Source organism: Arthrobacter sp. NtRootA1 (assembly GCF_019976975.1).
Classification (GTDB): Bacteria; Actinomycetota; Actinomycetes; order Actinomycetales; family Micrococcaceae; genus Arthrobacter; species Arthrobacter aromaticivorans.
In genome coordinates this window covers 3,901,297-4,016,021 of record NZ_AP024630.1, presented here as the reverse complement: position 1 = coordinate 4,016,021, position 114,725 = coordinate 3,901,297, and the positions used below count along the sequence as shown (strand labels likewise).

Below are 114,725 nucleotides of genomic sequence, written 5' to 3'. Positions count from 1 at the left end.
GTTCGAAACGTTGGACGTCGCGTGCGACTGGAGGTTGGTTGCGGCCTTGATGACATCGGCCGGGCCGATCATCCAACCCACGCGCCAGCCTGTCATGGCGTAGGTCTTGGCCACGCCGTTCAGGATGACGACCTTGTCGCCAAGCTCCGGGGCAGCGGTGGCGATGGAGGTGAACTCCACGCCGTCATAGGTCAGGTGCTCGTAGATTTCATCCGTGACCACCCACAGGCCCTTGGAAGCGGCCCACTTTCCGATCTCCGCAACCTGCTCCGGGCTGTATACGGCACCAGTCGGGTTGGACGGGGACACGAACAGCAGGATCTTGGTCTTGTCCGTCAGCGCGGCTTCCAACTGCTCGATGGTAACGAGGTAGCCCTGCTCGGGACCGGCGAATACCTCCACCGGAACGCCCCCTGCGAGACGGATGGCTTCCGGATACGTGGTCCAGAAGGGCGTGGGGATGATGACTTCGTCGCCCGGGTCAACCAACGTGGCGAAGGTGTTGTAGACAGCCTGCTTGCCACCATTGGTCACCAGGACCTGCGATGGGTCCACTTTGTAGCCGGAGTCCCGGAGGGTTTTATCGGCGATGGCCTTCTTCAGCTCGGGAAGCCCGGCGGCGGGGGAGTAGCGGTGGTACTTCGGCTGGGCAGCAGCCTCAATTGCTGCCTTGACGATGTAATCCGGGGTGGGGAAATCGGGTTCGCCGGCACCGAAACCGATCACGGGGCGCCCCGCGGCCTTCAGTGCCTTGGCCTTGGCGTCAACGGCAAGGGTGGCGGACTCGGCAATAGCGGAGATTCGTTGTGAAATGCGGGCGGCAGGTGTTCCGGCAGACATCTATGTACCGTTCTTCGCAGGCAGCTCGTGGGCTGGATGATGGGATTCGACGTAAACTACCTTATGCTGTTCTGCGGAGCTCCCGGGCGCCTGCTGGACAATGTGACTGATAATGATGCTCACATTGATTTATAAGCGGCCGGAAGGCCCGGAATTAGTCCGGTTCGACTAACGCGAAGTTCTTGCGTAGACTGGTTCACCGGTGTTGAAAAGCACCACAGGCTGAAGTGCGGCCTGAAACATGGATTCGATCCATAGGGTAGTGGCGCAATTGGTAGCGCAGCGGTCTCCAAAACCGCAGGTTGCAGGTTCGAGTCCTGTCTGCCCTGCGCAAGCTGTTCCGGCGGAAACGCCGGGGCAAGCGCAGCAACCATGGCTCTGATCAGAGCCGGGTCAAACGACTTTGCAAGGTGAGTGAGGACCAGGTGACCGAAACGGCTGCTAGCAGCTCAAAGGGCCGTCCTGCCAAGAAAGCCGATGCCGGCTTCTTTGCCCGAATTGCACTCTTCATCCGCCAGGTCATCGGCGAACTGAAGAAGGTCGTCGCACCGACCCGCAAGGAACTGATCAATTACACGGTCGTGGTGCTGGTGTTCGTAGCCATCATGATGCTCATCGTCACCCTGCTGGACCTTGCCTTCGGCACGGGAGTGAGCTGGGTCTTCGGTGGATCAGGTGCTACGGACCGCTAAGCGGATCTGTCCGTAAACCGTACGAAATTCCTTGATACTTTAGGAATTTTGTGGGGTTTGCGGAATTGAGCCATTTAAATAGGCATGTTAGGCAATGAGGAAGCAGGAGACCAAGTGTCTGAGCAGGAGCTTGAGGTAAACGAGGCTGAGCTGGATGGGCCCGCTGAAAGCACGGACGACGCCGCGGCTGAGGTTGCGGAAGAGTCGGAGGCTGACTCTGCTGCGCCCGAATCTGCCGACGTCGATGATTCCGAAGAGGATTTCGAGTCTGACGTAGACGCTGAGTCTGATGACGAGTCAGACGAGGATGCTGCGGATGTCTCGCTGGAAGCGGCTGCTGCTGCAGCGCCCGCGGATCCGGCTGAGGAATTCAAGGCCAAGCTGCGCCGCCAGGAGGGTGACTGGTACGTCATCCACTCCTACGCCGGTTACGAAAACCGCGTGAAGGCCAACCTTGAGACCCGCATCCAGACTCTGGACATGGAAGACTACATCTTCGAAATCCAGGTCCCGATGGAAGAAGTCGTCGAGATCAAGAACGCGCAGCGCAAGGTGATCAACCGCGTCCGCATCCCCGGTTACGTCCTGGTCCGCATGGACCTGACCGACGCTTCCTGGGGCGCCGTTCGCCACACCCCTGGCGTCACTGGCTTCGTGGGCAACGCCCACAACCCGGTCCCGCTGCGCCTTGACGAGGTCTTCTCCATGCTCGCCCCGGTCTTCGAAGAAGAGCAGGCCGAGAAGGGCAAGCCGGTCAACAAGCAGAACCAGGCTCCCGTGGCCGTCGACTTCGAGGTCGGCGAGTCCGTCATCGTCAAGGAAGGCCCGTTCGAGACCCTTCCGGCAACGATCTCCGAGATCAAGCCCGAGTCCCAGACGCTCGTGGTCCTGGTCTCGATCTTCGAGCGCGAAACCCCGGTTACGCTCGCATTCAACCAGGTCACCAAGATCTAGCTGATTCCAAGATTTCGCTCCCGTTCCGCCTGCTTTGCGGTTCGGAAGCGGCCGGCCGCCTTGCCATGGCGGCCACAAACCTGGGACGCGCTCCTGTGTCCCAGGAAGCTATTGAGAGAAGGACCCTACATTGGCTCCCAAGAAGAAGGTCACCGGCCTCATCAAGCTGCAGATCCAGGCAGGTGCCGCTAACCCGGCTCCGCCGATCGGTCCTGCGCTTGGCCAGCACGGTGTCAACATCATGGAATTCTGCAAGGCGTACAACGCTGCAACGGAATCCCAGCGCGGAAACGTTATCCCGGTGGAAATCACGGTCTACGAAGACCGTTCCTTCACCTTCATCACCAAGACCCCGCCGGCTGCAGAGCTCATCAAGAAGGCTGCAGGCGTTGCCAAGGGTTCGGCTACCCCGCACACCGTCAAGGTTGCCAAGCTGACCCAGGCACAGGTCGAAGAGATTGCTTCCACCAAGATGGAAGACCTCAACGCCAACGACATCGCGGCAGCTGCCAAGATCATCGCAGGCACCGCCCGCTCCATGGGCATCACGGTAGAAGGCTAGTAACCGTCGAAGGCTGTTTACAGCCTTCACCGCCGGGCAACCGGCATCTGAAACATTGAAATGTCGCAGGATCCTTGCCGGATCCACGACTTGTGGCAGGGCCCAGCGCGGTCCGCAGACCACAACTGCACAAGGAGAAATAAGCAGCATGGCAAAGCGCAGCAAAGCATATGAGGCAGCCGTAGCCAAGATCGAGGCAGACAAGGTCTACGCCCCGTTCGAGGCAATCACCCTCGCGAAGGACACCAACCCTTCCAAGTTCGACGCAACCGTTGAGGTCGCTTTCCGCCTGGGCGTTGACCCGCGTAAGGCCGACCAGATGGTTCGTGGCACCGTCAACCTGCCGCACGGCACCGGTAAGACCGCCCGCGTCCTCGTTTTCGCAACCGGCGACAAGGCTGAAGCAGCAATTGCTGCCGGCGCCGACTTCGTTGGTTCCGATGACCTGATCGAAAAGATCGCAGCCGGCTGGACCGACTTCGACGCCGCAGTGGCAACCCCTGACCTCATGGGCAAGGTTGGCCGCCTCGGTAAGGTCCTCGGCCCGCGTAACCTCATGCCGAACCCGAAGACCGGCACGGTTACCCCGGATGTCACCAAGGCTGTCAACGACATCAAGGGCGGCAAGATCGACTTCCGCGTCGACAAGCACTCGAACCTGCACTTCATCATCGGCAAGGTGTCCTTCGACGCCCAGAAGCTGGCTGAGAACTACGCAGCTGCACTGGAAGAGGTGCTTCGCTTGAAGCCGTCCGCTTCCAAGGGCCGCTACATCCAGAAGGCTACTGTTGCCACCACGTTCGGCCCGGGCATCACCGTTGACCCGAACGTCACCAAGGTTCTCACCGAGGCGTAAGCTCCGCGAGTACGAACTCTAAAAGGGACCGTCCGGCATTGCCGGGCGGTCCCTTTTTGTGCACTCATGTAGGCCCATCGTGACTTGTTTGGCACCTGCGGCGGCCGTAGGCTGTGGGGCGTGGCGTCGTCGTCGAACTTTTCCGCCAGCGGTGGGCTCCCCATAGAGCCATTGCCTGTTCCGCAAGGGCCGGAGGCCACAGCCTCACCGGACTTCAAAGCCTTCCATGCGTTACGCATCGCCCATGAGCTTGCTTTGTGGGGGGATCTGAACCATTCGGCCACCCTTGCCGAGGCGTTCAGGTTCTGGCAGGGCAACGAATACGAAGAGCGGCAGGTTTACTTGGCCCGCCTGGACGGCGTCGTGGTGGGCTCCGGTTCGCTGACCCTCCCGTTGAGCGAGAACACGACGACGGCGGGTGTGGACGTCGTCGTGGACGCTGCTTTCCGGCGGCGAGGCATCGGGACGAGGATCCTGAAGTTCCTTGAAGAGGCGGCAGTGGAGCGGAACCGCACTTCCCTTGACGGATACTGCGGAGAGCCGATCGCCCCCGTGCTGGCCGGGGAAGCCCTGCTGGAGGCAAAGTCCGGCACAGGCGGTGTACCCCTGGACGCGGCATCGACCCGCTTTGCCTTGCACCACGGCTATTCCCTGGAACAGGTGGAAACCAGTAGCACACTGACCTTGCCGGTTGATGAGGCCCACCTGATCGCGCTTGAGGTGGAGGCGATGCGTCGGGCAACGGAGTACGACATCATCGCTTGGACGGACGAATGCCCTGAAGAACTCGTGGATCGCTTTGCCACGCTGAAGAGCCTCATGAGCACGGAGGTGCCCATCGCCGGTCTGGGGTGGGAAGGCGAAGAGTGGGACGCCGTGCGGGTTCGGCGTGAGGAATCCACGTGGCAGGCAAGCGGCGTGAACTCAGTTGTAGCTGCCGCCCAGCACCACGGGAGCGGGGAGTTGGCGGCCTACACAGTCCTGACCCACCGTGAGGCGTTGCCGGCGGTCGTCAACCAGGAGGACACACTGGTGGCTCCCGGACACCGGGGACACGGCCTTGGCATGCTCGTAAAAATCGCCAATCTTCGGAGTGCAGAAGATCTTTGGCCGGACGCCACGTGCGTCATGACATGGAACGCCAATGAAAACCGGCATATGCTGGCCATAAATAGCGCCCTTGGATTCAAGCCTTCCGGTTTTGAAGGCGAATGGCAGAAACGGCTGGGATGACTGTAGACGAGGCGAAGACCGTTGTAGTCGAGCAGCTATGGGTGCCGGACAATCTGGACAGCCCCAAAGCAGGGGATTTCCTGGACGCCGTGGAGGTTGCCCGGCGGGTCCGGATGCAGACCTGGGGGAGTGACGACCTCGCGTACACGCCCTTGGAGAAGCTGCTTGAATTTTCCGACCCCTACGAGCGCCAGATCATTTTGGTAGCCAAGGTGGACGGGGTCATCGTGGGAACAGTGGACATTGCGCTGCCGCTCGCGGACAACATGGACCTGGCGGAGTTCACCCTGGATATTCTCCCGGAGTATCAGAGCCAGGGCGTCGGACGCCAGCTTCTGGAGGCCGCTGAGCAGTTGGCACGGTCCGAGGGCCGCACCATGGTTTTGGTGGACACGAACCACCCGGCAACCTCGCTAACAGAGATACCTGAAGACCAATTGATTCCCGGCAGCGGCCCAGGCTTCGTTCCTGTCAGCAGCAGGGAAGTGGACTTTGCCCAGCGGGCCGGGTACACACTTCAGCACATCGAACAATTCAGTTCCTGCGTGTTGCCGCTGGATTCCAAGCTGGTTGCGGATCTTCAAGCCGAAGCCGAGGATGCGAACGCTGGCCGCTACAGGCTGCACCACTGGACTGATCGGTGCCCTGAGGCTTGGTTGGAGGCCGTGGCGGAGCTGGAAAACGCTGCGGGTGAGGTTGTCCACGGTGAGGACGGCGAGGAAGAAGACTCGGCTGTCGAGGTTACCGGGATGGTCTTCGACGCCGCCGTTTTGCGCGAAACCGAAGACGCCGCATTGGCGCAGGGCCGGCGCACGGTGGTTACCGCCGTCGAGCATATTGAGAGCGGGCGGCTGGCAGGCCTCACCACCATCAGCGTCCTCGCGCATCGCCAGGACGTCGTTTTCCAGGACGATACTTTGGTCCTGCAGGAACACCGCGGCAACAAGTTGGGCCTGCTGATCAAGGTTGCCAACATGGAAAGGCTCAGCGAGCAATTTCCCGATGCCCGGGTCATTTACACCTGGAACGCACCGGAAAACCGATACCTCCTGACCGTGAACAAGCAATTGGGATTTACGACGGCGGGAGTCACCGGGCTCTGGCAAAAGGAGCTTCCGGATCGGGGACCGAAAGTCACCTCGTCGGAGTAGCGCGCACCCGGCAGGCCTAGCCGATTTGGTTTGCTGATCCCTCTCCCGTAACCTTGAAGTACCAAAGACCGTCGGTTGATGGGAATCCACTCTTTCGAGCGCAGCTCAATTCTGCAGCGACGCCCCTGAGAACAAAGTGCATTCCTAGACGAAGGACCCTGAACATAGGGCGGCCAACGCAGGTGAACGAAGCAAGTCTCCGCAGTGCAAACTGCGTTGAGCCAAGCCCCGTGCATCTGCGCGGGGCGTTTTTAGTTTTAGCTCTCGTGAGCGGGGACCCGGAAGACCGGCTTTATTCCCCGGAAGGAGGGTTATGACAACGCCTAGCAAGGTCTCCGCTGTTGCAGAGATCACCAACGATTTCAAGGAATCGAACGCGGCTGTCCTGACCGAATACCGCGGGCTCACTGTTGCACAGCTCAAGGAACTGCGTGTTGCGCTCGGCCAGGACACCAAGTTCTCGGTCGTCAAGAACACCCTGAGCGCCATTGCAGCCAAGGAAGCTGGTGTCGACGCGTTCGGCGATCAGCTTGCCGGCCCCACTGCAATCGCCTTCATCAAGGGCGACGCTGTTGCTGCTGCCAAGAGCCTGACGGACTTTGCCAAGACCAACAAGCAGCTGGTTATCAAGACTGGTTACTTCGAAGGCAAGGCATTGGACGCAGCAGGTGTTGCCGCACTGGCAGCCCTGGAGTCCCGCGAGCTGCAGCTTGCACGTGTTGCTGGTGTCCTCAAGGCCCCCGCATCCGCTGCCGCACGCATCATCGATGCCCTGCGCCTCAAGCTTGAAGAAGAGGGCGGCGCACCTGCACCGGCCGCTGAAGAAGCTCCGGCCGCCGAGGCTGCTGCTGAAGAGGTTGCGGCTCCGGCCGAAGCCGCTGAAGCTGCAACCGAAGAGAACTAAGTTCTCCCCCCAATCAAACTCTGGTGCAGGGAGCGGCATTGTCCGGATCTGCACCGACTAATGGAAGGACGCCACCATGGCGAAGCTCAGCAACGAAGAGCTCATTGAAGCTTTCAAGGAACTGACCATCATCGAGCTCTCCGAGTTCGTCAAGCTCTTCGAAGAGACCTTCGAAGTTACGGCTGCTGCTGTTGCAGTTGCTGGCCCCGCTGCCGGCGGTGCCGCTGAAGCTGCTGAAGAGAAGACCGACTTCGACGTCATCCTCGAATCTGCTGGCGACAAGAAGATCGCAGTGATCAAGGAAGTTCGCGCCATCACCTCCCTCGGCCTCAAGGAAGCCAAGGACCTGGTTGACAGCGCACCGAAGGCTGTTCTCGAAGGCGCCAACAAGGAAGCCGCAGAGAAGGCAAAGGCTCAGCTCGAAGAAGCTGGCGCAACGGTTACCCTCAAGTAACTCGTCTTGCTTTGGAAGCCCCGTCCGGTTCACCGGGCGGGGCTTCCTGCTTTAACAAGCAATGCGGGGATCCTTCTATGGTTGTCAAGGGTGGCGTGGGTCCGTGTTTGTGGCGTTAAGGGTTCGGTAGGTCCGTCGGGCGAGATAGCGTTTCACGCACCGGCGGATCTCCTTTTTGGTTCGTCCTTCGGCTTGTCGTTTGTGGACGTATCCGATGGTGGCCGGGTCGAAGGTCATTCTGCTCAGGGCGACCATGTGCAGGGCTTTGTTCAGGGTTCTGTCGCCGCCGCGGTTGAGTCTGTGCCGGACGGTGTTGCCGGAGGACGCCGGAATCGGGTTGACCCCGGCTAGGGACGCGAAGGCTGCTTCTGAGCGGATCCGTCCGTGGTGGGACCAGGCGGTAAGGCAGATGGCGGCAGTGACGGGACCGAAGCCTGGTTCCTGCAGGAGCGGGGCGGCTTCGCTTATTTGGACCAGTTCTGTGATTTGGCGGTTGTTGGTTTTGATGTCCGCGTCGAGCTCGCTGATGCGTTTGGCTAGCCGGACCCCTTCGGACCGGGCGACGGTCAGTGCCAGTGGTTCCTCCCGGGAACGCCACCGGGACGCCTCGGCGATCTGTGCTCCGGTCAGGGGTTTGCGGGCATCCAGGCCGAGGTCGTTTACGCGCAGGAGGGCGGTCAAGGCGTTGACCGCCCGGGTACGGTCGGTGGTCATGGCTTCCCGTGCGCAGACCAGGACCCGCAAGGCGGCGCGGACCCCTTCGTTCAGCCGTGGCTGGCGCAGCTGCTGCTCATCCAAGGGCAGAACGGCTGCGGCGATCCGGTGCGCGTCGAGCGGATCGGATTTACCGGTTCCCTGACGTGCATCCATGCGCGCGGCTTCGGCGACCTCGTAGCCGGCGGCGCCGACCGCGCCGGCCAACAGGGCGCCGTAGGACGCGGCTCCTTCAACGACCCATAAGGCAGCCAGGTCAGCGCCGGTGTGGCGCGCGACCCAGGCGATGGCACGGTTGATGCCTGCCCCGGTGGTCGGGAAGGCCCGGGTGGCAATCAATTCACCGGTGCCTGCGGTGATGATGGCGTAGACATGGTTTTTGGCGTGCGTGTCGACGCCGACGACAAAAGGACGGGAATGCGCGACGATAGTCATGGCGGTTCTGGCGTCTTCCTCTATTCGCGGATGTGGTCAGGGCCGTAAAACGGCCGGTACCGGTCCCGGGTAGAGGTCACTTCGGAACAACACTGTGACGAGTCACGCCTGAGGGCGGACAACCTTCTGATCAAGTTACCGAGGTGGGCCGGGCGGTACCGGCCGCTCCACCCCGCGGACGGACAGATCCCACTCAAAGGCACCCTCTACAGGGCCAGTCACTTACAGAGTCACACCCGCGAGGCAGAACGACTACTACCACTCTGCCAGCCAGTCCCAGACCAGCCACCCCAATCCTCACAGTCACTTACGGCCCATCCCAGGGGGAATTACGGGCCGTAAGTGACCCCGCGTTGGTTTAGGCGGGTTCGCTGATGTCCGCGACGGTGGCATTCAGTGCGGAGGTCAGGGCGTCGGCGTCCACGAATGCACTCCTGCCATGCGCGCCGGCACCCATGGAGATGCGGCGTCCGGTGATGGTGGCATCCGCATACACCGGCCAAGGGGTCGTGCTTCCCAAAGGAGTGATGGTCCCGCGTTCATAGCCGGTTGCGGCCAGGGCAACATCGGCGTGCGGCAGCGAGAGCTTGTTGACGCCCACCAACGCCCGCAGCTTGGGCCAGGAGATCTGCCGGTCGCCGGGGATCAGCGCGAAGAGGAAGCTACCATCGCGGTGCTTGACCACGAGGGACTTCACGATGTCCCCGGGACTGATCCCGAGGATGCCTGCGGCCTCCTCGAGGCTCCTGGCAGCGGGACGCTCGACGACGTCAACGTCCAGTCCGCGCGCGGCGGCGTCGGACAAGAACCGTTCGGCCCCGTTCATTTGTGGTTCCACACCGGATGCCATCAGTCGCGGTACAGCATCAGTCGCGGTACAGCAGGAGGGCTTCACCCTGGCCACCGCCGCCACAGAGGGAGACTGCAGCCTTGCCGGTTCCCCTGCGCTTGAGTTCGTGGGCAGCGTGCAGGGCAAGCCGGGCGCCGGAAGCACCGATCGGGTGGCCGAGGGCGATTGCGCCGCCGTGGATGTTGCACTTCTCCAGCGGGTAGCTCAAGTCCTTCAATGATTGGACGGCCACAGAGCCAAAGGCCTCGTTGATCTCAATGAAGTCCAGGTCCTCGGCAGTCCATCCAGCCCGCTTCAAAGCTTGCGAAATGGCGTTGGACGGCTGGGAGTGCAGCGAGTTGTCCGGACCGGCCACTTGGCCGGGCTTGCCCACGACCGCAAGGTATTCCAGCCCGTTGTCCTTGGCAAAGCGGCGACTTGTCAGCACGAGTGCGGAGGCGCCGTCGGACAGGGGAGAGGAGTTGCCGGCGGTAATGGTGCCGTCCGTAGCGAAGGCGGCCTTCAAAGGGGCAAGGGTTTCCAGCGTGGTGTTCGGACGAACGCCCTCGTCCGAGGTGAGGGTTACTGGATCGCCCTTACGCTGCTTCACGCTCACGGGAGCGATTTCGGCGTCGAAAATTCCGGCAGCGATCGCGGCAGCCGCGCGTTGGTGGGAAGCAGCAGCAACTTCGTCCTGCGCCCGGCGGTCAATGCCAAGTGTCACATTCTTGGTCTCTGTAGACAGGCCCATTGATTGGCCATCGAACGCATCCGTGAGTCCGTCATGTGCGGCAACGTCCAATGCCTGGATTGCGCCGTAGGTCCAACCCTGCCGGGAGCCGGGGAGCAAGTGCGGCGCGCGGGTCATGGATTCCTGGCCCCCGGCCACAACCACGGTGGCGTCCCCGCTGCGGATCATCCGGGCGGCATCTATGACAGCCGTGAGGCCGGAGAGGCAAACCTTGTTGATGGTGACGGCAGGGATGTTCCAGCCAACACCTGCCGCGATGGCGCTCTGCCGTGCAGGATTCTGGCCAGCGCCCGCTTGCAGCACCTGTCCCATGATGACAGCGTCCACTTGTTCGGCTTTTACGCCGCTGGCCGCCAGTGCGGCGCTGATGGCGTGGGCGCCAAGGTCGACGGCGGTGAATCCGGCAAGCTGCCCATTCAGCCGACCCTGTGGGGTACGGGAAGCGGCAAGGATGACAACGTCATTGTCGTCAGCGGAGTTGTTCATGGTCTCTCTTCCGATCCGTGGTGGTGTAGCCAAGGCTATCGCGCGGTGTGCGCCAGCCTATCCTTTTCAACGTTCCTACCCATCGCTGGATTCCACGTCACGAGATTTCACGACTGGTTTGACGCCTCTGTCCGGCAGATGCCCCGGTCAGAGTCCGTGGACCCTGTATAGGTGCCTGTAGCAACAGTGCTTGCATTCGCGGACAATCTGGGGTAGACAGGAAGGCTACTTTGCCGTATCGTAGATATTTGCGTCTTCCCTGTTAACCTTCAGCCTTCATATAGCGGTGGGCTTTACCTCTCAGCTGCAACATTGACGTGCCGTTCACAACGTGCACTGCATGTTCGGACTGGGTCCGGGTCATATAGCGGAACCGGAATAAGTATGCTGCGGAGCACTCCGCATCATGCAAACGGGGGAGATCTGAAAACGCCTGAAGGTCTGTGGAAGGATCCCTCTTGGTCGCCTCGAGCACCTCTAATAACGAAACCGCTAACACGGCAAGCACCGATGGTGCCACTCGCCGCCTCTCATTCGCAAAGATTCACGAACCCCTTGATGTTCCGAATCTTCTCGCCCTGCAGACGGACAGCTTTGACTGGCTCGTCGGAAACGAACGCTGGCAGGCGCGGGTAGCGAAGGCTGTCGAGGAGGGCGACCTCAGCGTCGCCACCACCTCCGGACTTGCCGACATCTTCGAAGAGATCTCCCCCATCGAGGACTTCCAGGGCACTATGTCCCTGAGCTTCTCCGAGCCGGAGTTCGCTGATCCGAAGTACACCATGGCCGAATGCAAAGACCGTGACGCCACTTACTCGGCACCGCTGTATGTCAAGGCCGAGTTCATGAACAACAACACGGGCGAAATCAAGCAGCAGACCGTGTTCATGGGCGACTTCCCCCTCATGACTGAAAAGGGAACGTTCGTCGTCAACGGCACCGAGCGTGTCGTTGTCTCCCAGCTGGTCCGTTCGCCGGGCGCCTACTTCGAGCGCACCGCGGACAAGACCAGTGACAAGGACATTTTCACTGCGAAGATTATCCCGTCCCGCGGTGCATGGTTCGAACTCGAAATCGACAAGCGCGATCAGGTCGGCGTTCGCCTCGACCGCAAGCGCAAGCAGTCGGTCACCGTTCTGCTGAAGGCCCTCGGTTGGACCGAAGGCCAGATCCTGGAAGAGTTCGGCCAGTACGACTCCATGCGTGCAACGCTGGAGAAGGACGCCACCGAAACCCGCGAAGACGCACTTCTGGACATCTACCGCAAGCTGCGTCCGGGCGAGCCGCCCACCGTCGAGGCTGCCCAGTCCCTGCTGGACAACCTGTACTTCAACGCCAAGCGTTATGACCTCGCCAAGGTTGGCCGTTACAAGATCAACCGCAAGCTCGGCATCGACCGCTCCCTTGGTGACAAGGAAGCTTCGGTCCTGCACGTCGAAGACATCGTCGCCATGATCAAGTTCCTCGTCGCGCTGCACGCCGGCGAGAAGACCCTCATGGGCAAGCGTGATGGCGAAGACCACGAGCTCCGCGTCGAGATCGATGACATCGACCACTTCGGCAACCGTCGCATCCGCGCCGTTGGCGAACTGATCGAAAACCAGGTCCGCACTGGCCTTTCCCGCATGGAGCGTGTTGTTCGCGAACGCATGACCACGCAGGACGTCGAGGCCATCACGCCGCAGACGCTGATCAACATCCGCCCGGTTGTCGCTGCCATCAAGGAGTTCTTCGGAACCTCCCAGCTGTCGCAGTTCATGGACCAGAACAACCCGCTTTCGGGTCTGACCCACAAGCGCCGCCTGTCGGCCCTTGGCCCGGGTGGTCTTTCCCGTGACCGCGCAGGCATGGAAGTTCGAGACGTTCACCCGTCCCACTACGGACGTATGTGCCCCATCGAAACCCCTGAAGGCCCGAACATTGGTCTGATCGGTTCGCTGGCTTCCTACGGCCGCATCAACCCGTTCGGCTTCATCGAGACGCCTTACCGCCTCGTGTCCGAGGGCGTTGTTTCGGACGAGGTCCAGTACCTCACTGCCGACGACGAAGCTGAAGTCCTGATCGCACAGGCCAACGCTCCGCTGGACGCTGACAAGAAGTTCTCGGAAGAGACCGTCCTTGTACGTGCCCGTGGTGGTGGAGGCGAGCCGGTTCTGGTTCCCGCTGCCGAAGTTCAGTTCATGGACGTTTCCCCGCGCCAGATGGTGTCCGTGGCAACCGCCCTGATCCCGTTCCTCGAGCATGACGATGCCAACCGTGCACTCATGGGTGCCAACATGCAGCGCCAGGCTGTGCCGCTGGTCCGTTCCGAGGCTCCTTTCGTGGGTACCGGCATGGAGCGCGCAGCAGCAGTCGACGCCGGTGACGTTGTCATCGCGAAGAAGGCCGGTGTGGTCACCGAGGTTTCCGCTGAGCTCGTTGTCATGATCAACGACGACGGCACGGAGACCAACTACCGCATCAACAAGTTCGCCCGTTCCAACCAGGGCAACTGCTACAACCACCGTGTCCTGGTCAACGAAGGGCAGCGCCTGGAAGTCGGCGGCATCATCGCCGACGGTCCTGCAACGGACCAGGGTGAACTCGCCCTCGGTAAGAACCTGCTCGTGGCATTCATGTCATGGGAAGGCCACAACTTCGAGGACGCCATTATCCTGTCCCAGCGCATTGTTGCTGAGGACGTTCTTTCCTCCATCCACATCGAGGAGCACGAGATCGATGCCCGCGACACCAAGCTTGGTGCCGAGGAAATCACCCGTGACATCCCCAACGTGTCCGAGGAAGTCCTTGCAGGCCTGGACGAGCGCGGCATCATCCACATTGGTGCCGAGGTTGAAGCCGGAGACATCCTGGTTGGAAAGGTCACACCCAAGGGTGAAACCGAACTGACTCCGGAAGAGCGCCTTCTCCGCGCTATCTTCGGTGAGAAGTCCCGCGAAGTCCGCGACACCTCCCTGAAGGTTCCCCACGGCGAGTCCGGTACGGTCATCGGCGTCCGCGTCTTCGACCGCGACAACGACGACGAACTGCCCCCGGGCGTGAACCAGCTGGTCCGCGTCTACGTTGCAGCCAAGCGCAAGATCACCGACGGCGACAAGCTCGCCGGCCGTCACGGCAACAAGGGTGTTATCTCCAAGATCCTTCCGATCGAGGACATGCCCTTCCTTGCAGACGGTACCCCGGTGGACATCGTCCTGAACCCGCTTGGTGTTCCGGGTCGTATGAACGTTGGCCAGGTCCTGGAAACCCACCTTGGTTGGGTTGCCAAGACCGGTTGGAAGATCGAAGGCGAGCCGGAGTGGGTCAAGAACCTGCCCAACCTGCCCCGTGAAACCGGCCAGACCACCGTTGCCACCCCGGTGTTCGATGGCGCTCGTGAAGAAGAAATCACGGGCCTGCTTGACTCCACCAACGTGACCCGCGACGGCGACCGCCTGATCGATTCCTCCGGCAAGACCCGTCTGTTCGACGGCCGCTCCGGCGAGCCGTTCCCGGACCCGATCTCCGTCGGTTACATGTACATCCTGAAGCTCCACCACCTGGTGGACGACAAGATCCACGCGCGTTCCACCGGCCCGTACTCCATGATCACGCAGCAGCCGCTGGGTGGTAAGGCACAGTTCGGTGGCCAGCGCTTCGGTGAAATGGAAGTGTGGGCGCTCGAAGCTTACGGCGCTGCCTACACGCTTCAGGAACTCCTCACGATCAAGTCCGATGACATCCATGGTCGTGTGAAGGTCTACGAAGCCATCGTCAAGGGCGAGAACATCCCTGAGCCTGGCGTTCCCGAGTCCTTCAAGGTCTTGATCAAGGAAATGCAGTCGTTGTGCCTGAACGTGGAAGTTCTTTCCACCGATGGAACCACGATCGAAATGCGTGACTCTGATGACGCAGTCTTCACGGCTGCGGAAGAACTGGGCATCGATCTGTCTCGTGCAGAGCCCAGTTCCGTAGAAGAGGTCTAGTAGCCGTTCCGGTGGGCAGCAGTACGTCACTGTCCACCGGAACAGCTCCCTCTTCCCGTAACCAAGACTTCAGAATTTAGAGAACAAGAGAGAACAGGGACCATATGTCCAGCGAATCCTCCTTCGGCCTCATGCAGATCGGCCTCGCCACCGCGGAAGACATCCGTGGCTGGTCTTACGGTGAGGTCAAGAAGCCGGAAACCATCAACTACCGCACGCTCAAGCCTGAGAAGGACGGTCTTTTCTGCGAGAAGATCTTCGGTCCTTCCCGCGACTGGGAATGCTACTGCGGCAAGTACAAGCGCGTCCGCTTCAAGGGCATCATCTGTGAGCGTTGTGGCGTTGAAGTCACCCGCGCCAAGGTGCGCCGTGAGCGCATGGGCCACATCGAACTGGCTGCGCCCGTAACCCACATCTGGTACTTCAAGGGCGTTCCCTCGCGCTTGGGCTACCTCTTGGACCTGGCTCCGAAGGACCTTGAGAAGGTCATTTACTTCGCTGCCTACATGATCACCAGCGTTGACACGGAAAACCGCCACGCTGAACTGCCGAACCTCCAGGTCGAGCACGACCTCGAGAAGAAGCAGCTGGTGGACAACCGCGACAGCGACATCGCCACGATCGCCCGCGACCTTGAAGACGAGCTTGCCCGTCTTGAAGGTGAAGGCGCCAAGGCTGCCGACAAGAAGAAGGCCCGCGACTCCGCAGACCGCCAGATGGCGAACGTCCGCAAGCGTGCCGACGCCGATATCGAGCGCCTTGAGCAGGTCTGGGACCGCTTCAAGAACCTCAAGGTCGCTGACCTTGAGGGCGACGAGGGCCTGTACCGCGAACTGCGTGACCGCTACGGCATGTACTTCGAAGGCTCCATGGGTGCCGAAGCGATCAAGAAGCGTCTTGAGACCTTCGACATGCAGGCTGAAGCCGAGTCGCTGCGCGACACCATCCAGAACGGCAAGGGCCAGCGCAAGACGCGTGCCCTGAAGCGCCTGAAGGTTGTCAACGCATTCCTGACCACCAACAACAGCCCGCTCGGCATGGTTCTGGACGCCGTCCCGGTGATCCCGCCGGAACTGCGCCCGATGGTCCAGTTGGACGGTGGCCGCTTCGCGACCTCGGACCTCAACGACCTCTACCGCCGCGTGATCAACCGCAACAACCGACTCAAGCGACTGCTTGACCTTGGTGCTCCGGAGATCATCGTCAACAACGAGAAGCGCATGCTTCAGGAAGCTGTTGACAGCCTCTTCGACAACGGTCGTCGTGGCCGCCCAGTTACGGGTCCGGGCAACCGTCCGCTGAAGTCCCTGAGCGACATGCTCAAGGGCAAGCAGGGTCGTTTCCGCCAGAACCTCCTCGGCAAGCGTGTTGACTACTCCGGCCGTTCGGTCATCGTCGTTGGCCCGCAGCTGAAGCTGCACCAGTGTGGTCTGCCCAAGCAGATGGCGCTGGAGCTCTTCAAGCCGTTCGTGATGAAGCGCCTGGTTGACCTCAACCACGCGCAGAACATCAAGTCGGCAAAGCGCATGGTCGAGCGTTACCGTCCGCAGGTTTGGGACGTGCTGGAAGAGATCATCACCGAACACCCGGTGCTGCTCAACCGTGCACCTACCCTTCACCGCCTCGGCATCCAGGCCTTCGAACCGCAGCTTGTGGAAGGCAAGGCAATCCAGCTTCACCCGCTGGTTTGTGGCGCCTTCAACGCTGACTTCGACGGCGACCAGATGGCAGTCCACCTGCCGCTGAGCCCGGAAGCCCAGGCCGAAGCCCGCATCCTGATGCTGTCCTCGAACAACATCCTGAAGCCGTCCGATGGCCGCCCGGTTACCCTGCCTTCGCAGGATATGATCATCGGCCTGTACCACCTGACCACCAAGCGCGTCGGCTCTGCCGGCGAAGGCCGCATCTTCTCCTCGGTTTCGGAAGCCATCATGGCGTACGACGCCCGCGATCTGCACCTGAACTCCCAGGTCAAGATCCGTCTGGAGAACTTCGTGCCTTACGCCGGTTGGGAAGCTCCGGAAGGTTGGGAGCCGGGTCAGCCTGCTCTCGTGCAGACCTCCCTGGGCCAGGTCATCTTCAACCAGACGCTGCCCGAGGATTACCCGTGGGTTGAGGCTGTTGCGGACAAGGGCGAACTGTCCCGGATCGTCAACGACCTCGCCGAGCGCTACCCGAAGGTTGTCACGGCCGCAACGCTGGACAACCTGAAGGATGCCGGTTTCTACTGGGCAACCCGCTCGGGCGTCACCGTGGCTATCTCCGACATCGAGGTGCCTACGTCCAAGCCCGCCATCCTGGCTGGTTACGAGAACATGGCCGCCAAGATCCAGGGCCAGTACGACAAGGGCCTGATCGACGACGACGAGCGTCGCCAGGAACTGATCGAGATCTGGAACAAGGCCACCAACGAGATCGCCCAGGCGATGCGTGACAGCCTGTCCCCGATGAACACCATCAATCGCATGGTGTCCTCCGGTGCACGTGGTAACTGGATGCAGGTTCGCCAGATCGCGGGTATCCGTGGTCTTGTGGCCAACCCGAAGGGTGAGATCATCCCTCGCCCGATCAAGTCCTCCTACCGCGAGGGCCTGTCCGTGTTGGAATACTTCATCGCCACGCACGGTGCCCGTAAGGGTCTGGCCGATACCGCTCTCCGTACCGCCAACTCGGGTTACCTGACCCGTCGTCTGGTGGACGTTTCGCAGGACGTCATCGTCCGCGAAGAGGACTGCGGTACCGAACGTGGTCTGCTCACGCCGATCGCCGTTCCGGATTCCAACGGTGAGCTCGTCCTGGACGAGAACGTCGAGAACAGCGCTTACGCACGTACGCTGGCTGTCGACGTCGTCGATGCCCAGGGCAACGTCCTGGCTGCCGGTGGAACCGACTGCGGCGACGTCGTTATCGACCAGCTGCTGGCTGCAGGTATCACTGAAGTCAAGGTCCGTTCCGTACTCACCTGTGAGTCCAAGGTCGGCACCTGTGCACTCTGCTACGGCCGTTCGCTGGCAACGGGCAAGACCGTGGACATCGGAGAGGCCGTGGGCATCATCGCCGCACAGTCCATCGGTGAACCCGGTACCCAGCTGACCATGCGTACGTTCCACACCGGTGGTGCCGTTTCTGCTGGTGGTGGCGACGACATCACCCAGGGTCTGCCCCGTATCCAGGAGCTCTTCGAAGCCCGTACTCCGAAGGGTGTTGCACCGATTGCTGAAGCAGCCGGCCGCATCACCATCGAAGAGTCCGAGCGCCAGATGCGCCTGGTGATCACTCCGGACGATGGTTCCGAAGAGATTGCCTACCCGGTGCTGCGCCGTTCCCGTCTCCTCATCGAGGATGGCGAGCACGTCAGCGTCGGCCAGAAGCTGATCAACGGTCCGGTGGACCCGAAGCAGGTTCTGCGCATCATGGGTCCCCGTGCCGCACAGAAGTTCCTTGTGGACGAGGTCCAGGGCGTTTACCGCAGCCAGGGTATTGGTATCCACGACAAGCACGTCGAGGTTATCGTCCGCCAGATGCTGCGCCGCGTGACCGTCATCGAATCCGGCGACTCCGACCTGCTCCCTGGTGAGCTGGCAGAGCGCTCCCGCTTCGAAGACGAGAACCGCCGCGTCGTGTCCGAGGGCAAGTCCCCGGCTTCGGGTCGTCCGGAACTCATGGGTATCACCAAGGCGTCCCTGGCAACCGAGTCCTGGCTGTCGGCCGCTTCCTTCCAGGAGACCACCCGCGTCCTGACGCAGGCGGCCATGGAAGGCAAGAGCGATCCTCTGCTCGGCCTCAAGGAGAACGTCATCATCGGTAAGCTCATCCCGGCCGGTACGGGCCTGCCCCGTTACACGGAGGTCACGGTTGAGCCGACCGAGGAAGCAAAGGCAAGCCTGTTCACGGGCCCCAGCGCTTTCACCGATTTCTCCTATGACGCCCTGGGCGGCGACGGCGCTCCCGAGTTCCACGCCATCCCGCTGGATGACTACGATCTCGGCAACGACTTCCGCTGAAACCAGCAGTAGTTAATGGCTGAAGGACGGGCCCCGCACTCAAGAGTGCGGGGCCCGTCCCGTTAACGGAACGCCATACACCCGATTAAGGCCTCAGATCAAGCCGTGCTAGAATTTTGGTAATTGTTCTGTGTGGCAGTGGATGAAGGCCGCCGCAGCATCATTTTGGTTTTGTTCTCATGGTGCTGGGTGGAGCCTGTTTCCGGGTTGCGGGCAACATGCGCAACGAATGCCGCACTTTTGCACGCCTACCGGATGTTTCGGCCGGCCGCATGAGCAACGCCAAAGTTCCCACGTTTACACTGGCTGGCGCCTGTGTGTGGGGGCAGAGATCAAACAACGGAGAACACGAAAGTGCCTACGATTAACCAGCTGGTCCGCAAGGGCCGCACGCCGAAGGTCTCCAAGACCAAGGCTCCCGCGCTGAAGGGCAGCCCGATGCGCCGCGGTGTTTGCACCCGCGTTTACACCACCACCCCCAAGAAGCCGAACTCGGCTCTTCGTAAGGTGGCACGTGTGCGCCTCAACGGTGGCGTTGAAGTTACCGCTTACATCCCCGGCGTTGGCCACAACCTCCAGGAGCACTCCATCGTGCTCGTCCGTGGTGGTCGTGTGAAGGACCTTCCGGGTGTCCGCTACAAGATCGTCCGCGGCGCACTCGACACCCAGGGTGTCAAGAACCGCAAGCAGGCCCGCAGCCGTTACGGCGCAAAGATGGAGAAGAAGTAATATGCCTCGCAAGGGTCCGGCCCCGAAGCGGCCGCTAGTTTCCGATCCCGTTTACGGCTCCCCGTTGGTCACTCAGCTGATCAACAAGGTTCTGGTTGACGGCAAGAAGTCCACCGCAGAGCGCATCGTTTACGGTGCCCTCGAAGGTGCACGTGCCAAGTCCGGCGGCGACCCCGTTGCTGCCCTCAAGAAGGCCATGGACAACGTCAAGCCTTCCCTCGAGGTGCGTTCACGCCGTGTTGGTGGCGCCACCTACCAGGTTCCGGTTGAGGTCAAGCCGGGTCGCTCCACCGCCCTCGCCCTGCGTTGGCTCGTGGGCTACTCCAAGGCCCGCCGCGAGAAGACCATGACCGAGCGTCTCCAGAACGAAATCCTGGATGCCTCGAACGGTCTCGGTGCCGCTGTCAAGCGTCGCGAAGACACCCACAAGATGGCCGAGTCCAACAAGGCCTTCGCACACTACCGCTGGTAAATCCTCCCGGGCGCCGTCGGCTCAACCGAGCCGGCGGCGAACGTGTAGTCCATCCGAAAGGGAGACCCCGTGGCACAGGACGTGCTTACCGACCTTAACAAGGTCCGCAATATCGGCATCATGGCCCACATCGATGCCGGCAAGACCACCACTACCGAGCGCATCCTGTTCTACACGGGTGTGAACCACAAGATCGGCGAGACGCACGACGGCGCCTCGACGACCGACTGGATGGAACAGGAAAAGGAACGCGGCATCACCATCACGTCTGCCGCCGTGACTTGCTTCTGGAACCAGAACCAGATCAACATCATCGACACCCCGGGCCACGTGGACTTCACGGTTGAGGTTGAGCGCTCCCTGCGCGTCCTCGACGGTGCTGTCGCAGTGTTCGACGGCAAGGAAGGCGTGGAGCCGCAGTCCGAGACTGTTTGGCGCCAGGCTGACAAGTACAACGTTCCGCGTATCTGCTTCGTCAACAAGATGGACAAGCTGGGTGCGGACTTCTACTTCACCGTAGACACCATCATTTCCCGCCTTGGTGCCAAGCCGCTGGTCATGCAGCTGCCGATCGGCGCTGAGAACGACTTCATCGGCGTGGTTGACCTCCTCGAAATGCGTGCCCTGGTTTGGCCTGGCGACGCAAAGGGTGACGTCACCATGGGCGCTTCCTACGAAGTGCAGGCAATTCCGGCGGACCTCCAGGCCAAGGCTGAAGAGTACCGTGCACAGCTCGTAGAGACTGTGGCTGAAGCCTCCGAAGAGCTCATGGAGAAGTACCTCGAAGGTGAAGAACTCACCCTTGAGGAACTGAAGGCCGGCATCCGCAAGATGACCATCAACTCCGAGCTCTACCCCGTGTTCTGTGGCTCTGCCTTCAAGAACCGTGGCGTACAGCCGATGCTTGACGCTGTTGTTGACTTCCTGCCGAACCCGCTCGACGTCCCGCCGATGATCGGTCACGATCCCCGCGACGAAGAGAAGGAACTCACCCGCAAGCCGTCTGCAGACGAGCCGTTCTCGGCCCTCGCCTTCAAGATTGCTGCGCACCCGTTCTTCGGTCAGCTGACCTTCATCCGCGTGTACTCCGGTCACGTTGAGGCCGGCGCCCAGGTGGTCAACTCCACCAAGGGCAAGAAGGAACGTATCGGCAAGCTGTTCCAGATGCACGCCAACAAGGAAATGCCCGTTGAGGGCGCTACCGCCGGCCACATCTACGCAGCCATCGGTCTGAAGGACACCACCACGGGCGATACCCTGTGTGACTCCAACCAGCAGATCGTCCTCGAGTCCATGAGCTTCCCGGAGCCCGTGATCTCGGTTGCCATCGAGCCCAACACCAAGGGTGACCAGGAGAAGCTCTCCACGGCTATCCAGAAGCTCTCCGCTGAGGACCCGACCTTCCAGGTCTCCCTCAACGAAGACACGGGCCAGACCATCATCGCCGGCATGGGCGAGCTCCACCTGGACATCCTGGTGGACCGCATGCGCCGCGAATTCAAGGTTGAGGCAAACGTTGGCAAGCCGCAGGTTGCTTACCGCGAAACCATCAAGCGCGCTGTAGAGCGTCACGACTACACGCACAAGAAGCAGACCGGTGGTTCGGGTCAGTTCGCAAAGATCCAGATCGCGATCGAGCCGATGGACACCTCTTCCGGCGAGCTGTACGAGTTCGAGAACAAGGTCACCGGTGGCCGCGTTCCGCGCGAATACATCCCGTCCGTTGACGCTGGTATCCAGGATGCATTGAACGACGGCGTCCTGGCCGGCTACCCGGTTGTCGGCATCAAGGCCACGCTGATTGACGGCGCGTCCCACGATGTTGACTCTTCGGAAATGGCGTTCAAGATCGCCGGCCGTATGGCTTTCAAGGAAGCTGCACGCAAGGCGAACCCTGTTCTGCTCGAACCGCTCATGGATGTTGAGGTCCGCACACCTGAGGAATACATGGGTGATGTTATTGGTGACCTGAACGCCCGTCGTGGCCAGATGCAGTCCATGGAGGACGCAGCAGGTGTGAAGGTTATCCGTGCACACGTTCCGCTGTCCGGCATGTTCGGTTACATTGGCGACCTCCGTTCCAAGACGCAGGGTCGTGCCGTGTACTCCATGACGTTCAACAGCTACGCGGAGGTCCCGAAGGCTGTAGCCGACGAGATCATCCAGAAAACCCGCGGAGAGTAATCTCCCGGAAAACGGATGCTATTCCGATTCCGGGAGGGCATCTTAGCGTGTGAGGTGGGGCTGCGGCGAAGGCCGCGGCCCGGCCCCTGCGCGAACAGGCTCTAGGAACTAGTATTGGTTCCTGAATCTGCAATTTCACCAAAACCAAGCCCCCAAGTAGACTTGCTAAAGTTTCTGCCGCGAAAAGCGCGGCCGAGGAGCACTTCACTTGAAATCGTTCTAGGAGGAACCTGTGGCAAAGGCAAAGTTCGAGCGGACTAAGCCGCACGTCAACATCGGCACCATTGGTCACGTTGACCACGGTAAGACGACGCTGACTGCCGCCATTTCCAAGGTGCTGTACGACCAGTACCCGGATCTCAACGAGCAGCGCGACTTCGCGTCCATCGACTCTGCTCCGGAAGAGCGCCAGCGCGGTATTACCATCAACATCTCCCACGTGGAGTACCAGACCGAGAAGCGTCACTACGCACACGTTGACGCCCCGGGTCACGCTGACTACATCAAGAACATGATCACCGGTGCTGCCCAGATGGACGGCGCAATCCTCGTGGTTGCCGCAACCGATGGTCCGATGGCCCAGACCCGTGAGCACGTTCTGCTCGCCCGCCAGGTTGGTGTTCCCTACCTGCTGGTCGCACTGAACAAGTCGGACATGGTTGATGACGAAGAACTCCTCGACCTCGTCGAAATGGAAGTTCGTGAGCTCCTGAGCTCGCAGGGCTTCGATGGCGATGAAGCTCCGGTTGTTCGCGTTTCCGGTCTGAAGGCTCTGGAAGGCGACCCGGTTTGGGTCAAGTCCGTCCAGGACCTGATGGCAGCTGTCGACGAGTCCGTTCCGGACCCCGTACGTGACCGCGACAAGCCGTTCCTGATGCCGATCGAAGACGTCTTCACCATCACCGGTCGTGGCACCGTTGTTACGGGCCGCGCCGAGCGTGGAACCCTCGCCATCAACTCCGAGGTCGAGATCGTTGGCATCCGCCCGATCCAGAAGACCACGGTTACCGGTATCGAGATGTTCCACAAGCAGCTCGACGAAGCATGGGCCGGCGAGAACTGTGGCCTCCTGCTCCGCGGTCTCAAGCGCGACGACGTCGAGCGTGGCCAGGTTGTCGTCAAGCCGGGTTCCATCACCCCGCACACCGACTTCGAGGCCAACGTCTACATCCTTTCCAAGGACGAAGGCGGACGTCACAACCCGTTCTACTCGAACTACCGCCCGCAGTTCTACTTCCGTACCACGGACGTAACCGGCGTTATCACCCTGCCGGAAGGCACGGAAATGGTTATGCCTGGCGACAACACTGAGATGACCGTTGAGCTCATCCAGCCGATCGCTATGGAGGAGGGCCTCGGCTTCGCTATCCGCGAAGGCGGCCGCACCGTTGGTTCGGGACGTGTTACCAAGATCATCAAGTAGTTTCTACTTGTAGATCGGCAAACTTCCGGCATCGCCGGTAGCAAGCTAAAGAAGAACCCCATCGCTTATGTGGTGGGGTTCTTCTTTGTTATCATTAATCTATCGATTGGATTAATGCCGTGCAGGCCTTACGCCCGGCATCACCGTAGGAGCTTCCATGCTGGGATTCTTGACAACAGGCCTTGTGCTGCTGCTTTTGGCCGCTATTGGTGTCATTGGCTACGCGCTGGGCGTGGTGCGGGGCCGGCGGGAGGGGGCCCGTTCGACGCCGCCTGTCAGAATCGACGACGCCGCCACTTACCGTGCGGGGTATCTCGCCGGGCATCTGGCAGGTTGGGAGGACGCGCGAGGGCAAAGCCAGCGGCCCGCAGTGCGGCAGCAACCGGCGACAGTAGTGCAAGAGCCTGTTGTACGGCAGCCGACGACGTTCCAGCCGACGATCTTGCCTCCTGTCTTTCAGCAAGCGGTGGGGATCGCTGCGCCACCCGCGGTGCCGCCGTCGTACAGTCGCGGGCCGGTTCCCCCGCGCAATGTGGCTCCTACGCCACAACAACTGCAATTCCAGCCGACGCTTCCCCCGCGCGAGAGCCCGGAAACGGTAGCGGCGAGAAAGGAGAAGCGCGACCGCCAAAACATCAACATCACGTTGTACGTCGCGAGTCTGTTGCTTGTTGCCGCTGGCGCCCTGTTTGTTGGAACCAGCCTTCCGGAGGTTCTTCGTTTCGTGGCTATTTGGGCCATCACCATCTTGTTCTATTCTTCAGGACTCATCATCCAGCGAAGGGTGCCGCGGCTTCGCCCGGCAGCCATAGCTTTTACAGGAACAGGGCTGGCCCTGGTCCCGGTTACAGGCTTGGCGATGTACAACTTTGCCCTCCATGACGGCCCCATGGCATGGCTGATCACTTCATTGCTGGGAACTGCTGCTTACGTTTACGCTGCGCTGCGCCTCGATAACAAGGTGCTGGCGTTGCTCTCACTCACCTTCGTGGTTTCCACGGCCTGGTCCGGAGTATCAGTGCTTGGCGGGGCCTTGGTCTGGTACTTTACGGCGCTGATTGGCGTTGCCATTCTCTTCACACTGGGTGCACTGGTTCGCCCCCGTTGGCTTCCTCCGCTCTATATGCGTCCTCTGGTGGTACTGCATCCGTTTGTCGTGCCGTTCGTGGGGCTCGCGGTAAGCATGACTCCGAACTTCCTGGCCAAGGGGGAGTACCCCATGGTCATGGTGATGTGCGGGCTGTACTTTGCCGTGATGGTGCTTGTGAAGTCAGGCCAGCACCGATTGCTCAATTTCTATTGCTCCCGCATCGCCTTCACCCTGGCCGTATTGGGTCTTGTGTGGGATGTATCTGCGGATTCAAGCCATGTGGTGCTGGCTGCAATCATCTGCCTGGGGGTTCAATCGGTTGGAGTCGCGTTCGGCGGAAAGCGCGTGGTTTCGCGCACGTGGTGGTACGACGCCGTCTCGTGCCTCGGGCTGCAAGTTGTTGCCGCGGTTGTCCTCACGGTCATGCTTGGCGTGGGAACATTCCAGATGCCGGAGTTTGTGCCGCTCTTCATGGCTATGCCGACAGCCATGGTGCTGGGCTGGAAGTTGGGCCACGGGGCAGAGTTCGCACCGGCCGCCGTACTTGTTGTAGCAGCACCGTTCGTTGGGTTGCTGGGTGCGTGGCCTGTGACCGTGCTCCTCGCTGTCGCGGGCCTCTATTGGTTCCTTCTGGGAGCCATCACGCCGGGGCCCCTTCGAGACGTCTACTTCCTGGCTGGGCGGGTCGCCCTGACGCTAGCCGTCGCGGCGTCGGCTGCGGGGGTCTTCACCGATCATCCGGGCAGGTCTTCCTACACGTTGTTCGCTTTCGTAGCGGCGTGTGCCGTACAGCAGCTGGTGAGTGCCTTGCTTGAGGGCAACGGTGTTCGCACCGTGGGAGGGCAGGCGTCCGCAGCGGGGTTCGGCGGGGCGGCGATGGCAGGACTCCTTGCTTTGCCTGTTTTCGATGCTGCACTAGGGCGGCCCATTGTGGCAGTCGCAGTGGGTGTGGTGGTTGCTGCCGGATTGGTCTCCGGCTGGTTGGCGTTCCCGCAGGGTAGGGACAGTAGTAGTTCTGGCCCCACAGGTGGTGGCGTGCTGATCTGGCGTCCGACAATGGGGGAGTTCCTGGCTCCAGCCGCCGCTATGGTGGCAGGCATCGTCGCTGCGGTTTCTGTGTCGCGCACACTGGCTAACATGGTTCTCTTGGCCGCTGTCACATACTTTTGCGCCACAGCCCTCCGGTTGCCATCTTCCTTGCATAGGCAAAGCTACTGGTGGTTGGCGCGCGCTGCAGGAACCGTGTTGGTGGCCTCGGCCTACTACGACACAACGAAGGACGCCCTATTCCAGATTGCCGGTGAAGGGGTTGGCGTCGGCCTGATTGTCATCGTCGTCCTTGCTCTGCAGCTGATGCTGCCGCTGCGTGCAGGTTATGTTGCGAAGTTCCTGCGGCCTGCCATTATCGATGCTGTAGTCGTGCTTGCCGGGATGGTTCTGTGCAGTATGTTCCTCACCATGGCGCCCGGGGTTCGCGAGGGCTGGCAGCCAGGTGCGGGTGCCACCATTACGGCTCTTGCGGCTGTGGCCATCAGTACGACGCTTCGAGCCGACAAACTGGGATGGTTGTTCGCTCCCGCGGCAATGGTTCTGCTGTTCGCCCTCCGGCTAGGAAATATCAGGGATCTGGAACTCCTGCTGGTCATCTTTACGGCATATAGCGGCTTCATGGTTGCTGTGACCGGTCAACGCCTCGCCCGCGGTGGATACCTGTTGGCTGTGCGCCTTCTGTCCGGGGTCTTGGTCACCCTAGTGGTGGCCGACTTCACGGAGTCGGCTGCGGCTACGTCTGTCGCTGTTGCGCTGATCCTCATCCTGCAGTTGCCAGTGCAGTTCGTTGTGCAGTCCTTCCTCCGGGGCCGAGGCAGCGATGACCCCTTCCAGGAGGCAATGGTTTGGGCTGTTCCAAGTGCACAGCTTCTTCTCCCACTGGCCTACTTACTCACAGCAGATTACGACGGCGGTGGCCGTTGGGTGCTCCTCGCGGAGTTGGCGTTCGTTCCGCTAGGGGCCGCGACTGCGTGGCGCACTTTTGGTGCCCGGGGAGCGCAGTACTTCGGGATCGCTGCAGTCACAGCAGGAGTGATTGCGGCTGGACCATCTCTGGGCTTCCCATCCGATACGTGGCTGTATCAGCCGTTGTTGGACAAGTATCAGGTGCCCTTGGTGCTCCTGGCGCTGGCAGTGGTTGCCGTCGTAGCCAGGGCGGTTTTCCCGTCTGCGAACGCAAGGCCCGTCATGACTGGCGAGGGTTCAGCCGCAGCTATGGCCGAGAGGTGGCTGTGGTTGATTTCGGCACTCACGTTCACCACTACCGGCGGTTTGTTGGCTGTGACGACGTCGCTGTCGCTTAGCGGTTTTGCCGTCCTGGTTCTGGCGTCCGTGCTGTTCGCTGCCTCGCACTTTGAGGGGATGCCCTCCCTCTATGCCGCTGCCGCGCCCGCCGCGCTGGTTGGTGCCGTGACCGCCGTCGACGGTTTGCTGGAGGGCGGGGAGCTGACTGCCTGGGACTCCTTCCTTCCCTGGCTGATAGGCGCAATGGGAACCGGGGCAGCCATGTATGTGGTCCGACGGTTGGGCGGCCCCTCTATCACCTCACAACCCTGGCGGCGCAACGCCCTGGTGATAACTTCGATCACCGGGCTTGTCATAGCTGCGGCCGTCGGCCTGGGACGGGACCAGACCTCGCTGGTGGGCGCGGCCCTGATCCTTGTTTCCGGAGTGTTGGTGGTTATCGAGGTCACGAACGGCAAGTGGCTGGCCGGAGAAATCACTGTCCTCGCAACCCTGGCGGGATTCCAGCGGGCGCTGCTGTTTGTGGATGGCGGCTCGCCTGATTGGTTCTGGGCGGCACAATGGTACGTCGTTGCCGGCGCGGTTATGGCAGGGGTGCGCTACATGGGCCGGCAACGTTCCGAGGGACAATTGCGGCTTACAGTCACAGCAGGGCTACTCTCCTTGACCGCCGTGGGGACAATTTTCGCGGGGACATCATCCCAGCAGATCTATGTCCTCGTGGCCCATGTGGTGCTCCTGGTGGCCGGACTTCTCCTGGCCGAGCGCATGTTCGTGTGGTGGGGCGCTGCGGGCGTGGCTGCCAGTGTGATGTGGGCGCTGCGAAGTTACGCATTCGCCATGCTGGCGCTCGTTGCCTTGGCCCTGATCGTGCTGGCGGTATGGCGGCTGAATCGAAAACCGCCAGCAACCGGCGGCAACATCCCAACAGAAGAAACTACACAAGCATCCAGCCGGGATGGAATCCGCTAACGTTGAACCCTATGAGAGGAGCACCATGGAATTCCTGATTTTCCTTGTCATCATCGCGGTGATCGGCGGCGGACTGCTGTGGGGTCGCAAGTACTTCCGCCATGAAATTGACCGCGCCAAGCGCATCAACCGCGCCAACAAAAACAAGTAGCCCGATCGGTAGTTAACCCACATGGGCTAGGGCTCCCGGTGGCGTGCCCGTTCCAGTGCCCGGTACCAGTAAAACGAGTCTTTTGGTGTGCGCTCCAAGGTATCGAAGTCCACATGCACCAAGCCAAAGCGTTGCGAGTACCCTGCCGCCCACTCGAAATTGTCCAGTAGCGTCCACACGTAGTAACCGCGGAGTTCAACGTCCTCGGCGATGCCGCCGGGTCCTGTAGCAGTCAGAGCGTGGCCAAGGTGCTCCGCCAGGTAACTGATCCGGTTATGGTCCTTTATGGGCCCATCCACGTGCGAAGGCTCGGGGAAACTGGCCCCTCCTTCGGTGATATAAACCGGTGGAAGGGCGTCACCGTAGCGGTCCTTCATCTCGCGGAGCAGTACTGCCAAATGCTCCGGCGCAACCGGCCAGCCGAACCCGGTCGTGTCGTACTCCTGATAGGCGGCCAGGTGGAATGGCACTTTCGTCATTTCTACGGCGGTGCCTGTGGGGATCTCCGCGGGTCCGCGCCCGGCAGCAACCTTGATGGGGTAGTAGTAGTTGAGCCCATAGAAGTCCAGTGGCTGGCTGATCAGCTCAAGGTCACCATCCCGGACGGTTCCCAATGACCGGAACCACGGTTTCATGGGCAAAGGTGGCCTGGGGTACTGACCCAGCAGAACGGCGTCAGCATATATGCGATTGAGGAGCACATCGAAGGACTGGGCCATCAAGCGGTCCGAGAGGCTGTTGCTCGCTGGGCGGACGGGGGAGTGCATGTTGGAGATGCCGATCTGCCCCTTCACCCCGGCTTCACGCAGGGCGCGCACTGCCAAGCCATGGCCCAGCAGTTGGTGATGCGCGGCTGGCAAGGCATCGAACAACAACTGGCGGCCGGGCGCGTGGACCCCCAAGGCATAGCCCTGGAGCGTGACGGAAACTGGTTCATTCATGGTGACCCAGTGCTCCACGCGGTCCCCAAATCGCTCGGCTGCAGCGCTGCAATAGACAGCAAAGCGTTCCGCTGTATCCCGGTTCATCCAGCCGCCCGCGTGTTCAAGCTCCAAGGGAGTATCCCAATGGAAGAGCGTTGCCATGGGTGAGATGCCGGCAGCAAGGAGTTTGTCGATCAGGCGATCGTAGAAGTCCAGCCCACGTTGATTGATTCCGCCCTTGCCGCCGGGCTGGATCCTTGGCCAGGAAAGGGAGAAACGGTACGAATCGATGCCGAGTTCCTGCATCAGGGTGACATCTTCGTCGGCGCGGTTGTAGTGATCGCAGGCTATGGTGGGGGAGTCGGCGTCGACGATTGCTCCAGGCTTTTGCGCGAACGCATCCCAGCCCGACGGTCCCCGCCCATCAGCGGTCACGGAACCTTCAATCTGGAAGGCGGCGGCCGCGACCCCCAGCGTGAACCCTGGACGTAGGCGCGCGGCCAGATCTTCCACGGAACCCGTATCCTGGGCGGTCATTCCACTATCATCCATAGCGGGTGGCAGATGTGGCAATGCCCGCAAAGGGCCCGATTGGCCTTTGGTCTTTAATTCCGGCATACTGGATGAGTTGTTCAAGCGCTTCTTCGTGTCCCGATCCGGATAATGCCGGGTGTCAGGGTCCAGGCTGAAGCCCAAACATAACCCTGAACCCCATGGAATGCGGTCGAGTTTGCGTGAAAATCGCGACACGCCCGACCGCGGGGGTCGGTGCGCCGGCAGGTTGAGGAACCCGGAATGATCCGGATTCAGCTTGTGCGGCGTGTGGTGGTAAAACCTCAAACGCTTCGGCGGCCACGCCAACAGGTAAGTAAACAGAGCAGCCCTAACTAGAGCAGCACTAGCTGAAAGAGAGTCAGGCGACATGGCGGGACAAAAAATCCGCATCCGGCTGAAGTCATATGACCACGAGGTCATTGATGTTTCAGCGCGGAAGATCGTTGAGACGGTCACGCGCGCAGGCGCAACGGTAGTCGGCCCGGTGCCGCTTCCGACGGAGAAGAACGTGTACTGCGTTATCCGCTCTCCGCACAAGTACAAGGACAGCCGTGAGCACTTCGAAATGCGTACTCACAAGCGTCTGATCGACATCATCGACCCCACGCCGAAGGCTGTTGACTCGCTTATGCGTCTCGACCTGCCGGCCGACGTGAACATCGAAATCAAGCTCTAGGGAGGTGCTGAGAGACTATGACCGCAACCCGTAACGTAAAGGGCCTGCTGGGCACGAAGCTCGGCATGACCCAGGTCTGGGACGAGAACAACAAGCTCATCCCGGTAACTGTCGTCCAGGCTGACTCCAACGTCATCACCCAGCTGCGCAACGCAGAGGTAGATGGCTACGTCGCCGTCCAGATCGGCTACGGCCAGATCGACCCCCGTAAGGTCACCAAGCCGCTGGCTGGTCACTTTGAAAAGGCAGGCGTAACCCCTCGCCGCCACGTTGTCGAACTGCGTACCGCAGACGCCGCATCCTACGAGCTGGGCCAGGAGCTCTCTGTTGAGATCTTCGAAGCCGGCCAGAAGATCGACGTCGTCGGCACCTCCAAGGGTAAGGGCTTTGCCGGTGTTATGAAGCGTCACGGCTTCCACGGCGTTGGCGCTTCCCACGGTGCCCACAAGAACCACCGTAAGCCTGGCTCCATCGGTGGCGCATCCACCCCGAGCCGCGTCTTCAAGGGCCTGAAAATGGCCGGCCGCATGGGCGCCGAGCGTCACACGACGCTGAACCTCACGGTTCACGCTGTTGACGTTGAGAAGTCGCTGCTCCTTATCAAGGGTGCCGTCCCCGGTGCCCGCGGCCAGGTCGTACTCGTACGCACCGCCGTGAAGGGAGCCTAGTTAGATGACTAGCACTGTCAAGGTAGACCTGCCTGCAGAGATCTTCGACGTCCAGACCAACGTGCCGCTGCTGCACCAGGTCGTCGTCGCACAGCTCGCTGCTGCCCGCCAGGGTACCCACAAGACGAAGACCCGCGCCGAGGTTTCCGGTGCAGGTCGCAAGCCGTTCAAGCAGAAGGGCACCGGCCGCGCCCGTCAGGGTTCCATCCGTGCTCCTCACATGACCGGCGGTGGCGTTGTCCACGGTCCGACCCCTCGTGACTACAGCCAGCGCACCCCCAAGAAGATGAAGGCTGCTGCTCTCCGCGGCGCCCTGTCTGACCGCGCCCGCAACGGTCGCATCCACGTCATCGCTGAACTGGTAGCCGGCACCAAGCCGTCCGCCAAGGAAGCACTGGCTTCGCTGCGTGCAGTCTCCGAGCGCAAGAACCTGCTCGTTGTCATCGAGCGCGCGAACGACGTCGCTGCACTCTCCGTGCGCAACCTCGCAGATGTTCACGTTCTGTACGCAGACCAGCTGAACACCTACGACGTTCTCGTTTCCGACGACGTGGTCTTCACCAAGGCTGCTTTCGAGGCGTTCGTCGCTGACAAGGCTAAGAACGAGGAGGCCTCCAAGTGAGCGTAACCACCATCAAGGACCCGCGCGACGTCGTGCTTGCACCCGTCGTATCGGAAAAGAGCTACGGTCTGATCGACGAAGGCAAGTACACCTTCCTGGTGGACCCTCGCTCGAACAAGACCGAGATCAAATTGGCCGTAGAGAAGATCTTCTCGGTCAAAGTTGACTCGATCAACACCATCAACCGTGCCGGTAAGCGTAAGCGCACCAAATTCGGCTGGGGACAGCGCAAGAGCACCAAGCGTGCAATTGTCACCCTCAAAGAAGGCACAATCGACATCTTCGGCGGTCCGCTCGCGTAGCGGAGACCACTTTAACGAGGAAATAAATTATGGGAATCCGTAAATACAAGCCGACTACCCCGGGCCGTCGTGGCTCGAGCGTAGCCGACTTTGCTGAAATCACGCGATCGACTCCGGAAAAGTCGTTGCTGCGTCCGCTGCACAAGACTGGCGGCCGTAACAACTCCGGTAAGATCACCACCCGTCACAAGGGTGGTGGGCACAAGCGCCAGTACCGTCTGATCGACTTCCGTCGTCACGACAAGGACGGCATCAACGCCCGCGTTGCCGAAATCGAGTACGACCCGAACCGCACGGCTCGCATCGCACTCCTGCACTACGTTGATGGCACCAAGCGTTACATCATCGCTCCTAACAAGCTGTCCCAGGGTGACTTCGTCGAGGCTGGTCCCGACGCTGACATCAAGCCGGGCAACAACCTGCCGCTGCGCAACATCCCGGTTGGTACCGTTATCCACGCAGTTGAACTGCGTCCGGGTGGCGGCGCCAAGATGGCACGTTCCGCTGGTGCTTCGGTACAGCTCGTTGCCAAGGAAGGCCGCTTCGCCCAGCTGCGTCTGCCCTCCGGCGAAATCCGCAACGTTGACGTGCGCTGCCGCGCAACCGTCGGCGAGGTCGGCAACGCCGAGCAGTCGAACATCAACTGGGGCAAGGCCGGCCGTATGCGCTGGAAGGGCGTTCGCCCGACCGTCCGTGGTGTAGCCATGAACCCGGTTGACCACCCGCACGGTGGTGGTGAAGGTAAGACTTCCGGTGGACGTCACCCGGTTAACCCGAACGGCAAGCCCGAGGGCCGTACCCGCCGTCCGAACAAAGAGAGCGACAAGCTTATTGTTCGTCGCCGCCGTACTGGCAAGAACAAGCGATAGGAGCCTGGACACATGCCACGCAGCCTGAAAAAAGGTCCTTTCGTTGACCAGCACCTCTTTGTGAAGGTCGCACGGGAAAACGATAAGGGCACCAAGAACGTCATCAAGACCTGGTCCCGCCGTTCGATGATCATCCCCGACATGCTCGGGCACACGATCGCCGTACACGACGGACGCAAGCACATTCCGGTGTTTGTCACTGAGTCGATGGTCGGGCACAAGCTCGGCGAATTCGCTCCCACGCGGACATTCCGCGGCCATGTTAAGGACGACCGTAAGGGCAAGCGCCGCTAGGCGCCTGACTTTACGTCTTAGACGAGAGAAGGAAAGCAATGGAAGCCAAGGCTATTGCGCGTCACATCCGCGTAACGCCTATGAAGGCCCGGCGCGTCGTCAACCTTGTTCGTGGTAAGCAAGCGAATGAGGCTCTGGCAATTCTGAAGTTTGCCCCGCAGGCAGCTTCGGAGCCGGTATTCAAGGTACTTCAGTCGGCAATGGCCAACGCACGTGTCCTCGCGGACCGTGACGGCGTTGCATTCGACGACAGCGACCTGTTCATCAGCGAAGCATTCGTTGATGAAGGCCCGACCATGAAGCGGTTCCAGCCGCGTGCCCAAGGCCGCGCCTACCGCATTAGGAAGCGGACCAGCCACATCACCGTGGTCGTCGCAACCCCGGAGAAAGAGGAGGCTCGCTAAGTGGGACAGAAAGTAAACCCGCACGGGTTCCGACTCGGCATCACCACCGACCACGTTTCGCACTGGTTTGCTGACAGCAACAAGGCCGGACAGCGCTACAAGGACTTCGTCCGCGAGGACATCAAGATCCGTCAGCTTATGTCCACTGGCATGGAGCGCGCCGGCATCGCCAAGGTTGAGATCGAGCGCACCCGTGACCGTGTCCGCGTGGATATCCACACGGCACGCCCGGGTATTGTCATCGGTCGCCGTGGCGCCGAGGCAGACCGCATCCGCGGCGAGCTCGAAAAGCTCACTGGCAAGCAGGTTCAGCTGAACATCCTCGAGGTCAAGAACCCCGAGATGGAAGCACAGCTTGTTGCCCAGGGCATCGCTGAGCAGCTGACTTCCCGCGTGGCTTTCCGCCGTGCGATGAAGAAGGCCATGCAGTCCGCACAGCGTGCGGGTGCCAAGGGTATCCGTGTTGCTTGCTCGGGTCGTCTGGGTGGCGCAGAAATGTCCCGCTCGGAGTTCTACCGCGAAGGCCGTGTGCCCCTGCACACCCTCCGCGCGAACATCGACTACGGCTTCTACGAAGCCAAGACCACCTTCGGCCGCATCGGTGTGAAGGTTTGGATCTACAAGGGTGACGTAACTGCCAAGGAACTGGCTCAGCAGGCAGCTGCTGCTCCGTCCCGTGGCCGCGCAGGAGACCGTCCGGGCCGCCCGGGTGGCGACCGCCGTCGTCGTAACGACCGCCCGGCCGCTGACGCAGCACCGGTTGCTGCAGAGGCTCCGGCCGCTGAAGCTGCTGCTCCGGCAGCAGAAGGAGGAGAGGCTTAAATGCTTATCCCACGTCGAGTCAAGCACCGTAAGCAGCACCACCCGGGTCGTTCCGGCGCTGCAACGGGTGGCACCAAGGTCAGCTTCGGTGAGTACGGTATCCAGGCCCTGAGCCCGGCATACGTGACGAACCGTCAGATCGAGTCCGCCCGTATCGCGATGACCCGCCACATCAAGCGTGGCGGTAAGGTCTGGATCAACATCTACCCGGACCGTCCGCTGACGAAGAAGCCTGCTGAAACCCGTATGGGTTCCGGTAAGGGTTCTCCGGAATGGTGGGTCGCAAACGTCAAGCCGGGCCGGGTTCTCTTCGAACTCTCCGGTGTCAATGAAGAGGTAGCTCGCGAGGCCCTGCGCCTGGCAATCCACAAGCTCCCGTTGAAGGCACGCATTGTGCGTCGCGAAGGTGGTGAATAGAAATGGCAGTAGGGTCGAAGGATCTCGCACCCGCACAGCTGGACGGTTTCGACAACGAGCGTCTCGTTGAAGAACTCCGCAAGTCCAAGGAAGAGCTGTTCAACCTGCGTTTCCAGTCCGCCACCGGTCAGCTGGAGAACCACGGTCGCCTGCGTGCGGTAAAGAAGGACATCGCACGCATCTACACCGTTCTGCGTGAGCGCGAGCTGGGCATTCGTGCCGAGGTTGCCGCACCGGTTGTGGAAGCCAAGGAAGAAAAGAAGTCCAAGAAGGCTGCCAAGGCTGAAACTGCCGAAGCTGGAGAGGACGCCAAGTGAGCGAGAAGGAAACTGTGACGGAAGCAGCAGCCAGCGCTGAACAGCGCGGTTACCGTAAGACGCGTCGCGGCTACGTTGTCTCTGACAAGATGGAAAAGACCATCGTTGTTCAGGTTGAAGACCGCGTGAAGCACGCTCTGTACGGCAAGGTTATTCGCCGCACTTCGAAGGTCAAGGCTCACGACGAAGAGAACACCGCCGGCATCGGCGACCTCGTTCTCATCTCTGAGACCCGCCCGCTGTCCGCTACCAAGCGGTGGCGCCTGGTGGAGATCCTCGAAAAGGCCAAGTAAATCCGCCGCCGGGCTTGCCCGGTTGGGATTCACTGGAAGGGTCCGCGTTCCGCATGGAACGCGGGCCCTTCCGCGTTCCCAGCACGTTTCGGAAAGACCAACGAAACATGCTAGGATATTGAGTTTGTATGGCGCCATTTGTGCGTCATCGACTACCTCGTAAACAATCGTGCCGCTGCATACTGCCCCGCGCAGAGTTTTCTGCAAGGGAAGCTGATGCTCGTGGCACGGGCGTTTAGGCCTGTTCTGGCAAAATCCAGGCAGGTCAAGAGACACCCCGATCAACCGTTCCGCAAGGCTCATTCCGTATGCATGATTTCGGTCTGAGAACCGGCGCGACGCAAGGAGTAAAAATTGATTCAGCAGGAGTCGCGACTCAAGGTCGCCGACAACACGGGTGCTAAGGAAATCCTTACCATTCGCGTTCTCGGTGGATCCGGTCGTCGCTACGCAGGCATTGGCGACGTCATCGTCGCTACCGTCAAGGACGCTATTCCCGGCGGAAACGTAAAGAAGGGCGACGTCGTCAAGGCGGTCATCGTCCGTACCAAGAAGGAACGCCGCCGTGCGGATGGTTCCTACATCAAGTTTGACGAAAACGCAGCTGTGATCCTGAAGAACGACGGTGACCCCCGCGGTACCCGTATCTTCGGCCCGGTTGGTCGTGAACTTCGCGACAAGAAGTTCATGAAGATCGTTTCGCTGGCCCCGGAGGTGCTTTAGTCCATGGCTAAGATCAAAAAGGGTGACCTCGTTCAGGTCATCACCGGCGCCAAGCAGGAACGTGGCGGCGACCGCGGCAAGCAGGGCAAGGTCCTGCGCGTATTCCCGGACACCAACCGCGTGCTGGTAGAGGGAATCAACCGCGTCACCAAGCACACCAAGGTCGGTCAGTCGCAGCGCGGCACCAAGACCGGTGGCATCGAGGTTGTTGAGGCCCCGATCCACGTTTCCAACGTTGCTCTGGTTGACCCGTCGACCAAGAAGCCGACCCGTGTTGGTTTCCGTCTCGACACCGTTGAGAAGGATGGCGCTACCAAGACCGTCCGTATCCGCGTGTCCAAGGCCACCGGGAAGGACATCTAATGACTGAGACTCTCGAGACTCCAGTGAAGATCGTTCCGCGTCTGAAGACGAAGTACGCAGAGACCATCAAGAAGTCGCTGCAGGACGAATTCAACTACGCGAACGTGAACCAGGTTCCCCGCCTGGTGAAGGTTGTTGTGAACATGGGTGTTGGAGATGCCGCCAAGGACTCCAAGCTGATCGACGGCGCTGTCCGCGACCTCACCCTGATCACCGGCCAGAAGCCGCAGGTAACCAAGGCCCGCAAGTCGATCGCACAGTTCAAGCTGCGCGAAGGCATGCCGATCGGTGCGCACGCAACCCTGCGTGGAGACCGCATGTGGGAATTCGTGGACCGTCTGGTTTCGCTGGCTCTGCCGCGTATCCGTGACTTCCGCGGCCTCAACGGCAAGCAGTTCGATGGCAACGGCAACTACACCTTCGGTCTGACCGAGCAGGTTATGTTCCACGAAATCGACCAGGACTCCATCGACCGCGTTCGCGGTATGGACATCACGGTCGTCACCACTGCCAAGACCGACGACGAAGGCCGCGCGCTGCTCAAGGCGCTTGGTTTCCCGTTCAAGACCGAAAACTAACTACGTAACAGGTCCGGCAGCGCAGGCTCGCAAGAGCAGGCGCAGCGGAAACCGTTATGAGGAAGGGCTATAGCCCAAATGACTATGACAGATCCTGTCGCAGACATGCTCACGCGTCTGCGCAATGCAAACTCGGCATACCACGACACCGTGACCATGCCGTACAGCAAGCTGAAGGCACGCGTTGCTGACATCCTGAAGGCAGAAGGCTACATTGCCGGCTGGAAGGAAGAAGACGCCGAGGTTGGCAAGAAGCTGACCATCGACCTGAAGTTCGGTCCGAACCGCGAGCGTTCCATCGCTGGCGTCCGCCGCATCTCCAAGCCCGGCCTCCGCGTTTACGCGAAGTCCACCAACCTGCCTCACGTGCTGGGTGGCCTGGGTATCGCTATCCTGTCCACCTCTTCCGGCCTCCTGACTGACAAGCAGGCCGGTAAGAAGGGCGTGGGCGGCGAAGTCCTCGCGTACGTCTGGTAACGGGAAAGGAAGAGAATAATGTCACGTATTGGACGTCTCCCCATCACCGTTCCTGCCGGAGTTGAGGTCAAGCTCGATGGCTCCGTCATCAGCGTCAAGGGTTCCAAGGGAGAGCTGAGCCACACTGTAGCCAGCCCGATCGAGGTTTCCCTGGAAGAGAACACTCTCACGGTCACCCGCCCGAACGACGAGCGCAACTCGCGTTCGCTGCACGGCCTGACCCGCACCCTGATCGCCAACATGATCCAGGGCGTTACCGAGGGCTACGAGAAGAAGCTTGAAATCGTTGGTACTGGTTACCGCGTTCAGGCAAAGGGTTCTGACCTGGAGTTCGCTCTTGGCTTCAGCCACCCGGTTAACGTCTCGGCACCCGAAGGCATCACCTTCGTAGTAGAGGGTCCGACCAAGCTCTCTGTTGCGGGTATCAACAAGCAGCAGGTCGGCGAGGTTGCTGCCAACATTCGCAAGCTGCGCAAGCCTGACCCCTACAAGGGCAAGGGTGTCCGTTACGCCGGCGAAGTCATCCGCCGCAAGGTCGGAAAGGCTGGTAAGTAAACCATGGCCATCGCAATTAACAAGAAGCGTACGAACAAGAGCAAGTCTGCTGCACGCAGCCGTCGCCAGCTTCGTATCCGCAAGCGCATCACCGGTACGGCTGTACGTCCTCGTCTGGTCGTCAACCGTTCGGCTCGCCACATCTTCGTCCAGGTTGTCGATGACAGCAAGGGTGTAACCGTGGCTTACGCTTCCACCTTGGAAGCTGACCTTCGCGCTCTCGACGCAGACAAGACTGCCAAGGCCAAGCGCGTCGGCGAGCTCGTTGCCGAGCGTGCCAAGGCTGCAGGCGTCGAAGCTGTTGTCTTCGACCGTGGCGGTAACAAGTACCACGGCCGCATCGCCGCCGTCGCTGACGGTGCTCGCGAAGGTGGGCTGGCACTGTGACCGTTGAAAATAACGAAAAGGACATTCAGGTGACTGAAGCTGTAGCTGCTGAAGCAACTGAGACCGCACCCGCTACCGACGACCGCCGCGGCGGACGTCGTGGCGAGCGCGGCGAGCGTGGCCAGGGCCGCGGCGACCGTGGTGGCCGTGGAGGCCGCGACGGCGGTCGCGAAGCCGAGAAGAGCCAGTTCGTAGAGCGCGTTGTAACCATCAACCGCGTTGCCAAGGTCGTCAAGGGTGGTCGTCGCTTCAGCTTCACCGCTCTCGTCGTCGTCGGTGACGGTAACGGCATGGTTGGCGTCGGCTACGGCAAGGCCAAGGAAGTTCCCGCTGCTATCGCAAAGGGCGTCGAAGAGGCCAAGAAGTCCTTCTTCCGCGTTCCCCGCGTTGGCAACACCATCCCGCACCGCGTGCAGGGTGAGGCTGCTGCAGGCGTTGTCCTGCTGCGTCCGGCTTCCGCCGGTACCGGTGTTATCGCCGGTGGTCCGGTCCGCGCGGTACTGGAGTGCGTGGGTATCCACGACATCCTCTCCAAGTCGCTCGGTTCCTCCAACGCGATCAACATCGTTCACGCGACCGTTGACGCTCTGAAGCAGCTCGAAGAGCCCGCTTCGGTGGCTGCCCGCCGTGGCCTGCCGCTGGACGAGGTTGCTCCTGCTGCTCTGGTGCGCGCGCTCCAGAACCAGAAGGCAGGTGTTTAGTCATGGCTAAGAACCTGACTCCCTCCGACGCCAAGTTGGAGATCACCCAGATCAAGGGCGTCATCGGCGCCAAGCAGAACCAGAAGGCTACCCTCCGGTCCCTCGGCCTGAAGCGCATCGGACACACCGTTGTCCGTGACGCCGACGCCGTGACCGTTGGAATGCTCAACACGGTTCCGCACCTCGTGAATGTAGAGGAGGCGAAGTAATGGCCGAGAACAAGACCGCTGCAGAGGCTGCTGAGAAGCAGAACGCTCTGAAGGTCCACCACCTGCGTCCCGCCCCGGGTGCCAAGACCGCCAAGACCCGTGTTGGTCGTGGTGAAGGCTCCAAGGGTAAGACCGCTGGTCGCGGTACCAAGGGTACGAAGGCCCGCTACCAGGTGAAGGCTGGCTTTGCCGGCGGCCAGCTGCCGCTGCACATGCGCCTGCCGAAGCTGCGCGGCTTCAAGAACCCGTTCCGGGTTGAGTTCCAGGTTGTGAACCTGGACAAGCTCAACGAGCTGTTCCCGGAAGGTGGCGCTGTCACCGTTGAGTCCCTGGTTGAGAAGGGTGCCGTTCGCAAGAACCAGCCCGTCAAGGTCCTGGGCACTGGCGACATCACCGTCAAGGTTGACGTCACCGCCCACGCTTTCTCTTCCAGCGCTGCTGAAAAGATTGCTGCAGCAGGTGGAAGCACCACTGCTCTCTAAGAGCCAGTGGGGCTGATGCCCGTTGTAAAAAAGATCCCGGTATGCGGGGCTTCGGCCCCGTATACCGGGATTTTTTGCGTGAAGGTGGACTCTCGATTATTACGACGGCGTCACAAGCAGCTAGACTCGGTTGTTGGGTTTCATTGAGCCCATCCACATCCTTGTACTTTCTACTCAGGAGGACGCTTGCTAAGCGCATTCGGCCGGGCGTTTCGGACGCCTGATTTGCGACGCAAGTTGTTGTTCACGCTGGGAATCATCACAATCTTCCGCTTGGGAGCTTTCATCCCCTCGCCTGGTGTGAACTACCAGAATGTCCAGCAATGCTTGAACAACGGTGACACCTCGCAGGGCATCTACCAGCTGGTCAACTTGTTCAGCGGCGGCGCGTTGCTGCAGGTCTCGATCTTTGCACTGGGCATCATGCCCTACATCACGTCGAGCATCATCGTTCAGCTGCTCCGGGTGGTCATTCCCCGGTTCCAGCAGCTCTATGAAGAGGGCTCCTCGGGCCAGTCGAAGTTGACCCAGTACACCCGGTACCTCACCATCGCGCTCGGACTCCTGAACGCCACCACGCTGGTGTCCTTGGCGCGGTCCGGCCAGCTTCTTCCGGGTTGTAACCTCCCGATCATTCCTGATGACAGCATCATTACGACGCTGCTCATCATCATCACCCTGACGGCCGGCACGGGCCTCATCATGTGGATGGGCGAGCTCGTTACGGAGAAGGGCGTGGGCAACGGTATGTCGTTGCTCATCTTCACCTCCATTGCTGCAGGCTTCCCGCGTTCACTTGGTTCCATTTGGGAGACGAAGGGCCCGGGAACGTTCTTCATTGTCCTGGCAATCGGCTTGCTCACGGTGGCCCTGGTGGTCTTCGTGGAGCAGTCCCAGCGGCGAGTTCCTGTCCAGTACGCCAAGCGCATGATCGGACGCCGCACCGTGGGTGGCACAAGCACCTACATCCCCATCAAGGTGAACATGGCCGGCGTCGTGCCCGTCATCTTCGCTTCCTCCATGCTGTACCTGCCAGGCCTGATTGCGCAGTTCAACCAGCCGAAGGCAGGGGAGCAGCTGGCACCATGGGTTGAGTGGATCAACAATAACCTCACCCGTGGTGACCACCCCATCTACATGGCGCTCTACTTCGCCATGATCGTGTTCTTCACCTACTTCTACGTGGCCATCACCTTCAACCCTGAAGAAGTGTCGGACAACATGAAGAAGTACGGCGGGTTCATTCCGGGCATCCGGGCGGGTAAACCGACCGCGGACTACCTGCAGTACGTGCTTTCCAGGATCACCTTGCCGGGAGCCTTCTACCTGGGCTTCGTGGCATTGATTCCGCTGGTTGCACTCGTCCTGATCAATGCCAACCAGAACTTCCCGTTCGGTGGTACGTCAATCCTGATCATGGTGGGTGTCGGCCTGGAAACCGTCAAGCAGATTGATGCGCAGCTACAACAACGTCACTACGAAGGGCTTTTGCGATGACGAGAATGCTGATCATTGGACCTCCCGGTTCGGGTAAGGGTACGCAGGCTGAGCGGATTTCCGAGCGCCTCGGCGTAGTCGCCATCTCCACCGGCGACATCTTCCGTGCCAACGTTAAGGGCGAAACCCCTTTGGGCATTGAAGCCAAGAAATACATGGACGCTGGTGACTTCGTTCCGGACAGCGTCACGAACAACATGGTTCGTGACCGCCTGAGCCAGAGCGACGTCGAGAATGGCTTCCTTCTGGATGGTTACCCGCGCACCACCGCGCAGGTCGACTACCTGGACCAGATCCTCGCTGAAGGCGAGCAGGAGCTCGACGTCGTGCTCCAGCTAACTGCCGACGACGAAGAACTGGTGTCCCGCCTCCTGGGCCGTGCGAAGGAAACCGGGCGCTCTGACGACAACGAGGCCGTCATCCGTCACCGGCTGGACCTTTACCACGAGCAGACTGAGGCCGTTGTTGCCAAGTATGCCGAGCGCGGCATCCTGACGAAGGTGGACGGAATCGGCGGCATCGACGAAGTGACCGACCGCGTCCTGACCGCCATCGAGTCGGCCAAGGCCGTCTAGCACGGCTTTTCCACATAGCCGGATCATCGGCGCTGGAGCAAAGGGTGTGTCCCGTACCATTGGTGCGGGACACACCCTTTTCGTTTCGCGGCAGTTTTTTGGGGGAACCGCATGCAAACAGCTCTTTGCGGACACAGCAGGATTGCAGGTTTGGAGGTCTACCTTCCACCTGCGCGCCTGGAGACTTCCGCCGTCGAACGCCGTATTGGTGAGTCGAGTCCGGGGTTCCGGGTACCCAAGGGTTTGATTTCCCGTGTTACCGGGATCCGCTCCCGGAGCGTCATGGCTGACTCCGAGCAAGCATCGGACCTTGCGGCCAATGCAGCGGCAAAGCTCCTTGCCGAATGCGGGCTGCAGGCCCCGGACATAGACCTCCTCATCTTCGCGTCCGCCAGCCAGGACATGGTGGAACCGGCCACGGGCCACATGGCCGCCGCCAAACTTGGACTCTGCTGCCCTGTGATGGACGTGAAAAATGCGTGCAACAGTTTTCTGAACGGTCTGGAAGTGGGCGATGCCCTTATTGCCACGGGACGGTATGCCAGGGTCCTGGTGGTCACAGGGGAGTCGCCGTCGCGGGCGATCCGTTGGAGGGTTCCGGACTTTGCCACTTTCGCGTCAAGCTTTCCCGGGTACACCATGAGCGACGGCGGCGCGGCAGTGTTGCTTGAACCTGCGGGTGCAGAGGCAATGGAGTCGGACGGACTTGAGGCCGGGCCGGCCGGCATTCTTGGCATGGGCTTCACTGCCCGAAGCAGCCACTGGTCTGTCGGCACTTTGGCTGCAGGTGGATCTGCGTATCCGCGCGATCCGGAAGCTACCTATTTCACCATGGACGGGGAGAAGCTCAAGGACGCGTTTCTGGATCTGGGCTGCGGCGTCCTGGACGAAACGTTGGACCGGCTGGAACTGCAGTGGACGGACTTCGCCGTGGTTTGCGTGCACCAAGTGAGTGCACCGTACCGGGAGGTCTTTGCGGAACGGGCCGGTGTTCCATCTGAGTTGCTGGTGCCTTCGGTAGAGGACTTCGGAAATTTGGCCTCAGTTAGCCTGCCCCTGCAATTGAAACTCGCCGTGGACAGCGGACGCTGCGGTCCGGGCGATCTCGTGGCCTTGGTGGGACTCGCCGGCGGCGTCAGCCTGGGTATGGCGGTGGTGCGGCTGTGACGCTCGAACGCCATCCCGGAAGCACGGCCCCTACCCGGCCCTTGTCCATCGCGCTGCCCATGCTGAACGAAGAGAAGCTTGTCAGGCAGACGCTGGACTCTCTTGCGGCCCAGGAACATCAGGACTTCACTGTGGTGGTAGTCGACAATGGATCGACGGATGCCAGCTGTTTGATCGTCTCAGAGTTCGCCGCGGCTCATCCCCACATGGATATCAGGCTTGTACATGAAGCCGAGAAGGGTACGGGCGCGGCCGCTGACACGGGCATGCGCTTCGGTGTGGAGCACGGCGCAAGGTGGCTCGCCCGGACAGATGCCGATTGCCTCGCTGCGCCGGATTGGACCGCCAAAATTGTTCGGGCGTTCGAGGACGGTTTGGAACTCATCGCCGGCCAACTCGTGCCCCGCGGGGACGAAGGGATCAGTACGCGGGAGCGGCGGACGATGTTGCTCGCAGTCGAGATCGCATCATTCTTCGGCCGGATCCGTCCCGGCAATAAGGGGGAGGGGTACCTGGGCCCTTATCAGATGCTTCCAGGGTGCAATATGGCGATCACGGCAGACATGTATCACCGTTCCGGGGGATTCCCGCGGACCAGCATAGAAGACCTCCATGAAGACCGAGCACTGTCCAACCGCGTGCGAAAGCTGACCCGTAATTACGCGTTGCGCCGGGATGTTGTGGTGTACGGCTCCTCACGGCGGGTCAAAGCGTGGGGTTTGAAGAACACCCTTGCTTGGTATGCGGACCACCGGTACCGCCCGGAGCACGTGGACATCCGGTGACGCCGTGATTTTCGAGGGAGGAATGCCCAACAGCAGGGTGCCAAGCGGCAGGATGCCCAACGACCGCATGCCCAACAGAAGAATGTCCAGCGGCGTCAGGAGCAAGGCCGAACGCTGGGAGCAGCGTGTCCAGTTGGGGGCGCATCCATTGCTGTACCCGGCCATCCGAGGTCTCGGCAGCATACGGCCGGTGATGCGTCTGCCCGGCCTGGGGATCCTTGTCAGCGAAGCCGCCTTGGTGCGCGAAGTTCTCATGGATAGCCAACGATTCATCAAGAACGGACCGTCGGGATCGGGTGCGCTCTGGACTCCCGTAGTGGGACCAAAGGCGTTAGTGAACATGGACGGCGCGGAGCACAGGGAACTGCGGCGCAAGCTGGCTGACCTCTTCACTCCAGGCTCGGTGGCGGCGATTGTCGAGCCGGCGGCTGATTCGCTCCATGACCGGTTACACCACGGACTGGACGCAGGTGGCCACGTAGATCTGGTGGACTGCGTCAAGGAGCTTGCTGGGGGAGTCATCTCCAGGCTGCTGGGCGTGCCAGATGATGCCCCTGGCCGGTTGCCCAATAGGGAACTCTTCAATTTAGGGTCTTCCATCTCTTCGCTCGTACGCCTGGGGCGCCCCACGCTGACGGAGAGGCAGATCGCCAAGGGAAGATCCGCCGTCGGGGTTTTGGCAGGACCGGCGCGGGTAGCGTACCGAAAGAGCGACTCCCAAACGTTTCCCGGTCGATTGCGCGCACTCGGCATGACCGAGGAAGAAGCCATGGGCATCATCAGCGCGTTCGTGATGGTGGGAACAGAGACGTTGGTGTCCTTTGTTCCGCGCCTGATTGCCCTGCTCGCTGACAGCAGACGCATAGAAGGCCTCGTTGAGGATCGGTCCAGTGTTCCCTCCGCCGTGAACCAGGCATTACGGTTCACTGTGCCGTCCCCGATGATGCTGAGGGATGCTGTGTCTCCTTGCACCCTTGGCGGAGTCGCTATCCGGGCCGGAGACCGTCTTTTGCTATCCACCGTTCACGCCTCCAAGAGCCTGGGCGGATTCGAGCCTGGGAGTCCCATCCCGCCGCATGCGCGGCAGCTGTGGTTCGGAGCGGGTCCGCACTTTTGCATCGGCATGCCATTGGCCATGGCCGAGATCAATGCGACGCTATCTTTGCTCCTGGACAGGTATGCCCGGCACCCGTGGGTCGTCTCGTCCCGGCAAGTGAGCAGAGGTGTGCTGATTCCCGGTTACAGGAAGTTGGAGCTGGCCAATGCCTGATGACGCATTGTTCGAAGAAACCTTGTCCGGCACCGATCTCATCGAGGCCGTCTATGCCGCAGCTGGGCGCGTGCCAGACAGCCCAGCGATCACGGCGCCCGGCAGGTTGCGTCCAGGACGGACCATCACATACCGCGAACTGGTGAAAGGTATAGATGGTACTGCCCGGCATCTCCGTGATGATGGCTTCGGTGCCGGTGAACGGATGCTGTTCTCGGTTCGCCCAAGCCCAGCAGCGTTCATCCTGGCACTGGGGGCCGTCCGCGCCGGTGGTTCTGTGGTGTTCATCGATCCAGGGATCGGACCGTCGCTGTTCCATGACCGGGCAAGGCTAGCTGCCCCACGGTGGGCTGCCGCTGAGTCCCTTCTGTACGCGCTGAGTACCAGGAGCCCACTGCGGCCGCTGGCCCGGCGACGGGGATTGCTCCTGCCGGATTACGGTGCCATGGACGTCCGGCACTACTATTCCGGCCCCTGGCTCCCTGGCGTTCCCCGAGGCGCGACGCCGGTGAAGCGACTTGCCAGTCCGGCTCTTCCTGTGGATAGCGTTCCGCCTTCCACAGGGGAGTCCTCCGGGCAGGAAGCCGTGATCATTTTTACGTCGGGGACCACGGGGGCGCCCAAGGGTGTAGTACATACACGGGATTCGTTGGGGGCAGGATTCGAGCAGCTCAACCAGCGCTGTACCTTTGGCGAGGGCGATCGGATCCACTCCGAGCAGCTCATGATGGGCTTGCCGGCACTCGTCGCCGGCGCGCACTGGACCATGCCCGGCTATGGCTTCTCCGCGCACATTGATCCTCTTCGTTTGGCACGCGAGCTTGGGCCTGTTGCTGGCAAGAAGCACTCTTACGACGGCGCGACGCACCTTTTCCTTGTCCCCTCCCAGTTGGCGCCCATCCTGGATGCTGTCGAGGATGGGAGCGTCAGGCTCCCAGGAACACTACGGACTGTGATGCTTGGAGCCGCGCCGGTGCTGGCTCCCTTCCTGAAACGGGCAACGACACTGCTTTCCGACGTCGAGTTCAAACTCATCTACGGCATGACGGAGTTGCTGCCAATCGCCGTCGCCGATGGTACGGAGAAGCTGGCCTTTGCGTCCGGCGCTGATGCCGAATTCACGTCGCCGGACGGAAGTGGCGAAGGCGATTTCCTCGGCGAGCCGCTGCCCGCCGTCGGGATCCGGGTAGGGGAGGATCACGAACTACACGCCCGGGGACCGAACATGTGCCACGGATATCTGGGTGAGGACGCCATGATCGAGCACGCAACCGGAGACCTGGTACGGCTGGACCACGGTGCGGGAGGCCCCGGAACGGGTCCCGCGCGCCTGGTGATGATCGGTCGCAAAAAGGACATGATCATCCGGGGCAAAACCAACATCTACCCTGCACTGTATGAACCGCTGATCACTTCCGTTCCCGGAGTTAAGCAGGCCGTCATGGTGGGGGTTCCGGACGGGATCGGTGATGAAGCTGTTTGGCTGGCCGTCGTGGCTGCTCAGGGGAAACCAGGGGCGCAAGGAGAGCCAAAGGCAAAGGGGCAATCAGTGGGGCAGCTCAAAACAAAACTAACCAAAGTCCTCCCGGCCTTGATTGACGAATCCGCTCTCCCGGATCACATCGAAATCCTTGATGACATCCCTCATAGCGGACGCCACAGGAAGCCGGACCGGGAAGCACTTCGGCGCCAATTTGCCCGTAAGTCCGCTGACAAAGCCGGGGCGCAGTGAAAATCGCGGTTACCGGGGCCACAGGCTTCATAGGGGGAGCAATCGCCGCTGCCGTACAGGCTCAAGGGTGGGATGTTGTTCGTTTCGCGCGACGCCACGGCCCTGGACTGACGTATTGGGACCTAATGGGTTTGCCGCCTGGCCAAATGCCAGCCGTGGACGCGGTGATCCATGCCGCCGCCCACGTAGCGGACTGGGGCGCGGCCCGCATGTTCTACCGCACGAATGTGCTGGGTACCCGTGCCGTGGCTGAGGCCTACCCAACAACACGACTGGTGCACATTTCCAGTTCAAGCGTGTACCCGTGGTGGGAGCCCTGTACCAACCGCGGCGAAGAAGACGTGGCTGTGCGCCACCTCAACGCCTACGCAAGTAGCAAGGCGCTCGCCGACGTGGAGGCCCGACGACATCGCAACGCCGTGGTTCTTCGGCCACATGGAGTTTATGGACCAGGGGACCGGACGCTGCTGCCGCGCCTGATCAGCAATGTCCGCCACGGACGGCTTCTCACCGTTGGGCATGCCGGTATTCGTCATCAACTCACCAATGTTGAGAATCTGACAGAGGCGGCGTTGGCAGCTTGCCAGTCCGATGCCCGCGGGGCCATCAACGTGGCCGACGCGGAGCCGGTGGAGCTCGGCACCGTGCTTAGGCAGGCGCTTGCTGTCACTGGCCATGCGGGGGTGGGTATCAGCTACATTCCCGAACCCGCTGCCATGGCTCTTGCCGGCATTTCCGAGGCCGTTGCCCTCGCTTCCGGCCGGGCACCACGCCTCACGCGCTACGCCGTGAGCCAGCTCGGAAAGGACAGAACTTACCGTTTGGACCGCCTCCGCGAAGAGCTGGGAATCGAACCAATTTCGACCACGCTCTCCGATGCGGGAAAATGGTTGGAGCACGGGGCCTGATCGGCTCCGACAGCAAACCATCCAGAGGAGAACATGGCGTTCGGTCAGCCCCGCATCGAATACAAAACCAACGAGCAAATGCGCAAAATGCACGAGGCTGGTTTGGTACTCAGCCGTGCCCTTGACGCTGCCGTTGCCGCGGCCAAGGCAGGCGTCACCACCAAGGACCTCGACGACGTTTTCGCGGCAGTCCTGAATGACGCCGGGGCCAAGTCCAACTTCCTTGGCTACCACGGCTTTCCCGCCACCATCTGCACGTCAGTCAACGAGGAAGTCGTCCACGGCATCCCTGGAAACCGCGTCCTCAACGATGGCGACATCATTTCCATCGATGGCGGCTGCATCGTCGATGGATGGCACTCGGACTCCGCCCGCACCGTCATCGTTGGCACGGCAGATCCTGAAGACCAGCGACTCTCGGACGTCACTGAGGCCGCCATGTGGCGAGGGATCGCTGCGCTGGCCAAGGGCAAGTTCGTAGGCGACATTGGCAATGCGATTGATGACTACGTTTCTTCTGTCCCCGGAAAGCCCCTGGGCATCCTGGAGGACTACGTGGGCCACGGCATTGGTTCGGAAATGCATATGGCACCGGACGTCCTGAATTACCGCACCAATCACCGCGGCCCGAAGATCCGCGCGGGGCTGTGCCTGGCGATCGAGCCGATGCTGGTTCGCGGTGGCATCGAGACTGCCACCTTGGACGATGACTGGACCGTTGTCACCACCGACGGCAAGCGCTCGTGCCAGTGGGAACACTCGGTGGCCGTGCACGAAAAGGGCATCTGGGTCCTGTCCGCCCCGGACGGCGGCGCCGAGCAGTTGGCGCCGCTCGGCGTCGTGCCCGTCCCGATCCCGTAACCTAGCGAAGCCTGCTCCCGGCCCGGCCCGGCGTGCTGCGCAGGCTCAGGGCGTTGCCTCGAGGTGGACAATGGTGCCATGAATGCGATCACCGATGTACCGGGAATCCGTATTGGCCACGTTCAGAGGAACCACGGCGGGTGGCTCAGTGGCGTGACAGTCGTCCTTCCACCTGTGGGAACCGTGGGATCGGTGGACGTGCGCGGGGGAGGCCCTGGTACGCACGAAACGGATGCCCTGGACCCTACGACGTTGGTTTCGACGGTCGACGCCGTCGTGCTGACGGGTGGCAGTGCGTTTGGGCTGGCCTCAGCTACTGGTGCCCAACTCTGGTGTGAGGAGCAGGGCCGGGGCTTTGCGGTTCCCGGGACAGTGGTGCCGATCGTTCCGGCCGCGGCCATCTTTGACCTGGGGCGCGGTGGTGACCTCAAAGCGCGGCCCGACGCCGGCATGGGTTACCAGGCAGCCGCCGCAGCGCTCGCCTCAGGTGACCACGCCGCCGTCGAACGCGGAAATGTCGGCGCAGGCACGGGCGCCGTAATCGCCCGCGGCCAGTACAAAGGTGGTGTCGGTACATCCTCGATCACGCTCGAAAGCGGGATCATCGTCGGTGCCATAGCTGTGGTGAATGCGCTGGGTGCGCCCGTGGGTGGGGGCCCGCAACCCTCTGCGCGCTCGGTCGTTCCTCCCCAACGGCTCCCCAACCTCGCAAGCTCGGCCGGGGACCCCGGCCGTCGTGGCCCCACCTTGGACGCGCGCGGCCGGGTTCCGGGCCCCCAAGGCAAGTCCCCCTCTGCTCCCGTCGTTTCTCCCCAAGGGCTTAACACCACGCTCGTCGTCATCGCTACGAATGCTGTGCTCGATGTTGCCGAGTGCAAGCGGACGGCCAGCTCTGGGCATGCCGGGCTGGCGCGGGCCTTGGATCCGTCCCACACTTTGGCGGACGGTGACACCGTTTTCGCCCTGGCGACTGGCGCCGTCGGGCTTGATCGCAGTACCGAGCAGGCACGGCAGGTATCGCTCATAACGCTCCAAAGTGCCGCAGCTGAGGCCGTGCGTTTGGCGATCCTGGACGGTGTTGAAGCGGCCGAAAGTGTCACGACGGCGGTAGGAGACTTCCCTGCTTACCGGACCGTAGGGGAGTGACGGGCGGCGATACGTGCGCTACCATGGACGGATTTAACTTTCCGGCCCCATTGGCGTAGAGTTATTTGTTGGTTGTCTGTGCAGCCACGCCCTTTTTAGTGTCGTGGTTCCAAGAGGGCCAAGCAAACAAAAAACGTCCGTTGGATTTTCGGTGCCTAACCGGAGGACAGCGGCAAACAACAGTTAGCGGAGGATATGGCCAAGAAGGACGGGGTCATTGAGATCGAGGGCGTTGTGACTGAGGCGCTGCCCAATGCGATGTTTCGTGTTGAGCTCACCAACAAGCACGTCGTTCTCGCACACATCTCTGGGAAGATGCGTCAGCACTACATTCGAATCCTCCCCGAGGACCGGGTAGTGGTGGAGCTGAGCCCATACGACCTCACACGTGGTCGTATCGTCTACCGCTACAAGTAAATTGCTGGGCGGCCCAGGCAATAGTGCCAAGCCGCTCCAGCAGATCAACTGCAAAACACGCAAAGGAACGCCATGAAGGTCAAGCCGAGCGTCAAGCAGATCTGCGACAAGTGCAAAGTGATCCGCCGTAACGGCCGGGTCATGGTGATCTGCGAGAACCCGCGCCACAAGCAGCGCCAGGGCTAATTCCCCTTCAGGGAATCAGCGCCCGCAAGGGCAAACCTGGGTTGCTAGCCCACGCAAGTAAATAAAGGCAGCACAAGTTGTGCCAGGACTGCATTACAGAGCCTGGTCAACGTACCCCCGGTCGGAGGCTGGGGCCACACGGATCGTGTGGGTGTACTGCCTACGACCTCCGGTTTATTCAAGGAGTACCGCCACTATGGCTCGTCTCGCTGGCGTAGACATTCCCCGCGAAAAGCGGTTGGAAATTGCGCTTACTTACATCTACGGCGTGGGCAAGACCCGTGCACACGAAACCCTGGCTGCCACCGGCATCAGCGCTGACGTTCGCGTCAAGGACCTGACTGACGCCGAGCTGGTCCAGCTGCGTGACTACATTGAAGGCAACTACAAGGTTGAGGGTGACCTTCGCCGCGAGGTAGCCGCTGACATCCGCCGCAAGGTTGAGATCGGCAGCTACGAAGGCCTGCGCCACCGCAAGGGCCTGCCCGTACGCGGACAGCGTACGAAGACCAACGCTCGTACCCGCAAGGGCCCGAAGCGCACCGTCGCCGGCAAGAAGAAGGCCGGACGTTAATCCCTCGGGATTGACCTGGTTTTCCCCCGATAACTTTCTGTAGGAGAAACAATGCCCCCGAAGACTCGTGGAGCGGTTCGTAAGCCGCGTCGCAAGGATAAGAAGAATATTGCGCTTGGCCAGGCGCACATCAAGAGCACCTTTAACAACACCATCGTGTCCATCACGGACCCGAACGGTGCTGTAATCTCCTGGGCTTCCGCCGGTGAGGTTGGCTTCAAGGGCTCCCGTAAGTCCACCCCGTTCGCTGCCCAGATGGCTGCTGAAGCTGCTGCAAAGCGCGCTCAGGAGCACGGTCTGCGCAAGGTTGACGTATTCGTCAAGGGTCCGGGATCCGGACGCGAAACCGCAATCCGTTCGCTTCAGGCTGCTGGCCTTGAGGTTGGCTCCATCCAGGACGTCACCCCCAGCGCCCACAACGGTTGCCGCCCCCCGAAGCGCCGCCGCGTCTAATTAGGTATTCCCTGTCTGACCGGCCGGGCCTGCTGTACATGGGTTAGACCATCTACAAGCATGGCCCGGCTGGTCAGGCTGGAAACCGAAGCCGATTTCCACCACCTGTGTTGCGTCATATAGCGGATGCTCGCCGAAAGGAAACCTAAGTGCTCATTGCACAGCGCCCCACCCTGTCTGAAGAAGTTGTATCCGAGAACCGCTCCCGTTTCATCATTGAACCGCTGGAGCCGGGCTTCGGCTACACCCTCGGAAACTCCCTCCGCCGTACCCTGCTCTCCTCCATCCCCGGTGCCGCTGTAACCAGCATCCGGATCGATGGCGTGCTGCACGAGTTCACCACGGTTCCGGGTGTCAAGGAAGATGTCACCGAGATCATCCTGAACATCAAGAACCTTTCGGTTTCCTCCGAGCACGACGAGCCGGTTGTTGCTTACCTGCGCAAGCAGGGCCCCGGAGTCGTCACCGCTGCGGACATTGCTCCGCCGGCCGGCGTCGAATTCCACAACCCGGATCTGCACATTGCCACTCTGAACTCGAAGGGCAAGTTCGAACTCGAGCTGACCATCGAGCGCGGCCGTGGCTACGTTTCGGCAGCTCAGAACAAGTCCGGCGACTCCGAGATCGGCCGTATTCCGGTCGACTCGATCTACTCGCCGGTCATGAAGGTAACCTTCCGCGTGGAAGCTACCCGTGTTGAGCAGCGCACCGACTTCGACAAGCTCATTGTCGACGTCGAGACCAAGCAGGCAATCGCTCCCCGCGACGCCGTTGCTTCTGCAGGCACCACCCTGGTGGAACTGTTCGGTCTGGCCCGTGAGCTGAACACCGCAGCTGAAGGTATCGAGATTGGCCCGTCGCCGACGGACGCTGCCCTGGCAGCGGACATGGCTCTGCCGATCGAGGATCTGGACCTTACCGTCCGTTCCTACAACTGCCTCAAGCGTGAGGGCATCCACACCGTGGGTGAACTCGTTGCCCGCTCCGAGGCTGACCTGATGGACATCCGTAACTTCGGTGCGAAGTCCATTGACGAGGTCAAGGCAAAGCTCGTCGAACTGGGTCTGTCCCTCAAGGACTCCCCTCCCGGTTTCGATCTCGCAGCCCGCGCCGCAGCCATCGAAGAGGACGACGCCGCGTTCAGCGACGACGAGCTCTAAAAAGCAGATCTTGGCCGTCAGGTCCAGCGATGGACCTGACCGGCTTACATAACAGGAGAAATTATTATGCCTACCCCCACTAAGGGTCCGCGCCTCGGAGGCGGCCCGGCTCACGAGCGCCTGATGCTCGCGAACCTGGCAGCTGCTCTGTTTGAGCACAAGCGCATCACCACCACGGTCACCAAGGCCAAGCGCCTGAAGCCGTACGCAGAGCGTCTGGTCACCTTCGCCAAGCGTGGCGACCTCTCTTCCCGCCGCCGCGTTCTCGGCCTGATCAGCGACAAGGGCATCGTCCACGAGCTGTTCACCGACATCGCCGGCGCCGTCGCCAACCGCGATGGTGGCTACACCCGTATCACCAAGATCGGCAACCGCAAGGGCGACAACGCTCCCATGGCTGTCATCGAGCTCGTCCTCGAGCCGGTTTCCCCGAAGCAGGCCGTAGTTGCTGAAGCAACCGCTGCTGCTGCAAAGGCTGCCCCGGCTGCTGAGGAAGAGGTTGTTGAGACCGAGGCTGTGGAGACCGAAGCTGCTGAAACCGAAGAGGCTCCGGCCGCTGAGGCCGAGGCTGCTGACGCTGAAGTTGCTGAGACCGAAGAGGCTCCGGCCGCTGAGGACAAGAAGTAATTCACTGAATTCTTCACAGTAGACTTAAGTCTATGAACGAACGAAAACCCGCTGCCCCCGCTTTGGGGGGCGGCGGGTTTTTGCGTGTCCGCATGGATCTTTCGTATGACGGAGGACCCTTCAACGGCTGGGCACTCCAGCCCGGTCTGCTTACGGTGCAGGGGGCATTGGAGGAGTCATTGGCACTCCTCGTGCGCCGTCCGGTCCGGGTCACGGTTGCTGGCCGCACCGACGCCGGTGTCCACGCCCGCGGCCAGGTAGTCCACCTCGATCTGACGGAAGCCGAGTGGCTGGGACTTCCGCGCGGGCACGAACTCGACCCCGCCGTCGCGCTTTTGCGTCGCCTTCGCGGGGCCCTTAGCCGTATTCTCGGGGATCTTACCGGTGCCATAGAAGTGCACGACGCCGGTCTGGCGCCCGAAGGTTTCGACGCCCGGTTCTCGGCGTTGTGGCGTCGTTACAGTTACCGCATTGCTGATGGCGCGGAGCGCTGGGATCCCGTGCTTCGAGGAATTACGCTGTGGCACAAGGCGCCGCTGAATGTTGAGCTGTTGAATGAAGGCGCCGCCCAGTTGCTGGGGCTCCAAGATTTCCGTTCCTACTGCAAGCCCCGCGAGGGCGCCACCACCATCCGCGAATTGCAGAAGTTTGAGTTCGGACGGGGGAGCGACGGGGTCATTGTCGCTACAGTTCAGGCCGATGCGTTCTGCCACAACATGGTCAGGTCCTTGGTGGGCTCGGCCCTGCGCGTGGGCGAAGGCCTGGAGCAACCGGGGTGGCTTCATGAACGTCTTCTGGAACGGAAGCGTGATGCCAAGTCTGTCTTGGCTGCACCCCACCCCTTGGTGCTGGAGGAAGTTGCGTACCCGTCGGATAGCGAGCTGCTGGCACGGGCGGAGCTGACGAGGGCCCGCCGGGAGTAGTTCCCACTGGACCGACCTGGGGTCCGGACGGCCCGGACATTGGAGGACCCCCTCCCGGCTCTGGGTACCGGAAGGGGGCCGTTGTGGCCGTCCACGGTCTGGGATCCGCGAACGGCCGGTCTAATTCCCGCGTCAGGATCAGCTGAAGGCCTGGATGATCTTGATGGCTGCGGGACCCAGAAGGACTATGAACAGCACCGGGAAGATGCAGAAGAGCAAGGGGAAGAGCACCTTGACGGGGAGCTTCATTGCACGTTCTTCTGCATTTTGACGGCGCTTGACGCGCGCTTGCTTCGCTTGGGCACGCAGGACATTCGCGATTCCGATGCCGTATTTGTCAGCTTGGATAACTGCAAGGACAAAGCTGCGGACGTCCGGGACTGTGGAGCGTTCCGCCAAAGCTTCGTAGGCTTCCTGACGGGGGCGTCCAACTTGAATATCTTGCAGGGTCCGCATCAGTTCATGTGCCAGCGGCCCTGCACCGTATGTTGAAACCCGTTCGACGGCTCCCTCAAAGCCCAGCCCCGCCTCCACGGAGATGAGCATCTGATCAAGCGTGTTGGGGAACTCCAGTTGGATGGCTTCCTGCCGCTTGAGGCCTGTGTTGTACACCAGGAGATCCGGAATGAAATACAGGAAGGCCGTCAGGAACAAGCCGAATCCGATGCTGACTGGGCTTGGCCCGCTCGCGATCAAAAGAACGCCAACGAGTGCACCTGACGCTGCCAAAATCGGTTTGATCGCAATGAGCTTGGTCAGGGGCATGGATTGGGGCCGACCTGCAAGGGCGAGCCATTGGTCCAGTTTCGCCTCGTAACTGCCCGGGGTCAGTTTGCGTGCTACACCGAGGAGCAGCGGAGGACGTTTGATATCAACGCCGGCACCCTGTGCGAAACCGGAGCCAAGGTTGGTCTGCACGGCAACGATCCCTTTACGGTCCATTGTTGCCAAGGACCAGGCAAAGTAGGCCAGAGGCAGAACGATGGTGGCGATGATGAGCCACGCTATGAGAGTCATTGATCTGTCCTCCTAGAACTTGATCTTCACAGTTCGGCTCATCCAGAAGCCGCCGATGACGAACAGCAAGCCCGCAGCCACCAGCAGGGCGATACCCACAGGGTGTTGGGCGAACACTTTCATGTAGCCCGGGTTCATGATGGTCAGGATGATGCCAACACCCACCGGCAATGCCATCAGAATGTAGGCGGACATCTTTCCTTCAGCGCTGAGGGACCGGACATGGCCCTTGATCTCGCTCCGTTCGCGGATCGTTCCCGCCACCTGCTCAAGGACTTCCGCCAGGTCGCCACCCACTTCGCGATTGATCTGGATCGCTTGCCCGATCCACCGGAAGTCTTCGCTGTCCATACGGTCCGCACAGTCTTCAATGGCTTGCCGTGCGTCCTTGCCAATTCGGACTTCGTTAACTATTCGGGAAAGTTCCTCCGAGGTGGGGGCCTGCGCTTCGAGCGCTACGGATTCAAGCGACCGCATGATGCTGTGGCCGACTCGCAAACCACCGATGAGCATCTGGATGGTGTCCGTAAGTTGCGTCTCGAACTTGGCTCGCCGCTTTTCGGTCTTCACGACGAGTATCAATTTGGCGACGAACGGGGTGGCGATCGCCAAGAGGATGCCGATGATCAGGTTGATCAGGAACGAACCCAGCACGCCGATGACGACAGTCGAGGTTGCCACGATGACCGTGAAGTCCGCAGGGGCCTGCTTCACGCCGGCCCTGTAAAGAACCTCCCGGTTGAAGAGACCACCCGATCGACCAATGGCAGCATCGACGAATTGCACTGCCGACTGGGAAACACGGCCAACAGCGGATTCGTCGGGAACAGTGCCTATACGCCTGCGGTCAAGGGGAAGGCTTCCGTTGCGGGGTTTCAGGACAACGATTACCAATACAAGCAGGGCGGCAATGCAGAGACCCACAGCCGAGATGAACAGGATAGGCGAGTCCATTGTTATCGCCTTCCAACAGGGGCAGGAGCCACTCCGAAGACAGCCGGCGAGACGTGTATCCCCAATTCTGTAAAGCGGTCCAGGAACCTTGGCCGGATACCGGTTGGAAGGGCCCGCCCGAGGAAACGCCCTTGAGCATCCAAGCCTGCCGAGTAGTCGAAAAGGAAGGCATCCTGGAGGGTAACGACGTCGCCCTCCATGCCTTGGACTTCGGTGACATGAGTGACGCGACGTGTGCCGTCGCGCAAGCGTGTCACTTGGACTATCAGGTCCACTGCCGATGAAACCTGTTCGCGGATGGCGCGGAGCGGAAGGTCCATGCCGGCCATCAGGACTAGTGTCTCCAGCCTTGCAATGGCATCACGTGGCGAGTTCGCGTGCACTGTGGAAAGCGATCCGTCGTGGCCGGTATTCATGGCCTGGAGCATGTCTAGTGACTCTCCACCGCGGACTTCACCGACGATGATCCGGTCGGGACGCATACGAAGGGAGTTCCGGACAAGATCGCGAATAGTGACTGCGCCCTTGCCTTCGATGTTTGGCGGCCGGCTCTCCAACCTCACCACGTGCCGTTGCTGCAGCTGGAGCTCGACAGCGTCTTCGATGGTCACGATGCGGTCAGACTCGGGGATGAACGATGAGAGCACGTTGAGCAGGGTCGTCTTTCCGGTACCCGTACCGCCGGAGACGATGACGTTAAGCCGGGCGAGGACACATGCGCTTAGTAGTTCAGCCATCTCGTGGCTCATAGAGCCCCACTCGATCAGGTTGCGGACTGTAAGCGGCACATGGCTGAACTTCCTGATGGTCAGCGAAGGACCGTTGACGGCCAAGGGAGGAATGATCGCATTGACGCGCGAACCGTCTTCCAACCGGGCATCCACCAGGGGCGATGACTCGTCAATTCGGCGACCCACCTTGGAGACGATTCGCTCGATGACTTTCCGAAGATGGTTGTCCGAGCTGAATTGCAACTCGGTCAAGGCAAGGTGTCCGTGGCGTTCCACGTAGATCTGGTCGAACCGATTGACCATGACTTCCGTGACGGACGGATCCTCCAAGAGGCGCTGCAGCGGTCCGTAGCCCATCACTTCATCCGAAACTTCCCGGATGAGCCGGCGACGTTCCTCGGGGGAAAGGGGCACCTGTTCGTCGTCGATAACGGCTGAGAGTTCGTCAACCGCGAACGACCTCAGGTCTTCTTCCGACGAAGACGTGTCACCGATCCTGCTGCCCATGCGCTCGAAAAGAGCTGAAGCGGCCCGTTGCTTCAACCCCGCCAATGCGTCGACTGCTGGCGCCGAGGGCGATCCACCAAGCAGTGGCGTGGTGGGACCAGGTACTGTCGGGGGTGGCGCTAACGTAGAGGCCGCGGGGTTAAGGTGAGTGTTGTCGCCGGAGGGGATCTCCGCTGCGGCAAGCGGGTTGTTCTTCGTTAGCCGTTCCGAGAGCTTCATGACACCACTACCCTTCGGTGCACTTTGGTCTGCGGTACCGTAGCGAGCCGAGGGTCAAACCGCTCGACCAGCTTTTTCAGACCCTTGGTTGCGGAGTCCCGCGTGGTCCCTTGAAGAACCGGCACCCCCCGGTTGGTGGAGAATGGCAGGTTCCGGGAGCGGGGGATTACGGTGTCAATGGGGACGCCGATAGTAGCCTCGACGTCCTGTACGGAAATGCCGCTCTTTCTGTCCGCGAAGTTCAGCACCGTGTGTCGGCCCTGTGGGAGGAGCTGCAGTTCCTTGAGCACGCTGAAGCACTTGCGCAGCCCCCGGATGCTTGGGACGTCCATGCCGCACACCCAAACGCCATCGGTGGCCAGCTCCAGCGTCGCAAGGCAGTGCTCACCCAGTCCAGGAGCGGTGTCCACCACCACATACTTGAACTCGCTGGCTAGCTGGTTGAGCAACCTGGAGACGTGGTCCGCCGTGATGTAATCAGACTCCGAGGGCTTTCGTGGTGCGCACAGGGCATAGATTCCCGCCGGGTGGACCGTAAGGAAGGCCTTGAGCACCATGGAGTCTTGCGCCGCTGGTCCGTGAACTGCTTCAGTGATTGAGTGTTCAGGTTCCAGCAGCAGACCGGAGGCGACGTCACCGAATTGCAGATCAAGATCCACAATCACGACTCCCATGGGTGCCATGGCCCCGAGCCCTACGGCAAGGTTGGTTGCGACGGTGGTCTTTCCCACGCCGCCCTTGGGCGACATGACGGCAATGACACGGCCCCGGTCCTGGCCGGACTCGGCGGCCGGCTGCATGCCTCGGCGGCGGCTGGCCGAAGCGAGGCAAGCGCGCTCCAGAAGGACCCGAAGCTCATTGACCTCGATTTCCGGTGAAACGACGTCCCTGACACCTGAATGCATGGCGCGAAGCACGATGTCTGGCTCTGGGGTAGAAACCAGCAAGAGGCTGATTTCCGGGTACTGCAGGTCGAAAACCGTGGCCAACTTGAGGGCATCATCCGGGTTGACGCCAGGTCCGAGAATCATTACTTCCGGCGGTGCACCCGTCAGTTGCTTGAAGACCTCGTCCGTTCCTGCCTGGAGCACATCCGGGGAGAGCGTTTGCAGGTCACCATGTAAAGCACCCGTGATGGCCTGGCGAACCCGGCCCTCGAAGTCACGGACCGCAGTTATGGCTACAAATCTGCTCATTTCAACTCGCCTCCCAGAGTGGTTACCGGCGGTTCGCTCTTCGCGGTCTTGTCGGTCTGCTTGGACAGATAGATGGTGCCGAATTCCGCTCCGAAGACCATCTTGGCGGCGTTCGCGTCGCTGAGGGCTACGGTCACATATGCGGAACCATTGGGCAGGGCGACGGCATCGGTGTTGGCGGATTTCTTTTCGGTGTCCGGTGCGGCCTGCTGGACTGCAGTGACCAAGACATCGTGGTACAGCAGTTTGGTGTACTGCTTCCAGCCCTTCACCTCGGCCGGCAGGTCTACCCCATCGGGGATGTCCCCGTCCACCTTGAATGATGCGAACACTGTGACCGTGTCCCCGGCTTCGAGGCGGCCACCGAGGATGCGCTCGGGTGCCAGGATGAACGTCTGTTCCTGCAAACCATCCGGTACGGGGACCGTGCCAGGGGCCAAGTCCTTGGGGCTTACCAACTTGACGCCGAGCAGTTGTTCTCCTGGCTGCAGGTCCACTGATGTGACCTTGCCGTTCTGATCGTTGAGGGCGGCGATGGTGCCGGGTGCCACCGCAGACTGCGGCAGTGTTTCTGTCTTCACCTTGGAACCGATGTCCTCGGCCTTGGTGCCGGCTGGAATCCGTTCCTTGACCACAAGAACGTTTACGGGATCTAGCCCTTGCTGCGCCCGCTTGTCGGCCCCCTGAACATAGGTGACTAGCAAGACGGTGCCGATGACTGCCAAAAGCAGTGCAGCAATGCCTCCCAGTAGGCGTGCTTTCACTTTCTAACTCCCTTCGGGTTTCCTGAGATAGGTAGCGCTCTTCGAGCGGCTACTCGGTGAGCGTCACGACGGACGCTCCGTAATTGGGGGTACCGCCGGTGACCGTCATGCCATCTTCCAGAGAGACGAATCGCTCGAAATAGCCTTGGAGACCCCTGCAATTCCCGTTGCAGTTCGGTGCGGCGGGATCCAGGATTCCCCCGGTGCCGCTGAACCTGTAGCCGGTGACTTTGAATGCCGCGAAGCCGATAAGGGTGTACGTCGCATTGTCCCCGTTGCCGGTTGCCGTCCTGAAGAGAGGGATCAGGGCTGGTTCGTCCATGATGTGCGCGAGGACGGAATTGCAGGCGGAATCGTTCGGGAAGTGGTTGCCCGGCTGCCCTTGGACTGTCGCAGTCACTGATATGTCGGTGGAGCAGCCTGAATTGGTGAGGAGCCATCCAAAACCTCCGGGCTCATACCCGTTTTGGGCCGCACATCCCGGATAGGCCGGGGCTTTCTCGTCGTACCGCAAGAGAATGTGGGTGGGGATGGGGTCGCCGGTGAAGCTTCCGGTGGAGTTCAGCGAAGCCAGCTGCGTTGGAGACAGGTACTTCTTGAACACGCACTCACTGACTGTCCACGGCAAGGTAGTGGCAGTAGACGGTGCTCCCCAGGAGGCCTCGGCAACTGCATCCACGGGCGTTGTGTCGAACCCCAGGACCCGTGCAAAGAACAGGGAGAAGCTGTTTTGACCTGACGTATCCCTCGCATTGGTGACCACACGAACCTTAGTGGCCGCTGGAAACGTGACGGTTGCACCACTGGCATTGTCATTCGCATTGTTGTTGGCGAATTGGTTTCCCGTTGTCGTACTGTTGCCGCAGCTGCCGCCCGCGCAATCCGTGGCGATCGCGAGTGCCGCTGCGTCGGCACCGTTCTGCAACTGGGCCTTTTCGGCGTAAAGGGCACCCACGTCCACGGCAAGGGCGGCGAAGCCCAACAAGGCCACCATCATGGTGGCGACCATTACGGTAGCCGCGCCGCGCTCCTTGGACTCTTTCCCACCGTTGCGCGTGCCACGCGCCGCTCCTGCCTTTAGCCACCGCATCGCATTACTCCTACTCCAGTCATGTTGAGCGGGAAGATGCCAGGTGAGCCAAAAAAGCCGGCGTCGAGAAATCCTGACATTGATGTTAGGGAGACGCTGGTGGTTACTGTGACGTTGGAACCTGGTGCGCAGCTGGACGCATTATCGCTGACAGACACACCTAAGCCGGCAAGCGACGGGGCAGATCCGAGCGCGGTTCCCGTCACATCGAGAGAACCGTCCTTGTAATGCACCGCCGCGTAGCGGGCCCCTTCACGGGCGGCTTGTGTCAAAGACACTTGAACGTTCAGAGCCCGCCCGAACTCAACGATCCCCACCAGGATCAGCAGTAGGAGCGGCAAAAGAATCGCCATTTCCACGGCTACTGCGCCGCGCTCTTTCTTACGTGATTTCACGATCGTCTCCCAGACCCAGAATCCCGGCAGCATACGTGCCCTTAAAGACGGCGGTCGGCCGCAGTGACAAAACGAGTTGCCAGCGCGGCCAACCGCCGGTGTGCGAACTAGAGAGCGGCAGTTACCTGGTCGAAGAGGGCGGCGATGGCCGGGCCGAGGAGCAGTACCGAGCCCATGACTACTACTGCGATCAGGGCGACCATGATGCCGTATTCCACCATCGTCGCGCCCTTCTCTTCCTTGCTGAAGCGGCCTTTGACGCCGGCGATGTACGAGGTGACGGTGAACATAAGAGCAGACATTGGAAAATTCCTTCCCAGAAATGAATTTAGGGTTTGTAGATTTATTGTTTATAGGTCCAGCAAATTATCGGAATTTGCCTTCGATTCCCGAACTACCCCCATGTTGCCTTTAGCGGTTCGGAATTCGATGAGATAAGAATTCACCCTGGACGCACTGCTGAACAATGCGTAGTCGTACTCGAATTCCTGCAAGGCAAATCAGGCCGTCACCCGTAGAAGGGCAGGGGAGTACTCAGTTTGGAACGCAAAAAGGGGGAGCGACTACTTGGAATAGACAGCAGCCTTACATTTTCGAGCTTATGAAGAGCGACGGCAGCGCCAGATGGCGTACCCCTACTGAAGTAGCAGCGTGACACCCAATGCAGCGACAACCATCGCTGGTCCGTGCGCTGTTTCCACGGTCTTTTCCTTGCGATTCAGGCGCAACATCAGCACCGTCAGCACCCCGCCCACCACGAATCCCAGTAGTCCGCCGTAGAGTACTTGCTTCCAACCCAAGTACCCCAAGTACAGTCCGATGGGTGCTGCGAGCTTCACATCACCCATTCCGAGGCTTCTCGGCGAAATAAGTCCCAGAATCAGGTAGCCAACGAAGAGTATGAGCCCTCCGGCGAGTGCTCGGAGCAGCTCGGGCCAGGCGGGATCCAGTGCCGCGGACGTGGCAAGGAGAACAAAACCGCCCCCTAGCAGGAGCAAAACGAGGGGGTTTGGCAGCAAATGGAGGGTGAAATCAATTCTCGAAAGCTCCACGCCAAGAAGTGCCAATAAAAGGAACGCCGGCAATTCTGGAGTAAAACCAAAGCGCCATCCCAACAGGGCAAAGAGCAGCGCGGTGACTGCCGCCGTCGTAATCCGGACTGCAAATGAGGGGAGTCCGCCGAGGCGCGGAAGGCGACGCGAGATCACGAACTCGACGGCCGGGCTCAACAGCAAGCCGGCGATGGCAAGCAGGAGCAGGAAAACGGGACCGTTGGTCATGTACTCTCCCTCAAAGCGCATGCGACCCCGAGGGGCGGATACCCCATTTTGACCCGGACGGCCCGTTGAAGGTATTGTTTATAGTCGTTGTGCGTGTCCTATCTCGATGACACATGCCTTCTCGGGGATCCAGTTGCAGGATTGCTAACTCAAGAGGCATATCGAGATTCTGGGATGACTGGTCTATAGAGCCCTCACCTCTGCTCCGGTAACGCATACATAGTAGGTACACGCCTCACTGCGTGTCGCCTAAAACATGAACGCCAGAACAAGAACGAGGCAAAACCGTGCGTACGTACACCCCGAAGCCCGGCGATATCAACCGCCAGTGGCACGTCATTGACGCCACCGACGTTGTCCTTGGTCGTCTTGCCAGCCAGACCGCAACACTGCTGCGCGGAAAGCACAAGCCGACCTTTGCGTCCCACATGGACATGGGCGACTTCGTCATCATCATCAACGCTGAAAAGGTTGCCCTCACCGGCGCCAAGCTGGAGCAGAAGCGCGCATACCGCCACTCCGGCTACCCGGGCGGCCTGACCTCCGTCAACTACGCCGAGCTGCTGGAATCCAACCCGGTTCGCGCTGTTGAGAAGGCCATCAAGGGCATGCTCCCCAAGAACTCCCTCGCCGCTCAGCAGCTGGGCAAGCTCAAGGTCTACGCAGGCCCCGAGCACCCGCACGCTGCGCAGCAGCCGAAGACTTTCGAAATCACCCAGGTCGCCCAGTAGTCCTGGCCACCAAACAACTTTTCATTACAAGGAGAACCGTGGCTCAGAACGAAGAACTGACCGCCGAAGCCGTCGAGGCTGAGGAAACCCTCACCAGCTACACCTCTGAAAGCACATCTGTTGAAGATGCGCCCAAGAAGGAGCGCCCGGCGCTGACCGTTGCCGGTGCAGCTGTTGGCCGCCGCAAGGAAGCCGTTGCACGCGTTCGCGTCATCCCGGGTTCCGGCAAGTGGATCATCAACGGCCGCACGCTGGAGAACTACTTCCCGAACAAGCTGCACCAGCAGGATGTCAACGAGCCCTTCAAGATCCTTGATCTTGAAGGCGCCTACGACGTCATCGCCCGCATCCACGGTGGTGGCATCTCCGGCCAGGCCGGTGCACTGCGCCTCGGTGTTGCTCGCTCGCTGAACGAGATCGACGTCGACAACAACCGCGCCACCCTCAAGAAGGCCGGTTACCTGCGCCGTGACGCCCGCGTCATCGAGCGTAAGAAGGCTGGTCTCAAGAAGGCACGTAAGGCTCAGCAGTACTCCAAGCGCTAATCTGCTCTTACTCGAAAGCCCGTTCCGCCGTTTCGGCGGGGCGGGCTTTCGCCGTTTAAGAAGTTGCCCTTTGAGCAGTTCGAAGATGCAAGGTGTGAGCCGGATTTGACCTGTGCACATGACGTTCCGACACGCTGCTGGACGGGTGGTGTCCCGTCGTCGTCTAAACTTGAGCCGATGTCTAGATTATTTGGAACAGATGGCGTGCGCGGTCTCGCGAACGGATTGCTCACCGCCGAGCTGGCTATGCAGCTAGCCCAGGCCGCCGCCGTCGTACTCGGCCATGACCGCACAACCGATGGCAAGCGGCCTCGCGCCGTAGTCGCCCGGGACCCCAGAGCGAGTGGCGAGTTCCTTGCCGCCGCCGTCGAAGCGGGGCTCTCGAGCTCCGGCATCGATGTCTATGACGCCGGGGTGCTGCCCACCCCGGCTGCGGCCTACCTGGTGGCAGACCTCGACGCCGATTTCGGCGTTATGCTTTCGGCCTCCCATAACCCGGCCCCTGACAACGGGATCAAGTTCTTCGCCCGCGGCGGTCAGAAGCTGCCCGACGACGTCGAGGACGCCATCGAAGCACAGCTCGGCAAAGAGCCTCAGCGGCCCGTCGGCGGCGACGTCGGACGCATCCAGCGCTTCTCCGACGCTGAGGACCGCTATATTGTCCACTTGCTCGGCACCCTCCCCAAGCGCCTGGAGGGCCTGAAGGTTGTCTTGGACTGCGCTCACGGCGCGGCGAGTGGTTGTTCGCCACAGGTGTTCAAGGACGCCGGCGCGGACGTTGTCGTCATCGGCGCCGAGCCGGATGGCCTGAACATCAACGACGGCGTGGGCTCCACCCATCTGGGCCCGTTGAAGGAAGCGGTGGTCAAGCACGGTGCGAACCTTGGCATTGCCCACGACGGCGACGCCGACCGCTGCCTCGCTGTAGACCACGAAGGCAATGAAGTAGATGGCGACCAGATCATGGCGATCCTGGCGCTGGCGCTCAATGAAGCGGGCAAGCTCAAGGACAGCATCCTGGTTGCCACGGTCATGAGCAACCTCGGGCTCAAGATTGCCCTCCGCAATGCCGGCATCACCATCCGCGAAACCGCTGTTGGCGACCGTTACGTGTTGGAGGAAATGCGCGACGGCGGCTACAACCTGGGTGGCGAACAGTCCGGCCACGTAATCTTCTCCGATTACGCAACCACCGGCGATGGCGTGCTCACCGGCCTGCAGCTTGCTGCGCAGGTGGCCCTCACGGGTCGTAGCTTGAAGGAACTCGCAACGGCGATGACCAAGCTCCCGCAGCTCATGATCAACGTCAAGGGTGTGGACAAGGCCCGTGCGGGCACCGACGAAGGAGTGGCCGCAGCAGTAGCCGCTGCTGAACTGGAACTGGGCGAAACCGGCCGTGTGCTGCTGCGCCCGTCCGGAACCGAGGCCCTGGTCCGCGTCATGGTGGAAGCGGCGGATATGGAGACGGCCGAGCGAATTTGCAACAGCCTGGCCGCTGTAGTCAAGGAACGACTGAGCGCTCCCAGCGAACTGGCTGTGTAAGAATCCAAGCAACTTCGGCCCGCTCTCCTGATTACCTGTTTACTGGTAATCAGGAGAGCGGGCCGAGCTGGTTTAAAAGGACCTGCGTGTCAAAGGACCGGCGCTACAGGTAGTCGGGGGCTGCTTCCAACCCGAAGTACTCCTCGAGCGTTGCGATGCCCCGGGTGTTCATCTCTGTCGCTGCTTCGACGCCGATGTAGCGCAGGTGCCAGGACTCGTAGAAGTATCCGGTGGTTTCATGGAACATCCACGGATAGCGCACGATGAAACCGAATTTGTGTGCGTTGGCTTTGGCCCAAATAGCCGCGGGCTGATCGGCGAAGCAGGGCTGGAAACTGCAGGCACCCCCGCCGTCGGCTATGTCAAAGGACCAGCCCGTTTGGTGTTCGGAATGACCGGGGCGTGCCGAAGCCCGGTCGGCTGCCGCCTGGCCACTGTTCGCGACGTAGCCGTTGTAGGTGACCACCTGGGTGGAATAGGAACGGTACCCGGATGCCAAAGCCATGATGACGCCTTCGGCCGCCGCTGCGGCGAACATCTTTTCTGCGGCAGCCGCCGTCGTGCTGTTCATCAGTGTGGCTTCGCCAGTGACGGCGAGCCGGATGTTCGGCTGAACCAAATCCGCCGGGACATAGTTTTGTGGGTTCAACGGCCGGTGCTTGTTGACCACCACCCATTGGCTCGCTGGATCGGTCAGCGAGAACTGCTTGGCTGCGGATTGTGAAGGTGCTGCGGCTTGCGAAGGTGTTGGGGCTTGTGAGTGCGCTGCGCTTGGAGGAGCGCTGGAAGGCTCGGTAGCGGCAGCGGGCGTAACGGCAGTGACTTGAGTGGGCGTGGCGTTCGAGGCAGCGGCGGACGGTGTGGCCGAAGCCCCGGCAGCGGACGAGGCGGGGCCATCCGGAGTGCAGGCCGTCAGTGCGGCCAGGCCTGCGCCAGCTGTGAGAAAACCCGCGAATGCCCTGCGGCTGGGCATGGGCTGAGGTTGGAAGTCCACGCTAGACCTTCCGCAAAAGCATGCGCCGGATGGAGTGGTCTGCATCCTTGGTAAGTACCAGCTGGGCGCGGCCACGGGTGGGGAGCACGTTCTCTTCGAGGTTGGGCTCGTTGATGCGCTTCCAGATGCCGCGGGCTGTTGACTCGGCATCTTCGTCTGACAGCGTGGCGTAGCGGTGGAAGTAGGACTCTGGCTGCGCGAATGCTGTGGTGCGGAGCTTCCGGAACCGGTCCACGTACCACTCCTCGATGTAGGAGGTCTTGGCGTCAACGTAGATGGAGAAGTCAAAGAAGTCGCTCAGCGCGAGGCCCTGCTTGCCATCCATGCGGGGCCTGGCGGGGGCCAGAACGTTGAGGCCTTCCACGATCAGCACGTCGGGGCGGCGCACTACGACTTCCTTGCCCGGGACGATGTCGTAGGTGACGTGGGAGTACCACGGTGCCCGGACTTCCTCGGCTCCACCTTTGATTTCCGACACAAAACGCAAGAGCGCGCGTCGGTCGTAGGACTCGGGGAAACCCTTGCGTTCCAGCAAGTGCCGGCGCTTCAGCTCCGCCAACGGGTAGAGGAAGCCGTCCGTGGTGATGAGTTCTACGTTGGGCGTTCCCGGCCAGCGCCGCAGCATTTCACGGAGAACGCGGGCGATGGTGGATTTTCCTACGGCAACGGACCCGGCCACACCGATGACAAACGGGGTGCGTTGTGTTTGCTCGCCCAGGAACGTGGTGGTTGCCGCGTGAAGTTGATGTGAAGCCTCGACGTAGAGGTGCAGAAGCCGCGAAAGGGGGAGGTATACCTCCCGCACTTCCTTCATATCCAGGGGATCGCCGAGGCCTCGCAGACGGAAAATGTCCTCTTCGTTGAGGGGCTGCTCCATCTGTGCTGCAAGCCGCGACCACGTTTGGCGGTCCAGCTCAACAAAGGGGGAAGCGCCGTCGCCGTTTGCTTCGGTGCGTTGCAAAGTCACGTTCTGATTCTGCCCTTAGCCCGGCGGATCAGGAAATGCGGGACGACGTGAAGGTGAATTGTGGGTGATCAACGCCTCAGAAACAAGAGTGGGAGGGGGGACGTCCCACATCAGTTGTTTGACCTAGCCGTTAGGCTTATACCCATGTGTGGAATCGTAGGCTATGTTGGCAATTCGTCTCGTAAGGCAGCTGGTCACAGCGCCCTTGACGTCGTCGTGGAGGGGCTGCGTCGTCTTGAGTACCGCGGCTATGACTCCGCTGGCGTCGCAGTGGTGGCTGATGGGACCATCTCGTCCCGTAAAAAGTCCGGCAAGTTGAGCAACCTGATCAGTGAACTGGAAGCAAACCCGGTCCCTGAATCCCTGACCGGCATTGGCCACACCCGTTGGGCCACGCATGGCGGACCCACCGACCGTAACGCACACCCCCACCTTTCCGACGGCGGGCGCCTGGCGTTGATTCACAACGGCATCATCGAAAACTTCGCCGAGCTTAAGCAGGAACTGCTAGCTAAGGGCGTCACGTTCGAATCCGAAACGGACACTGAAGTTGCTGCCGCCCTGGTTGGCAACATCTTCCGCAACGAACTCAACGGCAACGGCGGCGACCTCACCCAGGCGATGCGCCTGGCCTGCCAGCGTCTGGAGGGTGCGTTCACCCTCCTCGCCGTCCACGCGGACCAGCCCGACGTCGTCGTGGCCGCCCGCCGTAACTCCCCGCTCGTGGTTGGCCTTGGCGAGGGCGAGAACTTCCTCGGCTCGGACGTCTCCGGCTTCATCGACTACACGCGCCGCGCCGTGGAACTCGGTCAGGACCAGATCGTCACCATCACCGCGGACTCGGTGGAGATCACCGACTTCTTCGGCGCTCCGGCTGAAGGCAAGGAATACCACGTTGACTGGGACCCGGCTTCTGCCGAAAAGGGTGGCTTCAGCTCCTTCATGGAGAAGGAAATCAACGACCAGCCCGACGCCGTAGCCCAGACTCTCCTGGGGCGCTCGGACCTCAACGGAAAGCTGACGCTGGACGAAGTCCGCATCGATCCTGAGCTCCTCAAGCAGGTTGACAAGATCATCGTTCTGGCTTGCGGTACCGCAGCCTACGCTGGGCTGGTTGCCAAGTACGCCATCGAAAACTGGTGCCGTATTCCCACGGAAGTAGAGCTCGCACACGAGTTCCGTTACCGCGATCCGATCGTCGACGCCAACACCTTGGTAGTTTCCATCAGCCAGTCCGGCGAGACCATGGATACGCTCATGGCCGTCCGCTACGCCCGCGAACAGGGCGCCAAGACGATCTCCATCTGCAACACCAACGGTTCCACTATCCCGCGTGAATCCGACGCCGTGCTCTACACCCACGCTGGTCCGGAAATCGCTGTGGCATCCACCAAGGCGTTCCTCGCCCAGATCACTGCCGCTTACTTGCTGGGCCTTTACCTGGCCCAGCTGCGTGGCAACATCTTCTCCGGCCAGATCAAGGACGTCCTCGCGGACCTGAACAAGATCCCGGCCAAGATTCAGAAGATCCTGGACAACGCAGGTCCTTTGCGTGAACTCGCCCGCAGCATGAAGGACGAAAAGTCCGTCTTGTTCCTGGGCCGCCACGTTGGCTTCCCGGTGGCCCTTGAAGGTGCCTTGAAGCTCAAGGAAATTGCCTACATCCACGCTGAGGGCTTCGCCGCCGGTGAACTCAAGCACGGACCGATCGCCCTGATCGACGACGGCCAGCCGGTTTTCGTGGTTGTCCCGTCCCCGCGTGGTCGTGACTCCCTGCACTCCAAGGTCGTTAGCAACATCCAGGAAGTCCGCGCACGTGGTGCACGTACGCTGGTCATTGCTGAAGAAGGCGACGAGTCGGTCAAGGACTACGCAGAGCACGTCTTCTACGTTCCGGAGACGCCCACGCTGCTCATGCCGCTGCTCACCACCGTGCCACTGCAGATCTTTGCTGCTGAATTGGCTGGGGCGAAGGGTTACGACGTCGATCAGCCGCGTAACCTCGCCAAGAGCGTGACCGTAGAATAACCGCATGATTGTTGGCATTGGAGTAGACGTCGTAGACATCGAGCGGTTCGCCCGGCAACTGGAGCGGACCCCCGGACTGCGGGACAGGCTGTTCGTTCCTGCGGAGCGCGAGCTCAACACCAGGTCACTCGCTGCGCGCTTCGCTGCCAAGGAAGCAGTGGCCAAGGTCCTGGGTGCTCCCGCTGGCATGAACTGGCAGGACTGCTGGATCGGCCTTGACCAGAATGGTCCTACCGTCCAGGTCAAAGGAACGGTCTTGGCCGTGTCCGATGCCAAGGGCGTTAAACGCTGGCACCTGTCCATGAGCCACGATGGCGGCATCGCTACGGCGTATGTCCTCGCCGAGGGCTAAACGGACCTCTACATAACGATGATCAGCGCCTTCACCGGACAACAGATCAGGGATGCGGAACAACCGCTCCTGGACTCCGGTGAGGGCGCTGTTCTCATGCAAAGGGCCGCTTACGGCCTGGCGCAGGAAGTGGTTCGCTTGGTCAAGGCCAAGCGCAAACTGCGTGGGGCGAGCATTACAGTCCTGGCAGGAAAAGGCAATAACGGCGGTGACGGACTCTTCGCGGCTTCCATCCTTGCCCGCCGGGGCATGCGCACGACGGCGGTACTCGCCTCAGCGGAAGTCCATACCGAGGCTTTGGGGGCTTTTCTGGCGGCAGGCGGCCGCGTGCTGCGATTGGATCCCGGAAACGCGGAGGAACTTGCCGTCCTATGCGCTGGTGACGATGTCATCATCGATGCCCTCCTGGGCACTGGCGCCCGCGGCGGATTACGTGATGCTTCTGCTGAGTTGGTCGCTTCCCTTCAGGAGTTGAAGCCGCGTTCCGTGGTGGCCTGCGATCTCCCCAGTGGGCTGGATGCCGCCACGGGCGAAGTCCACTGGCCGGTGCTGGAAGCCGATGTCACAGTGACTTTCGGTGGTATCAAGGCCGGTTTGATGACAGACCCGGGCGAGGGCTGTGCCGGCCACGTGGTCCTGGTACAGATCGGAATCGAAGACTCCCTGGACACCCCTGAATTGCATCGGCTTGATGCCACGGACCTGCACGCCTTGCTCCCCAAGCCTGGGCGCCGCTCCCATAAATACTCCCGTGGCGTGCTGGGCGTGGTCGCCGGCTCGGCTCGGTTTGCGGGGGCAGCCGTGCTGAGCGTCCATGCGGCAGCGATGGCCGGCGCGGGCATGGTCCGCTATGTAGGACCGGAATCTGCGGCACGCCATGTATTGAGCCGGACTCCGGAGGCCCTGTGGGAGACGGATGACCCAGGGCGCGTTCAAGCGTGGTTGCTTGGTCCTGGCGTGGACGGGGAGGACCAGCTCGGACGTGCCGGGGACGCCGCACAGTCAGCGCTGGCCGCTGAGCTCCCGGTCGTCGTCGACGCCGGAGCCTTGAGTATCCTGCCAGAGCGGTGTCCCGCCCATTGGATCCTCACTCCGCACGCGGGGGAACTGGCGACGCTCCTGGCAGCCCTTCCATCCACCGGCGAGGTAGCCGTGACCCGCGAGGACGTCGAGTCCCGGCCGCTGCACTTCGTACGGCAAGCAGCCGAACAAACTGGCGCCACAGTCCTGCTGAAGGGTGCCACCACACTGGTGGCCTCGCCGTCGGGCGTTGTTTTCAGCCAGTCCGAGGGCACTGCCTGGATGGCGACCGCAGGCAGCGGTGACGTCCTGGGTGGCATCTTGGGCGCCTTGCTGGCGCAATCTACGGACTCGGTGAGGGACGACGACGGCGCGTACGCAGCCATGGGCTTGAAACTCGACGACCGCTGGGCTGCTCTGGCGGCTGTTGCCGCTAGCGTTCACGGCCGCGCCGGCTCGATGGCATCGAAGGATTTTAATGGTGGCCCCCTTACAGCCTCGGCGATCATGACAGCTGTGCCGCACGTCATAGGTTCGCTGACCGCTGAATACGACCCCGCAAGACCGTAAGGTTACTGTCCGTGTCATGGGTCATGAGTAGGCTTGCAGCAAGTTATCCGCATCACCAGAGGAGAACGCATGGAAGTCTGGCCTGGATCGGCCTATCCGCTTGGAGCCACCTTTGACGGGACCGGCACCAACTTCGCGCTGTTCAGCGAGAAGGCCGAGGGAGTGGAACTGTGCCTCTTCGACGACGACGGCGAGGAAGTCCGCGTAGAAGTCACCGAGGTGGACGGCTATGTGTGGCACTGCTACCTGCCGCAAGTCCAACCCGGACAGAAGTATGGCTATCGCGTGCACGGGCTTTACAACCCCGATGCCGGCCAACGGTTCAATCCCAACAAGCTGTTGCTGGACCCCTATGCCAAGGCCATTCACCGGCAGATTGACTGGGACCCGGCACTGTTCTCGTACAACATGGGGGATCCGGACTCCCGGAATGACGCCGACTCCGCACCGCACATGATGCTCGGCGTCGTCATTAACCCGTTCTTCGACTGGGACGGCGACAAATTACTGAAGATTCCGTATCACAAGTCGGTCATCTATGAAGCCCACGTCAAAGGGCTCACCCAACTCCACCCCGAGGTTCCCGAGGAACAGCGCGGCACTTATGCCGGCGTCGCCCATCCCGCAGTTATCTCGCACCTGCAGAAGCTTGGCATCACCGCCATCGAGCTCATGCCGGTGCACCAGTTCGTCAATGACGGCATCCTCCAGGACAAGGGGCTGAACAACTACTGGGGCTACAACACCATCGGCTTCTTCGCGCCGCACAACAGCTACAGCTCCAAGGGCGATACCGGCCAACAGGTCCAGGACTTCAAAGCCATGGTCCGTTCCCTGCACAACGCCGGGATCGAGGTCATCCTGGACGTCGTGTACAACCACACGGCTGAGGGCAACCACCTGGGGCCCACGTTGTCCTTCAAGGGCATCGACAACTCGGCCTACTACCGCTTGGTGGAGAATGACCAGAAGTACTACATGGACTACACCGGCACGGGCAACTCGCTGAACGTCCGTAGTCCGCATTCGCTGCAGCTGCTCATGGATTCGCTCCGCTACTGGGTGACGGAGATGCACGTCGACGGTTTCCGTTTCGATCTCGCGTCCACGCTGGCCCGTGAGTTCTATGACGTGGACAAGCTGTCAACCTTCTTCGAACTCATTCAGCAGGACCCTGTGGTCTCGCAGGTGAAGCTGATCGCTGAGCCGTGGGATGTTGGACCCGGTGGGTATCAGGTGGGCAACTTCCCACCGCAATGGACAGAATGGAACGGCCAATACCGGGACACTGTCCGGGACTTCTGGCGCGGCGAACCATCCACCCTGGGTGAATTTGCATCGCGCCTGACAGGCTCGGCCGACCTCTACGAACACTCGGGACGCCGACCCGTGGCTTCCATTAACTTCGTCACCGCGCACGACGGCTTCACCTTGGCGGACCTCGTGTCCTACAACGAGAAACACAACGAGGCCAACGGCGAGGGCAATAACGACGGCGAATCGCACAACCGCTCATGGAACTGTGGCGTTGAAGGTCCCACCGACGACCCCAAGGTTCTTGGCCTTAGGGCCCGCCAGCAACGGAACTTCATCGCCTCGCTCTTCCTGTCACAGGGTGTTCCCATGCTCTTGCATGGTGACGAACTTGGCCGGACGCAACAGGGCAACAACAACGGGTATTGCCAAGACTCGGAGCTGACCTGGATTAATTGGGACAGCGTGGACCAGCCCTTGGTGGAGTTCACGGCCGCCGTCAGCGCCCTACGCGCCAAGCACCCCAGCCTGCGCCGAAGCCGCTTCTTCGACGGCAGGCCCGTGCTGCGGGGCGAGGGCGAGAGGCTTCCGGACATCGTGTGGTTGGATGCCGACGCCAGCACCATGACGCCGTCGGACTGGGACACCGCGCTGGGCCGTTCTGTTGGAGTGTTCTTGAACGGTGACGGCATTCACGGACGCGACACCCAAGGTCGCCGGATCACAGACGTCAATTTCCTGCTGTACTTCAATGCGGACGAGGACGAGGTTGGGTTCCGCGTGCCGTCAGACGAATATGCCCCTGCGTGGGACGTCATGATCGACACCGGCGGTGAAGGTGCAGATTCGGACGTCGTGAAGGCGGATCAGATCCTGATGATCGCCGCGAAGTCGCTGGTGGTGCTTCGCGCCCACAGCGCGCCAGAGACCGAGCCGGACCATTCAGTGGCCGCCTCCCTTGCTGCGCTCACTCAGACCAGCACCCCCGAAACGGCTTCGCTGACGGCTCCTGCCGTTACTTCGGCGCCTGCTGACTCCGTGCCAAATGATTCAGCGCCGGAGGTTGAACCGGGTGCGTCGCAAGGCGACGGAGCTGCAGAGGGTGCGGCTTCCGACGGTGGAGATCCGCCCGCTGGGAAATCTAAACCCGCAAGGAAGCGCCGTAGTTCGAAGAAGGCGGACTCGTGAGGACCCCCGTTTCAACGTACAGGCTGCAAATCCGCCAAAGCTTTACGCTTCAGGACGCTGCGGAACTCACCGGGTACCTGCACAACCTTGGGGTCGATTGGATCTACGTTTCGCCGATCCTCACGGCGGAGGAAGGCTCAGACCACGGCTATGACGTCACGGATCCTTCGTCCGTGGATCCTGCCCGGGGCGGAGCCGAGGGCCTCGCAGCGTTGTCCAAAGCCGCCCGCTCGAAGGGACTTGGCATCCTGGCGGACATCGTCCCCAACCATATGGGTGTAGCCTCGCCAGGACAGAATGCCTGGTGGTGGCAGCTCCTGAAGGAGGGGCGCTCGTCGAAGTACGCCGAAGCGTTCGACGTCGACTGGGACTTTGGCGGCGGAAAGATCCGCATCCCCGTGCTCGGCGGCGATGACGACCTTGCGCAGCTCACTGTGGTGGACGGCGAACTGCACTACTACGATCACCGTTTCCCGTTGGCCGAGGGCAGCTTCAGCGATGGAGACAGCCCGCAGGACGTTCATTCGCGGCAGCACTATGAACTGGTGGGCTGGCGCCGCGCGGACGCCGAACTGAACTACCGCCGCTTCTTCGCTGTGAATACCCTGGCCGGCATCCGCGTCGAGGTTCCGTGGGTCTTCGATGAGGCGCACGAGGAAATCGTGCGATGGTTCCGCGAAGAGCTGGTGGACGGGCTCAGGATCGATCACCCCGATGGGCTGGCGGATCCCGCAGGATACCTGGCAAGGCTTCGCAAGGAGACGGGCGGGGCGTACCTCTTGGTGGAGAAGATCCTGGAGCCGGGAGAGAAACTGCCGGAAACCTTCGATTGCGAAGGCACCACAGGGTATGACGCGCTGGCGGATGTTGACCGTCTGTTCGTGGACCCAACAGCCGAGGAATACCTGGACTCCCTCGACGCCCGGCTGCGGGATGCACCCGAGCCAGCTGACTACGAGGCAATGATCCATGGGACCAAACGGCGCATCGCTGACGGCATCCTGAGGTCTGAGATCCTGCGGTTGTCCCGTCTTGTTCCCGAATCACCAGCATTGCCGCGCACCGCGGTAGCCGACGCCCTGGCCGAGATTATTTGCTGGTTCCCCGTCTACAGGACCTACCTTCCGCACGGTCAGGAAATTCTGGAAGCAGCCGTAGAACGCGCAGGGCAGCACCGGCCCGAGCTCGGGAACGTGCTGGAAGGACTGCTCCCACTCCTGGTCGATACCACGGGGGAACTCGCCCGCCGTTTCCAACAGACCTCCGGCATGGTGATGGCCAAGGGTGTGGAGGACACCGCATTCTTCCGCTACACACGCTTGGGGACGCTCACCGAAGTGGGCGCTGATCCCACTGAGTTTGCGCTTTCCCCTGATGGGTTCCACGAGCGCATGACGCGTCGTCAGGCAGAGGTCCCGCTCTCCATGACCACGCTGAGCACCCACGACACCAAGCGCAGCGAGGATGCCCGGGCCAGGATTTCGGTGATTTCCGAATCTGTCCCCGAATGGGAACTCTTCCTCGGCACTGTCCAGGAGCTGGCGCCCATCCCGGACGGTCCTCTGGCAGCCCTTGTTTGGCAGTCAATTGCAGGCGCTTGGCCGGCCGATCGTGGGCGCCTCCAATCGTATGCGCTCAAGGCCGCCCGCGAAGCGGGAAATTCGACCAACTGGACCGACCCCAACCTGGACTTCGAGCGTCACTTGGCTGCCGCCGTCGACGCCGTTTTTGATGTACCCGAAGTTGCTGCCGCCTTGGAGAATTTCGTCGAGGAACTGGAACCTTATGGGACCTCCAACTCGCTCTCAGCCAAGATCATTCAACTAACCATGCCGGGCGTCCCGGATGTCTATCAGGGCACAGAGTTCCGGGACGGTTCATTGACCGACCCCGACAACCGGCGACCAGTGGATTTTCAAGCCCGGATCGCCGCGCTCGCAGAACTCGATACTGGTGCGCGGCCCGCGTTCACAGAGGAGACCGCCAAACTGCTGGTGGTCTCCAGGGCGCTCAGGTTGCGTCGGGACCGGCCCGAACTGTTTGCCGGCTACCAGCCCGTGCATGCGAGCGGCGCGGCAGCTGAACACGTGATTGCGTTCAGCCGCGGTCTGGATGCGCCCGGTGCGATTACCGTTTGCACGCGGCTGCCCAAGCGCCTCGCGCGGGAAGGCGGTTGGCGGGATACGGCCATCGACTTGCCGGTGAACTGCCACGACGAACTGACCGGGACCACGTATGACGCCGGTTCAGTAGCGGTCGCTACGCTGCTGGAGCATTACCCGGTGGCCTTGCTGGTGCCCACTGACTGATCCGCTGAAAACACGAACACCCACCGACACCGCCACTGCAACGCAAGCTAAAACAAGCACAGGGGACACGATGCTGGAGCACGCTGCTGGAAGAAACCGTTACGACGTCTGGGCGCCCAACGCCGGATCAGTGAAGCTGCTGGCCGGAGGTAGCGAGCACGCGATGGAACAAATTCACGACGGCGGCACTACAGGTTGGTGGCGCGCGTCCGCCGAGGTCACTGGCAAGGAAGGCGACGCGGTAGCGTACGGCTACCTCGTGGATGGGGAGGGGCCGTTTCCCGATCCACGCTCACGGCGACAGCCGGACGGGGTACATGGACTGTCGGCCACCTTCGATGCTTCCGCCTACGAGTGGGGGGACGGCGAGTGGAAGGGGCGCAGCCTCAAGGGTTCCGTGATCTATGAGCTCCACCTGGGCACGTTCACGCCCGAGGGGACGCTTGACGCAGCCGCCGGGAAATTGGACTACTTGGTGGATCTGGGCGTCGACTTCATTGAACTGCTTCCGGTCAATGCATTCAACGGAGTTCACAACTGGGGTTACGACGGCGTGCTTTGGTACGCCGTCCACGAGCCCTATGGTGGCCCGGAGGCCTACCAACGGTTCGTCGACGCTGCCCACGCCGCTGGCTTGGGGGTCATCCAGGACGTGGTCTACAACCATCTTGGACCCAGCGGCAATTACCTTCCCAAATTTGGCCCCTACCTGAAATCGGGGGAGGGGAACACCTGGGGAGATTCGGTAAACCTCGATGGTCCGGGGTCCGATGAGGTACGTCGTTACATTCTGGAGAATGCGGCGATGTGGCTCCGGGACTATCACGTAGACGGGCTCAGGCTGGACGCCGTGCACGCACTGCGCGACGAACGTGCCGTGCACATCCTTGAGGACTTTGGCGGGCTGGGAGACCAGATCGAAGCCGAAACCGGCATTCCGCGGACGCTCATCGCAGAATCGGACCTGAACAATCCGCGCCTGATCTATCCCCGCAAGGACAACGGTTATGGCTTGGAAGGCCAATGGAGCGACGACTTCCACCACGCCCTGCACGTGAACCTTAGCGGTGAAACCACCGGGTACTACGCCGACTTCGAGTCCCTCGCTGTCCTCGCCAAGGTCCTTGAGCACGGCTTCCTCCACGATGGCAGCTATTCAAGCTTCCGGGGACGTCACCACGGCAGGCCGATCCGGCACGACCTCGCGCATCCTTCCGCGTTGGTCGTTTGCCTGCAGAACCACGACCAAATCGGCAACCGCGCCACCGGTGACCGACTTACTGCATCACTATCATTTGGTCGGTTGGCGATCGGCGCAGTGCTGACCATGACATCCCCATTTACACCCATGCTTTTCATGGGCGAGGAATTTGGGGCTTCGACGCCGTGGCAGTTCTTCACCTCCCATCCCGAGCCGGAATTGGGGGAGGCCACAGCGAAGGGCCGGATCAAGGAATTTGAACGGATGGGCTGGGACCCTGCCGTTGTGCCGGACCCCCAGGACCCCGAAACTTTCAAGCGCTCAAAGCTGGACTGGAGCGAGCCCAACGCCGGGGACCACGCCCGCCTGCTGCAGCTGTATCGGGATTTAGCACAGCTGCGCCGGAATACGCCTGAGCTGGTGAACGGTGGTTTTGGCGAGAGCAAGGTGGAGTTCGACGACGACGAGCACTGGCTGGAGTTGACCCGTGGCGCCATCCGCGTGGTGTGCAACTTTGGGGACGAGCCGTTGGATTCACCTATGGGTGGATCCCTGCTGCTGGCAACCGACACCGAAGTAGCACTCGGCGACGGTTCGCTGACCTTGCCCGGTGGGAGTGCCGCCGTCGTGCGTGTCCAGTAAGGCGAGCAGTGACGAGGGTGACGGCGCCCACATTGCGGACAGCCCGAACACCGTGATCTATGCAGTGGCAGGATGGTACGTATGACTTATTCGGCTGCGGAAAACCGCTACGAAACCATGCCCTACCGCCGCGTCGGACGCAGTGGTCTCAAGCTCCCCGCTATCTCGCTGGGCCTTTGGCACAACTTCGGCGACGACAAGCGTTTCGAGGAACAGCGCGCCATCCTGCGCCGTGCCTTCGATCTGGGCGTCAACCACTTCGACCTCGCCAACAACTACGGCCCGCCGGATGGGTCGGCAGAAACGAACTTCGGGCGTCACCTGAAGGAAGACTTCAAGCCGTACCGTGACGAGCTCGTCATCTCCACCAAGGCCGGCTACTACATGTGGCCGGGCCCCTATGGTGAATGGGGATCCCGCAAGTACCTGATCTCCAGCCTCGACCAGTCCCTGCAGCGTATGGGCTTGGATTACGTGGATATCTTCTACAGCCACCGTCCGGACCCCGAGACGCCGTTGGAGGAAACCATGGGGGCGCTGGATTACGCGGTTCGGTCCGGCAAAGCCTTGTACGCAGGTATCTCTTCCTACACCCCTGAGCAGACACTCGAGGCGGCGCGGATACTGAAGGAACTCGGCACGCCTCTGCTGATCCACCAGCCCAGCTACTCCATGCTGAACCGATGGACCGAGAATGGTTCGCCGAACCTCTACGAGGCACTGGACCAGGTGGGCGCCGGCTCCATCGCCTTCTCGCCTCTTGCCCAGGGGATGCTGACCAACCGCTACCTCAATGGTGTGCCGGCTGACTCGCGGGCCGCGAAGGAACGGTTCCTCTCCGAATCCGCATTGACGGAGGACAAGCTGGACCGCGTTCGGGGACTCAACGCCATCGCCGAGGGACGTGGACAGACCCTCGCGCAGATGGCTATTGCGTGGATTCTCCGTGACCAGCCAAAGGGCTCTGCCGTAACATCCGCGCTTGTTGGGGCCTCCAGCGTGGCGCAGCTTGAAGACACGCTGAGTGCCATCAATAACCTCAAGTTCACCACGGATGAGCTGACGGCGATCGACGAGTTCGCAGTTGAATCAGACATCAACTTGTGGGCTCAGGAGTAGCTTGCAGAACTGACACATTAGGGAAGGGGCCCGCCGGGAACAAAGGCGGCCCCTTCTGTGTTGGCTACAATGCAAGTGTGCGCCGAATGGCGCCGTGCCAATCAGTCGTGCTCTGAACTCAGTCAGGGTCGCGCCTGGCACCTGAGGTTTAGTTCTCAAAGGAGTTCCGTGTCTTCACATCCGATTCGTGTTGCCATTGTCGGCGTAGGAAACTGCGCCGCATCGCTGGTCCAAGGTGTTCAGTACTATCGCGACGCTGACCCCAAGGCCACGATTCCGGGTCTGATGCACGTCGAGTTCGGCCAGTACCACGTCAACGACGTCCAGTTCGTTGCTGCTTTCGATGTTGATAGCAAGAAGGTTGGACTGGACCTTGCCGACGCCATCGGCGCCAGCGAAAACAACACCATCAAGATCGCCGACGTCCCTGCTACCGGGGTCACCGTTCAGCGTGGCCACACCCTTGATGGCTTGGGCAAGTACTACCGCGAGACCATCGTCGAAGCTCCCGAGGAGGACGTCGACATCGTGGCTGCCCTCCGCGAGGCCAAGGTAGACGTCATGGTTTGCTACCTGCCCGTTGGTTCCGAGCAGGCTGCCAAGTTCTATGCCCAGTGCGCCATCGACGCCGGCGTGGCCTTCGTCAATGCTCTCCCCGTCTTCATTGCCGGGACCAAGGAGTGGGCTGACAAGTTCACTGCAGCGGGCGTTCCGATCGTGGGCGACGACATCAAGAGCCAGATCGGTGCCACCATCACCCACCGCGTGATGGCCAAGCTGTTCGAAGACCGCGGCGTCACCTTGGACCGCACATACCAGCTGAACGTTGGCGGCAACATGGACTTCAAGAACATGCTTGAGCGCGATCGCCTTGAGTCCAAGAAGATCTCCAAGACCCAGGCCGTCACCTCCAACGTTGAGGCAGAGCTTCACGCTGACGACGTCCACATCGGGCCGTCCGATTACGTTGCCTGGCTTGACGACCGCAAGTGGGCCTTCGTCCGCCTCGAGGGCCGCAACTTCGGTGATGCTCCCGTGTCCCTCGAATACAAGCTCGAAGTATGGGATTCCCCGAACTCTGCTGGCGTGATCATCGATGCCATCCGCGCCGCCAAGATTGGCCTGGACCGCGGCATCGGCGGCCCGTTGCTCTCTGCATCCAGCTACTTCATGAAGTCCCCGCCGGAGCAGTTCAACGACGATATCGCCCGCGAAAACGTAGAAGCCTTCATCCGCGGCGACATCGAGCGCTAAACCGCAACAGCACAAGCAACGCGGGGTCACTTACGGCCGATGTTTGACCATCGGATGGGCCGTAACTGACCCCGCGTTGCTTTAAGAGGGTTAGAAGAGGCCGGTGGGGTTGCCGTCTGGGCCGACGTCCATGCGCATGGCTGCCGGTTCCTTGGGCAGGCCGGGCATGGTCATGACGGCTCCGGTCAGGGCGACAATGAAGCCCGCACCCGTTTTTGGAATGAGTTCGCGTACGTGTACCCGGAATCCCTTTGGCGCCCCGAGCTTGGACGCGTCGTCGGTGAATGAGTATTGCGTCTTGGCCATGCAGACGGGGAGCCCGCCCCACCCATTCTTTTGGATGTCCACAAGCCGCTTCTGCGCCGGGACGGAAAATTCAACGCCGTCCGCGCCGTAGATCTCCTGCACAATGGTGCGGATCTTGTCCTCCACAGAAAGTTCCAGAGGGTACAAGTGGTGGAAATTTGACGGCCCTTGCACTGCCGCTGCCACCTTGGATGCGAGCTCATCGCCACCGTCGCCTCCGCCGCCACGGCCCCAGACATCGGCGACGGCCGCTTCCACGCCTTCCGCGGCGCACCACTTCAGCAGCCATTGAAGTTCTTCGTCGGTGTCGGTGGCGAACTTGTTGATGGCGACCACCGGTGAAATGCCGAACTTGGCGACATTCCCAACATGCCGTTTGAGGTTTTCCACCCCTGCCGCTATGGCGTCCACGTTGGGTTCGCTGAGTTTGTCCTTTGGAACTCCGCCTTGCATCTTGAGGGCACGGATCGTTGCCACGACAACGACGGCGGACGGCGCCACGTCAGCGATGCGCGACTTGATGTCCATGTACTTTTCGGCACCCAGGTCCGCGCCGAATCCGGCCTCGGTGACCACGATGTCGGCAAGTTCCTGGGCCGTCCGCGTTGCGATGATCGAGTTACACCCGTGGGCAATGTTGGCGAAGGGGCCACCGTGGACCAGCGCGGGCGTCCCGGCGATGGTCTGGACAAGGTTTGGTTTGATGGCGTCCTTCAAGAGCAATGTCAGGGCACCTTCCACACCAAGATCCGCAACAGTTACCGGTTGGCGGTCGAAGGTGTAGCCAAAGGTGATCCGGCCCAAGCGCGTACGGAGGTCGTCCAGGTCCGCGGCCAGGCAGAATACGGCCATGATTTCGGAGGCCACTGTGATGTCAAAGCCATCTTGCCGGGGAACGCCCTGGGTAGGACCGCCGAGGCCGATAATGATTTCCCGTAAGGAGCGGTCGTTCATGTCGATGACCCGCTTGAACGTCATGCGGCGGGGGTCGATTCCGAGGTGGTTGCCTTGGAAGATGTGGTTGTCCACGAGTGCCATGAGGGCGTTGTTGGCCGAGGTTACGGCGTGGAAGTCGCCGGTGAAGTGGAGGTTGATATCGTCCATGGGCAGGACCTGGGAGTAGCCGCCTCCGGTTGCTCCTCCCTTCATGCCAAGGATCGGCCCAAGTGACGGTTCGCGGAGCGCGATCATCACTTTGTGGCCGGCGCGTGCGAGGGAATCGGCAAGGCCTACAGTGGTTGTCGATTTGCCTTCGCCCGCAGGGGTAGGGGACATGGCTGAAACGAGGACTACCTTGCCGGGCTGCTTGCCCACTGGGAGCACAAGCTTGGCCGGATTGATCTTGGCTTTGTAAGGCCCGTACAGTTCCAGTGCGTCCACGTTGATGCCCGCACGTACCGCAATCTCTTCGATGGGCAGGATGGTGGCGTTATGGGCTATCTCAAGATCGCTCAGGCCCTTGTTTTCAGACATCGTTGTCCTTCGGCTTAGTGCTTACGCTGTGTGGGCTGACGCTCGGCGCCCTGCCTACGCTGTGCGCGACAATCTATCAGTCGCCAGGCAGTAATCGCGTGAGGTTTATGGCCGAGGGACCAACAGGCCGCCAACAGATTCGCGATAGCTTTCCAAGGTGATCGCAGCAGTGCGCTGCCAGCCGAAGGATTCGGCGTGGGTCGCGGCCAAACGGCCCATGTCCTCGCGTGTCTGTACGTCGTCGTACAAATCCTCGAGGGCATCAGCCCAGTCGGAAGGATCGTGACCATCCACGAGGATGCCCGTCCGGCCATCGGAAATGGCGCGTGAGAGCCCACCCACGTTGGTGGCCACCACAGGGGTACCGCACGCTTGTGCTTCCAAGGCCACAAGTCCGAAGGACTCGCTGAACGAGGGCATCACCACGACGTCGGCGGAGCGGAACCAGCTGGCGAGCTCGGGCGCTACAACCGGCGGGCGATGCGTGACGACGTCGGCCAGCCCGGCCTCCTCGATGATGTGCTGCAGGTTGAAGTCCTTGGCGCCGCTCAGCGAGCCCAGAATGGTCATTTCCAGATCGATGTCCGGCCTGCGCTTGCGCAGCAGACCAGCTGCTTTGACGAAGACCTGGGGACCCTTAAGCCGTTGGATCCGGCCTGCGAACAGAATGTGGAAGCTGTCCGGCCTGACGTCCCGCTGGGCGCGCGACTTGCGACGGAAGGATGGTGTGAAGACTTTGAGGTCCACGCCAGGAGGTGCGACGTCGATCTTGTCGATATCGGCGCCGTAGTGGGAGACGAGCTCTTCTGCCTCGGCTGGAGTATTGGCGATGAGGCGGGCAGCCCCATCAACAATCCGCTGCTCGCCTTCCTCCCGACGCCGGGGTTCGGGGCGCTCGCCGGACTCGAGAACAAGATTCTTGACCTTGGCCATGGTGTGCATGGTGTGGACCAGCGGAACACCCCAGAGCTCAGCCAATTCCAGCCCCGCAACGCCGGACACCCAGTAATGCGAATGGATGGCGTCGTAACGGCCGTGGGGTTGCTGCTGCCGGATCCGATCGATCTCCTCCACCATCTGGTGGAGGAGGGCAGGCAATTCTTCCTTGGGGACTTTCCGCCGGGGTCCGGCCATCACGTTGTGGACGCACACGCCGGGTCCTGGGTGCTCGACGGCGGCTTGGCCGGCTTTGGTGGAACGGGTGAAGATCTCTACCTCCACCCCAGACTCGGCCAGCGCCATGGCCAACGCACGGACGTAGACGTTCATCCCACCCGCGTCCCCGGCCCCTGGCTGCTCCATGGGGGAGGTGTGCAGTGAAAGGAATGCCACGCGGCGGATCAACGGCACACTTTCCTCCTTCACATGAAGCTGACTTGCGGGGCAAAACCACTTTCGCCCTGCAGAAAACACTACTCCTGAAGCCCAGCACTACATGGTGCCGATCCCGGCTATGTGGACAAGGCTGCTAGCGTGTGCGCTGTGAGCCAAGAAACCCTTTTCGATATCCGCCCCGCCACACCCGATGACTGGCCCGGCATCTGGTCCCTCATGGAGCCCGTCCTCCGCGAGGGGGAGACCTTCACCTGGGACCGCGACACCACCGAGGAAGCTGCCCGTGCCAAGTGGATGAAGGAAGCGCCCGGCCAAACCTTCGTTGCAGTGCGTACCGCGGACGGGCCGCATCCGGGCGGAGAAGTCCTGGGCACTGGCGAGTTCCATGCGAACCAGGCTGGTGGTGGCAGCCACGTGGCGAACGCGGGGTATATGGTGAGCTCCAAGCATTCGGGCCAGGGAATTGCACGGGCACTGTGTGCCTACTCCTTAAAGGAAGCCAAAACAGCAGGATTCCGCGCCATGCAGTTTAATGCTGTGGTGGAGAGCAACGTCCGGGCCGTGTGGTTGTGGCAATCCATGGGTTTCCGCATCCTGGCCACGGTTCCCGAGGCGTTCAACCACCCTGAAATTGGATACGTCGGCCTGCACGTGATGTACCGGAAGCTCTAGAAGTGCAGGGAAATCACTTCCAGAGTCCGCGCAGTTCCGGGAAGGCTGCCTCGTAGCCGTCAAGGAGTTCAGCGCCCAGCGACGCCGAGCCTACCAGCGGGTGGGCGGCAAACGCTTGGAGTGCCGCGTCCCGGTCACAGTCCCGCACTGCCTGGACCGTCAGCCGCTCCACCTCCTTGACGTGTTGCATCAAGGTGAGGAACTGGCCTCCGGGCCGTTCCTGCGCAAGCGGCAGGGCGCCGTCGGGAGTCACCTCGCAGGGAACTTCGACGACGGCGTCCCCCGGGAGCCCGGGCAGGGCGACTTCCGCCGCATTTGCCGACGAACCGGCGACCGGTGAATTGGGCACATTGAGGATCAACTGCGCCGTCCCACCACCGGATAGAGCCCGCATCACGGACAACGCCACACGCTCATACCCACCCCCGGCGAGGTCTTCCTCGTCGCGGTGCTCCCCGTGCGTCCGGGCCTCGGCCAAGTAGCCCTCCTCACGGGAGCGCCGGGCCGCATCCCACATGGCGTAGGCGTTCGAGGATTCCACAAGGGAAGGGTAGAGCGAGCTTTGTTGATGGTGGATGGACGTCCCACGCGTTTCGCGTTGCTTCAGGATGGCTTCGATCGCCTGGTCAGTTTGGTAGTAGTAGTAAAGGTATTCATTGGGCAGGCAACCGAGTTTGTCCAGGGTGTGCTGGCCGAACAAACGCCCTTCTTCCATGGTTTCGAGCGCCCCACGATCCGATAACAGCTCCGGCAGCAGGTCCCGGCCACCGGGCGCCAGCTTGTAAAGCCAGCCGAGGTGGTTCAACCCGAAGTAGCCCACGCCGTCGAGCGTTCCTTCGTGAAGGGGCGAACCGACGGCCCGGGCAGCGCGTTGGACCAAGCCGCCGGCGGAATCGCAGATGCCGATGACCTTTCGTCCCAGCACCGGCACAAGCGCCTCGGTCACCATCCCGGCGGGGTTGGTGAAGTTGATGAGCCACGCATCCGGGCAATAGTGCCGCATTCCCTCGGCGAGTCCCAGCATGTGCGGAATGGAGCGGAGGGCATAGGAGATGCCGCCCGCGCCCGTGGTTTCCTGGCCCAGCAAGCCGACGTCCAAGGCAACGCGTTCGTCGGCGATCCGGCCTTCGGTGCCGCCGGGGCGGATCGCCGCAAAGACCATATCGGTGCCGGTGAGAGCCTGCCCCAGGTCCGTGGAAATCACGACGGCGGGCCGGGAGCCTTCCGGAGGCGGCATGTCGCGGAGGACTGCCTGGATGGCGGCGAGACGTGCCGGATCGACGTCGTAGAGCACCACCTCGCGCACCAGTCCCGCGAACGGACCCGTGCATAACGCACGGTACACAAGGGGTACCCGGAATCCGCCGCCACCGGCGATCATGAGCCGCATGATCCGAGTCTATGCAGCCCGGAAGGCGCAGCGTAGTGTGCCGTGCATGGACGCAATGCCCCAGCGACGTTTTGATCCCCTTGCCGCCGTGCGTACGGAGGGCGACGGCCAATGCGACCTTCTCCTGGCAGGAACGGTCTTCCAGGACATCATTTTCACCGGACTCCCGCACTCTCCCGAGCCCGGCACTGAAGTGTGGAGCGAAGGCATGGGCAGCTGCCCGGGCGGGGTTGCCAACCAAGCGATCGCCGCGGCACGGCTTGGCCTGAGGACCAACTTGGCAGCGGCCTTTGGCGACGACGGTTACGGGGATTACAACTGGCAGATCCTTGAAAGCCAGGAGCATGTGGACTTGTCCCTGTCGCGTCGCGTCCCTGGCTGGCACTCGCCGGTAACGGTGTCCATGTGCGTGAACCAGGATCGATCCATGGTCACCCACGGGCACCCGGCGCCGATCAAGGCCTCGGACCTGATCGGGCAACCACCCAAGGCGCTCGCGGCCGTCGCGGACCTGGGCGAGGAGTTGGAACCGTGGATGCTGGCGGCGAAGACCGCGGGAACGAAGCTTTTCGGCGTGGTGGGCTGGGACCCCAGCGGAGAGTGGTCACAACGCAGGTTGGACCAGCTGGAACACTTTTATGCTTTCCTGCCCAACGCGCCGGAAGCCATGGCGTTCACGGGCAAGACCGATCCGTGGGCGGCGCTCTATTCCTTGGCAGATCGCGTTCCAGTGGCTGTGGTGACGTTGGGCGCGCAGGGCGCCATGGCCGTGGACTCGGAGACGGGTGAAGAGGAATGGGTGCCATCGCTGCCCGTGTCTGCATACGATCCGACCGGCGCCGGCGATTGTTTCGGGGCGGCCTTCATTGTGGGGTGCCTGGCGGGATGGAGATTGGGGGACCGCCTGCGGTTCGCGAACCTCTGTGCCTCGCTGGCCGTACAACAGGTGGGCGGGTCCCTCGCCGCCCCTGGCTGGGGCGACATCGCGGACTGGTGGCAGCGTGCCAACGCCCGCAAGGAACGCCAATCGAGCCAGTGGTTGCGGCGTTTCGCTTTCCTTGAGCCGATCGTGAAGGACATCCCCGCCGAAGCCCAACGACGCGCCCGCGCCACGATCGCGCACTTGTCCGATGCCCAGTAGGAGCGGGGGGAATTGAACCCCCGTTCCCCGGCACCACTAGAATCTCTAGGGTGACTTACGAAGCAGCTGCAGATATCGGGATCGGGTCCAAGACCTCCATAGCAAAGTCAGCGGTGCTCGAGCGTTCCGCCGTGATCGATCTTGAGGCCGTGCGGCACAACGTTCGTCAGTTTGTGGCGATCGCCTCCCCGGCCTCCGTGATGGCTGTGGTGAAGGCTGACGCGTATGGCCATGGCGTGGTTCAGGTTGCACGTGCAGCCCTCGACGCCGGAGCGGCCTGGCTCGGAGTCGCCCACATTTCTGAGGCGCTCGCCTTGCGTGCCGCTGGCATTGAGGCACCCTTGTTGGCCTGGCTGCACACCCGTGAGAGCAACTTCCAAGCCGCAGTTGCCGCGGGCATCGACGTCGGGATTTCCGGTTGGGAGCTGGATGCCGTGGTGGCGGCTGCCCGCGAACAGGAGCGCCCCGCTCGTGTCCATCTGAAGGTGGATACCGGGCTGGGCCGCAATGGCTGCACGATCGCCGACTGGGACCAGTTGGTGGGGCAGGCCATGGAATACCAGGACGAAGGCCTGCTTCGCGTCGTTGGCATTTTCTCCCACCTTGCCGTGGCCGACGAGCCGCACCGGCCCGAAACGGACCAACAATTGGCGGTTTTCCGTGAGGCACTCGCCATCGCTGAGGATGCAGGCGTCGATACCGAGGTCAGGCACATCGCCAACACTCCCGCCGCCCTGTCCCGGCCGGATTCGCACTTCGACCTCATCCGCGTCGGGCTCGGCATCTACGGGTTGTCGCCCTTCGAAGGGGTTACCTCGGCCGAACTTGGCCTGCACGCCGCCATGACCGTCCGCGCGCTCCTCTCCAACTGCAAAAAGGTGCCGGAGGGGCAAGGCGTTTCCTACGGCCTGAAGTACCACACCAGCCAGGAGAGCACGCTTGGCCTGATTCCCTTGGGCTACGCCGATGGCGTCCCGCGCGTTGCCACGGGCGGTCCAGTTCGTGTCAACGGCGTCACCTACCCTGTGGTGGGCCAGATCGCGATGGACCAGATGGTGATTGACCTTGGACCGCTCACCCCTGAAGAAGCGGCCGAACTCAAGGGCAGCGAAGCCGTCATGTTCGGCGACGGCGCCGATGGGGGCCCCACCGCGGATGACTGGGCGGCCGCAGCGGGAACCATCAACTATGAGATCGTCACCCGCATTAGCCCGCGGGTGCCCCGCAGCTACATCAACGAGGCTCCGGCGGTCAACGAGGCTTCGGCAAAGCCTGAGGTACACCAAGGGACCCGCGCAGCATCGGAATCGGCGACCCTGTGAACGAACCACTGAACGAACCAAGCCAACCGGTATGGGAACGCAGGCTGAATGTCACGACGGCGGAACAAACCCACGCGCTCGGCGCAGCACTCGGCGGGGTACTTGAGGCGGGGGACCTCCTTGTCCTGACCGGAGAGTTGGGCGCGGGTAAAACGACGTTCACGCAGGGGCTGGGCGAGGGCTTGGGCGTACGTGCCGGGATCATCTCTCCTACGTTCGTGCTGGTTCGCATTCATCCCAACCTTCCGGAGGGCCCGCGTCCCGGTGGCCCGGACCTGGTCCACGTCGACGCCTACAGGCTGGAATCAGCTGCTGAGATCGATGACATTGATCTTGAGAACACCATGGACACGTCCGTAACCGTGGTGGAGTGGGGGAGGGACCGGGTGGAGCACCTCTCGGACAGCCGCCTGGAAGTGGATCTTCACCGGTCTGTGGGTAGCGGAGGCGCTGTGCCGGCCGCCGATGTCGCCGACAGCGGCACGGTCCTGGACTTTGACACCGATGACGACGACGAACCCCGCACCATCGTTTTCCGCGGTTTTGGCCCACGCTGGGCCGAGGCACCGAAGCTTCTTGAAAACACGATCTCCGAGGGAGGCCACTGATGCTCATCCTGGCCATCGACACCTCCGCAGTCGCCAGCGCTGCGCTCATTTCGGATGTTGCCATGGAAGGCGTGGTGGATTCCTTCTCCACTGAGGACACACGAAGCCATGCCGAAGTCCTTGCACCCGGCATCGAGAAGCTCCTGGCTGGAGCAGGCGTTACCGGCGCGGATATCGATGTGATCGTCACGGGCGTGGGCCCCGGACCCTTTACCGGGCTGCGTTCGGGTATTGCAACCGCACGCACCCTGGCTTTCGTCTGGAACAAACCGCTCTATGGCCTGATGAGCCTTGACGCGATTGCCCTTGAAGTAGCGGAGTCCACTGCCGCTGTTTCCGAATTCCTGGTGGCCACTGACGCCCGGCGCAAAGAGGTCTACTGGGCACGGTACGTCCTGGAGGAGGGCCAGCTTCCCCAGCTCATCGACGGACCGCATGTGGGTTTCGCCTCGGACTTGCCGGACCTTCCAGTGTTCGGAGCCGGCGCTGGCCTGTACGCCGACGTCCTCCGTGCTGACGAAGACTTTGCCGAGACCCAACCGGACGCGGCCTCCCTTGGCCAGGTGGCGCTTGCTCGGTTGACTGCAGGGCAGGAGCTCTTGGATTCCACGCCCTTGTACCTGCGCGAATCGGACGCACAGGTACCGGGTCCCAGGAAGCGTGCCCTGTGATGAAAGGGGAACGATGAAACTTTCACCCAAACTTGAGCTCGCAGGAGTTTCGCTGCGGGACATGACCGAGGCTGATGTCCCGGCCGTGGAAGCCTTGGAACGTCGACTGTTCCCCGTGGATGCCTGGCCCCTGCAGATGTTCTTCGACGAGTTGTCCCAGCCCGAAACACGCCGCTATGTGGTGGCCGAGGTTGAGGGCCAGATCGTGGCATACGCCGGCTTGATGTGCATCGAGCCGATCGCGGACGTCCAGACGATCGCCGTCGTTCCCGAATTTGAAGGCAAAGGCATTGGTTCGGCCATCCTGACCGAACTGATTGAAGAGGCCCGGCGGCGTCGCGCGGCGGACGTCCTCCTGGAGGTGCGCGCGGACAACCCCCGTGCACAGCAGTTGTATCTTCGCTTCGGATTCGAACAGATCCACGTCCGTCCCCGGTACTACCGGGATGGGACGGACGCGTTGATCATGCGCCTGCCCCTCACCGAGCCACATTCCACAGAAGGAGCCAACGCGTGAGCGGCCCTTATCCCGAACAGCCGAAGCAGCCTTTGGTGCTGGGCATCGAATCGTCCTGCGACGAAACCGGCGTCGGAATCGTGCGCGGTACAACGCTGCTGACCAACACGGTGTCTTCCTCCATGGACGAGCACGTGCGCTTTGGCGGCGTCATCCCCGAGATCGCTTCGCGCGCCCATCTGGATGCCTTTGTCCCCACGCTCCAGGAAGCGCTGCATGAGGCGGGAGTGACCCTGGAGGACGTCGATGCCATTGCTGTCACCTCCGGCCCCGGCCTGGCGGGCGCCCTAATGGTTGGTGTCTGCGCCGCGAAGGCACTGGCCGTCGCTACGGGCAAGCCGCTCTACGCGATCAATCACCTCGTAGCGCATGTTGGCGTGGGGCTGCTGGATTCAAAGCCTGACGCCGGTGCTGCCGCCGGCCAGTTGCCGCAGAACCTCGGTGCACTTCTGGTTTCCGGTGGCCACACGGAGATCCTCCGTATCCGCAGCATCACAGATGACGTGGAACTCCTGGGGTCCACCATCGATGACGCCGCCGGTGAAGCCTACGACAAAGTTGCCCGGATTCTGGGCCTTGGCTACCCGGGTGGTCCGGCCATCGACAAACTCGCGCGCCAGGGCAATCCCAAGTCCATCCGCTTTCCGCGCGGCCTCACGCAGCCCAAATACATGGGCACCGCGGAGGAAAAGGGACCGCACCGCTACGACTGGTCCTTCAGCGGCCTGAAAACCGCGGTGGCCAGATGCGTGGAGCAATTCGAAGCCCGCGGTGAGGAAGCACCTGTAGCTGATATCGCCGCGGCATTCCAGGAAGCCGTGGTGGACGTCATCAGTTCAAAGGCGGTCTTGGCCTGCAAGGAGCACGGGATTACTGACGTGCTCCTTGGTGGAGGCGTTGCTGCCAACTCGCGGCTGCGTGAATTGACCGGTCAACGGTGCGTGTCAGCGGGCATCAAGCTGCACGTGCCGCCGCTGGATCTCTGCACGGACAACGGTGCCATGGTGGCAGCCCTTGGTGCTCAACTGATCATGGCCGGAATCGGGCCCAGCGGAATAGCGTTCGCGCCGGATTCCTCTATGCCTGTCACCACGGTGTCGGTGGCTGCGTAGCTCCACTCAATTATGCGTCGGGGCCTTTGCGCATCTGTTGCACGAGGTCCATGACCACGGCTTGCAGGTCCCCGTTGTGTTCGGCGGCCACTCGGCGCTGGCGTTGGTAGCTGGCGCCGCGTTCGATGATCTTCATGACGTCGGCCAGTTCCTCGGAGCACCCGAGCTTGGCTGCCACGGGTTCCAAGCGTGCGACGGTTTCTGCGAGGTGCTCGGTGACCAACTGCTCGTTGCCTTTGGCATCCAGAATGATGATGGCTTCCATGCCATAGCGGGCGGCACGCCACTTGTTTTCCTGGACGTGCCAAGGCGGCATGGTGGGGATGCTGCCGCCGGCGTCGAGGATGGAGGAGAACTCGTCCACGAGACACTGCGTCAGTGCGGCAATCGCGCCCACTTCCTCAAGGGTGGCGAGGCCATCGCAGATGCGCATCTCGATAGTGCCCAGGTTGGAAACAGGCCGGATGTCCCAGCGGATTTCAGAGATGGCGTCGATGACACCTGTGGTGAACATGTCCTGGACGTAGGACTCGTATGCTTCCCAGGTTTCGAACTGGAACGGCAGGCCAGCGGTGGGGAGCTGTTGGAACATGAGGGCCCGCTGGGATGCGTAGCCGGTTTCTTCGCCGGCCCAGAAGGGGCTGGAAGCGGACAGTGCCTGGAAGTGCGGGAAGTAGTTGACCAGGCCGTCCAGGATGGGGAGTACTTTGTCCCGGCGATCGATGCCCACGTGGACGTGGACACCATAGATGACCATTTGGCGTCCCCACCATTGGGTCCGCTCGATCAGCTTGGCGTAGCGCTCCTTGTCGGTGACCGGCTGAAGCAGGGGTGGGCTGAAGGGATGGCTGCCTGCGCAGAACACCTCCACGCCCATGGGGTCGGTGACTTCGCGGACAGCGGCGAGGGAGCGGCTGAGGTCCTCTTTGGCTTCCTTGACCGTTTCGCAGATTCCGGTAACGAGTTCCACCGTGTTCAGGAGCAGTTCGCGCTTGATGTGGGGGTGTTCGTCGTCTTCGTTGAGGTCCGGGTGGTTCGCGGCGACACCCTTGAGGACGTCGTTCGCGACCGAGACCAGTTCTCCGGTGCGTGCATTGACGAGCGCCAACTCCCATTCCACACCCAGTGTCGATTGCCTGGATGGCGCAAACTCAATCTGCACGTAGTCCCCTCGTTGCTTGTTTCTGCTGGACTTTCTGCTGGACGCAACCCGCTGCGGGGCCGTCAGCGGTCGGCTCAAGTCTAGTGCAGGCGGAGCATGGCTGATTGCGGACAGGTTGAAGGTAAGCGTCGTGACACACCTGAACAAATTGCTAATGAGAATGATTTGCATCTATAATCTTTCCATGCACCTCACCGTTGTCAGCTCCCTGGACAGTCAGTGCCGCGAAGCGGCCACCGCCCGGCTTGGCCGAACCCACACGAACTCCGTCGTAGTCCTTCACGACCTCCTGGATGGTTCCTTGGTCATGCGGCGCGTATACAGGGTAGGTCAGTTGTTTGAGCGTGAAACCACCGTTCTGGAGCACGGCTGCCTCAGCTGCACGGTCAAGCTGGATGTAGTACCGACGGCGGAACGCCTCGCCGCGTGCGGGTTCGACCACGTGGTTTTGGGCCTACCCCCTGGCGTCGCAGCAGGGATGGCAGTCGCAGAACTCCGGCGCGGCCTCAGCCAGCCAGCCGTCATGGACAACGCCATCCTGGCTCTGGACCCTGTGGATCTTGACGATCACATCTGGGACCGTCACACCCTTTTTGAATCCGGCTTCACATCGATGCCGGAGGATGACCGGACTAGCGGCGAGTTCCTGATCGGCGAGTTCGGGCACGTTGACACTGTCATGTTGCATCCCGGCCTCGGGGCAGAATTGTCCGGCAATCCCCGCCTGGGATCCGAAGAATGGGTCACTGGCGTGGAGCTGCTGGGCCAGCTCGCACCACACGCCGCAGCAATCGGTGCAGACGATGACTTCAGGTCAGGCTGCTTCGACGACGCCGAAGCAGCCGCACGTACCAGGCCCGGCGTCGTGCGTCTGCCCTTGGACGATGAGACCGGTTCCTTCCGGACAGTCCTCCATAAAGCGGGGCGGCCGCTGCACCCTGGCCGTTTCCGTGACGCTCTTCCCCAACTCGCGGCCGGAACCCACTGGCTCCGCGGACGTCTGTGGATCGCCTCGGCTGCCAAGACGCGGATTGCGGTACAGGGAATTGGTCCCCGTGTGTGGCTTGAGAGCACCGGGACCTGGCTAGCGGACGCACCCACCGTAGCCCGCAACGGCAAGGTGGGAGCCGACGTCGACGCCGTCCTGGACTGGCACCCGAACTATGGCGACCGCGGAACGGTCCTGGCCATTACCGGACGCTCCGAGGACATCGACCCCCAGGAAATCCGCGCCCTCCTGGAGGGCTGCCAATTGACCGAGGCCGAGATGGAACTCGACTTTGGTGTCTGGGAGGACCCCCTGGAACTTAGCGAAGCCCTCTAACCCAGCCACCCGAAAGCCCATCCACCAACAAGAAGGAGAAAAACCATGAAGGTCAGGAACTCACTGCGTGCCCTCAAGAAGATTCCGGGCGCACAGATAGTCCGGCGGCGTGGGCGCACGTTCGTCATCAACAAGAACAACCCGCGCATGAAGGCCCGCCAAGGCTAACGGCACGGAAGCGAAAAGAGGCCGTTGTTTAATGGGTGAATGCCAATCCTGAACAAAGACATGTCCCTGTGCATTTCGCTCGCGGCCCGGCCCAGCAACATTGGGACCCGGTTCCACAATTACTTGTACGACCTGCTGGGACTGAACTTTGTCTACAAGGCATTCGCCCCGGCGGACATCACTCTTGCAGTGGCTGGCATCCGCGGCCTCCCCATCAGGGGAGCCGCGGTGTCCATGCCCTACAAGGAAGCTGTCATCCCGCTTGTGGACGTGATGGATCCTTCGGCCAAGGCCATCGATTCGGTCAACACGATTGTCAACAACGACGGCGTCCTGACCGCGTACAACACCGACTACATCGCCATCGCCCGGCTCCTGAAAGACCACAAGGTTCCCAACAGCCACACAGTGCTGCTGCGCGGAGCCGGAGGAATGGCGAAAGCGGTGGCCGCAGCTCTCCGCGATGCAGGCTTTACGTCCGTGACCATCGTTGCCCGTAACGAAACCACGGGCCGTGCGCTCGCGGACCTTTACGGTTTCGGCTGGCAGGACGACGTCAATGGATCAACAGCGGACCTCATCATCAATGTCACGCCCCTGGGCATGGCTGGTGCGGACGAAAGGGCACAGTCTTTTGACGACGCCACCATTGCCGCCGCGAAGATAGTGTTCGACGTCGTCGCCCTCCCCTCGGAGACGCCGCTCATCACGGCTGCCCGTCAAGCAGGCAAGCCGGTGATCACCGGAGCCGAAGTTATCGCGATCCAGGCTGAAGAACAATTCGTCCTGTACACGGGCGTCCGCCCGAGCGCTGACCAGGTCCGCGAAGCCTCGGAGTTCTCCCGCCGCTGACGGAGCCTAGAACGTCACGGGCTCCACAACCACGGCCACTCTTTCCTCGCCAATCCTGGTGAGGACCAGGGTGGCCGTCTTTGCGTGCTTGGTGTCGCGCTTGGATGGAAGCAGTTGTTTCCGCAGTTCCTCCGGAGTGACTGCCGTGCCGCGCTTCTTGATATCCAGCACCGTGATGCCGTTCGCTTTGACCCAGGCTTTGAGCGCCTTCACGTTGTAAGGCATTACTTCCAGCACCTTGTATGCGCGGGCAAAGGGCGAGTCGTGGAGTTCCGGGGCGCAGATGTAGGCGATATGTTCATCAACCAAGTGCCCGCCAAAACGTTCTGCGACGTCGGCCACCAGGCCTGCGCGGATGACCGCACCGTCCGGTTCGTAGAGGAACCCTTCAACCGGCCCGACGGCGGCTACCGGGCCGCCGTCGAAATCCTCGCCGCTGGTGAGTTCAGCAGCGCCCTGGGAGCCGATGACAAGTGCCGCGCGCCGTACCCCGGGCCGGGCCACCGCATTGAACCATAGGGTGACCTCAGTGACATCGCCGCCTACGGAGACCCACTGCGCTTCGCAGTTCGCCGGAACCGAGTCGTGTGGCATCCCGGGACCCATCTTGACGCCCACCGCCCGGCCGCCCGCAGCCAGCCCTTCAACGAACGACAACGGGGGAGAGAACGCTTCCGGATCCCAAATCCTCTTGGTCCCGGACGTAGAGGTTGTGCGTCGTGCGGGATCCAGCCACACGCCGTCGATGCCATCCAGGTCCACTGATGTGGCGTCGGAATGCACCACTCTGGCGTGCGGGAAGGGCATGAGGTTGATGGTGGCGCAGGCGGCAGTGGTTTCATCCATTTCCACGGCGGTCACGGCAATATCCATCGAGGCCAAGGCCATGGAGTCCGCTCCGAGGCCGCAGCCGAGGTCGGCTACGTGGGAGATGCCGGCCTTGGCAAAACGCTCGGCGTGCCGGGCTGCAACGTTGAGGCGGGTTGCCTGCTCAAGTCCGGCCTGGGTGAACAGCATCTGCCGGGCGAACTCGCCGAACTTGGCCTCGGCGCGGGTCCGGAGGCGGGACTGCGTCAATACCGCAGCCACGAGTTCGGGGGAGTGACCTGCTTTCCGGAGTTCGGCGTTAACGCTGAACGAATCGGCTTCGCGGTACGGCCCCAGCGAGGCAAGAAGTTCCCATCCTTCAGTGGTCAGCAAGGGTGCGATCTGTTCCTGCGGTGCGTGAGACATGGGATCAAGCCTAACGGCGCGCGCCCTGACGCCGTGAGTTGGGAATCGGCCCGATAGGGTTGTTTTCATGGAAGACAACGCAGCTCCGCAGCCCTCCGATACGAACAACCCGGGCGGGAACCACTCCGCTGGCCCAGGAGCTCCAGAGCATTCCTCCGGCCGATCCCTTGTGGCGTTTGCCCGTCCTGCCTTGATCGCAGGGGCCGTGATCGCTGTAATCTGCATCGGCCTGCTGATCGTCATCTTCGCCTTGGACTCTTTCAACGCAGCGGCATACTCCGTCACAGGCAAGAGCGTGAATGACGCTACGGATGAAGCCCGCGATATCCGTGACCTCTACAGCGGGGCCCGCATTGGCGGGATTATCGCCTTGGTAATTTCCGGCGTCGTGGCCCTGGCGGCCGCCGTCGTGCTGTATTTGAACCGCGGATCGGCTCCCACAGATGAGGACGACGACGGCGAAGACTACGATCTGGATGACCTCACCGGCCGGTAGCGGGAGTTCACCTAGGACGAAATTCTGGCACTCGCCTTGACCGAGTGCTAACGCTTACATAGAGTCTTGTTAGCACTCTCCCCCGGAGGGTGCTAATCACGCCAGGCGTCCACCGGCACCGCGACGACGGTTGCACGCTACGGCACCCTAGTTCTTAGTCCATGAATCAGCTCATGAAAAGGAGAGTCCGAGTGTCGGTCTCGATTAAGCCTCTTGAGGATCGTATTGTTGTTCGCCCGCTCGAAGCAGAGCAGACCACGGCTTCCGGCCTGGTAATTCCGGACTCCGCACAGGAGAAGCCGCAGGAAGGCGAAGTTGTTGCAATCGGCCCCGGCCGCTTCGATGACAACGGCAACCGAGTGCCGGTTGACGTAGCTGTTGGCGACGTCGTTATCTACTCCAAGTACGGTGGAACCGAAGTCAAGACCGGCGGCAACGAGTACCTCGTTCTGTCCGCCCGCGACGTCCTTGCGATCGTCGTAAAGTAACTTCCTGGAGCCCCGCACCGCAGCCGCGTTGGAATTATTCCGACCCTCTGCGGTGCGGGTTTTCTGTCTTGAAAGGACACAACCATGGCAAAGCAGCTTGCTTTTAACGATGCTGCCCGCCGGTCTCTTGAGGCCGGTATCGACAAGCTCGCCAACACTGTCAAGGTGACGCTTGGCCCGCGCGGCCGCAACGTCGTGCTGGACAAGAAGTGGGGCGCTCCCACGATCACCAACGATGGCGTGACCATCGCCCGCGAAGTTGAGCTTGACGACCCCTACGAGAACCTTGGTGCCCAGCTGGCCAAGGAAGTAGCCACCAAGACCAACGACGTCGCTGGCGACGGCACCACCACCGCTACGGTGCTGGCCCAGGCACTGGTCAAGGAAGGCCTGCGCAACGTTGCTGCTGGTGCCGCTCCTGGCGAAATCAAGCGTGGCATCGAGGTTTCCATTGAAGCCATCGCAGCCCGCCTCCTGGAGAACGCAAGCGAAGTGCAGGGCACCCAGGTTGCCAACGTTGCTGCTATTTCCGCACAGAGCGACGAAATTGGCGAACTGCTGGCCGAGGCGTTTGGCAAGGTTGGCAAAGATGGCGTCATCACCATCGAAGAATCCTCCACCACCCAGACCGAGCTCGTCCTCACCGAAGGCATGCAGTTCGACAAGGGCTACCTTTCCCCGTACTTCGTCACTGATGCAGAACGCCAGGAAGCTGTCCTCGAAGACGCCTTGATCCTGATCAACCAGGGCAAGATCTCCTCCCTGCAGGAATTCCTGCCGTTGCTGGAGAAAGCGCTGCAGGCCTCCAAGCCGCTGTTCATCATCGCCGAGGACATCGAAGGCGAAGCCCTGTCCACGCTGATCGTCAACCGCATCCGCGGCACGCTGAACGTTGTTGCTGTCAAGGCTCCGGGCTTCGGCGACCGCCGCAAGGCCATGCTCCAGGACATCGCGACGCTGACGGGCGCCCAGGTTGTTTCTCCTGACCTTGGCCTGTCGCTGGACACTGTTGGCCTCGAGGTACTGGGTACGGCACGCCGTATCACGGTCACCAAGGACAACACCACGATCGTTGATGGCGCCGGAACCGAGCAGGACGTTGCCGACCGCGTGGCCCAGCTGCGCGCCGAGCTCACCCGCACGGACTCCGACTGGGACCGCGAGAAGCTGCAGGAGCGCCTTGCCAAGCTGGCTGGCGGCATCGGCGTTATCAAGGTTGGCGCAGCCACCGAGGTTGAACTGAAGGAAAAGAAGCACCGCATCGAGGACGCCGTTTCCTCCACGCGTGCAGCCCTTGAAGAAGGCATCGTTTCCGGTGGCGGTTCCGCCCTCATCCACGCCCTCAAGGCACTGGACGAGTCCCCGGCCGTCAAGGCCCTGGAAGGCGACGCAGCAGCAGCTGTTGGCATCGTCCGCCGTGCCTTGATCCAACCGCTGCGCTGGATCGCCCAGAACGCTGGCTTCGACGGCTTCGTCGTCGTTTCCAAGGTCTCCGAACTCGAAGCCAACCACGGCTTCAACGCCAAGTCCGGTGAGTACGAGGACCTGATCGCCGCCGGCGTGATCGACCCCGTCAAGGTCACCCGCTCCGCACTCCGCAACGCCGCTTCCATCGCTGCCCTGGTTCTCACCACCGAGACCCTGGTTGCCGAAAAGCCGGCTGAGGAAGAAGACGCACACGCAGGCCACCAGCACTAACAGCCTGTTCGAAAAAGCCCTGGTCACTCGTGGCCAGGGCTTTTTTCTGCCCTCTTGGGCTGCCCGAGCGCCGGCTTTCAGTGTCCGCTTGCGACGTCCGCTTGCGGCGTTCTGACCTTCTTTGAACCCGGGCAGTCGCCATGCAACCGAAAATGGTTGAAACCAAGGGCTTCGAGACTTCAAAGACGGTCAGGGACACACACGGCTCCCCAAGGATGCGTGGACCCATTGTGGGCTTACGACGGCGGCGGTACCCTGACGCTAATACGGCCGCTTGGGTGCGCCAACCGGGTTGCTCCCGGTCGCAGAGTGGGTGTGGACTATGCCGGTTACAGCCTTGGATCTGGGACGCTCGGCGTTCTCCGAGCACCGCTGGGGCGATGCACTTGACTGCCTTGCCCGGGCAGACGCCGAGGGCGGATTGCCACCCCAGGACATTGAAGTCGCGGCCTCCGTGGCCATGCTGTTGGGCAAGGACTCCGAAGGCGTTGCCTACCTGACACGGGCGCACGACGAATACCTCACTGTAGGAGACATGGCTGCCGCCGCCCGTTGCGCAGCGTGGCTGGTGCTGTTCCTCATGGACCTCGGAGAACCGTCCCGCAGCTCGGGCTGGATGTCCCGGGCAAAACATCTAGTGGAAGAACTGGACGAGCCCACCGAAGCTGAAGGCTATCTCCTGATTCCGTCGGCGCTCGGAGCGTTGTACGGGGGAAATCCTGAAGCAAGCAACGAGCTCTTTGGCCGCGCCCTGGCTGTGGGGGAGCGGTTCCACGATAAGGACCTCATGGCCCTTGGACAGCTGGGTCTGGGCACCGCCAGCATCACCCTTGGATTCCCGGACAAAGGCTTGGAGATTCTGGACGAAGTCATGGTTTCCGTGACGGCAGGGGAAGTGTCGCCCATCCCTTCGGGCATCATCTACTGCGCCGTTATCGGCAGCTGCCGCCTTGCCTTCGATGTCCAGCGAGCCCATGAATGGACCGCAGCGTTGCAACGTTGGTGCGGGGATCGTCCGGACATGGTGATGTTCAGTGGGCAGTGCCAGTCCCACAGGGCAGAGCTGTTCATCCTCCATGGCGCCTGGGATGACGCCATGGCTGCCGTCCACATTGCCCAGGACCGTTCGCGCCGCGGCGATCCGGAAGCGGCTTGGGGTGCGTGGTATCTGCAGGGCGAGATCCTGCGTCTGAAGGGCCGGTTTGATGAGGCCAGTGAGGCGTATGCCAAGGCCGCAGAGACCGGCTTCGAAGCCCTCCCCGGGCTCGCGCTGGTGCTGGCAGGCCAGCAAAAAGTGTCCCAAGCCCAAGCAATGTTGCGCCGTGCGATGTCAGGCTCGGACCCCGCCAACCGACGGCGGCTGCTTCCCGCCGTCGTCGACGTCGAGCTTGCCGCTGGTGATCTTAAGGCGGCAAGGGCGGCGGTTGACGAGCTGGCGGCCCCGGTCCCGGAAACGGGCAGGCCCCTGGAACGGGCACTTGCGGCGCAGGCAGAAGCCCAGGTCCTGCTCGCAGAGGGCAATGCGGCCGCAGCACTTGTGGCCGCCAGAAAGGCATGGCGGCTCTGGTACAGCCTCGAGGCACCTTATGGTGCCGCCACATGCAGAGTGCTGACGGGTCGCGCGTGTTCGGAACTGGGCGATCCCGACTCTGCCGCCATGGAATTCGAAGCTGCTATGGCCGAGTTCGCTGAACTTGAGGCCGCGCCAGCCGTCACTGAAGTGCTGGGACTAAGTTCGGGAACCGGCATGGCGGGAGGTGCCAGGAATGGTTCCACGCGCACTGCCGGTGACCTGACCGCCCGTGACCTGACCGCCCGTGAACTGGAAGTCCTGCGGCTTGTCGCCGACGGAAAAGCCAACAAGTCCATTGCCCGGGAACTGTACCTGAGCGAAAAGACCGTCGCCCGCCATGTCAGCAACATCCTCAGCAAACTTTCCTTGCCATCCAGGGTTGCTGCGACCAGATACGCCTTTGAACACCATTTAGCCCACTGATGCTCTCTCACATCCCACAGCTTTTCCCCCGATCTTCACTCACATACCGCTGGGTTTTCCCGACCGCTCTCTCACTTCCCGGCATGCGCATAAATACCCATGCCCATTGCAGCAGGATGCGTCATTTGGCCGACGCGGTAGAGGGCGCCGGACTCATAGCTTGGGCTTATGAACATTCCACTGCTCGCCGGCTCCGTATCCACCGTGCTCTTTGCATCCAGCATGCTGCCCATGTTGTTCAAGGCAGTCCGCACCAAGGACCTGGCCTCCTACAGTTTGAGCAATATCACCCTGACCAACATCGCCAATGCCGTGCACTCCTTCTACGTCTTCGACCTCCCGGCGGGGCCAGTGTGGCTGCTGCACAGCTTCTACGTGGTGACGTCGGCACTGATGTTGGTGTGGTGCCTGCGATACCGGAAGGCTCCCGCTGAAACTCCAGCAACGCGGGGTCGGTTAAGGCCCATGCCAGCCGCTGCGATGGGCCGTAAGTGACCGCGCGTTGGATCAGAAACGAGAAAGGAAAAGCCATGAAAAATGCTAGTGACCCACAGTTCGATACCGTGATCGTGGGCGGTGGCCAGGCCGGCTTGGCGCTCGGCTACTGGCTGGCCAAAGGGCACCACAACTTCGTCATCCTTGACGAGAACGCCAGGACCGGCGATTCGTGGCGCCAACGGTGGGATTCGCTTCGTCTCTTCACACCAGCCAAGTACGACGGTTTGCCGGGCGCGCCCTTCCCGGGCGACCGCCTGGCGTTCCCCCATAAGGATGAGTTGGCGGACTACCTCGAAGAATATGCACGACGGTTCAGTCTGCCCGTGGTTCACGGAGTCCGTGTTGATGGAGTGACGCAACAGGGTGATCGCTTTCTTGTGAGCTCCGGTGATCGGTCCTGGACCGCCAACAACGTAGTGGTTGCGACCGGTGGATATCGCCTGCCCAAGCGTCCGGCATTCGCGAATGAGCTGGATCCCGGCATCGTGCAGCTTCACTCGCAGGAATACAAGAACCCTGGGCAACTCCAACCTGGACCAGTGCTCGTGGTCGGGCTCGGCAATTCCGGCGCGGAGATTGCCCTTGAAGCCAGCCGGACCCACACCACGTTGCTGGCCGGCAAAGCCAGTGGCGAAATCCCCGTTCGCCATGGACGCGCTGCAGCCCGGTTTGTCCTGCCTGTGATCCGGTTCGCAGGCCTTCACATCCTGACCCTTAACACGCCGGTTGGCCGGAAAGTGGCGCCGGCATTCAAGATGATGGCGGCACCTTTGATCCGAACGCGGACTAAGGAACTGCGTGACGCGAAGGTGGAACTGCTGCCAAGGATAGCCAGCGTAAAGCAAGGTAAACCGTTGCTGGAAGAGGGCCGGACCTTGGACGTGGCGAACGTCATCTGGTGTACCGGATATCGGGTGGACTACTCGTGGCTGAAGCTCCCTTACCAAGACGGAGACGGGACGCCGGCCCACAAAAGGGGAGTCGTGGAATCTGTTTCTGGACTCTATTTCCTCGGCCAGGAGTTCCTGTTCGCGGCCGTCTCGGCAACCCTTCCAGGAGTTGGTCGCGACGCCCGTTACCTGGCTCGCCGCATCACAGCCGACCGGCAGCTGACGGCTGAGCGTCGGCCGGCCCTGACCTAGTTTCCGGGCGTCCAAACACACGTGCCTTGGCACAGGCAACGCACAGTTTCATCTTTGCAAATGCATAGTCCAACCTGAGCTAATAGACACTCGTAAGGCGGTTCCGCAGGCCGGCCCGACTGGGGCCGGCGCCCGGAACAGCGTATGATGGATGCTTTGTGCAATAGCCTTGAGGAACTGCCTAACGTGACTACATCAACGATCCGACCGCCCGCCCGTCCCAACAGGCGGGCTACCGGTCCCGTTGTAAAGTCCACCTTCCGACCCGAAATCCAGGGCCTCCGCTCCCTCGCCGTCCTCATGGTTGTGAGCTACCACATCTGGATTGGGCGGGTGTCAGGCGGGGTAGATGTCTTCCTGCTGATCTCGGCATTCCTCATGACTCTTCAGTTCACCAGCCGCTTCAAACAGCGGCGTCCGATGGACTTGCTGCGGCACTGGCTGCACTTGTTCAGGCGTCTGCTCCCGGCAGTGGTGGTTGTACTCTTCGGAACACTGGCTGCTACTTTTGCGTTCCTGCCTGCCACCCGCTGGGTGGAAGTGGTCAATCAGGCTTGGGCCTCACTTTTCTATTACGAGAATTGGCTCCTGCAGACTCTTGCGGTCAACTACTACGCAACAGATCACAGCCTGGCCAGTCCTGTACAGCACTTCTGGTCGCTTTCCATCCAAGCCCAGGTATTCATTCTCTGGCCGGTGATCTTCGCCGTGATGGCGGTCATCTGCCGCAAATTCGATCTCCGGTACCGGGCTTCGCTCGCGTACGTTTTTGCGCTCATCTTCGTCGTTTCCCTGACGTACTCCATCATCTTTACGGCGAACAACCAGGCGGTGGCTTACTTCGACACCTTCGCCCGGCTATGGGAATTCGCCCTCGGAACACTCGTTGCCTTGATCTTGCCTGCCTTGGACTTTTCCAAACCTGTCCGCGTGGCAATGGGATGGATCGGCGTTGCCGCCATGCTCAGCTGCGGCATCCTGCTGCAGGTCCAGACCGCGTTCCCCGGCTTTGTTGCGCTCTGGCCAACCCTGGCTGCCGTTGCAGTGATCGCAGCGGGACAGACTGGTAGCCGCTTCGGCGTGGATCGGATCCTGAGCTCCAAATTCCTGGTTCGGCTTGGCGATAATTCCTATGCCCTCTATCTCTGGCACTGGCCCATCCTGGTGATCGCCTTGGCTTGGAGCGGCAAGGATCATGCGGGTTGGCTTTCCGGCACGGCGATTGTGGCGTTGGCACTGATCCTGGCGTTCCTGACCACGAAGTATGTGGAGAAGCCATTCCGCGAGTGGAAGTGGCCCGAGGTGAAGCGTCGCCGCGCAGCCATCTCGATCGCAGTGTGCCTGGCCGTGGCATGCACCCCGTTGCTCGGCTTCCAGTACAAGCAGTATCTGGACCAGAAGGCCGCTGATACGCAGGCATTCAACGACAACCCGGGAGCGCATGCCCTCCTACCCGGGTACGTGGACCAAGTCAGCCAGGATGCGAAGACGCTCCCTACCGCAGAGCAACTACCTGAGGACTGGGCCCACCTTGGTGGGACGTGCGAGGGAGCGTCCCAGCCCGAAGACAAGACGCTGCAGGAGAACTGCCAGCAGAACGACGTGGGCGACGACGCCACCAAGAGCATTGTGGTCCTGGGTGATTCGCACGCCCAGCAATGGCTTGCGGCGCTCGGTCCCCTCGCTGAGGCTCAGCACTGGAAGGTTACGGCCCTCCTTTTGGGCGGATGCCCGTTCATGCCGGAGAACCCGGACGCTGACAAGCACTGCAATGATTTCAACTCGGCGGCTTTCAAGTACGTGGCAGCCCACACCCCGGATTCGGTGTTCATGGTGGGCACCAAGGCGGCTCCGTCGTCACCGGATGAGGAGCTGGTATACGGCTTTGAACAGTCGGTCACCAACTTCAACGACCTCGGCATCCAAGTGGTGGCCATCCGGGACAACCCACGCTACGACCACAACGTCACCGAATGTGCACTGTCCAAGGGCGTGGACAGCCCTGACTGCAAGTCTGACCTGCATGACGTCCTGGCCGCAGAGAGCCCCTTCGCCTCTGTGCAGGGAAAGTTTGGAAATGCAGCATTCCTGGATATGACAGATCTCCTCTGCAATGGTGTCCAGTGCCCCAGCGTCATAGGAAATGTGTTCGTCTACCTGGACGACAACCACTTGTCCAAGACCTACGTCACCAGCATGGGTGAGATGTTCGATGAAAGGTGGTTTGCCGCGACGGGGTGGGAGCGATGAGCGAGAACGTGAAAGCAGCTGCACCTTTGGGTGGCAATTCCACCACAGCGAAGCCCACGACGGCGGAACGCACCTTCCGCCCCGAGGTCCAGGGCCTGCGGGCCCTGGCGGTGTTGATGGTAGCGGCTTACCACATTTGGCTGGGCCGGGTGTCCGGTGGTGTCGACGTCTTTTTGCTCATCTCGGCTTTCCTGATGACCCTGTCCTTTACGCGGAAGCTCGAAAACCATAAGCCCCTGAGGCTCGTGCAACACTGGCTCCACGTGTTCAAGCGGCTGCTGCCCGCCGTCGTCGTTGTCTTGTTGGCGGTTCTGACCGCAACGTGGGCTTTTGTCCCGCAGAGCCGGTGGCCGGATGTGCTCGCCGAGGCCTGGGCCTCCCTGCTGTACCGGCAGAACTGGCAGCTTGCGGACTCTGCCGTTGATTACTATGCCCAGGACCACTCCGGAGCGAGTCCCCTTCAACACTTTTGGTCCCTGTCCGTCCAGGGCCAGGTCTTTATCCTGTGGCCGCTGATTTTCGCGGCGGTGGCCCTGCTGCAGCCGCAACTGGCAAAGCTGTTCCCGGGCCGTAAGGTCATGGAACACCGGCAGCTGCTGTTCATGGCGTTCGGCCTGGTCTTTGTGGCCTCGCTGATCTATTCCATCGACCAGACGGCCAACAACCAGGCCTATGCCTATTTCGATACCCGGACAAGGCTGTGGGAATTTGCGCTGGGTTCCCTGCTGGCGCTGGCTCTCCCGTACCTCAAACCGGGACGGCGGCTTCGGGTCTTCCTGGGTTGGGCAGGGTTGGCCGCCATGCTCTCGTGTGGCTTGATCCTGACGGTGGACCGTTCCTTCCCGGGATTCGTGGCCCTCTGGCCCACGCTCGCGGCATCAGCCGTTATTGTCGCCGGCCAGAGCATCAGCCGGTTTGGTGCGGACCGCGTGCTCAGCTCAAAGCCCCTGGTCCTGGTGGGCAACAATTCCTATGCCTTGTACTTGTGGCACTGGCCTGTGCTGGTGTTCTTCCTGCTCGTCACGGAGTCCACAAGCCCCAACCTCCTGGAGGGCCTGGGCATCATGGCGGTATCCATGGTGTTGGCCGTGGCCACCACACGGTATGTCGAGGTGCCGATGCGCCGCTGGCAGTGGCCGGACGCACGGTCCTGGCGGGCCGCCGTGGTCGTTGGTTCCTGCGGTGCGCTGCTGGCGCTGCCGATGACCGCCTGGCAGGGTGCCATCGCCGCCGAAAGCGTCGCGATTGCGGATCAGCCAAAGGAACTGACGCCGGGTGCTGCAGCGCTGTCGCCTGAGTTCGCGGGCCAAGCGACTCCTAAGGCAATGATCATTCCCGCACCTTCCGCCATGAAGGATGAGTGGGCGGACATCGATGGCCTGTGTACTGGCGCGAACGTCCCGTCAGATCCTTTGCTGGCGGGTTGCCTCCAGAATGCTGAACCGGAAGTAGTGACCAAGAGGATCGTGGTCCTGGGCGATTCCCATGCCCAGCAGTACATGGCCGCCCTGGGCCCCATAGCCAAGGAGCATGGTTGGGAAGTGGTGACCCTGTTGAAGGGGAACTGCCGGTTCGGTGCCGACTCTCCTGAACGCACCAGCGACTGCAACGACTTCAACAAGGCAAGTGCCGCTTACGTCATGGAGCACAAACCCGATGCAGTGTTCACTGTGGCGTCACTGACTCATGTCACGGCCCCTTTCGAGACCGAAGTGCCCGGCTATTTGGAAGGGATCAAGCCCTTCACGGATGCAGGAATCGACGTCGTGGGTGTCCGTGACAACCCGCGGTTCAGCATCAATATGCCCGAGTGCGTGCAAAAGAAGGGGCCCGATTCGCCCGACTGTAACCCTCCTTTGGAAGATTCCCTGGCTGCATCCTCGCCCTTGGACGATTACGCGGGCAAGGTGGATCGGTTGTACTTGATGGACATGAGCGACTTCATCTGCCAGCGGGGAACGTGTCCGGCCGTGGTGGGCAATGTGTATGTCTACAAGGACGACAACCACCTCACCAAGACCTATGTACAGAGCATGATCCCGATGTTCGAGGAGCGGCTCCTCGCCGCGACGGGGTGGTCCTGAGCGCTAGCCTCGCCACCCTCAGGAGCATGGAACGCACGACGTCGGCCTGCCGCCAGTGCTATTGCTCACACTCAGGCGTCGCGGAATATGGCGATCGCCGCGAAGGTTCTACTATTTATTCAATACCCGAAGCACCTTCGCCTTGCAGTACCTCATGCACAGGCCCGTATTTTATGCACAGGCCAGTCCCGTAATGACGGGCTGGTCATCAGTTGCAACCCCTACCAGTTATAGCCCCCAGAACCCAGGTAAGAGGCCGCACTCATGACCCAGCCCGAACACGATCCCTTTGGCTTTGTAGGCCTGACGTACGACGACGTCCTGCTCCTCCCCGGACACACCGATGTGATCCCCTCTGATGCAGACACGTCCTCACGCATTTCCAAGCGAATCACGGTGCAGACGCCGTTGCTGTCCGCTGCCATGGACACCGTCACGGAGTCCCGCATGGCAATCGCCATGGCCCGCCAGGGTGGCCTGGGCGTAGTGCACCGCAACCTGTCCATCGATGACCAGGCTGAGCATGTGGACCGCGTCAAGCGCAGCGAATCCGGCATGATCACCAACCCGCTGACCATTGGCCCGCAGGCCACGCTGCAGGAACTGGACGAGCTCTGCTCCCGTTACCGCGTTTCCGGCCTTCCCGTTGTGGACACTGACGGGCGGCTTCTGGGCATCGTCACCAACCGCGACACCCGGTTCATTCCGGAATCTGAATTCCCGCTGCGAAGCGTCAGCGATGCCATGACCAAGATGCCGCTCATCACCGGCCATGTGGGCATCAGCCGCGAGGAAGCCTCGCACAAGCTGGCCACCAACAAGATCGAGAAGCTCCCCCTCGTTGACGAGCAGGGCCGCCTCAAGGGCCTCATCACCACCAAGGACTTCACCAAGGCAGAGCAGTACCCGCTGGCCACCAAGGACGATGAGGGCCGACTGCGTGTAGGTGCTGCCATCGGCTTCTTCGGCGACGGTTGGGAGCGCGCCATGAAGCTCATCGACGCCGGCGTGGACGCACTCTTCGTGGACACTGCCAACGGCCACTCCCAAGGTGTGCTGGACATGATCCGCCGCCTGAAGTCGGACCCGATTGCTGCCCACGTGGACATCATTGGTGGCCAGGCTGCCACGCGTGAAGGTGCCCAGGCCCTGATTGACGCCGGTGCCGATGGCATCAAGGTCGGTGTGGGCCCAGGCTCCATCTGCACCACACGTGTTGTAGCCGGTGTCGGCGTTCCCCAGATCACGGCCATCTACGAATCCGCGAAGGCTGCCATCCCGGCGGGCGTGCCGCTGATTGCCGACGGCGGCCTCCAGTACTCCGGTGACATCGGTAAGGCACTCGTGGCCGGCGCCGACACCGTCATGCTCGGCTCATTGCTGGCTGGTTGTGAAGAGTCGCCCGGCGAGCTCATCTTCGTCAACGGCAAGCAGTTCAAGAGCTACCGCGGCATGGGCTCCCTTGGCGCCATGCAGTCGCGTGGCAAGAACACGTCCTACTCCAAGGACCGCTATTTCCAGGCCGACGTCTCCGGTGATGACAAGCTCATCCCGGAAGGCATCGAAGGCCGCGTCGCGTTCCGTGGCCCGCTGGCATCCGTGGCGTACCAGTTGGTGGGCGGCCTCCGCCAGACCATGTTCTACACCGGCGCTCCCACGATTCCCGAGCTCAAGGCACGCGGCAAGTTCGTCCGGATCACGCCTGCCGGCCTGAAGGAATCGCACCCGCACGATATCCAGATGACGGTGGAGGCACCCAACTACGGTTCCCGCTGACCACTACTGTTCCCCGTGGACTTGTCCGCGGGGAACAGCTGTTTAAGGGCCGCACCGGAAATGTCTGTGGGTAGGAATAGGCTGGGGACATGTCCGAAAAGCCCGCACAACCGCGGCACCCGGAGTCAGTCCGGCTGAACCCAGTCCAACCCGGCAAAGCGCCCCGCAAGCTGGCCCTCCGGCCGTACGCACGCGCCGTCGGGCAGGTCCTGAAGGTGAGTTTCAAGGCTTCACCGGTTGCAGTCATCATGAAAGTGGCTGGCTCCCTGATTTCGGCCACGCTGCCGCTGGTAACCACCTACTTTGCCGCGTTGACCACCACGGCGCTGGCCGCCGGTTACGCGGGAGATCCCGACGCCGGTCCACGGGCAATTCTGTACGTCATCATTACTGCGGCGCTGGGACTGTTCTGGGGCGCCTTCAGCAGCGTGGACCGGTACATCCAGCAGCTGATGAGCTTCAAAGTGGGCGCGATCGTCGGCGACATGATGTATGAGCGCTTCCTTGCCTTGGAGTTCTGGCGTTATGACGACAAAGAAACGGTGGACCTCTACGATCGCGCCAAGCGGTTCTCCGATTCCTATGCCCGGGTCCTGGACAGGATCGCGGCCATCTTTACGCAGTTGGTTTCAGTCATCCTGGCAGTCGGTGCGCTGTTGTTGGTCAGTTGGTGGATCGCCGTCATTGTCCTCATTGCAATCGTCCCGAGCGTCTACTTGCAGTTCAAGCTCTCAAGAGAGCAAATAGCCCATTGGAATACCCAGGTGGATTCCCGGCGGCAACGGCGAATGATTGAGACGAACCTCCTGCGGCCCCAGCACATTGCCGAGATGCGGCTATACGGAATCGTGGGCTATTTGATGGACCTGCGGTCACGGCTTCGGGACGCTGACGAGCGCAGGCGGCTGGACTTCCAGAAACGCTACATTCCCAAGCAACTCGCGGCGGACGCCCTGCAGTATGGGGCCGAAGTTGTGTCCTTGATTTGGGTGGTGGGACAAATCATCGCCAGGGCCCAGCCGGTAGGGCAGTTCCTTTACATCCAACAGATCGTCAGCCGGGCTCTGTCCACCGCCAACAACCTGGTCTCGTCACTGAGTTCCATCGACGAAGACCTCGCCAACCTCAAGGACTACGAGCTCTTCATGACGCTTCCAGTGCCCACCGGCCATGAGCCTCCGTTGGCAAAGTCGCCTTCCGTAGTGGCAATGCGGGACATCCGGTTCAGCTATACGGGGAGTGACATTGAGGTTATCAAGGGCATATCGCTGACCATCAGGGCAGGCCAGCACATTGCCATAGTTGGCGAGAACGGCGCAGGAAAATCCACGCTGATCCGGATCCTGGCCGGTCTGTACCGGCCGGATTCAGGCCAAGTACTGCTCGACGGCGTCGATCTCACCGGTATCGACGTCACCAGTTGGCACCGGCACCTCGCGGTCCTGAGCCAGGAGTTCCTGAAGTATGAATTCGCCACTGCGGCGGAGAACATCTACCTGGGCGATGTCGATCAACCCCGGGACGAGCAACGCATCCGAAGGGCAGCATCAGACGCCGAGGCCATGGAGTTCATCAACAAGCTGCCCAATGGCCTGGAAAACCATGTGAGCAATTGGATGGAGGATCCCCGCGGGCGCAAGGGGAGTGGCCTCTCCGGCGGTCAATGGCAGCGACTCGCCATGGCACGGAACTTCTACCGGGATGCCTCCTTCATGGTCATGGACGAACCGACGTCGGCCATTGATGCTTTGGCTGAGCATCGGATCTTCACCCGGCTTTTCGCGGACCGGAACAGCACCATCATTGCCATCAGCCACCGGCTTGCCACCATCGAAAAGGCAGATGTTGTGTACATGCTCGAGGATGGGCGTATTGCCGAACAGGGGACCCACAAGGAGCTTGTGGCCTTGAGGGGCCGCTACTTCCGGATGTTCGAATCCCAGCTCACCGTGGAGGAGACCAGCCAGAACACCCCGTAAGAGCGGATTGGAACAAAACGGTGGCTTGGTTTTGGTGGGATAAACTCGAGCAGTGACTTATGAGATTGAGATTGGCCGTGGCAAGCGTGGGCGTCGTGCCTACTCCCTGGATGACATCGCGATCGTTCCGAATCGTCGGACGCGTGACCCGAAGGACGTCTCTGTCTCCTGGCAGATCGACGCCTATAAGTTCGATATGCCGGTGATTGCTGCCCCCATGGACTCTGTGATGTCGCCGGACACGGCCATTGCCTTGGGCCGTTTGGGTGGTCTTGGCGTCCTGGACCTTGAAGGTCTCTGGACCCGGTACGAAAACCCACAGAAGGTGCTCGACGAAATCGCCGGACTGGCCAACGAAACCAGCAGCCCGGCCGTCACGCGCCGGATGCAGGATCTGTACCAGGCGCCCATCCAGCCAGAGCTCATCAGCTCCCGCCTGGCCGAGATCCGCGCCGCAGGCGTCACCGTGGCCGGCTCCTTGACCCCGCAGCGCACCCAGGAACACTACAAGACCGTGGTGGCCGCCGGCGTCGATATCTTCGTCATTCGTGGAACCACAGTCTCCGCGGAGCACGTGTCCAGGAATCACGAGCCACTGAACCTTAAGCAGTTCATCTACGAACTCGATGTCCCTGTGATCGTTGGTGGAGCGGCTGGTTACACACCGGCCCTGCACCTCATGCGCACGGGTGCCGCGGGCGTCCTGGTTGGTTTCGGCGGAGGTGCTACCACCACCACGCGCCGTGCGCTGGGCATTCATTCACCCATGGCATCGGCCATCTCAGACGTCACTGCAGCCCGCCGGGACTACATGGATGAGTCCGGTGGGCGTTATGTCCATGTCATTGCGGACGGCGGAATGGGCAGCTCGGGAGACATCGTCAAGGCCATTGCGATGGGCGCGGACGCAGTTATGCTGGGGAGCGCCCTGGCACGCGCCGAAGAAGCTCCGGGCCGCGGCTGGCACTGGGGCCCGGAAGCACACCACCTTGAATCACCCCGTGGCGACCGCGTCAACGTCGGTACAGTTGGTCCCCTGGAGGAAGTCCTCTTCGGGCCCGGGCACCACACTGACGGCACCTCCAACCTCATTGGCGCACTGCGCCGGTCCATGGCGACCACAGGGTACTCCGACCTCAAGGAGTTCCAGCGCGTGGACGTCGTAGTATCCCCATACTCGGGCAACTAGGACTTCTGCCAATCGGACCTGGCAACAAGTAGGGTAGGGGACTACCAGCTGTTGCGTTTGAGGAGGGGTCCGATGAGCAATGTCGCAGGCGGTCCGCAGGTGAATTCTCCGGGAGCATTAAGCCCGGAATCCCGTGCCGCATCCATTGAAGTCCTGAAAGCCACAGCCGAAGCCGGCAAACAGCTGGACATCCTGATTGTCGGCGGAGGCGTGGTGGGGGCTGGAGCAGCCCTGGATGCGGTGACCCGCGGCCTTACAGTTGGCATCGTCGAGGCGCGGGACTGGGCCTCGGGTACATCGTCGCGCTCGTCCAAGCTCATCCATGGTGGCCTCCGGTACCTTGAAATGCTTGATTTCGGACTGGTCCAGGAGGCCCTGCAGGAACGCGGGTTGCTGATTCAGCAGATCGCACCCCATCTTGTACGTCCTGTCCCTTTCCTCTACCCACTGACCCGTAGGTTCTGGGAGCGCCCCTATGTGGGCGCGGGCATCATGCTTTACGACACATTGGGCCTCACTTCCGGGCACAGCCGCGGGGTCCCCATGCACAAGCACCTCTTCCGGCGTGGCACCCTCAGGGCCGCCCCCAGCCTCAAGGACGATGCCTTCGTTGGTTCCATCCGCTACTACGATGCCCAAGTGGACGACGCCCGTTTGGTGGTCAACGTTGTGCGGACCGCAGCCCATTATGGTGCCCATGCTGTGAACAGGGTGCGTGTGGTGGACTTCCTCCGGGAAGGCGAACGCGTGGTGGGCGCCAAGCTGGAAAACCAGGAAGACGGCAGCGTCTTTGAAGTGCGTGCCAAGCAGGTAGTCAATGCCACGGGAGTCTGGACGGACGAAACCCAAGCCATGGTTACGGACCGGGGACAGCTCAAAGTCAGGGCATCCAAGGGCATCCACCTCGTGGTACCGCGGGACAGGTTCCAATCCACCGTTGGGCTGATCCTGCGCACGGAGAAGTCGGTGCTCTTCGTGATCCCCTGGGGCCGCCACTGGATCATCGGGACTACGGACACGGACTGGAAACTGGACAAGGCCCACCCCGCCGCGTCCAGCAAGGATATTGACTACGTCCTGGAGCACGTCAACAAGGTCCTGAAGCGGCCCCTGACCCGTGAGGACGTAGAAGGCGTTTACGCAGGACTCCGCCCGCTTCTGGCAGGCGAAAACGACTCCACCGCCAAACTCTCCCGTGAACATGTGGTGGCTCATCCGGTGCCAGGCCTGGTTGTGGTGGCCGGCGGTAAGTTCACCACCTACCGCGTCATGGCCAAGGATGCTGTTGATGAGGCCACCCGGGCGATGGATGAACGCGTTCCCTCCAGCTGCACCGAAACGATCCCATTGCTCGGTGCCGAGGGGTTCAAAGCCGCCTGGAACCGCCGCGCCCGCTCCGCGCAAGAAGCCGGCGTCCACGTTGCGCGCGTGGAACACCTGCTCAACCGCTACGGGTCCATGGCCTCTGAAGTGCTTGATCTCATCGCTGCGCAGCCCGGGCTCGGGGAGCCGCTTCCCGGGGCTGACGATTATCTTGCCGCGGAGGTGGTCTACGCCACCACCCATGAGGGCGCCCGTCATGTTCACGACGTTTTGACGCGCCGCACCCGGATCTCGATCGAAGCGTGGGACCGGGGTGTGTCAGCAGTGCCCGTAGTGGCTAAGCTGATGGGAGAAATCCTTGGCTGGAGCGAAACGCAGCGGGAAAGCGAAATCAAGCACTATCTGGCACGGGTGGAAGCTGAGCGGTTGAGCCAGCAACAACCCGATGACGAATCAGCTGACGCCGCGCGCATGGGAGTCGATGACATCGTTCCCCTTCGCTGAGCAACACAGGACCTGCGGCCGGGAGGCCACACTGGAGGGAACACGACTTGGCTGAACCACTTGACCGGTATGACGCGGAACTGACTACGCCGGACACCGTCATCTTGGAACTCGTTGCCGAGGACAAAATCGACGCTGCGGCACAACTTGCCGAGCGGCTTCATGCGGCTGGCCGGATCTCCAACCTCCAGGGCTTCCTGGAGCAAGTTCATTCCAGGGAACACCAGCTGGCTACGGGGCTTCCCGGCGGTATAGGACTGCCGCATGCCCGGAGTGAATTCGTGGACCGGATTTCCATCGCCGTGGGCGTCACCAAGTTCGGCCACGCCTTGGATTTTGGTGCCACCGATGGTCCAGCCACGCTGATCCTGCTCATTGCCACGCCGGCCAGTTCCTTCTCGGACCATTTGGAAGTCCTGGCCACTCTGGCGCGTTCGCTCTCCAAAGAGTCATTCCGGGAGTCCCTGCGCCGGGCGCACGATACCGAGGTCATTTCCGAACTCATCAACTCCAGCCTGGTGTTCTTCGACCACTGAGGTTGGCGCCCAAGGACCACTGAGATTGGCGCCCAAGGACCAGTTCCTGGGCTAAGGTTCCTACTGTTCGTTTCGTTGTTCTACAGCCGGACGAAGTACGGTTAAGGGGTGTTGAAAACCGCGCTGAAACCCCGCTGGATCGCAGGACTCGTCTTTGCGCTTCTCTTGTCCGCGGTGTTTGTGCTGCTCAGCCAGTGGCAGCTCAGCCGGTCCACCCAGCACGAAGCTCCCGTTTCGTCCAGCATTGAAGAGGTCAAGCCGCTGGTGGACGTCCTGCAGCCGGGGCAGTTTTTTCCTGGTTCTGTTTCGGACCAGATGGTTACCGCCACCGGGTCCTACGATCCTGCCAAGCAGGTCCTGGTTGAGGGCCGCCTGTACAACGGCCAGAAGGGATTCTGGATTGTCTCGGCCTTCGCGGTGGACAATGCTCCCAAACTGAGCGGTGTCGCAGCCTCGCCCAACACCTGGATTCCAGTAGCCCGGGCCTGGGTGGCCGATGCCGCCCAAGCCGGTCCGCCGCCGTCGGGCACCATCACGCTGACCGGCCGCCTGCTACCCTCTGAAGCGCCGGTGCCAAACGTCGACGCCGGTCCAGGCCGGGCGTCCGCGGTGGCCGTTGCCGAACTTATCAACATCTGGGACGTCTCCAGCTACCAGGGCTTCATTGCCGCAACATCCGAAGTAGCTGGTGGTGTTCCCGTAGCCGCCAATGACGCGGCAAAGCCCCTCAATATTCCAGCGCAGCCGCCGGAACAACAAATCAACTGGCTGAACCTCTTCTATTCCGTTGAGTGGGTGGTCTTCGCAGGATTCGCAGTGTACATCTGGTGGCGGATGGTGGCAGACGACTACCGTCGCGACCTCGAAGACGACGAGTTCGACTCACCTGACGACGGATTTGACGACGGATTCGACGAGCCATTTGACGATGACAGAGACCACCCGAACGAACCGACCAGCCCTGAACCCCAGCAACCTGGGCCAGAACAAAAGGTGCAGCAATGATTGAGCCCAAGCCGGCCATCCAGCCCGAGCAGTCCGGACCCAAGCCGAAGAAGCGCAGGTTTGGCGGAACGGAAGCCCAAATCCGTTCGGCGCTGAAGTTCTACAAGGTCATGGCCTACCTGACCGGTGCCATGCTCCTATTGCTCTGCGCCGAGCTGATTGCGCGCTACGGTTTCGGCGTTTCGCTCTTCGCTGGCGGCACGGACGCTGTTACGGGTAAGCCCTTCGGCTTCGGATTCGCCGAGTCTGAGCCCAAGGGCGTGATCGGCGGCTTCAATATCTCCACCACTGTTTTGATCGTCCACGGCTGGATGTATGTGGTGTATCTGGTGTCCAACTTCCGGCTGTGGTCCCTCCTGCGCTGGCCTTTCTCCAAGCTGGTCTTACTGGCATTGGGTGGTGTGGTTCCGTTGATGTCCTTCATCGTGGAGAAGAAGTTCCACGCCCAGGTTGAAGCGGAGCTGGCAGCGAACCCGCAGGCCTCAAAGCGCTACTAGCCGCGGCGAAGGCCGCCTGTTAGGCATCAGGATGTGAGATGCCTA

Annotated in this window: 109 protein-coding genes and 1 tRNA gene (1 of these 110 running past the window's edge); 89 read left to right on the top strand and 21 right to left on the bottom strand. The window is 61.5% G+C overall.

What is annotated here, in order from left to right; all coding sequences use genetic code 11:
• A protein-coding gene (locus tag LDN90_RS18255; RefSeq protein ID WP_216925073.1) for a pyridoxal phosphate-dependent aminotransferase crosses the window boundary here: on the bottom strand, nucleotides 1-840 show its 5' portion. Its footprint begins 390 nt before the window's first position; 840 of the gene's 1,230 nt are visible here — the first part of the coding sequence; its start codon is at nucleotides 838-840; the stop codon falls past the left edge of the window.
• A gap of 256 nt (nucleotides 841-1,096) precedes the next feature.
• Here LDN90_RS18255 and LDN90_RS18250 point away from each other — a divergent pair.
• The 9 genes from LDN90_RS18250 to rplL all read left to right on the top strand — a co-directional run bounded on the left by LDN90_RS18250 (nucleotide 1,097) and on the right by rplL (nucleotide 7,646).
• Nucleotides 1,097-1,169 (top strand) — tRNA-Trp (locus LDN90_RS18250).
• Between the two features lie 81 nt (nucleotides 1,170-1,250).
• Nucleotides 1,251-1,532, top strand: coding sequence for a preprotein translocase subunit SecE (gene secE / locus LDN90_RS18245; protein WP_216925074.1), 282 nt, complete (start codon nucleotides 1,251-1,253; stop codon nucleotides 1,530-1,532).
• Nucleotides 1,533-1,646: 114 nt separating this feature from the next.
• Nucleotides 1,647-2,486 (top strand): transcription termination/antitermination protein NusG, encoded by an 840-nt coding sequence (gene nusG / locus LDN90_RS18240; protein WP_223946567.1) that lies wholly within the window; start codon nucleotides 1,647-1,649, stop codon nucleotides 2,484-2,486.
• Nucleotides 2,487-2,616: 130 nt separating this feature from the next.
• Nucleotides 2,617-3,048 carry a 50S ribosomal protein L11 gene (gene rplK / locus LDN90_RS18235; protein WP_166183617.1) on the top strand — a complete coding sequence of 144 codons (432 nt, stop codon included), beginning with the start codon at nucleotides 2,617-2,619 and terminating at the stop codon, nucleotides 3,046-3,048.
• A 148-nt stretch (nucleotides 3,049-3,196) separates the two neighbouring features.
• A complete protein-coding gene (rplA, locus tag LDN90_RS18230) occupies nucleotides 3,197-3,904 on the top strand; it encodes a 50S ribosomal protein L1 (RefSeq protein WP_216925076.1) in 708 nt (235 codons plus the stop codon).
• A gap of 120 nt (nucleotides 3,905-4,024) precedes the next feature.
• Nucleotides 4,025-5,137, top strand: a complete 1,113-nt coding sequence (locus LDN90_RS18225) for a GNAT family N-acetyltransferase (protein WP_223946566.1) — start codon at nucleotides 4,025-4,027, stop codon at nucleotides 5,135-5,137.
• Complete coding sequence (locus LDN90_RS18220) at nucleotides 5,134-6,288, top strand: GNAT family N-acetyltransferase (protein ID WP_223946565.1); 1,155 nt, start codon at nucleotides 5,134-5,136, stop codon at nucleotides 6,286-6,288. The genes LDN90_RS18225 and LDN90_RS18220 overlap by 4 nt, the downstream gene beginning before the upstream one ends.
• A gap of 313 nt (nucleotides 6,289-6,601) precedes the next feature.
• On the top strand, nucleotides 6,602-7,192 hold the full coding sequence (gene rplJ, locus LDN90_RS18215; RefSeq protein WP_216925079.1) for a 50S ribosomal protein L10: 591 nt from the start codon (nucleotides 6,602-6,604) through the stop codon (nucleotides 7,190-7,192).
• 76 nt (nucleotides 7,193-7,268) lie between these two features.
• A complete protein-coding gene (rplL, locus tag LDN90_RS18210) occupies nucleotides 7,269-7,646 on the top strand; it encodes a 50S ribosomal protein L7/L12 (RefSeq protein ID WP_144659408.1) in 378 nt (125 codons plus the stop codon).
• 84 nt (nucleotides 7,647-7,730) lie between these two features.
• Here rplL and LDN90_RS18205 read toward each other — a convergent pair whose 3' ends face one another.
• The 3 genes from LDN90_RS18205 to LDN90_RS18195 all read right to left on the bottom strand — a co-directional run bounded on the left by LDN90_RS18205 (nucleotide 7,731) and on the right by LDN90_RS18195 (nucleotide 10,861).
• Nucleotides 7,731-8,795: an IS110 family transposase gene (locus LDN90_RS18205; protein ID WP_216927813.1), complete on the bottom strand. Its 1,065-nt coding sequence runs from the start codon at nucleotides 8,793-8,795 to the stop codon at nucleotides 7,731-7,733.
• A gap of 358 nt (nucleotides 8,796-9,153) precedes the next feature.
• Nucleotides 9,154-9,621 (bottom strand): YbaK/EbsC family protein, encoded by a 468-nt coding sequence (locus tag LDN90_RS18200; protein ID WP_223946564.1) that lies wholly within the window; start codon nucleotides 9,619-9,621, stop codon nucleotides 9,154-9,156.
• A gap of 40 nt (nucleotides 9,622-9,661) precedes the next feature.
• Complete coding sequence (locus tag LDN90_RS18195) at nucleotides 9,662-10,861, bottom strand: acetyl-CoA C-acetyltransferase (RefSeq protein ID WP_223946563.1); 1,200 nt, start codon at nucleotides 10,859-10,861, stop codon at nucleotides 9,662-9,664.
• Between the two features lie 458 nt (nucleotides 10,862-11,319).
• Here LDN90_RS18195 and rpoB point away from each other — a divergent pair, with 458 nt between their 5' ends.
• From rpoB to LDN90_RS24220, 8 genes are all read left to right on the top strand, one after another.
• A complete protein-coding gene (gene rpoB, locus LDN90_RS18190) occupies nucleotides 11,320-14,826 on the top strand; it encodes a DNA-directed RNA polymerase subunit beta (protein WP_216925082.1) in 3,507 nt (1,168 codons plus the stop codon).
• 104 nt (nucleotides 14,827-14,930) lie between these two features.
• Entirely contained in the window at nucleotides 14,931-18,830 is a 3,900-nt protein-coding gene (locus LDN90_RS18185) for a DNA-directed RNA polymerase subunit beta' (RefSeq protein WP_216925083.1), read from the top strand.
• Between the two features lie 354 nt (nucleotides 18,831-19,184).
• The gene (gene rpsL, locus LDN90_RS18180) at nucleotides 19,185-19,559 is read left to right on the top strand and encodes a 30S ribosomal protein S12 (protein WP_009358312.1); all 375 of its coding nucleotides are present in this window, start codon (nucleotides 19,185-19,187) and stop codon (nucleotides 19,557-19,559) included.
• A gap of 1 nt (nucleotide 19,560) precedes the next feature.
• Nucleotides 19,561-20,031, top strand: coding sequence for a 30S ribosomal protein S7 (gene rpsG / locus LDN90_RS18175; RefSeq protein WP_003803829.1), 471 nt, complete (start codon nucleotides 19,561-19,563; stop codon nucleotides 20,029-20,031).
• Nucleotides 20,032-20,100: 69 nt separating this feature from the next.
• Nucleotides 20,101-22,215, top strand: a complete 2,115-nt coding sequence (gene fusA / locus LDN90_RS18170) for an elongation factor G (RefSeq protein WP_216925084.1) — start codon at nucleotides 20,101-20,103, stop codon at nucleotides 22,213-22,215.
• A 232-nt stretch (nucleotides 22,216-22,447) separates the two neighbouring features.
• Nucleotides 22,448-23,638, top strand: a complete 1,191-nt coding sequence (gene tuf / locus LDN90_RS18165) for an elongation factor Tu (protein WP_216925085.1) — start codon at nucleotides 22,448-22,450, stop codon at nucleotides 23,636-23,638.
• A 157-nt stretch (nucleotides 23,639-23,795) separates the two neighbouring features.
• Nucleotides 23,796-27,995 (top strand): hypothetical protein, encoded by a 4,200-nt coding sequence (locus tag LDN90_RS18160; RefSeq protein ID WP_223946562.1) that lies wholly within the window; start codon nucleotides 23,796-23,798, stop codon nucleotides 27,993-27,995.
• A gap of 25 nt (nucleotides 27,996-28,020) precedes the next feature.
• Entirely contained in the window at nucleotides 28,021-28,146 is a 126-nt protein-coding gene (locus tag LDN90_RS24220; protein ID WP_256449717.1) for a hypothetical protein, read from the top strand.
• A 26-nt stretch (nucleotides 28,147-28,172) separates the two neighbouring features.
• On the opposite strand, the gene LDN90_RS18155 is transcribed toward LDN90_RS24220, so the two are convergent.
• Entirely contained in the window at nucleotides 28,173-29,606 is a 1,434-nt protein-coding gene (locus tag LDN90_RS18155) for a GH1 family beta-glucosidase (protein ID WP_223946561.1), read from the bottom strand.
• Between the two features lie 385 nt (nucleotides 29,607-29,991).
• Here LDN90_RS18155 and rpsJ point away from each other — a divergent pair, with 385 nt between their 5' ends.
• The 36 genes from rpsJ to LDN90_RS17975 all read left to right on the top strand — a co-directional run bounded on the left by rpsJ (nucleotide 29,992) and on the right by LDN90_RS17975 (nucleotide 54,064).
• A complete protein-coding gene (gene rpsJ, locus LDN90_RS18150) occupies nucleotides 29,992-30,300 on the top strand; it encodes a 30S ribosomal protein S10 (RefSeq protein WP_003803825.1) in 309 nt (102 codons plus the stop codon).
• Between the two features lie 17 nt (nucleotides 30,301-30,317).
• The gene (gene rplC, locus LDN90_RS18145) at nucleotides 30,318-30,968 is read left to right on the top strand and encodes a 50S ribosomal protein L3 (protein ID WP_026539807.1); all 651 of its coding nucleotides are present in this window, start codon (nucleotides 30,318-30,320) and stop codon (nucleotides 30,966-30,968) included.
• Between the two features lie 4 nt (nucleotides 30,969-30,972).
• Nucleotides 30,973-31,590, top strand: coding sequence for a 50S ribosomal protein L4 (gene rplD / locus LDN90_RS18140; protein ID WP_216925087.1), 618 nt, complete (start codon nucleotides 30,973-30,975; stop codon nucleotides 31,588-31,590).
• On the top strand, nucleotides 31,587-31,892 hold the full coding sequence (rplW, locus tag LDN90_RS18135) for a 50S ribosomal protein L23 (protein WP_011775593.1): 306 nt from the start codon (nucleotides 31,587-31,589) through the stop codon (nucleotides 31,890-31,892). Before rplD ends, rplW begins: the two co-directional genes overlap by 4 nt.
• A 29-nt stretch (nucleotides 31,893-31,921) precedes the next feature.
• Nucleotides 31,922-32,761 (top strand): 50S ribosomal protein L2, encoded by an 840-nt coding sequence (rplB, locus tag LDN90_RS18130; RefSeq protein WP_011775592.1) that lies wholly within the window; start codon nucleotides 31,922-31,924, stop codon nucleotides 32,759-32,761.
• A gap of 12 nt (nucleotides 32,762-32,773) precedes the next feature.
• Nucleotides 32,774-33,055 (top strand): 30S ribosomal protein S19, encoded by a 282-nt coding sequence (rpsS, locus tag LDN90_RS18125; protein ID WP_011775591.1) that lies wholly within the window; start codon nucleotides 32,774-32,776, stop codon nucleotides 33,053-33,055.
• A gap of 38 nt (nucleotides 33,056-33,093) precedes the next feature.
• Nucleotides 33,094-33,459 (top strand): 50S ribosomal protein L22, encoded by a 366-nt coding sequence (rplV, locus tag LDN90_RS18120; protein WP_090817766.1) that lies wholly within the window; start codon nucleotides 33,094-33,096, stop codon nucleotides 33,457-33,459.
• Complete coding sequence (gene rpsC / locus LDN90_RS18115; RefSeq protein WP_216925088.1) at nucleotides 33,460-34,281, top strand: 30S ribosomal protein S3; 822 nt, start codon at nucleotides 33,460-33,462, stop codon at nucleotides 34,279-34,281. It abuts the gene before it with no gap.
• Complete coding sequence (gene rplP / locus LDN90_RS18110) at nucleotides 34,282-34,698, top strand: 50S ribosomal protein L16 (RefSeq protein WP_003803795.1); 417 nt, start codon at nucleotides 34,282-34,284, stop codon at nucleotides 34,696-34,698.
• Nucleotides 34,699-34,700: 2 nt separating this feature from the next.
• Nucleotides 34,701-35,015 carry a 50S ribosomal protein L29 gene (gene rpmC, locus LDN90_RS24270; RefSeq protein ID WP_216925089.1) on the top strand — a complete coding sequence of 105 codons (315 nt, stop codon included), beginning with the start codon at nucleotides 34,701-34,703 and terminating at the stop codon, nucleotides 35,013-35,015.
• Nucleotides 35,012-35,308: a 30S ribosomal protein S17 gene (gene rpsQ / locus LDN90_RS18100; RefSeq protein WP_142938371.1), complete on the top strand. Its 297-nt coding sequence runs from the start codon at nucleotides 35,012-35,014 to the stop codon at nucleotides 35,306-35,308. Before rpmC ends, rpsQ begins: the two co-directional genes overlap by 4 nt.
• Before the next feature lie 354 nt (nucleotides 35,309-35,662).
• Nucleotides 35,663-36,031 carry a 50S ribosomal protein L14 gene (gene rplN, locus LDN90_RS18095; RefSeq protein WP_003803789.1) on the top strand — a complete coding sequence of 123 codons (369 nt, stop codon included), beginning with the start codon at nucleotides 35,663-35,665 and terminating at the stop codon, nucleotides 36,029-36,031.
• Nucleotides 36,032-36,034: 3 nt separating this feature from the next.
• Nucleotides 36,035-36,394: a 50S ribosomal protein L24 gene (gene rplX / locus LDN90_RS18090; RefSeq protein ID WP_062073171.1), complete on the top strand. Its 360-nt coding sequence runs from the start codon at nucleotides 36,035-36,037 to the stop codon at nucleotides 36,392-36,394.
• Nucleotides 36,394-36,972 (top strand): 50S ribosomal protein L5, encoded by a 579-nt coding sequence (gene rplE / locus LDN90_RS18085; protein ID WP_144659421.1) that lies wholly within the window; start codon nucleotides 36,394-36,396, stop codon nucleotides 36,970-36,972. The genes rplX and rplE overlap by 1 nt, the downstream gene beginning before the upstream one ends.
• 78 nt (nucleotides 36,973-37,050) lie before the next feature.
• Nucleotides 37,051-37,449, top strand: a complete 399-nt coding sequence (gene rpsH / locus LDN90_RS18080; RefSeq protein ID WP_216925090.1) for a 30S ribosomal protein S8 — start codon at nucleotides 37,051-37,053, stop codon at nucleotides 37,447-37,449.
• An 18-nt stretch (nucleotides 37,450-37,467) separates the two neighbouring features.
• Nucleotides 37,468-38,004, top strand: coding sequence for a 50S ribosomal protein L6 (rplF, locus tag LDN90_RS18075; protein WP_144659422.1), 537 nt, complete (start codon nucleotides 37,468-37,470; stop codon nucleotides 38,002-38,004).
• Nucleotides 38,005-38,007: 3 nt separating this feature from the next.
• On the top strand, nucleotides 38,008-38,391 hold the full coding sequence (rplR, locus tag LDN90_RS18070) for a 50S ribosomal protein L18 (RefSeq protein ID WP_223946560.1): 384 nt from the start codon (nucleotides 38,008-38,010) through the stop codon (nucleotides 38,389-38,391).
• Nucleotides 38,392-38,420: 29 nt separating this feature from the next.
• Complete coding sequence (rpsE, locus tag LDN90_RS18065) at nucleotides 38,421-39,092, top strand: 30S ribosomal protein S5 (RefSeq protein WP_216925200.1); 672 nt, start codon at nucleotides 38,421-38,423, stop codon at nucleotides 39,090-39,092.
• A gap of 2 nt (nucleotides 39,093-39,094) precedes the next feature.
• Nucleotides 39,095-39,301, top strand: a complete 207-nt coding sequence (rpmD, locus tag LDN90_RS18060) for a 50S ribosomal protein L30 (RefSeq protein WP_216925092.1) — start codon at nucleotides 39,095-39,097, stop codon at nucleotides 39,299-39,301.
• Nucleotides 39,301-39,783 (top strand): 50S ribosomal protein L15, encoded by a 483-nt coding sequence (gene rplO, locus LDN90_RS18055; protein WP_216925093.1) that lies wholly within the window; start codon nucleotides 39,301-39,303, stop codon nucleotides 39,781-39,783. The genes rpmD and rplO overlap by 1 nt, the downstream gene beginning before the upstream one ends.
• A 186-nt stretch (nucleotides 39,784-39,969) precedes the next feature.
• A complete protein-coding gene (gene secY, locus LDN90_RS18050) occupies nucleotides 39,970-41,280 on the top strand; it encodes a preprotein translocase subunit SecY (protein WP_216925094.1) in 1,311 nt (436 codons plus the stop codon).
• Nucleotides 41,281-41,285: 5 nt separating this feature from the next.
• On the top strand, nucleotides 41,286-41,855 hold the full coding sequence (locus LDN90_RS18045; RefSeq protein ID WP_216925201.1) for an adenylate kinase: 570 nt from the start codon (nucleotides 41,286-41,288) through the stop codon (nucleotides 41,853-41,855).
• Nucleotides 41,856-41,966: 111 nt separating this feature from the next.
• A complete protein-coding gene (locus LDN90_RS18040) occupies nucleotides 41,967-43,022 on the top strand; it encodes a 3-oxoacyl-[acyl-carrier-protein] synthase III C-terminal domain-containing protein (protein WP_223946559.1) in 1,056 nt (351 codons plus the stop codon).
• Complete coding sequence (locus LDN90_RS18035; protein ID WP_223946558.1) at nucleotides 43,019-43,807, top strand: glycosyltransferase; 789 nt, start codon at nucleotides 43,019-43,021, stop codon at nucleotides 43,805-43,807. Before LDN90_RS18040 ends, LDN90_RS18035 begins: the two co-directional genes overlap by 4 nt.
• A complete protein-coding gene (locus LDN90_RS18030; protein ID WP_223946557.1) occupies nucleotides 43,764-45,077 on the top strand; it encodes a cytochrome P450 in 1,314 nt (437 codons plus the stop codon). The genes LDN90_RS18035 and LDN90_RS18030 overlap by 44 nt, the downstream gene beginning before the upstream one ends.
• A complete protein-coding gene (locus tag LDN90_RS18025) occupies nucleotides 45,070-46,809 on the top strand; it encodes a class I adenylate-forming enzyme family protein (RefSeq protein WP_223946556.1) in 1,740 nt (579 codons plus the stop codon). Before LDN90_RS18030 ends, LDN90_RS18025 begins: the two co-directional genes overlap by 8 nt.
• Nucleotides 46,806-47,717, top strand: a complete 912-nt coding sequence (locus tag LDN90_RS18020) for an NAD(P)-dependent oxidoreductase (RefSeq protein ID WP_223946555.1) — start codon at nucleotides 46,806-46,808, stop codon at nucleotides 47,715-47,717. Before LDN90_RS18025 ends, LDN90_RS18020 begins: the two co-directional genes overlap by 4 nt.
• A 33-nt stretch (nucleotides 47,718-47,750) precedes the next feature.
• Nucleotides 47,751-48,578, top strand: a complete 828-nt coding sequence (map, locus tag LDN90_RS18015; RefSeq protein ID WP_223946554.1) for a type I methionyl aminopeptidase — start codon at nucleotides 47,751-47,753, stop codon at nucleotides 48,576-48,578.
• Between the two features lie 78 nt (nucleotides 48,579-48,656).
• The gene (locus LDN90_RS18010) at nucleotides 48,657-49,724 is read left to right on the top strand and encodes a P1 family peptidase (protein ID WP_223946553.1); all 1,068 of its coding nucleotides are present in this window, start codon (nucleotides 48,657-48,659) and stop codon (nucleotides 49,722-49,724) included.
• A 195-nt stretch (nucleotides 49,725-49,919) separates the two neighbouring features.
• Nucleotides 49,920-50,141, top strand: a complete 222-nt coding sequence (gene infA, locus LDN90_RS18005; protein WP_011775571.1) for a translation initiation factor IF-1 — start codon at nucleotides 49,920-49,922, stop codon at nucleotides 50,139-50,141.
• A 72-nt stretch (nucleotides 50,142-50,213) separates the two neighbouring features.
• The gene (gene rpmJ, locus LDN90_RS18000; protein WP_011775570.1) at nucleotides 50,214-50,327 is read left to right on the top strand and encodes a 50S ribosomal protein L36; all 114 of its coding nucleotides are present in this window, start codon (nucleotides 50,214-50,216) and stop codon (nucleotides 50,325-50,327) included.
• 196 nt (nucleotides 50,328-50,523) lie between these two features.
• Nucleotides 50,524-50,901 (top strand): 30S ribosomal protein S13, encoded by a 378-nt coding sequence (rpsM, locus tag LDN90_RS17995; RefSeq protein WP_011775569.1) that lies wholly within the window; start codon nucleotides 50,524-50,526, stop codon nucleotides 50,899-50,901.
• Between the two features lie 51 nt (nucleotides 50,902-50,952).
• Nucleotides 50,953-51,354: a 30S ribosomal protein S11 gene (gene rpsK / locus LDN90_RS17990; RefSeq protein ID WP_014922380.1), complete on the top strand. Its 402-nt coding sequence runs from the start codon at nucleotides 50,953-50,955 to the stop codon at nucleotides 51,352-51,354.
• Nucleotides 51,355-51,503: 149 nt separating this feature from the next.
• The gene (locus tag LDN90_RS17985) at nucleotides 51,504-52,514 is read left to right on the top strand and encodes a DNA-directed RNA polymerase subunit alpha (RefSeq protein WP_011775567.1); all 1,011 of its coding nucleotides are present in this window, start codon (nucleotides 51,504-51,506) and stop codon (nucleotides 52,512-52,514) included.
• A 66-nt stretch (nucleotides 52,515-52,580) separates the two neighbouring features.
• Nucleotides 52,581-53,141 carry a 50S ribosomal protein L17 gene (gene rplQ, locus LDN90_RS17980; protein ID WP_216925100.1) on the top strand — a complete coding sequence of 187 codons (561 nt, stop codon included), beginning with the start codon at nucleotides 52,581-52,583 and terminating at the stop codon, nucleotides 53,139-53,141.
• A 32-nt stretch (nucleotides 53,142-53,173) separates the two neighbouring features.
• Entirely contained in the window at nucleotides 53,174-54,064 is an 891-nt protein-coding gene (locus LDN90_RS17975) for a tRNA pseudouridine synthase A (RefSeq protein ID WP_223946552.1), read from the top strand.
• A gap of 138 nt (nucleotides 54,065-54,202) precedes the next feature.
• Here the strand turns inward: LDN90_RS17975 and LDN90_RS17970 are convergent, their stop codons facing one another.
• The 9 genes from LDN90_RS17970 to LDN90_RS17930 form a co-directional block, all read right to left on the bottom strand.
• Nucleotides 54,203-55,081: a type II secretion system F family protein gene (locus LDN90_RS17970; RefSeq protein ID WP_223946551.1), complete on the bottom strand. Its 879-nt coding sequence runs from the start codon at nucleotides 55,079-55,081 to the stop codon at nucleotides 54,203-54,205.
• A gap of 12 nt (nucleotides 55,082-55,093) precedes the next feature.
• A complete protein-coding gene (locus LDN90_RS17965; RefSeq protein ID WP_223946550.1) occupies nucleotides 55,094-56,035 on the bottom strand; it encodes a type II secretion system F family protein in 942 nt (313 codons plus the stop codon).
• Nucleotides 56,036-56,037: 2 nt separating this feature from the next.
• The gene (locus LDN90_RS17960) at nucleotides 56,038-57,492 is read right to left on the bottom strand and encodes a CpaF family protein (RefSeq protein ID WP_223946549.1); all 1,455 of its coding nucleotides are present in this window, start codon (nucleotides 57,490-57,492) and stop codon (nucleotides 56,038-56,040) included.
• Nucleotides 57,489-58,688, bottom strand: coding sequence for an AAA family ATPase (locus LDN90_RS17955; protein ID WP_223946548.1), 1,200 nt, complete (start codon nucleotides 58,686-58,688; stop codon nucleotides 57,489-57,491). Before LDN90_RS17955 ends, LDN90_RS17960 begins: the two co-directional genes overlap by 4 nt.
• Nucleotides 58,685-59,452, bottom strand: coding sequence for an RcpC/CpaB family pilus assembly protein (locus tag LDN90_RS17950; RefSeq protein ID WP_223946547.1), 768 nt, complete (start codon nucleotides 59,450-59,452; stop codon nucleotides 58,685-58,687). Before LDN90_RS17950 ends, LDN90_RS17955 begins: the two co-directional genes overlap by 4 nt.
• Nucleotides 59,453-59,501: 49 nt before the next feature.
• Nucleotides 59,502-60,542, bottom strand: a complete 1,041-nt coding sequence (locus tag LDN90_RS17945; RefSeq protein ID WP_223946546.1) for a Tad domain-containing protein — start codon at nucleotides 60,540-60,542, stop codon at nucleotides 59,502-59,504.
• The gene (locus tag LDN90_RS17940; protein ID WP_223946545.1) at nucleotides 60,530-60,937 is read right to left on the bottom strand and encodes a TadE family protein; all 408 of its coding nucleotides are present in this window, start codon (nucleotides 60,935-60,937) and stop codon (nucleotides 60,530-60,532) included. Before LDN90_RS17940 ends, LDN90_RS17945 begins: the two co-directional genes overlap by 13 nt.
• A gap of 107 nt (nucleotides 60,938-61,044) precedes the next feature.
• A complete protein-coding gene (locus LDN90_RS17935; protein WP_223946544.1) occupies nucleotides 61,045-61,239 on the bottom strand; it encodes a Flp family type IVb pilin in 195 nt (64 codons plus the stop codon).
• 333 nt (nucleotides 61,240-61,572) lie between these two features.
• On the bottom strand, nucleotides 61,573-62,217 hold the full coding sequence (locus tag LDN90_RS17930) for a prepilin peptidase (protein WP_223946543.1): 645 nt from the start codon (nucleotides 62,215-62,217) through the stop codon (nucleotides 61,573-61,575).
• 287 nt (nucleotides 62,218-62,504) lie between these two features.
• Here LDN90_RS17930 and rplM point away from each other — a divergent pair, with 287 nt between their 5' ends.
• The 3 genes from rplM to glmM all read left to right on the top strand — a co-directional run bounded on the left by rplM (nucleotide 62,505) and on the right by glmM (nucleotide 65,035).
• Nucleotides 62,505-62,948: a 50S ribosomal protein L13 gene (gene rplM, locus LDN90_RS17925; RefSeq protein WP_011775554.1), complete on the top strand. Its 444-nt coding sequence runs from the start codon at nucleotides 62,505-62,507 to the stop codon at nucleotides 62,946-62,948.
• Nucleotides 62,949-62,986: 38 nt separating this feature from the next.
• Nucleotides 62,987-63,493 carry a 30S ribosomal protein S9 gene (gene rpsI / locus LDN90_RS17920; RefSeq protein WP_216925110.1) on the top strand — a complete coding sequence of 169 codons (507 nt, stop codon included), beginning with the start codon at nucleotides 62,987-62,989 and terminating at the stop codon, nucleotides 63,491-63,493.
• 177 nt (nucleotides 63,494-63,670) lie between these two features.
• Nucleotides 63,671-65,035, top strand: coding sequence for a phosphoglucosamine mutase (glmM, locus tag LDN90_RS17915; RefSeq protein WP_223946542.1), 1,365 nt, complete (start codon nucleotides 63,671-63,673; stop codon nucleotides 65,033-65,035).
• 103 nt (nucleotides 65,036-65,138) lie between these two features.
• On the opposite strand, the gene LDN90_RS17910 is transcribed toward glmM, so the two are convergent.
• Entirely contained in the window at nucleotides 65,139-66,008 is an 870-nt protein-coding gene (locus LDN90_RS17910; protein WP_223946541.1) for a M15 family metallopeptidase, read from the bottom strand.
• 22 nt (nucleotides 66,009-66,030) lie between these two features.
• Nucleotides 66,031-66,996, bottom strand: coding sequence for a type I pantothenate kinase (gene coaA / locus LDN90_RS17905; RefSeq protein WP_223946540.1), 966 nt, complete (start codon nucleotides 66,994-66,996; stop codon nucleotides 66,031-66,033).
• A gap of 144 nt (nucleotides 66,997-67,140) precedes the next feature.
• Between coaA and glmS the strand changes: the two genes are divergently transcribed.
• The 8 genes from glmS to LDN90_RS17865 all read left to right on the top strand — a co-directional run bounded on the left by glmS (nucleotide 67,141) and on the right by LDN90_RS17865 (nucleotide 79,933).
• Nucleotides 67,141-69,024 (top strand): glutamine--fructose-6-phosphate transaminase (isomerizing), encoded by a 1,884-nt coding sequence (glmS, locus tag LDN90_RS17900; RefSeq protein ID WP_223946539.1) that lies wholly within the window; start codon nucleotides 67,141-67,143, stop codon nucleotides 69,022-69,024.
• Nucleotides 69,025-69,028: 4 nt separating this feature from the next.
• Nucleotides 69,029-69,376 (top strand): holo-ACP synthase, encoded by a 348-nt coding sequence (locus LDN90_RS17895; RefSeq protein WP_216925115.1) that lies wholly within the window; start codon nucleotides 69,029-69,031, stop codon nucleotides 69,374-69,376.
• An 18-nt stretch (nucleotides 69,377-69,394) separates the two neighbouring features.
• Nucleotides 69,395-70,966: an NAD(P)H-hydrate dehydratase gene (locus tag LDN90_RS17890; RefSeq protein WP_223946538.1), complete on the top strand. Its 1,572-nt coding sequence runs from the start codon at nucleotides 69,395-69,397 to the stop codon at nucleotides 70,964-70,966.
• Between the two features lie 69 nt (nucleotides 70,967-71,035).
• The gene (glgX, locus tag LDN90_RS17885) at nucleotides 71,036-73,408 is read left to right on the top strand and encodes a glycogen debranching protein GlgX (protein WP_223946537.1); all 2,373 of its coding nucleotides are present in this window, start codon (nucleotides 71,036-71,038) and stop codon (nucleotides 73,406-73,408) included.
• Nucleotides 73,405-75,717 (top strand): malto-oligosyltrehalose synthase, encoded by a 2,313-nt coding sequence (treY, locus tag LDN90_RS17880; protein WP_223946536.1) that lies wholly within the window; start codon nucleotides 73,405-73,407, stop codon nucleotides 75,715-75,717. Before glgX ends, treY begins: the two co-directional genes overlap by 4 nt.
• 70 nt (nucleotides 75,718-75,787) lie before the next feature.
• The gene (treZ, locus tag LDN90_RS17875) at nucleotides 75,788-77,560 is read left to right on the top strand and encodes a malto-oligosyltrehalose trehalohydrolase (RefSeq protein WP_223946535.1); all 1,773 of its coding nucleotides are present in this window, start codon (nucleotides 75,788-75,790) and stop codon (nucleotides 77,558-77,560) included.
• Between the two features lie 81 nt (nucleotides 77,561-77,641).
• A complete protein-coding gene (mgrA, locus tag LDN90_RS17870; protein ID WP_216925120.1) occupies nucleotides 77,642-78,679 on the top strand; it encodes an L-glyceraldehyde 3-phosphate reductase in 1,038 nt (345 codons plus the stop codon).
• Nucleotides 78,680-78,847: 168 nt separating this feature from the next.
• A complete protein-coding gene (locus LDN90_RS17865; protein ID WP_216925121.1) occupies nucleotides 78,848-79,933 on the top strand; it encodes an inositol-3-phosphate synthase in 1,086 nt (361 codons plus the stop codon).
• A 90-nt stretch (nucleotides 79,934-80,023) separates the two neighbouring features.
• Here the strand turns inward: LDN90_RS17865 and LDN90_RS17860 are convergent, their stop codons facing one another.
• Nucleotides 80,024-81,712: a formate--tetrahydrofolate ligase gene (locus LDN90_RS17860; protein ID WP_223946534.1), complete on the bottom strand. Its 1,689-nt coding sequence runs from the start codon at nucleotides 81,710-81,712 to the stop codon at nucleotides 80,024-80,026.
• Nucleotides 81,713-81,817: 105 nt separating this feature from the next.
• Nucleotides 81,818-83,062, bottom strand: a complete 1,245-nt coding sequence (mshA, locus tag LDN90_RS17855) for a D-inositol-3-phosphate glycosyltransferase (protein WP_216925123.1) — start codon at nucleotides 83,060-83,062, stop codon at nucleotides 81,818-81,820.
• A gap of 123 nt (nucleotides 83,063-83,185) precedes the next feature.
• Here mshA and LDN90_RS17850 point away from each other — a divergent pair, with 123 nt between their 5' ends.
• A complete protein-coding gene (locus LDN90_RS17850; protein ID WP_223946533.1) occupies nucleotides 83,186-83,719 on the top strand; it encodes an N-acetyltransferase in 534 nt (177 codons plus the stop codon).
• Nucleotides 83,720-83,732: 13 nt separating this feature from the next.
• Here the strand turns inward: LDN90_RS17850 and LDN90_RS17845 are convergent, their stop codons facing one another.
• The gene (locus LDN90_RS17845) at nucleotides 83,733-85,109 is read right to left on the bottom strand and encodes a 6-phospho-beta-glucosidase (RefSeq protein ID WP_223946532.1); all 1,377 of its coding nucleotides are present in this window, start codon (nucleotides 85,107-85,109) and stop codon (nucleotides 83,733-83,735) included.
• 46 nt (nucleotides 85,110-85,155) lie between these two features.
• Here LDN90_RS17845 and LDN90_RS17840 point away from each other — a divergent pair, with 46 nt between their 5' ends.
• Genes LDN90_RS17840 through tsaD form a run of 6 tightly spaced genes read left to right on the top strand, consistent with a single transcriptional unit; the run spans nucleotide 85,156 to nucleotide 90,480 of the window.
• Entirely contained in the window at nucleotides 85,156-86,250 is a 1,095-nt protein-coding gene (locus LDN90_RS17840) for a carbohydrate kinase family protein (RefSeq protein ID WP_223946531.1), read from the top strand.
• A gap of 50 nt (nucleotides 86,251-86,300) precedes the next feature.
• Nucleotides 86,301-87,572: an alanine racemase gene (alr, locus tag LDN90_RS17835; RefSeq protein WP_223946530.1), complete on the top strand. Its 1,272-nt coding sequence runs from the start codon at nucleotides 86,301-86,303 to the stop codon at nucleotides 87,570-87,572.
• The gene (gene tsaE, locus LDN90_RS17830; RefSeq protein WP_223946529.1) at nucleotides 87,569-88,180 is read left to right on the top strand and encodes a tRNA (adenosine(37)-N6)-threonylcarbamoyltransferase complex ATPase subunit type 1 TsaE; all 612 of its coding nucleotides are present in this window, start codon (nucleotides 87,569-87,571) and stop codon (nucleotides 88,178-88,180) included. The genes alr and tsaE overlap by 4 nt, the downstream gene beginning before the upstream one ends.
• Nucleotides 88,180-88,851, top strand: a complete 672-nt coding sequence (tsaB, locus tag LDN90_RS17825; protein WP_223946528.1) for a tRNA (adenosine(37)-N6)-threonylcarbamoyltransferase complex dimerization subunit type 1 TsaB — start codon at nucleotides 88,180-88,182, stop codon at nucleotides 88,849-88,851. The genes tsaE and tsaB overlap by 1 nt, the downstream gene beginning before the upstream one ends.
• Before the next feature lie 13 nt (nucleotides 88,852-88,864).
• Complete coding sequence (rimI, locus tag LDN90_RS17820) at nucleotides 88,865-89,368, top strand: ribosomal protein S18-alanine N-acetyltransferase (RefSeq protein WP_216925129.1); 504 nt, start codon at nucleotides 88,865-88,867, stop codon at nucleotides 89,366-89,368.
• Nucleotides 89,365-90,480, top strand: a complete 1,116-nt coding sequence (tsaD, locus tag LDN90_RS17815; protein WP_223946527.1) for a tRNA (adenosine(37)-N6)-threonylcarbamoyltransferase complex transferase subunit TsaD — start codon at nucleotides 89,365-89,367, stop codon at nucleotides 90,478-90,480. Before rimI ends, tsaD begins: the two co-directional genes overlap by 4 nt.
• 10 nt (nucleotides 90,481-90,490) lie before the next feature.
• Here tsaD and LDN90_RS17810 read toward each other — a convergent pair whose 3' ends face one another.
• Nucleotides 90,491-91,642: a glutamate--cysteine ligase gene (locus tag LDN90_RS17810; RefSeq protein WP_223946526.1), complete on the bottom strand. Its 1,152-nt coding sequence runs from the start codon at nucleotides 91,640-91,642 to the stop codon at nucleotides 90,491-90,493.
• 184 nt (nucleotides 91,643-91,826) lie between these two features.
• Between LDN90_RS17810 and LDN90_RS17805 the strand changes: the two genes are divergently transcribed.
• Genes LDN90_RS17805 through LDN90_RS17795 form a run of 3 tightly spaced genes read left to right on the top strand, consistent with a single transcriptional unit; the run spans nucleotide 91,827 to nucleotide 93,986 of the window.
• The gene (locus tag LDN90_RS17805) at nucleotides 91,827-92,966 is read left to right on the top strand and encodes a GTP-binding protein (RefSeq protein WP_223946525.1); all 1,140 of its coding nucleotides are present in this window, start codon (nucleotides 91,827-91,829) and stop codon (nucleotides 92,964-92,966) included.
• Between the two features lie 45 nt (nucleotides 92,967-93,011).
• On the top strand, nucleotides 93,012-93,134 hold the full coding sequence (gene ykgO, locus LDN90_RS17800) for a type B 50S ribosomal protein L36 (protein WP_011775528.1): 123 nt from the start codon (nucleotides 93,012-93,014) through the stop codon (nucleotides 93,132-93,134).
• 39 nt (nucleotides 93,135-93,173) lie between these two features.
• On the top strand, nucleotides 93,174-93,986 hold the full coding sequence (locus LDN90_RS17795; RefSeq protein WP_223946524.1) for a shikimate 5-dehydrogenase: 813 nt from the start codon (nucleotides 93,174-93,176) through the stop codon (nucleotides 93,984-93,986).
• 6 nt (nucleotides 93,987-93,992) lie between these two features.
• Here the strand turns inward: LDN90_RS17795 and LDN90_RS17790 are convergent, their stop codons facing one another.
• Nucleotides 93,993-95,219, bottom strand: a complete 1,227-nt coding sequence (locus tag LDN90_RS17790) for a class I SAM-dependent methyltransferase (protein ID WP_223946523.1) — start codon at nucleotides 95,217-95,219, stop codon at nucleotides 93,993-93,995.
• 67 nt (nucleotides 95,220-95,286) lie between these two features.
• Between LDN90_RS17790 and LDN90_RS17785 the strand changes: the two genes are divergently transcribed.
• The 15 genes from LDN90_RS17785 to LDN90_RS17715 all read left to right on the top strand — a co-directional run bounded on the left by LDN90_RS17785 (nucleotide 95,287) and on the right by LDN90_RS17715 (nucleotide 114,680).
• On the top strand, nucleotides 95,287-95,715 hold the full coding sequence (locus LDN90_RS17785) for a hypothetical protein (RefSeq protein ID WP_223946522.1): 429 nt from the start codon (nucleotides 95,287-95,289) through the stop codon (nucleotides 95,713-95,715).
• 191 nt (nucleotides 95,716-95,906) lie between these two features.
• The gene (gene groES / locus LDN90_RS17780) at nucleotides 95,907-96,203 is read left to right on the top strand and encodes a co-chaperone GroES (RefSeq protein ID WP_011775524.1); all 297 of its coding nucleotides are present in this window, start codon (nucleotides 95,907-95,909) and stop codon (nucleotides 96,201-96,203) included.
• An 84-nt stretch (nucleotides 96,204-96,287) separates the two neighbouring features.
• The gene (gene groL / locus LDN90_RS17775; protein WP_216925135.1) at nucleotides 96,288-97,901 is read left to right on the top strand and encodes a chaperonin GroEL; all 1,614 of its coding nucleotides are present in this window, start codon (nucleotides 96,288-96,290) and stop codon (nucleotides 97,899-97,901) included.
• Nucleotides 97,902-98,223: 322 nt separating this feature from the next.
• Entirely contained in the window at nucleotides 98,224-99,897 is a 1,674-nt protein-coding gene (locus tag LDN90_RS17770; RefSeq protein ID WP_223946521.1) for a LuxR C-terminal-related transcriptional regulator, read from the top strand.
• A gap of 168 nt (nucleotides 99,898-100,065) precedes the next feature.
• Nucleotides 100,066-100,392: a hypothetical protein gene (locus LDN90_RS17765; RefSeq protein WP_223946520.1), complete on the top strand. Its 327-nt coding sequence runs from the start codon at nucleotides 100,066-100,068 to the stop codon at nucleotides 100,390-100,392.
• Nucleotides 100,393-100,427: 35 nt separating this feature from the next.
• A complete protein-coding gene (locus LDN90_RS17760; protein WP_223946519.1) occupies nucleotides 100,428-101,537 on the top strand; it encodes an NAD(P)-binding domain-containing protein in 1,110 nt (369 codons plus the stop codon).
• Between the two features lie 147 nt (nucleotides 101,538-101,684).
• Nucleotides 101,685-103,787, top strand: a complete 2,103-nt coding sequence (locus LDN90_RS17755; protein ID WP_223949328.1) for an acyltransferase family protein — start codon at nucleotides 101,685-101,687, stop codon at nucleotides 103,785-103,787.
• Complete coding sequence (locus LDN90_RS17750) at nucleotides 103,784-105,871, top strand: acyltransferase family protein (RefSeq protein WP_223946518.1); 2,088 nt, start codon at nucleotides 103,784-103,786, stop codon at nucleotides 105,869-105,871. The genes LDN90_RS17755 and LDN90_RS17750 overlap by 4 nt, the downstream gene beginning before the upstream one ends.
• 264 nt (nucleotides 105,872-106,135) lie before the next feature.
• A complete protein-coding gene (gene guaB, locus LDN90_RS17745) occupies nucleotides 106,136-107,647 on the top strand; it encodes an IMP dehydrogenase (RefSeq protein WP_216925140.1) in 1,512 nt (503 codons plus the stop codon).
• A gap of 89 nt (nucleotides 107,648-107,736) precedes the next feature.
• Nucleotides 107,737-109,626 carry an ABC transporter ATP-binding protein gene (locus tag LDN90_RS17740; protein ID WP_223946517.1) on the top strand — a complete coding sequence of 630 codons (1,890 nt, stop codon included), beginning with the start codon at nucleotides 107,737-107,739 and terminating at the stop codon, nucleotides 109,624-109,626.
• Between the two features lie 52 nt (nucleotides 109,627-109,678).
• Nucleotides 109,679-110,815 (top strand): GuaB3 family IMP dehydrogenase-related protein, encoded by a 1,137-nt coding sequence (locus LDN90_RS17735; RefSeq protein ID WP_216925142.1) that lies wholly within the window; start codon nucleotides 109,679-109,681, stop codon nucleotides 110,813-110,815.
• A 72-nt stretch (nucleotides 110,816-110,887) separates the two neighbouring features.
• Nucleotides 110,888-112,642, top strand: coding sequence for a glycerol-3-phosphate dehydrogenase/oxidase (locus LDN90_RS17730; protein WP_216925143.1), 1,755 nt, complete (start codon nucleotides 110,888-110,890; stop codon nucleotides 112,640-112,642).
• 47 nt (nucleotides 112,643-112,689) lie between these two features.
• On the top strand, nucleotides 112,690-113,178 hold the full coding sequence (locus LDN90_RS17725; protein WP_216925144.1) for a PTS sugar transporter subunit IIA: 489 nt from the start codon (nucleotides 112,690-112,692) through the stop codon (nucleotides 113,176-113,178).
• A 108-nt stretch (nucleotides 113,179-113,286) separates the two neighbouring features.
• Nucleotides 113,287-114,183: an SURF1 family protein gene (locus tag LDN90_RS17720; protein WP_223946516.1), complete on the top strand. Its 897-nt coding sequence runs from the start codon at nucleotides 113,287-113,289 to the stop codon at nucleotides 114,181-114,183.
• Complete coding sequence (locus LDN90_RS17715) at nucleotides 114,180-114,680, top strand: DUF3817 domain-containing protein (RefSeq protein WP_216925146.1); 501 nt, start codon at nucleotides 114,180-114,182, stop codon at nucleotides 114,678-114,680. The genes LDN90_RS17720 and LDN90_RS17715 overlap by 4 nt, the downstream gene beginning before the upstream one ends.
• Nucleotides 114,681-114,725: the final 45 nt, after the last annotated feature.

What these genes read in the sequence shown, in the direction of transcription:
- LDN90_RS17740 (WP_223946517.1), top strand. Translation starts at nt 107,737, where the DNA reads ATGTCCGAAAAGCCCGCACAACCGCGGCACCCGGAGTCAGTCCGGCTG.
- rplF (WP_144659422.1), top strand. Translation starts at nt 37,468, where the DNA reads ATGTCACGTATTGGACGTCTCCCCATCACCGTTCCTGCCGGAGTTGAG.
- rimI (WP_216925129.1), top strand. Translation starts at nt 88,865, where the DNA reads ATGAAACTTTCACCCAAACTTGAGCTCGCAGGAGTTTCGCTGCGGGAC.
- mgrA (WP_216925120.1), top strand. Translation starts at nt 77,642, where the DNA reads ATGACTTATTCGGCTGCGGAAAACCGCTACGAAACCATGCCCTACCGC.
- LDN90_RS17715 (WP_216925146.1), top strand. Translation starts at nt 114,180, where the DNA reads ATGATTGAGCCCAAGCCGGCCATCCAGCCCGAGCAGTCCGGACCCAAG.
- rplL (WP_144659408.1), top strand. Translation starts at nt 7,269, where the DNA reads ATGGCGAAGCTCAGCAACGAAGAGCTCATTGAAGCTTTCAAGGAACTG.
- LDN90_RS17785 (WP_223946522.1), top strand. Translation starts at nt 95,287, where the DNA reads ATGGAAGACAACGCAGCTCCGCAGCCCTCCGATACGAACAACCCGGGC.
- LDN90_RS17795 (WP_223946524.1), top strand. Translation starts at nt 93,174, where the DNA reads ATGCCAATCCTGAACAAAGACATGTCCCTGTGCATTTCGCTCGCGGCC.
- rplQ (WP_216925100.1), top strand. Translation starts at nt 52,581, where the DNA reads ATGCCTACCCCCACTAAGGGTCCGCGCCTCGGAGGCGGCCCGGCTCAC.
- rplR (WP_223946560.1), top strand. Translation starts at nt 38,008, where the DNA reads ATGGCCATCGCAATTAACAAGAAGCGTACGAACAAGAGCAAGTCTGCT.
- LDN90_RS17750 (WP_223946518.1), top strand. Translation starts at nt 103,784, where the DNA reads ATGAGCGAGAACGTGAAAGCAGCTGCACCTTTGGGTGGCAATTCCACC.
- LDN90_RS18205 (WP_216927813.1), bottom strand. Translation starts at nt 8,795, where the DNA reads ATGACTATCGTCGCGCATTCCCGTCCTTTTGTCGTCGGCGTCGACACG.
- LDN90_RS18045 (WP_216925201.1), top strand. Translation starts at nt 41,286, where the DNA reads ATGCTGATCATTGGACCTCCCGGTTCGGGTAAGGGTACGCAGGCTGAG.
- LDN90_RS18195 (WP_223946563.1), bottom strand. Translation starts at nt 10,861, where the DNA reads ATGAACAACTCCGCTGACGACAATGACGTTGTCATCCTTGCCGCTTCC.
- rplX (WP_062073171.1), top strand. Translation starts at nt 36,035, where the DNA reads ATGGCTAAGATCAAAAAGGGTGACCTCGTTCAGGTCATCACCGGCGCC.
- LDN90_RS24220 (WP_256449717.1), top strand. Translation starts at nt 28,021, where the DNA reads ATGGAATTCCTGATTTTCCTTGTCATCATCGCGGTGATCGGCGGCGGA.
- infA (WP_011775571.1), top strand. Translation starts at nt 49,920, where the DNA reads ATGGCCAAGAAGGACGGGGTCATTGAGATCGAGGGCGTTGTGACTGAG.
- groL (WP_216925135.1), top strand. Translation starts at nt 96,288, where the DNA reads ATGGCAAAGCAGCTTGCTTTTAACGATGCTGCCCGCCGGTCTCTTGAG.
- rplB (WP_011775592.1), top strand. Translation starts at nt 31,922, where the DNA reads ATGGGAATCCGTAAATACAAGCCGACTACCCCGGGCCGTCGTGGCTCG.
- rpmJ (WP_011775570.1), top strand. Translation starts at nt 50,214, where the DNA reads ATGAAGGTCAAGCCGAGCGTCAAGCAGATCTGCGACAAGTGCAAAGTG.
- treZ (WP_223946535.1), top strand. Translation starts at nt 75,788, where the DNA reads ATGCTGGAGCACGCTGCTGGAAGAAACCGTTACGACGTCTGGGCGCCC.
- rplA (WP_216925076.1), top strand. Translation starts at nt 3,197, where the DNA reads ATGGCAAAGCGCAGCAAAGCATATGAGGCAGCCGTAGCCAAGATCGAG.
- LDN90_RS17955 (WP_223946548.1), bottom strand. Translation starts at nt 58,688, where the DNA reads ATGAGCAGATTTGTAGCCATAACTGCGGTCCGTGACTTCGAGGGCCGG.
- LDN90_RS17860 (WP_223946534.1), bottom strand. Translation starts at nt 81,712, where the DNA reads ATGTCTGAAAACAAGGGCCTGAGCGATCTTGAGATAGCCCATAACGCC.
- LDN90_RS17945 (WP_223946546.1), bottom strand. Translation starts at nt 60,542, where the DNA reads ATGCGGTGGCTAAAGGCAGGAGCGGCGCGTGGCACGCGCAACGGTGGG.
- rpsK (WP_014922380.1), top strand. Translation starts at nt 50,953, where the DNA reads ATGCCCCCGAAGACTCGTGGAGCGGTTCGTAAGCCGCGTCGCAAGGAT.
- LDN90_RS17970 (WP_223946551.1), bottom strand. Translation starts at nt 55,081, where the DNA reads ATGACTCTCATAGCGTGGCTCATCATCGCCACCATCGTTCTGCCTCTG.
- LDN90_RS17845 (WP_223946532.1), bottom strand. Translation starts at nt 85,109, where the DNA reads ATGCGGCTCATGATCGCCGGTGGCGGCGGATTCCGGGTACCCCTTGTG.
- LDN90_RS18040 (WP_223946559.1), top strand. Translation starts at nt 41,967, where the DNA reads ATGCAAACAGCTCTTTGCGGACACAGCAGGATTGCAGGTTTGGAGGTC.
- glgX (WP_223946537.1), top strand. Translation starts at nt 71,036, where the DNA reads ATGGAAGTCTGGCCTGGATCGGCCTATCCGCTTGGAGCCACCTTTGAC.
- tsaB (WP_223946528.1), top strand. Translation starts at nt 88,180, where the DNA reads ATGCTCATCCTGGCCATCGACACCTCCGCAGTCGCCAGCGCTGCGCTC.
- LDN90_RS17965 (WP_223946550.1), bottom strand. Translation starts at nt 56,035, where the DNA reads ATGGACTCGCCTATCCTGTTCATCTCGGCTGTGGGTCTCTGCATTGCC.
- LDN90_RS18030 (WP_223946557.1), top strand. Translation starts at nt 43,764, where the DNA reads ATGCGGACCACCGGTACCGCCCGGAGCACGTGGACATCCGGTGACGCC.
- LDN90_RS17805 (WP_223946525.1), top strand. Translation starts at nt 91,827, where the DNA reads ATGCACCTCACCGTTGTCAGCTCCCTGGACAGTCAGTGCCGCGAAGCG.
- LDN90_RS17910 (WP_223946541.1), bottom strand. Translation starts at nt 66,008, where the DNA reads ATGCCCAGCCGCAGGGCATTCGCGGGTTTTCTCACAGCTGGCGCAGGC.
- glmM (WP_223946542.1), top strand. Translation starts at nt 63,671, where the DNA reads ATGTCTAGATTATTTGGAACAGATGGCGTGCGCGGTCTCGCGAACGGA.
- LDN90_RS18160 (WP_223946562.1), top strand. Translation starts at nt 23,796, where the DNA reads ATGCTGGGATTCTTGACAACAGGCCTTGTGCTGCTGCTTTTGGCCGCT.
- rplO (WP_216925093.1), top strand. Translation starts at nt 39,301, where the DNA reads ATGGCCGAGAACAAGACCGCTGCAGAGGCTGCTGAGAAGCAGAACGCT.
- LDN90_RS18200 (WP_223946564.1), bottom strand. Translation starts at nt 9,621, where the DNA reads ATGAACGGGGCCGAACGGTTCTTGTCCGACGCCGCCGCGCGCGGACTG.
- LDN90_RS17730 (WP_216925143.1), top strand. Translation starts at nt 110,888, where the DNA reads ATGAGCAATGTCGCAGGCGGTCCGCAGGTGAATTCTCCGGGAGCATTA.
- map (WP_223946554.1), top strand. Translation starts at nt 47,751, where the DNA reads ATGGCGTTCGGTCAGCCCCGCATCGAATACAAAACCAACGAGCAAATG.
- LDN90_RS18010 (WP_223946553.1), top strand. Translation starts at nt 48,657, where the DNA reads ATGAATGCGATCACCGATGTACCGGGAATCCGTATTGGCCACGTTCAG.
- LDN90_RS18220 (WP_223946565.1), top strand. Translation starts at nt 5,134, where the DNA reads ATGACTGTAGACGAGGCGAAGACCGTTGTAGTCGAGCAGCTATGGGTG.
- rplJ (WP_216925079.1), top strand. Translation starts at nt 6,602, where the DNA reads ATGACAACGCCTAGCAAGGTCTCCGCTGTTGCAGAGATCACCAACGAT.
- LDN90_RS18025 (WP_223946556.1), top strand. Translation starts at nt 45,070, where the DNA reads ATGCCTGATGACGCATTGTTCGAAGAAACCTTGTCCGGCACCGATCTC.
- rplC (WP_026539807.1), top strand. Translation starts at nt 30,318, where the DNA reads ATGACCGCAACCCGTAACGTAAAGGGCCTGCTGGGCACGAAGCTCGGC.
- rplV (WP_090817766.1), top strand. Translation starts at nt 33,094, where the DNA reads ATGGAAGCCAAGGCTATTGCGCGTCACATCCGCGTAACGCCTATGAAG.
- rpsJ (WP_003803825.1), top strand. Translation starts at nt 29,992, where the DNA reads ATGGCGGGACAAAAAATCCGCATCCGGCTGAAGTCATATGACCACGAG.
- LDN90_RS17765 (WP_223946520.1), top strand. Translation starts at nt 100,066, where the DNA reads ATGAACATTCCACTGCTCGCCGGCTCCGTATCCACCGTGCTCTTTGCA.
- LDN90_RS17895 (WP_216925115.1), top strand. Translation starts at nt 69,029, where the DNA reads ATGATTGTTGGCATTGGAGTAGACGTCGTAGACATCGAGCGGTTCGCC.
- rplE (WP_144659421.1), top strand. Translation starts at nt 36,394, where the DNA reads ATGACTGAGACTCTCGAGACTCCAGTGAAGATCGTTCCGCGTCTGAAG.
- LDN90_RS18155 (WP_223946561.1), bottom strand. Translation starts at nt 29,606, where the DNA reads ATGACCGCCCAGGATACGGGTTCCGTGGAAGATCTGGCCGCGCGCCTA.
- LDN90_RS17760 (WP_223946519.1), top strand. Translation starts at nt 100,428, where the DNA reads ATGAAAAATGCTAGTGACCCACAGTTCGATACCGTGATCGTGGGCGGT.
- LDN90_RS17755 (WP_223949328.1), top strand. Translation starts at nt 101,685, where the DNA reads ATGGATGCTTTGTGCAATAGCCTTGAGGAACTGCCTAACGTGACTACA.
- LDN90_RS17790 (WP_223946523.1), bottom strand. Translation starts at nt 95,219, where the DNA reads ATGTCTCACGCACCGCAGGAACAGATCGCACCCTTGCTGACCACTGAA.
- LDN90_RS17840 (WP_223946531.1), top strand. Translation starts at nt 85,156, where the DNA reads ATGGACGCAATGCCCCAGCGACGTTTTGATCCCCTTGCCGCCGTGCGT.
- LDN90_RS17935 (WP_223946544.1), bottom strand. Translation starts at nt 61,239, where the DNA reads ATGTCTGCTCTTATGTTCACCGTCACCTCGTACATCGCCGGCGTCAAA.
- LDN90_RS18185 (WP_216925083.1), top strand. Translation starts at nt 14,931, where the DNA reads ATGTCCAGCGAATCCTCCTTCGGCCTCATGCAGATCGGCCTCGCCACC.
- glmS (WP_223946539.1), top strand. Translation starts at nt 67,141, where the DNA reads ATGTGTGGAATCGTAGGCTATGTTGGCAATTCGTCTCGTAAGGCAGCT.
- rplD (WP_216925087.1), top strand. Translation starts at nt 30,973, where the DNA reads ATGACTAGCACTGTCAAGGTAGACCTGCCTGCAGAGATCTTCGACGTC.
- LDN90_RS17975 (WP_223946552.1), top strand. Translation starts at nt 53,174, where the DNA reads ATGAACGAACGAAAACCCGCTGCCCCCGCTTTGGGGGGCGGCGGGTTT.
- rpmC (WP_216925089.1), top strand. Translation starts at nt 34,701, where the DNA reads ATGGCAGTAGGGTCGAAGGATCTCGCACCCGCACAGCTGGACGGTTTC.
- rpsG (WP_003803829.1), top strand. Translation starts at nt 19,561, where the DNA reads ATGCCTCGCAAGGGTCCGGCCCCGAAGCGGCCGCTAGTTTCCGATCCC.
- rpsM (WP_011775569.1), top strand. Translation starts at nt 50,524, where the DNA reads ATGGCTCGTCTCGCTGGCGTAGACATTCCCCGCGAAAAGCGGTTGGAA.
- LDN90_RS17770 (WP_223946521.1), top strand. Translation starts at nt 98,224, where the DNA reads ATGCCGGTTACAGCCTTGGATCTGGGACGCTCGGCGTTCTCCGAGCAC.
- rpmD (WP_216925092.1), top strand. Translation starts at nt 39,095, where the DNA reads ATGGCTAAGAACCTGACTCCCTCCGACGCCAAGTTGGAGATCACCCAG.
- guaB (WP_216925140.1), top strand. Translation starts at nt 106,136, where the DNA reads ATGACCCAGCCCGAACACGATCCCTTTGGCTTTGTAGGCCTGACGTAC.
- rpsH (WP_216925090.1), top strand. Translation starts at nt 37,051, where the DNA reads ATGACTATGACAGATCCTGTCGCAGACATGCTCACGCGTCTGCGCAAT.
- rplP (WP_003803795.1), top strand. Translation starts at nt 34,282, where the DNA reads ATGCTTATCCCACGTCGAGTCAAGCACCGTAAGCAGCACCACCCGGGT.
- ykgO (WP_011775528.1), top strand. Translation starts at nt 93,012, where the DNA reads ATGAAGGTCAGGAACTCACTGCGTGCCCTCAAGAAGATTCCGGGCGCA.
- LDN90_RS17960 (WP_223946549.1), bottom strand. Translation starts at nt 57,492, where the DNA reads ATGAAGCTCTCGGAACGGCTAACGAAGAACAACCCGCTTGCCGCAGCG.
- LDN90_RS17930 (WP_223946543.1), bottom strand. Translation starts at nt 62,217, where the DNA reads ATGACCAACGGTCCCGTTTTCCTGCTCCTGCTTGCCATCGCCGGCTTG.
- rpsS (WP_011775591.1), top strand. Translation starts at nt 32,774, where the DNA reads ATGCCACGCAGCCTGAAAAAAGGTCCTTTCGTTGACCAGCACCTCTTT.
- LDN90_RS17890 (WP_223946538.1), top strand. Translation starts at nt 69,395, where the DNA reads ATGATCAGCGCCTTCACCGGACAACAGATCAGGGATGCGGAACAACCG.